The 115,343-nt window shown below is 42.9% G+C and carries 118 protein-coding genes and 2 pseudogenes (1 of these 120 running past the window's edge); 56 read left to right on the forward strand and 64 right to left on the reverse strand.

Features of this window, described 5'->3' with window-relative positions; all coding sequences use genetic code 11:
- Positions 1-17: 17 nt before the first annotated feature.
- The 7 genes from IHV80_RS07880 to IHV80_RS07910 all read left to right on the forward strand — a co-directional run bounded on the left by IHV80_RS07880 (position 18) and on the right by IHV80_RS07910 (position 7,489).
- Entirely contained in the window at positions 18-902 is an 885-nt protein-coding gene (locus tag IHV80_RS07880; RefSeq protein WP_192890731.1) for a DUF692 domain-containing protein, read from the forward strand.
- The gene (locus IHV80_RS07885) at positions 895-1,659 is read left to right on the forward strand and encodes an HvfC/BufC family peptide modification chaperone (RefSeq protein ID WP_192890670.1); all 765 of its coding nucleotides are present in this window, start codon (positions 895-897) and stop codon (positions 1,657-1,659) included. The genes IHV80_RS07880 and IHV80_RS07885 overlap by 8 nt, the downstream gene beginning before the upstream one ends.
- Positions 1,659-2,267, forward strand: a complete 609-nt coding sequence (locus tag IHV80_RS07890) for an HvfX family Cu-binding RiPP maturation protein (protein WP_086711406.1) — start codon at positions 1,659-1,661, stop codon at positions 2,265-2,267. Before IHV80_RS07885 ends, IHV80_RS07890 begins: the two co-directional genes overlap by 1 nt.
- 155 nt (positions 2,268-2,422) lie before the next feature.
- The gene (locus IHV80_RS07895; RefSeq protein WP_192890671.1) at positions 2,423-4,039 is read left to right on the forward strand and encodes a cytochrome ubiquinol oxidase subunit I; all 1,617 of its coding nucleotides are present in this window, start codon (positions 2,423-2,425) and stop codon (positions 4,037-4,039) included.
- A 9-nt stretch (positions 4,040-4,048) separates the two neighbouring features.
- The gene (gene cydB / locus IHV80_RS07900) at positions 4,049-5,185 is read left to right on the forward strand and encodes a cytochrome d ubiquinol oxidase subunit II (RefSeq protein ID WP_192890672.1); all 1,137 of its coding nucleotides are present in this window, start codon (positions 4,049-4,051) and stop codon (positions 5,183-5,185) included.
- Between the two features lie 26 nt (positions 5,186-5,211).
- Positions 5,212-5,316, forward strand: coding sequence for a cytochrome bd-I oxidase subunit CydX (cydX, locus tag IHV80_RS07905; protein ID WP_192890673.1), 105 nt, complete (start codon positions 5,212-5,214; stop codon positions 5,314-5,316).
- Positions 5,317-5,599: 283 nt separating this feature from the next.
- Positions 5,600-7,489 (forward strand): methyl-accepting chemotaxis protein, encoded by a 1,890-nt coding sequence (locus IHV80_RS07910; protein WP_192890674.1) that lies wholly within the window; start codon positions 5,600-5,602, stop codon positions 7,487-7,489.
- Positions 7,490-7,661: 172 nt separating this feature from the next.
- Here IHV80_RS07910 and IHV80_RS07915 read toward each other — a convergent pair whose 3' ends face one another.
- A complete protein-coding gene (locus IHV80_RS07915; protein WP_017107090.1) occupies positions 7,662-9,245 on the reverse strand; it encodes an ABC-F family ATPase in 1,584 nt (527 codons plus the stop codon).
- Positions 9,246-9,706: 461 nt separating this feature from the next.
- Between IHV80_RS07915 and IHV80_RS07920 the strand changes: the two genes are divergently transcribed.
- Together IHV80_RS07920 and IHV80_RS07925 are read left to right on the forward strand one after the other, a co-directional pair.
- On the forward strand, positions 9,707-12,052 hold the full coding sequence (locus IHV80_RS07920; RefSeq protein WP_192890675.1) for an ATP-binding protein: 2,346 nt from the start codon (positions 9,707-9,709) through the stop codon (positions 12,050-12,052).
- Between the two features lies 1 nt (position 12,053).
- Entirely contained in the window at positions 12,054-12,941 is an 888-nt protein-coding gene (locus tag IHV80_RS07925) for a mechanosensitive ion channel family protein (RefSeq protein ID WP_192890676.1), read from the forward strand.
- Positions 12,942-13,097: 156 nt separating this feature from the next.
- On the opposite strand, the gene IHV80_RS07930 is transcribed toward IHV80_RS07925, so the two are convergent.
- The 3 genes from IHV80_RS07930 to IHV80_RS07940 form a co-directional block, all read right to left on the reverse strand.
- Positions 13,098-14,717, reverse strand: coding sequence for a methyl-accepting chemotaxis protein (locus IHV80_RS07930; RefSeq protein WP_192890677.1), 1,620 nt, complete (start codon positions 14,715-14,717; stop codon positions 13,098-13,100).
- Positions 14,718-14,999: 282 nt separating this feature from the next.
- Positions 15,000-17,027, reverse strand: a complete 2,028-nt coding sequence (locus tag IHV80_RS07935; protein WP_192890678.1) for a sensor histidine kinase — start codon at positions 17,025-17,027, stop codon at positions 15,000-15,002.
- Positions 17,017-18,480, reverse strand: coding sequence for a sigma-54-dependent transcriptional regulator (locus IHV80_RS07940; protein ID WP_192890679.1), 1,464 nt, complete (start codon positions 18,478-18,480; stop codon positions 17,017-17,019). The genes IHV80_RS07935 and IHV80_RS07940 overlap by 11 nt, the downstream gene beginning before the upstream one ends.
- 303 nt (positions 18,481-18,783) lie before the next feature.
- Between IHV80_RS07940 and IHV80_RS07945 the strand changes: the two genes are divergently transcribed.
- The 6 genes from IHV80_RS07945 (at position 18,784) to IHV80_RS07970 (ending at position 24,100) form a co-directional block, all read left to right on the forward strand.
- Positions 18,784-19,590, forward strand: a complete 807-nt coding sequence (locus tag IHV80_RS07945) for a substrate-binding domain-containing protein (protein ID WP_192890680.1) — start codon at positions 18,784-18,786, stop codon at positions 19,588-19,590.
- A 151-nt stretch (positions 19,591-19,741) separates the two neighbouring features.
- Positions 19,742-20,440: an ABC transporter permease gene (locus IHV80_RS07950; protein WP_017107083.1), complete on the forward strand. Its 699-nt coding sequence runs from the start codon at positions 19,742-19,744 to the stop codon at positions 20,438-20,440.
- A gap of 10 nt (positions 20,441-20,450) precedes the next feature.
- A complete protein-coding gene (locus tag IHV80_RS07955; protein ID WP_065103429.1) occupies positions 20,451-21,170 on the forward strand; it encodes an energy-coupling factor ABC transporter ATP-binding protein in 720 nt (239 codons plus the stop codon).
- A complete protein-coding gene (gene mobA, locus IHV80_RS07960; RefSeq protein WP_192890681.1) occupies positions 21,148-21,732 on the forward strand; it encodes a molybdenum cofactor guanylyltransferase MobA in 585 nt (194 codons plus the stop codon). The genes IHV80_RS07955 and mobA overlap by 23 nt, the downstream gene beginning before the upstream one ends.
- On the forward strand, positions 21,732-23,549 hold the full coding sequence (locus IHV80_RS07965) for a bifunctional molybdopterin-guanine dinucleotide biosynthesis adaptor protein MobB/molybdopterin molybdotransferase MoeA (protein WP_192890682.1): 1,818 nt from the start codon (positions 21,732-21,734) through the stop codon (positions 23,547-23,549). Before mobA ends, IHV80_RS07965 begins: the two co-directional genes overlap by 1 nt.
- Positions 23,550-23,833: 284 nt before the next feature.
- Positions 23,834-24,100 carry a DUF2960 family protein gene (locus IHV80_RS07970; protein ID WP_004733780.1) on the forward strand — a complete coding sequence of 89 codons (267 nt, stop codon included), beginning with the start codon at positions 23,834-23,836 and terminating at the stop codon, positions 24,098-24,100.
- Between the two features lie 147 nt (positions 24,101-24,247).
- Here IHV80_RS07970 and nagK read toward each other — a convergent pair whose 3' ends face one another.
- Together nagK and IHV80_RS07980 are read right to left on the reverse strand one after the other, a co-directional pair.
- Positions 24,248-25,156: an N-acetylglucosamine kinase gene (gene nagK / locus IHV80_RS07975; RefSeq protein WP_017112058.1), complete on the reverse strand. Its 909-nt coding sequence runs from the start codon at positions 25,154-25,156 to the stop codon at positions 24,248-24,250.
- A gap of 163 nt (positions 25,157-25,319) precedes the next feature.
- On the reverse strand, positions 25,320-26,066 hold the full coding sequence (locus IHV80_RS07980; RefSeq protein ID WP_192890683.1) for a tRNA-uridine aminocarboxypropyltransferase: 747 nt from the start codon (positions 26,064-26,066) through the stop codon (positions 25,320-25,322).
- Between the two features lie 72 nt (positions 26,067-26,138).
- Between IHV80_RS07980 and IHV80_RS07985 the strand changes: the two genes are divergently transcribed.
- On the forward strand, positions 26,139-26,933 hold the full coding sequence (locus IHV80_RS07985) for a sterol desaturase family protein (protein WP_192890684.1): 795 nt from the start codon (positions 26,139-26,141) through the stop codon (positions 26,931-26,933).
- 127 nt (positions 26,934-27,060) lie between these two features.
- On the opposite strand, the gene IHV80_RS07990 is transcribed toward IHV80_RS07985, so the two are convergent.
- Positions 27,061-29,115, reverse strand: coding sequence for a methyl-accepting chemotaxis protein (locus tag IHV80_RS07990; protein WP_192890685.1), 2,055 nt, complete (start codon positions 29,113-29,115; stop codon positions 27,061-27,063).
- Positions 29,116-29,219: 104 nt separating this feature from the next.
- Between IHV80_RS07990 and IHV80_RS07995 the strand changes: the two genes are divergently transcribed.
- Positions 29,220-29,705, forward strand: coding sequence for a C40 family peptidase (locus tag IHV80_RS07995; protein WP_192890686.1), 486 nt, complete (start codon positions 29,220-29,222; stop codon positions 29,703-29,705).
- A 54-nt stretch (positions 29,706-29,759) separates the two neighbouring features.
- Here IHV80_RS07995 and IHV80_RS08000 read toward each other — a convergent pair whose 3' ends face one another.
- The gene (locus tag IHV80_RS08000) at positions 29,760-30,104 is read right to left on the reverse strand and encodes a DUF3802 family protein (protein ID WP_192890687.1); all 345 of its coding nucleotides are present in this window, start codon (positions 30,102-30,104) and stop codon (positions 29,760-29,762) included.
- Between the two features lie 570 nt (positions 30,105-30,674).
- Here IHV80_RS08000 and IHV80_RS08005 point away from each other — a divergent pair.
- Together IHV80_RS08005 and IHV80_RS08010 are read left to right on the forward strand one after the other, a co-directional pair.
- Positions 30,675-31,541, forward strand: coding sequence for a fructosamine kinase family protein (locus IHV80_RS08005; RefSeq protein ID WP_192890688.1), 867 nt, complete (start codon positions 30,675-30,677; stop codon positions 31,539-31,541).
- A gap of 131 nt (positions 31,542-31,672) precedes the next feature.
- Positions 31,673-31,876, forward strand: a complete 204-nt coding sequence (locus IHV80_RS08010) for a CPXCG motif-containing cysteine-rich protein (protein WP_004733789.1) — start codon at positions 31,673-31,675, stop codon at positions 31,874-31,876.
- 107 nt (positions 31,877-31,983) lie between these two features.
- Here the strand turns inward: IHV80_RS08010 and IHV80_RS08015 are convergent, their stop codons facing one another.
- Positions 31,984-32,592: a riboflavin synthase subunit alpha gene (locus IHV80_RS08015; protein WP_192890689.1), complete on the reverse strand. Its 609-nt coding sequence runs from the start codon at positions 32,590-32,592 to the stop codon at positions 31,984-31,986.
- Between the two features lie 161 nt (positions 32,593-32,753).
- On the opposite strand from IHV80_RS08015, the gene IHV80_RS08020 reads away from it, so the two are divergent.
- Positions 32,754-34,124, forward strand: a complete 1,371-nt coding sequence (locus IHV80_RS08020) for an MATE family efflux transporter (RefSeq protein WP_192890690.1) — start codon at positions 32,754-32,756, stop codon at positions 34,122-34,124.
- A 135-nt stretch (positions 34,125-34,259) separates the two neighbouring features.
- Here IHV80_RS08020 and IHV80_RS08025 read toward each other — a convergent pair.
- A pseudogene (locus IHV80_RS08025) lies at positions 34,260-35,100 on the reverse strand (DNA ligase).
- 294 nt (positions 35,101-35,394) lie between these two features.
- Here IHV80_RS08025 and IHV80_RS08030 point away from each other — a divergent pair.
- From IHV80_RS08030 to IHV80_RS08140, 23 genes are all read left to right on the forward strand, one after another.
- Positions 35,395-35,724, forward strand: coding sequence for an STAS domain-containing protein (locus IHV80_RS08030; RefSeq protein WP_192890691.1), 330 nt, complete (start codon positions 35,395-35,397; stop codon positions 35,722-35,724).
- Between the two features lie 62 nt (positions 35,725-35,786).
- On the forward strand, positions 35,787-36,620 hold the full coding sequence (locus IHV80_RS08035) for an OmpA family protein (protein ID WP_192890692.1): 834 nt from the start codon (positions 35,787-35,789) through the stop codon (positions 36,618-36,620).
- Positions 36,617-38,716 (forward strand): SLBB domain-containing protein, encoded by a 2,100-nt coding sequence (locus IHV80_RS08040; protein ID WP_192890693.1) that lies wholly within the window; start codon positions 36,617-36,619, stop codon positions 38,714-38,716. The genes IHV80_RS08035 and IHV80_RS08040 overlap by 4 nt, the downstream gene beginning before the upstream one ends.
- On the forward strand, positions 38,716-39,405 hold the full coding sequence (locus tag IHV80_RS08045; RefSeq protein WP_192888632.1) for a P-loop NTPase family protein: 690 nt from the start codon (positions 38,716-38,718) through the stop codon (positions 39,403-39,405). Before IHV80_RS08040 ends, IHV80_RS08045 begins: the two co-directional genes overlap by 1 nt.
- A gap of 46 nt (positions 39,406-39,451) precedes the next feature.
- Positions 39,452-40,279, forward strand: coding sequence for a phosphate/phosphite/phosphonate ABC transporter substrate-binding protein (locus tag IHV80_RS08050; protein ID WP_192888633.1), 828 nt, complete (start codon positions 39,452-39,454; stop codon positions 40,277-40,279).
- A 42-nt stretch (positions 40,280-40,321) separates the two neighbouring features.
- Positions 40,322-42,694, forward strand: coding sequence for a response regulator (locus IHV80_RS08055; protein WP_192888634.1), 2,373 nt, complete (start codon positions 40,322-40,324; stop codon positions 42,692-42,694).
- A gap of 511 nt (positions 42,695-43,205) precedes the next feature.
- Positions 43,206-44,198, forward strand: a complete 993-nt coding sequence (locus tag IHV80_RS08060) for an ABC transporter substrate-binding protein (protein WP_192888635.1) — start codon at positions 43,206-43,208, stop codon at positions 44,196-44,198.
- Positions 44,199-44,389: 191 nt separating this feature from the next.
- Complete coding sequence (locus IHV80_RS08065) at positions 44,390-45,289, forward strand: ABC transporter permease (RefSeq protein WP_122055363.1); 900 nt, start codon at positions 44,390-44,392, stop codon at positions 45,287-45,289.
- The gene (locus IHV80_RS08070) at positions 45,282-46,514 is read left to right on the forward strand and encodes a quaternary amine ABC transporter ATP-binding protein (RefSeq protein ID WP_192888636.1); all 1,233 of its coding nucleotides are present in this window, start codon (positions 45,282-45,284) and stop codon (positions 46,512-46,514) included. The genes IHV80_RS08065 and IHV80_RS08070 overlap by 8 nt, the downstream gene beginning before the upstream one ends.
- A gap of 332 nt (positions 46,515-46,846) precedes the next feature.
- Positions 46,847-47,290: an Hpt domain-containing protein gene (locus IHV80_RS08075; protein WP_192888637.1), complete on the forward strand. Its 444-nt coding sequence runs from the start codon at positions 46,847-46,849 to the stop codon at positions 47,288-47,290.
- A gap of 192 nt (positions 47,291-47,482) precedes the next feature.
- The gene (locus IHV80_RS08080; protein WP_192888638.1) at positions 47,483-48,994 is read left to right on the forward strand and encodes a sigma-54-dependent transcriptional regulator; all 1,512 of its coding nucleotides are present in this window, start codon (positions 47,483-47,485) and stop codon (positions 48,992-48,994) included.
- The gene (locus tag IHV80_RS08085; RefSeq protein ID WP_226088475.1) at positions 48,975-50,117 is read left to right on the forward strand and encodes a glycosyltransferase family 4 protein; all 1,143 of its coding nucleotides are present in this window, start codon (positions 48,975-48,977) and stop codon (positions 50,115-50,117) included. The genes IHV80_RS08080 and IHV80_RS08085 overlap by 20 nt, the downstream gene beginning before the upstream one ends.
- Before the next feature lie 251 nt (positions 50,118-50,368).
- Positions 50,369-51,745 (forward strand): O-antigen ligase family protein, encoded by a 1,377-nt coding sequence (locus IHV80_RS08090; protein WP_192888639.1) that lies wholly within the window; start codon positions 50,369-50,371, stop codon positions 51,743-51,745.
- A 92-nt stretch (positions 51,746-51,837) separates the two neighbouring features.
- Positions 51,838-52,623, forward strand: a complete 786-nt coding sequence (locus IHV80_RS08095) for an acyltransferase (protein ID WP_192888640.1) — start codon at positions 51,838-51,840, stop codon at positions 52,621-52,623.
- Positions 52,616-53,734: a glycosyltransferase gene (locus IHV80_RS08100; protein ID WP_192888641.1), complete on the forward strand. Its 1,119-nt coding sequence runs from the start codon at positions 52,616-52,618 to the stop codon at positions 53,732-53,734. Before IHV80_RS08095 ends, IHV80_RS08100 begins: the two co-directional genes overlap by 8 nt.
- On the forward strand, positions 53,731-55,155 hold the full coding sequence (locus IHV80_RS08105; RefSeq protein WP_192888642.1) for a GumC family protein: 1,425 nt from the start codon (positions 53,731-53,733) through the stop codon (positions 55,153-55,155). Before IHV80_RS08100 ends, IHV80_RS08105 begins: the two co-directional genes overlap by 4 nt.
- A gap of 356 nt (positions 55,156-55,511) precedes the next feature.
- On the forward strand, positions 55,512-56,612 hold the full coding sequence (locus tag IHV80_RS08110; RefSeq protein ID WP_192888643.1) for a glycosyltransferase: 1,101 nt from the start codon (positions 55,512-55,514) through the stop codon (positions 56,610-56,612).
- Positions 56,609-57,796, forward strand: a complete 1,188-nt coding sequence (locus IHV80_RS08115; RefSeq protein WP_192888644.1) for a glycosyltransferase family 2 protein — start codon at positions 56,609-56,611, stop codon at positions 57,794-57,796. The genes IHV80_RS08110 and IHV80_RS08115 overlap by 4 nt, the downstream gene beginning before the upstream one ends.
- A 9-nt stretch (positions 57,797-57,805) precedes the next feature.
- Positions 57,806-58,465 (forward strand): sugar transferase, encoded by a 660-nt coding sequence (locus IHV80_RS08120; protein ID WP_192888645.1) that lies wholly within the window; start codon positions 57,806-57,808, stop codon positions 58,463-58,465.
- Positions 58,466-58,641: 176 nt separating this feature from the next.
- On the forward strand, positions 58,642-59,520 hold the full coding sequence (locus IHV80_RS08125; RefSeq protein WP_192888646.1) for a LysR family transcriptional regulator: 879 nt from the start codon (positions 58,642-58,644) through the stop codon (positions 59,518-59,520).
- A 99-nt stretch (positions 59,521-59,619) separates the two neighbouring features.
- On the forward strand, positions 59,620-60,747 hold the full coding sequence (locus IHV80_RS08130) for an efflux RND transporter periplasmic adaptor subunit (protein ID WP_192888647.1): 1,128 nt from the start codon (positions 59,620-59,622) through the stop codon (positions 60,745-60,747).
- 9 nt (positions 60,748-60,756) lie between these two features.
- Positions 60,757-63,870, forward strand: coding sequence for an efflux RND transporter permease subunit (locus IHV80_RS08135; protein ID WP_192888648.1), 3,114 nt, complete (start codon positions 60,757-60,759; stop codon positions 63,868-63,870).
- Between the two features lie 12 nt (positions 63,871-63,882).
- Complete coding sequence (locus tag IHV80_RS08140) at positions 63,883-65,355, forward strand: efflux transporter outer membrane subunit (RefSeq protein WP_192888649.1); 1,473 nt, start codon at positions 63,883-63,885, stop codon at positions 65,353-65,355.
- Positions 65,356-65,561: 206 nt separating this feature from the next.
- Here IHV80_RS08140 and IHV80_RS08145 read toward each other — a convergent pair whose 3' ends face one another.
- The gene (locus IHV80_RS08145) at positions 65,562-65,939 is read right to left on the reverse strand and encodes a hypothetical protein (RefSeq protein ID WP_226088476.1); all 378 of its coding nucleotides are present in this window, start codon (positions 65,937-65,939) and stop codon (positions 65,562-65,564) included.
- Between the two features lie 247 nt (positions 65,940-66,186).
- Between IHV80_RS08145 and IHV80_RS08150 the strand changes: the two genes are divergently transcribed.
- Positions 66,187-66,705, forward strand: coding sequence for a hypothetical protein (locus IHV80_RS08150; protein WP_369809717.1), 519 nt, complete (start codon positions 66,187-66,189; stop codon positions 66,703-66,705).
- Positions 66,706-66,788: 83 nt separating this feature from the next.
- Here IHV80_RS08150 and IHV80_RS08155 read toward each other — a convergent pair whose 3' ends face one another.
- Positions 66,789-67,313 carry an OsmC family protein gene (locus IHV80_RS08155; RefSeq protein WP_192888652.1) on the reverse strand — a complete coding sequence of 175 codons (525 nt, stop codon included), beginning with the start codon at positions 67,311-67,313 and terminating at the stop codon, positions 66,789-66,791.
- Between the two features lie 532 nt (positions 67,314-67,845).
- On the opposite strand from IHV80_RS08155, the gene IHV80_RS08160 reads away from it, so the two are divergent.
- The gene (locus IHV80_RS08160) at positions 67,846-68,142 is read left to right on the forward strand and encodes a hypothetical protein (RefSeq protein WP_192888653.1); all 297 of its coding nucleotides are present in this window, start codon (positions 67,846-67,848) and stop codon (positions 68,140-68,142) included.
- Positions 68,143-68,305: 163 nt separating this feature from the next.
- Here the strand turns inward: IHV80_RS08160 and cyaB are convergent, their stop codons facing one another.
- The 5 genes from cyaB to IHV80_RS08190 form a co-directional block, all read right to left on the reverse strand.
- Positions 68,306-68,857: a class IV adenylate cyclase gene (gene cyaB / locus IHV80_RS08165; RefSeq protein ID WP_192888654.1), complete on the reverse strand. Its 552-nt coding sequence runs from the start codon at positions 68,855-68,857 to the stop codon at positions 68,306-68,308.
- A 180-nt stretch (positions 68,858-69,037) separates the two neighbouring features.
- Positions 69,038-69,505: a MazG-related protein gene (locus IHV80_RS08170; RefSeq protein ID WP_192888655.1), complete on the reverse strand. Its 468-nt coding sequence runs from the start codon at positions 69,503-69,505 to the stop codon at positions 69,038-69,040.
- Positions 69,506-69,657: 152 nt separating this feature from the next.
- Positions 69,658-70,215: a nucleotidyltransferase family protein gene (locus tag IHV80_RS08180; protein WP_192888656.1), complete on the reverse strand. Its 558-nt coding sequence runs from the start codon at positions 70,213-70,215 to the stop codon at positions 69,658-69,660.
- A 112-nt stretch (positions 70,216-70,327) separates the two neighbouring features.
- On the reverse strand, positions 70,328-70,816 hold the full coding sequence (locus IHV80_RS08185) for a hypothetical protein (RefSeq protein WP_192888657.1): 489 nt from the start codon (positions 70,814-70,816) through the stop codon (positions 70,328-70,330).
- A gap of 138 nt (positions 70,817-70,954) precedes the next feature.
- Entirely contained in the window at positions 70,955-71,410 is a 456-nt protein-coding gene (locus tag IHV80_RS08190; RefSeq protein ID WP_192888658.1) for a hypothetical protein, read from the reverse strand.
- A 374-nt stretch (positions 71,411-71,784) separates the two neighbouring features.
- Here IHV80_RS08190 and IHV80_RS08195 point away from each other — a divergent pair, with 374 nt between their 5' ends.
- The gene (locus IHV80_RS08195; protein WP_264158434.1) at positions 71,785-72,003 is read left to right on the forward strand and encodes a leucine-rich repeat domain-containing protein; all 219 of its coding nucleotides are present in this window, start codon (positions 71,785-71,787) and stop codon (positions 72,001-72,003) included.
- A gap of 127 nt (positions 72,004-72,130) precedes the next feature.
- Here the strand turns inward: IHV80_RS08195 and IHV80_RS08200 are convergent, their stop codons facing one another.
- From IHV80_RS08200 to artP, 9 genes are all read right to left on the reverse strand, one after another.
- Entirely contained in the window at positions 72,131-72,739 is a 609-nt protein-coding gene (locus IHV80_RS08200) for an SEC-C metal-binding domain-containing protein (protein ID WP_226088477.1), read from the reverse strand.
- Positions 72,740-72,882: 143 nt separating this feature from the next.
- On the reverse strand, positions 72,883-73,296 hold the full coding sequence (locus IHV80_RS08205; RefSeq protein WP_192888659.1) for a hypothetical protein: 414 nt from the start codon (positions 73,294-73,296) through the stop codon (positions 72,883-72,885).
- 139 nt (positions 73,297-73,435) lie between these two features.
- Positions 73,436-73,723: a hypothetical protein gene (locus tag IHV80_RS08210; protein ID WP_192888660.1), complete on the reverse strand. Its 288-nt coding sequence runs from the start codon at positions 73,721-73,723 to the stop codon at positions 73,436-73,438.
- A 226-nt stretch (positions 73,724-73,949) separates the two neighbouring features.
- Complete coding sequence (locus IHV80_RS08215; protein WP_192888661.1) at positions 73,950-74,507, reverse strand: cysteine hydrolase; 558 nt, start codon at positions 74,505-74,507, stop codon at positions 73,950-73,952.
- 148 nt (positions 74,508-74,655) lie between these two features.
- Positions 74,656-75,006, reverse strand: a complete 351-nt coding sequence (locus IHV80_RS08220) for a cupin domain-containing protein (RefSeq protein ID WP_192888662.1) — start codon at positions 75,004-75,006, stop codon at positions 74,656-74,658.
- Between the two features lie 348 nt (positions 75,007-75,354).
- On the reverse strand, positions 75,355-76,023 hold the full coding sequence (gene artM / locus IHV80_RS08225; protein ID WP_192888663.1) for an arginine ABC transporter permease ArtM: 669 nt from the start codon (positions 76,021-76,023) through the stop codon (positions 75,355-75,357).
- Positions 76,020-76,706 carry an arginine ABC transporter permease ArtQ gene (gene artQ, locus IHV80_RS08230; RefSeq protein ID WP_192888664.1) on the reverse strand — a complete coding sequence of 229 codons (687 nt, stop codon included), beginning with the start codon at positions 76,704-76,706 and terminating at the stop codon, positions 76,020-76,022. Before artQ ends, artM begins: the two co-directional genes overlap by 4 nt.
- A gap of 1 nt (position 76,707) precedes the next feature.
- The gene (locus IHV80_RS08235) at positions 76,708-77,439 is read right to left on the reverse strand and encodes an arginine ABC transporter substrate-binding protein (protein WP_192888665.1); all 732 of its coding nucleotides are present in this window, start codon (positions 77,437-77,439) and stop codon (positions 76,708-76,710) included.
- A gap of 140 nt (positions 77,440-77,579) precedes the next feature.
- Entirely contained in the window at positions 77,580-78,308 is a 729-nt protein-coding gene (artP, locus tag IHV80_RS08240; RefSeq protein ID WP_102433859.1) for an arginine ABC transporter ATP-binding protein ArtP, read from the reverse strand.
- Positions 78,309-78,835: 527 nt separating this feature from the next.
- Between artP and IHV80_RS08245 the strand changes: the two genes are divergently transcribed.
- Both IHV80_RS08245 and IHV80_RS08250 read left to right on the forward strand, forming a co-directional pair.
- Positions 78,836-80,659: an ABC transporter ATP-binding protein/permease gene (locus tag IHV80_RS08245; protein WP_192888666.1), complete on the forward strand. Its 1,824-nt coding sequence runs from the start codon at positions 78,836-78,838 to the stop codon at positions 80,657-80,659.
- Positions 80,660-80,842: 183 nt separating this feature from the next.
- Positions 80,843-81,307: an acyl-CoA thioesterase gene (locus IHV80_RS08250; protein ID WP_192888667.1), complete on the forward strand. Its 465-nt coding sequence runs from the start codon at positions 80,843-80,845 to the stop codon at positions 81,305-81,307.
- An 82-nt stretch (positions 81,308-81,389) separates the two neighbouring features.
- Here IHV80_RS08250 and IHV80_RS08255 read toward each other — a convergent pair whose 3' ends face one another.
- Positions 81,390-83,645 carry a peptidase U32 family protein gene (locus tag IHV80_RS08255; protein WP_192888668.1) on the reverse strand — a complete coding sequence of 752 codons (2,256 nt, stop codon included), beginning with the start codon at positions 83,643-83,645 and terminating at the stop codon, positions 81,390-81,392.
- Positions 83,646-83,749: 104 nt separating this feature from the next.
- On the opposite strand from IHV80_RS08255, the gene IHV80_RS08260 reads away from it, so the two are divergent.
- Positions 83,750-84,409 (forward strand): glutathione S-transferase, encoded by a 660-nt coding sequence (locus IHV80_RS08260; protein WP_192888669.1) that lies wholly within the window; start codon positions 83,750-83,752, stop codon positions 84,407-84,409.
- A 135-nt stretch (positions 84,410-84,544) separates the two neighbouring features.
- On the opposite strand, the gene IHV80_RS08265 is transcribed toward IHV80_RS08260, so the two are convergent.
- From IHV80_RS08265 to IHV80_RS08275, 3 genes are read right to left on the reverse strand one after another with little or no spacing between them, the layout of a single operon-like run.
- A complete protein-coding gene (locus IHV80_RS08265) occupies positions 84,545-84,994 on the reverse strand; it encodes a GyrI-like domain-containing protein (protein WP_192888670.1) in 450 nt (149 codons plus the stop codon).
- Between the two features lie 48 nt (positions 84,995-85,042).
- Positions 85,043-85,276 (reverse strand): hypothetical protein, encoded by a 234-nt coding sequence (locus IHV80_RS08270; RefSeq protein ID WP_192888671.1) that lies wholly within the window; start codon positions 85,274-85,276, stop codon positions 85,043-85,045.
- 8 nt (positions 85,277-85,284) lie between these two features.
- Positions 85,285-85,536 carry a Rho-binding antiterminator gene (locus IHV80_RS08275; protein ID WP_192888672.1) on the reverse strand — a complete coding sequence of 84 codons (252 nt, stop codon included), beginning with the start codon at positions 85,534-85,536 and terminating at the stop codon, positions 85,285-85,287.
- A gap of 211 nt (positions 85,537-85,747) precedes the next feature.
- On the opposite strand from IHV80_RS08275, the gene IHV80_RS08280 reads away from it, so the two are divergent.
- Positions 85,748-86,113: a c-type cytochrome gene (locus IHV80_RS08280; protein WP_192888673.1), complete on the forward strand. Its 366-nt coding sequence runs from the start codon at positions 85,748-85,750 to the stop codon at positions 86,111-86,113.
- Positions 86,114-86,231: 118 nt separating this feature from the next.
- On the forward strand, positions 86,232-87,410 hold the full coding sequence (locus IHV80_RS08285; RefSeq protein WP_192888674.1) for a BamA/TamA family outer membrane protein: 1,179 nt from the start codon (positions 86,232-86,234) through the stop codon (positions 87,408-87,410).
- 52 nt (positions 87,411-87,462) lie between these two features.
- Here IHV80_RS08285 and catB read toward each other — a convergent pair whose 3' ends face one another.
- From catB to IHV80_RS08305, 4 genes are all read right to left on the reverse strand, one after another.
- Positions 87,463-88,092 carry a type B chloramphenicol O-acetyltransferase gene (catB, locus tag IHV80_RS08290; RefSeq protein ID WP_192888675.1) on the reverse strand — a complete coding sequence of 210 codons (630 nt, stop codon included), beginning with the start codon at positions 88,090-88,092 and terminating at the stop codon, positions 87,463-87,465.
- A gap of 92 nt (positions 88,093-88,184) precedes the next feature.
- The gene (locus IHV80_RS08295; RefSeq protein WP_192888676.1) at positions 88,185-88,916 is read right to left on the reverse strand and encodes an SDR family oxidoreductase; all 732 of its coding nucleotides are present in this window, start codon (positions 88,914-88,916) and stop codon (positions 88,185-88,187) included.
- A 140-nt stretch (positions 88,917-89,056) separates the two neighbouring features.
- A complete protein-coding gene (locus IHV80_RS08300; RefSeq protein ID WP_192888677.1) occupies positions 89,057-89,434 on the reverse strand; it encodes a nuclear transport factor 2 family protein in 378 nt (125 codons plus the stop codon).
- Positions 89,435-89,476: 42 nt separating this feature from the next.
- Positions 89,477-90,193, reverse strand: a complete 717-nt coding sequence (locus IHV80_RS08305; protein WP_192888678.1) for an HAD family hydrolase — start codon at positions 90,191-90,193, stop codon at positions 89,477-89,479.
- A gap of 265 nt (positions 90,194-90,458) precedes the next feature.
- Between IHV80_RS08305 and IHV80_RS08310 the strand changes: the two genes are divergently transcribed.
- The gene (locus tag IHV80_RS08310) at positions 90,459-90,791 is read left to right on the forward strand and encodes a PBPRA1643 family SWIM/SEC-C metal-binding motif protein (protein ID WP_192888679.1); all 333 of its coding nucleotides are present in this window, start codon (positions 90,459-90,461) and stop codon (positions 90,789-90,791) included.
- Between the two features lie 81 nt (positions 90,792-90,872).
- Here the strand turns inward: IHV80_RS08310 and IHV80_RS08315 are convergent, their stop codons facing one another.
- From IHV80_RS08315 to IHV80_RS08345, 8 genes and pseudogenes are all read right to left on the reverse strand, one after another.
- Entirely contained in the window at positions 90,873-91,271 is a 399-nt protein-coding gene (locus IHV80_RS08315) for an OsmC family protein (RefSeq protein WP_192888680.1), read from the reverse strand.
- 83 nt (positions 91,272-91,354) lie between these two features.
- Complete coding sequence (locus IHV80_RS08320; protein ID WP_192890735.1) at positions 91,355-91,984, reverse strand: LysE family translocator; 630 nt, start codon at positions 91,982-91,984, stop codon at positions 91,355-91,357.
- A 149-nt stretch (positions 91,985-92,133) separates the two neighbouring features.
- On the reverse strand, positions 92,134-92,604 hold the full coding sequence (locus tag IHV80_RS08325) for a GNAT family N-acetyltransferase (RefSeq protein ID WP_192888681.1): 471 nt from the start codon (positions 92,602-92,604) through the stop codon (positions 92,134-92,136).
- Between the two features lie 87 nt (positions 92,605-92,691).
- Positions 92,692-93,273, reverse strand: a complete 582-nt coding sequence (locus tag IHV80_RS08330) for an HD domain-containing protein (RefSeq protein ID WP_192888682.1) — start codon at positions 93,271-93,273, stop codon at positions 92,692-92,694.
- 24 nt (positions 93,274-93,297) lie between these two features.
- Positions 93,298-93,861 (reverse strand): GNAT family N-acetyltransferase, encoded by a 564-nt coding sequence (locus tag IHV80_RS08335; protein WP_192888683.1) that lies wholly within the window; start codon positions 93,859-93,861, stop codon positions 93,298-93,300.
- Between the two features lie 180 nt (positions 93,862-94,041).
- Positions 94,042-94,458, reverse strand: a complete 417-nt coding sequence (locus IHV80_RS08340) for a VOC family protein (RefSeq protein ID WP_017112026.1) — start codon at positions 94,456-94,458, stop codon at positions 94,042-94,044.
- 45 nt (positions 94,459-94,503) lie between these two features.
- A pseudogene (locus IHV80_RS25165) lies at positions 94,504-94,602 on the reverse strand (GNAT family N-acetyltransferase); the annotation flags it as partial.
- Positions 94,603-94,610: 8 nt separating this feature from the next.
- Positions 94,611-95,051, reverse strand: coding sequence for a MarR family winged helix-turn-helix transcriptional regulator (locus tag IHV80_RS08345; protein ID WP_192888684.1), 441 nt, complete (start codon positions 95,049-95,051; stop codon positions 94,611-94,613).
- Positions 95,052-95,140: 89 nt separating this feature from the next.
- Here IHV80_RS08345 and IHV80_RS08350 point away from each other — a divergent pair, with 89 nt between their 5' ends.
- Positions 95,141-95,584 carry a hypothetical protein gene (locus IHV80_RS08350; RefSeq protein WP_192888685.1) on the forward strand — a complete coding sequence of 148 codons (444 nt, stop codon included), beginning with the start codon at positions 95,141-95,143 and terminating at the stop codon, positions 95,582-95,584.
- Positions 95,585-95,689: 105 nt separating this feature from the next.
- On the opposite strand, the gene IHV80_RS08355 is transcribed toward IHV80_RS08350, so the two are convergent.
- From IHV80_RS08355 to IHV80_RS08365, 3 genes are all read right to left on the reverse strand, one after another.
- The gene (locus tag IHV80_RS08355; RefSeq protein ID WP_192888686.1) at positions 95,690-96,694 is read right to left on the reverse strand and encodes a S66 family peptidase; all 1,005 of its coding nucleotides are present in this window, start codon (positions 96,692-96,694) and stop codon (positions 95,690-95,692) included.
- Positions 96,695-96,779: 85 nt separating this feature from the next.
- Positions 96,780-97,286 carry a DUF6653 family protein gene (locus IHV80_RS08360; RefSeq protein ID WP_192888687.1) on the reverse strand — a complete coding sequence of 169 codons (507 nt, stop codon included), beginning with the start codon at positions 97,284-97,286 and terminating at the stop codon, positions 96,780-96,782.
- A 248-nt stretch (positions 97,287-97,534) separates the two neighbouring features.
- Entirely contained in the window at positions 97,535-98,344 is an 810-nt protein-coding gene (locus tag IHV80_RS08365; RefSeq protein WP_192888688.1) for a sulfite exporter TauE/SafE family protein, read from the reverse strand.
- Between the two features lie 294 nt (positions 98,345-98,638).
- Between IHV80_RS08365 and IHV80_RS08370 the strand changes: the two genes are divergently transcribed.
- Together IHV80_RS08370 and IHV80_RS08375 are read left to right on the forward strand one after the other, a co-directional pair.
- Entirely contained in the window at positions 98,639-99,616 is a 978-nt protein-coding gene (locus IHV80_RS08370) for a DUF1852 domain-containing protein (protein WP_192888689.1), read from the forward strand.
- A 27-nt stretch (positions 99,617-99,643) separates the two neighbouring features.
- Positions 99,644-100,675: a methionine synthase gene (locus IHV80_RS08375; RefSeq protein ID WP_192888690.1), complete on the forward strand. Its 1,032-nt coding sequence runs from the start codon at positions 99,644-99,646 to the stop codon at positions 100,673-100,675.
- 199 nt (positions 100,676-100,874) lie between these two features.
- On the opposite strand, the gene IHV80_RS08380 is transcribed toward IHV80_RS08375, so the two are convergent.
- From IHV80_RS08380 to IHV80_RS08455, 15 genes are all read right to left on the reverse strand, one after another.
- Positions 100,875-101,327, reverse strand: a complete 453-nt coding sequence (locus tag IHV80_RS08380) for a DUF302 domain-containing protein (RefSeq protein ID WP_192888691.1) — start codon at positions 101,325-101,327, stop codon at positions 100,875-100,877.
- Positions 101,328-101,800: 473 nt separating this feature from the next.
- Complete coding sequence (locus IHV80_RS08385; protein ID WP_192888692.1) at positions 101,801-102,184, reverse strand: hypothetical protein; 384 nt, start codon at positions 102,182-102,184, stop codon at positions 101,801-101,803.
- 139 nt (positions 102,185-102,323) lie between these two features.
- Entirely contained in the window at positions 102,324-102,815 is a 492-nt protein-coding gene (locus tag IHV80_RS08390; protein ID WP_192888693.1) for an RDD family protein, read from the reverse strand.
- A 202-nt stretch (positions 102,816-103,017) separates the two neighbouring features.
- Complete coding sequence (locus IHV80_RS08395) at positions 103,018-103,428, reverse strand: GNAT family N-acetyltransferase (RefSeq protein WP_192888694.1); 411 nt, start codon at positions 103,426-103,428, stop codon at positions 103,018-103,020.
- A 167-nt stretch (positions 103,429-103,595) separates the two neighbouring features.
- Positions 103,596-104,516 carry an alpha/beta hydrolase gene (locus tag IHV80_RS08400; RefSeq protein ID WP_192888695.1) on the reverse strand — a complete coding sequence of 307 codons (921 nt, stop codon included), beginning with the start codon at positions 104,514-104,516 and terminating at the stop codon, positions 103,596-103,598.
- An 88-nt stretch (positions 104,517-104,604) separates the two neighbouring features.
- A complete protein-coding gene (locus IHV80_RS08405; protein ID WP_192888696.1) occupies positions 104,605-105,060 on the reverse strand; it encodes a DUF2000 domain-containing protein in 456 nt (151 codons plus the stop codon).
- Between the two features lie 106 nt (positions 105,061-105,166).
- Positions 105,167-105,646, reverse strand: a complete 480-nt coding sequence (locus tag IHV80_RS08410; RefSeq protein ID WP_192888697.1) for an AAA family ATPase — start codon at positions 105,644-105,646, stop codon at positions 105,167-105,169.
- An 80-nt stretch (positions 105,647-105,726) separates the two neighbouring features.
- The gene (locus IHV80_RS08415) at positions 105,727-106,176 is read right to left on the reverse strand and encodes a DUF3291 domain-containing protein (RefSeq protein WP_192888698.1); all 450 of its coding nucleotides are present in this window, start codon (positions 106,174-106,176) and stop codon (positions 105,727-105,729) included.
- Positions 106,177-106,311: 135 nt separating this feature from the next.
- Positions 106,312-107,133 carry an NAD-dependent epimerase/dehydratase family protein gene (locus IHV80_RS08420; protein WP_192888699.1) on the reverse strand — a complete coding sequence of 274 codons (822 nt, stop codon included), beginning with the start codon at positions 107,131-107,133 and terminating at the stop codon, positions 106,312-106,314.
- A 92-nt stretch (positions 107,134-107,225) separates the two neighbouring features.
- The gene (locus IHV80_RS08425) at positions 107,226-107,579 is read right to left on the reverse strand and encodes a tRNA-binding protein (protein ID WP_192888700.1); all 354 of its coding nucleotides are present in this window, start codon (positions 107,577-107,579) and stop codon (positions 107,226-107,228) included.
- Between the two features lie 168 nt (positions 107,580-107,747).
- Positions 107,748-108,152, reverse strand: a complete 405-nt coding sequence (locus IHV80_RS08430; RefSeq protein ID WP_192888701.1) for a DUF1801 domain-containing protein — start codon at positions 108,150-108,152, stop codon at positions 107,748-107,750.
- A gap of 164 nt (positions 108,153-108,316) precedes the next feature.
- Entirely contained in the window at positions 108,317-108,793 is a 477-nt protein-coding gene (locus tag IHV80_RS08435) for a GNAT family N-acetyltransferase (protein WP_192890736.1), read from the reverse strand.
- Positions 108,794-108,972: 179 nt separating this feature from the next.
- Positions 108,973-109,548 (reverse strand): YdeI/OmpD-associated family protein, encoded by a 576-nt coding sequence (locus IHV80_RS08440; protein WP_192888702.1) that lies wholly within the window; start codon positions 109,546-109,548, stop codon positions 108,973-108,975.
- A gap of 149 nt (positions 109,549-109,697) precedes the next feature.
- Entirely contained in the window at positions 109,698-110,348 is a 651-nt protein-coding gene (locus IHV80_RS25330) for a hypothetical protein (RefSeq protein ID WP_264158375.1), read from the reverse strand.
- Between the two features lie 142 nt (positions 110,349-110,490).
- Positions 110,491-110,886, reverse strand: coding sequence for a DUF3465 domain-containing protein (locus IHV80_RS08455; protein ID WP_192888704.1), 396 nt, complete (start codon positions 110,884-110,886; stop codon positions 110,491-110,493).
- A 675-nt stretch (positions 110,887-111,561) separates the two neighbouring features.
- On the opposite strand from IHV80_RS08455, the gene IHV80_RS08460 reads away from it, so the two are divergent.
- The gene (locus tag IHV80_RS08460; protein WP_192888705.1) at positions 111,562-112,587 is read left to right on the forward strand and encodes an IS110 family RNA-guided transposase; all 1,026 of its coding nucleotides are present in this window, start codon (positions 111,562-111,564) and stop codon (positions 112,585-112,587) included.
- A 103-nt stretch (positions 112,588-112,690) separates the two neighbouring features.
- On the opposite strand, the gene IHV80_RS25170 is transcribed toward IHV80_RS08460, so the two are convergent.
- From IHV80_RS25170 to IHV80_RS08485, 4 genes are all read right to left on the reverse strand, one after another.
- Entirely contained in the window at positions 112,691-113,527 is an 837-nt protein-coding gene (locus tag IHV80_RS25170) for an HNH endonuclease (RefSeq protein ID WP_226088478.1), read from the reverse strand.
- A 172-nt stretch (positions 113,528-113,699) separates the two neighbouring features.
- Positions 113,700-113,945 (reverse strand): hypothetical protein, encoded by a 246-nt coding sequence (locus IHV80_RS08475; RefSeq protein ID WP_192888707.1) that lies wholly within the window; start codon positions 113,943-113,945, stop codon positions 113,700-113,702.
- Positions 113,946-114,154: 209 nt separating this feature from the next.
- On the reverse strand, positions 114,155-114,454 hold the full coding sequence (locus tag IHV80_RS08480; protein WP_192888708.1) for a hypothetical protein: 300 nt from the start codon (positions 114,452-114,454) through the stop codon (positions 114,155-114,157).
- A gap of 348 nt (positions 114,455-114,802) precedes the next feature.
- Positions 114,803-115,343, reverse strand: a protein-coding gene (locus IHV80_RS08485; protein ID WP_192888709.1) for an IS3 family transposase (it continues 640 nt past the right edge of the window). Within the gene, positions 114,803-115,343 belong to an annotated coding region that runs on past the window's edge; the region does not span the whole gene.

Raw genomic sequence — 115,343 nt, forward strand, 5'->3', positions numbered from 1 at the left:
GAGAGTTAATCCCTAACGTGCGAACCATTCAAAATACAGACAAAGGCATTGGGTTGCGAAGTGAGCATATTGAATTGCTCGCTTGCTCCCCTAAGCACCCTGATATTGATTTTTTAGAGTTGGCTCCTGAAAACTGGATGAGCATAGGCGGACTTAAGCGCGAACAACTACAGGATATAGCGAAGCAATACCCTTTGATCGCACACGGTTTAAGCTTATCCATTGGAGATTGTCAGCCTCTTAATACCAAGTTTGTACGTCAAGTTGGTCAGTTTCTCGATGATTTGAATATCGAAGTGTATAGCGAACACTTGAGCTTCTCTCGCGATAGCCAAGGGTATCTCTATGAACTGTTACCCGTGCCACGTCGAGCTGAAAACCTTGGCTACTTGGCTGACAGGATCATGCAAGTCCAAGACATCATTCAACGTCCTCTAGTGATGGAGAACATCTCCTATTATCACGATTACGGAGACGAGATGCCTGAGGGTGAGTTTATCAGTGAAATAGCAAGTCGCAGTGGCTGCGAGTTGTTGGTCGACATAAACAATCTCTACGTTAATAGCCAAAACCATCACTTTGATGCGGTAGAGATGCTTAAAGCGTTACCAAGTGAAGCCATTCGTTATTACCACATTGCAGGGCATTTAGTGGAGAGTGACAAATCGGTTGAAAGTAACAGCTCGCTACTTGATACCCATGGTATGGAGGTGCAGCAAGCTGTGATTGACTTGGCGAGGTATACCTTCTCTCTCCATGGCAGTAAACCGTTATTGCTAGAGAGAGACAACAACGTACCGCCTTTGGTTGTACTCACTGAGGAGTTGCGAACTATACACAGTCAAGTGTTGGACGCCGGTGTTGTTCATCGACCTTCAAATCAGGAGTTGGTGTATGCATAACCCGCCAAGCATGATGATGACGCAAACAGAGGCCTTGACCGCCTTAATACGCTCCCCTCTAGAAGACAATTCACTGTGTCGTTACAGCGAGTTTATTAGAGATAACGTGTTCAGTGTGTTGAACAACACTTTCCCGTTGTTTTGTCAGCAAGTCGACCAAGACCAATTATTGATGTTGGTTGATGAGTTCGTCGTTGTGCATTACGCATCAGAGCCGGAGTTTCATCATATTGCGACCGAGTTTGTGAGTTTCATTCAACGTCGAACTCAGCCAATAGACAACTCTAGTTTAATTGCGGGTTACGAGCTTACTTCCGATCAATTAGCGGTATTGGAATACGAATGGTGCGCGTTCGGCGTTGAAATCGACTCAACAAAACAAGCGTCGCGTTTGGGTCGGGCTGATGAGCTTCTCGGGGAGGAAGAGCATCAGAAATTGCGCGTATTACTGAATGAGACAATGAAACTCGTGCAGGTGCCTTTCCTTGTCCATGGTGAGTCACTGACGTTTTTAACACAAAGGCGTCACCCCGTTTATTACGCGATTTACCGAGATTCAGGCCAACGCGTTAACACATTAAAACTAAGAGAAATAGATGTGGCGATCATTCAAATGATTCAGCTACAACCAAATCAAACTCTCGCCAATATTAAAGAAAAGATAGCTCAACAGTTGGCAAGATTTGAGTTTATTAATTGGGTTGAACATTTCACAGCAGTTGAATTGCTTTGTGTTCACTCTTTAGGAGAAAAATAATGATTAAGTCAGCACTCAATTGGTTCGATTCAATCTTCGAAAAATGTAAAAAATTCGATTACCTAGTCCTTCTTTCCGTTCGTTTGTATCTGATTCCAGTGATTTTCGTCGGTGCCCGCTCAAAAGTCTTGGGGTTCGCAGGCACGGTTGCTTGGTTTGGTGCGTCAACTGCAGATGGTGGACTTAACCTTCCCTTCCCTGAGTTATTGGCGTTTCTTGCAGCCGCAACGGAAGTACTAGGGTGTATTTGTATCGCATTAGGTCTTTTCACTCGTGTGATTTCTATTCCTATGATTTTCATGATGAGTGTTGCAAGTGCGATGGTTCACTGGAAACACGGTTGGGACGCTATTGCTACTGGTGGCATGGAATCAACCATTCGTTTAAATGGTTTTATCGAGTGGTTGTCCGTTAACTTCCCAGGCCGCTATAACTACATTACCGAACTGGGTGACCCGGTAATGCTGAATAACGGCATGGAATTCGCCGGAACTTACTTTGTCATGCTACTTGTACTGTTGGTTTACGGCGGTGGTCGCTACGTGAGCGTGGATTACTGGCTACGTAAACGCTTTGCAAACAAACAAACTAAAGCTCTTCGCTGGTAACTGATTTCTTCAAGCTTAATTTAAATATCAACACCTCAATTCAAAGGCGATAAACGCATTTTGAGTTGAGTAAATCACTTCTAATTAGTTATCTCTAATTACCATCTTATAATCTCTAATCTCACCCGTCACATTGGTGGCGGGAAGGAGTTTCTATGCTTACAGATGTCGTCGATCTGTCGCGGTTTCAATTCGCAAGTACCGCTCTCTATCATTTTATATTTGTTCCCCTAACCATTGGTCTCTCGGTTTTACTCGCCGTGATGGAATCATTGTATGTAATGACCAACAAAACTATCTACAAGGACATGACCAAGTTTTGGGGTAAATTATTCGGTATCAACTTCGCCATCGGTGTTGCTACTGGTTTAACGATGGAATTCCAGTTTGGTACTAACTGGGCTTATTACTCCCATTATGTGGGCGACATATTTGGCGCCCCACTCGCTATTGAAGCGCTTGTTGCGTTTTTCTTAGAGTCGACCCTCGTCGGGATGTTCTTCTTTGGTTGGGACAAGCTTTCAAAGCGTCAACACTTGTCTGTAACGTGGTTGACGGCCTTAGGTTCAAATTTCTCCGGTTTATGGATCTTAATGGCCAATGGCTGGATGCAAAACCCGGTTGGCGCAGAGTTTAATTTCCAAACCATGCGTATGGAGATGACTGATTTTATCGAAGTTATCTTTAACCCTGTAACCCAAGTGAAGTTCGTTCATACGGTTGCGGCTGGTTACACAACGGGTGCGTTATTTATCATGGGGATCAGCGCCTACTACATGCTGAAAGGACGAGACTTACCATTTGCTCGTCGTTCATTTGCAGTAGCGAGTGCATTTGGCATGGCTGCCATCGTCTCTACCGTGATGCTTGGCGATGAATCTGGTTATGAACTTGGTGATGTGCAACAAGTGAAATTGGCTGCTATCGAAGCAGAATGGCACACAGAGGAAGCTCCAGCTTCATTCACGTTGTTTGGTTTCCCTAATCAAGAAACAATGGAGACGGACTACGCAATTAAGATCCCATATGTGATGGGTATTATCGCAACGCGTTCCCTGGATACGCCAGTCATCGGTATTCATGATCTACTAGCAAAAAATGAAGAGCGTGTTCGAAACGGTATCTTAGCGTATGGATTGTTAGAGAAACTCCGTTCTGGTGACAAGTCCCAGCAAAATATCGATGAGTTTGAAACGGTTAAGCACGATTTGGGCTATGGACTGTTAGTTAAGAAATACAGTGACACCGTTGTAGACGCGACAGAGCAACAGATCAAACAGGCGGCTAAAGATACTATCCCAACGGTTGCCCCATTGTTCTGGAGCTTCCGCCTTATGGTCGTGTGCGGCGTATTGATATTCGCAATAATCGGTCTTTCTTTTGTCCAAATTTGCCGTCGTAAAATTGGTACCAGTCGCTGGTTACTGAAAGCGACAGTATGTGCGATCCCACTGCCTTGGATTGCATGTGAAGCGGGTTGGTTTGTGGCTGAGTATGGTCGTCAACCCTGGGCTATCGGCGAAATCCTTCCAGTAAACATGGCGGCTTCTAACCTACCCGCTTCGAGTTTGTGGATCTCTATCGGGTTAGTTTACGTGCTTTATACGTTCTTCCTGATTGTCGAAATGTTCTTGATGGTTAAATTCGCAAAACTGGGACCAAGCGCTTTGAAAACGGGTCGTTACCATCATGAACAATCAAACAACGAACTAGCTTCTTCAGAAACTAAAAATAGACAGAATCAACTAGATAAATCTATTGATCTTCATTAAGGAATTCAGATGTTTGATTATGAAAATCTTCGCCTGTTCACGTGGGCTATTATTGGGGTGTTGTTGATCGGTTTTATTATTACCGACGGCTTCGACATGGGTGTTGCAGCGTTACTGCCAGTGTTAGGAAAATCCGAAGTAGATCGCCGAGTCATGATTAACTCGATTGCGCCTCACTGGGATGGAAACCAGGTATGGTTGGTGACAGCCGGTGGTGCAATTCTAGCAATATGGCCAGCCGTTTATGCGGCAGCGTTTTCCGGGTTTTATTTAGCAATGATATTGGTTCTAGCGACATTATGGTTAAGACCGCTAGGTATGGAGTATCGAGCTAAAATAGATAATCCAAAATGGAAAAAGGCTTGTGATACCGCATTAATCGTAAGCGGCTCTATTCCACCGGTTATCTTTGGTGTTGGCTTCGGTAACTTGTTAATTGGTGTTCCGTTCGAATTTAACGAACTGTTAATGATGACATACCACGGTGGTTTCTGGGATCTATTAACCCCCTTCCCAATACTCTGTGGTTTGGTGAGCTTAGCAATGGTCATCACGCAAGGTGCTGCGTTCTTACAAATGAAAACGACGGGTGATCTAAAGTTACGAGCACAAAGAGTTATCGTATGTATGGCATTTGTGAGCGCTGGACTATTTGCGGCTGGCGGCTTATTTGCTTACACATTACCGGGCTATCTCATTACAAGCCCTATCGTAACTGATGCCGTTTCTAACCCATTGCTGAAGCATGTCGTAAAATTTGATGACTTGCTGCTACATAACTACGAAACCCACCCGTTACTATGGGTTATTCCTGCCCTTGGTGTCATCGGAATGCTGGGTTGTGTATTGATGACACGACTTAATCGTGCAGGGTTCGCCTTCGTATCTTCAAGCTTATCGCTGGCGTGTATTGTCCTGACTGCAGGCGTTGCTTTGTTCCCGATGATCATGCCGTCTAGCTTGATCCCTTCACACAGTTTAACGCTGTGGGATGGAACATCGAGCCAATTAACACTGAGTATTATCTCTGTTGTCGCAGTTATCGTAGTGCCAATTATTTTAGGTTACACAACATGGTGTTACTACAAAATGTTCGGCCGAATAGACAGTCAATACATTCACGATAACAGCTCGTCTCTGTATTAATTAAAGATGAAATAGGAGGATAACCTATGTGGTATTTATGTTGGGTGTTAGGCGTATTGCTAGCAAGTGCGTTTGGAATTATTAATGCGCTTTGGCTAGAACACACTGATTTTCTCGATCCAAAAGACTAGCACTGACCTGCGATGACTTTTAATGCTCCATTTGAGCCATCGCAGGATTCACAATTTAAAAGCCTTCACTAAACGTTGTGAGGGCTTTTTATTTATCTAATCGTAACTAAGAAATACTGGTTGATATTTCATTCAAACAAATGGCCCATAGTGACTTTTACTGTAATTGAATCTTGCTTTAATAACCTCATAAGCTATTAGTTACATATCCATCATTTGAATATATCGATTAATTATAAAACATAGATGGATATGAAACGTCATCGGCTAAAGGGAGTTAACCATGAGTAATTCACCGGAACCTCAGTATCGTTCTATGTCTCTTTCAATACGCAGCAAGTTTATTCTAATCAACCTCACCCTATTTGTTTCTGTTTTTATCTATGCCATCTATGAGCAGTTTAGCTTAGATAAGCTAGAGTCCTTGGAACGTGCTGCGACTGAAAACCTTAGAAGCTCAGTCGATCTATTAACGTTGAGACGGCATGAGAAAGATTTTTTATCACGTCACGATCAAAAATACGCAGAACGCTTCGACAAAACGGCTAACACCTTGAATCAACGACTGGTTACTTTGAACCAAACCTTAGCCTCACTCGAGCTTGATCTGTCAGATCAAATGACAAGGATCTCTGATACGCTGAACCAATATCAAAAGCAGTTTCATCAGATTGTTGGACAAGTGAATGATATCGAACGCAAAACCATGCCTCTCGGTTTTGTTACCGCACTGGACGGTGAAAGAACCGCGTTAAAATCCGCTATCGAAGCCGAGTCAAGTTTAACGCTTGAGCTTGCGCTGTTAGAGCTGATTGAAAAAGACTTCCATTATCTCGCTCATACCAATGATCAAACTAATGTAGCATTAGCCACAGCACTTAAAGAATTTGAACCCTATTCCCAGACGTCTATTGCTACAGAGCAAGCTTATTCGAACTACAAAACCGCTGTAGAAACTCTGCTACTTGCCAATACAAGACTAGGGTTGTCAGCCGAGCTTGGTCTTCGAGGCGCGCTACGTAGCAATGTTCATCAAACGGAACAAGCCATTGACGAGGTACAAAGTGAGATAAGCCAAGCGATTACAGCGGCAAGTACACACACCAAAAATATGCTGCATCTTTTTGGCGCAGCTATCGTCGCCCTGCTTTCTCTGTTGTTAGTATTCATTGGTCGCAACATACTCGGGCGTATTAAGGCCATTAATGTGATGATGGAATCAATTGCTCATGGAGATGGTGACCTAACTGTTCGTATGAACGCAAAAGGCAACGACGAGCTCGCGCAACTTGCTCACTCGTTCGATACCTTCATCAACAAGCTGCACGGCAACATAAAAGAGCTGTCGAGTGTCATGACGGTGCTGACAGACAGCTCATGCAGCTCTGAAGAAGCGGCAATCAAAAGTATGAGTAATGCTGAAAAGCAGAAGCAACAATCTGAATCAGTAGCAACGGCAGTTAATGAATTGGTGATGACAAGTAATGAAGTGACGGCAAACATCGAAAACGCAGCGTTAAACGCTGAAAAAATCAAAGACAATGCACATCAGGCGTTGCAAGAAACCCACGCAACCAATGACAGCATTAATGTGCTAGCTGAGAACATTGCAGAATCTCAAAACCTAATTGTTCAGCTCGAAGACCAGAGTCGCGAAATCAATCAAGTTGTTACTACGATTCAAGGTATAGCGGAACAAACTAACCTACTCGCGCTAAATGCGGCTATAGAAGCTGCGCGTGCTGGTGACCATGGTCGTGGGTTTGCAGTCGTGGCGTCTGAAGTGAGAGAGCTTTCGCTAATGACCAACGATTCAACCCATCAAATTGAATCGACCATTCATGGCCTAACGTCGGGAATAGCAAAAACAGTCGCTAAGATGTCAGTAAGCTTAGAACAAACAGGGTTAGTCAAACACCAAACCAAAGACGTGGTGAATGCGATTGAAGGAATACACTTTCAAGTCGGGGAAATGTTCGACTTGAACAGCCAGATTGCCACGGCGTCTGAAGAGCAATCCATGGTATCTGCGGAGATTGACCGCAACATCACCGATATCGCGCACCTAGCGAGTGATACTCATACTGTGGTGTCAGGGTCTGTTCGTTGCAGCGAGCAAGTATCAAACGTGAGTGTGAAGCTAGAGAAGATAGTGGCGCAGTTTAAGTATTGATTAGCAATGAGTAGTTGAGATCAACTACTCGACTTATTTGATATTAAAACGATGATGTGAAAAAACCGATATAAAGATAAACAAAAGGCCTCTATCTTAATCATAAAGATAGAGGCCTTTTTAATCAGGGATACGCACTAACGTTGTATTACGTATTCATGTTTAATGCGTACTAAGCGCGTGCTTTCAAGAACTCTGCGTAAGTACCGCGGAAGTCGTTGATCTTGCCGTCTTTGATTTCAAGAACACGAGTCGCTAGAGAGTCTACGAATACGCGGTCATGAGATACGAAGAACAATGTGCCTTTGTAGTTCTCAAGAGCCAAGTTAAGCGCTTCGATAGATTCCATATCCATGTGGTTCGTTGGTTCATCCATTAGAAGGATGTTTGGCTTGTGCATCATGATCTTGCCAAGAAGCATACGACCTTGCTCACCACCAGAGATAACCTTTACAGATTTCTTGATGTCGTCTTGGCCAAATAGCATACGACCAAGGAAGCCGCGAACAACTTGCTCGTCTTCGCCTTCTTGACGCCATTGGCTCATCCAATCAAACAGGTTCATGTCTTTTTCAAAATCATGTGCGTGATCTTGAGCGTAGTAACCGATGTTTGAGTTTTCAGACCATTTGTACTCACCTTCGCGCGCTTCTAGAGCACCCGCTAGTGTGTTAAGTAGCGTTGTTTTACCTACGCCATTCTCACCGATGATAGCAACACGCTCACCAACTTCGAAAATTGCATCGAACTTGTTGTATAGGTCTTCTTCAAAACCTTGAGCCAAGTTTTCAACCACAAGTGCGTTACGGAATAGTTCTTTAGACTGTTCGAAACGGATAAATGGGTTTTGACGGCTAGACGCTTTAACTTCGTCTAGTTGAATCTTGTCGATCTGTTTAGCTCGAGACGTTGCTTGCTTCGCTTTAGATGCGTTAGCAGAGAAACGAGAAACGAACGTTTGAAGTTCAGCAATTTGTGCTTTCTTCTTCGCGTTATCAGAAAGTAGACGTTCACGAGCTTGCGTCGCTGCTGTCATGTACTCATCGTAGTTACCAGGGAACAGACGAAGTGCACCGTAATCAAGGTCAGCCATGTGTGTACAAACTGAGTTTAGGAAGTGACGGTCATGCGAAATGATGATCATTGTGCAGTTACGTTGGTTAAGCGTATCTTCCAACCACTTAATTGTATCCATATCCAGGTTGTTCGTTGGTTCGTCAAGAAGCATGATGTGCGGGTCTGCAAACAGTACTTGAGACAATAGAACACGAAGTTTCCAACCCGGTGCTACTTCGCTCATTAGACCGAAGTGCAGTGATTCTTCAATACCTACAGCAAGAAGAAGCTCACCCGCTTTCGCTTCTGCCATGTAACCGTCCATTTCAGCGAACTGAACTTCAAGATCAGCTACTTTCATGCCGTCTTCTTCGCTCATTTCAGGCAAAGAGTAAATGCGGTCACGCTCTTGCTTAATAGCCCAAAGCTCTTTGTGACCCATGATAACCGTGTCGATTACCGTGAATTCTTCGTAAGCAAATTGGTCTTGGTTTAGTTTAGCTACGCGCTCGTTTGGATCGTAGCTTACGTTACCAGCACTTGGTTCAAGTTCACCTGATAGGATCTTCATGAACGTCGATTTACCACAGCCATTCGCGCCGATTAAACCGTAACGGTTACCTTCGCCGAACTTAACTGAAATATTTTCGAAAAGTGGCTTAGCGCCGAATTGTTGAGTGATATTTGCTGTGGAGATCAATGCCTTTACCTTTTTAATGTGAAAAACGCCGCAACGGTACTTCTTCGGGGCTTTAACTTCAAGTATTGATTGCAATTACAGGCCATTAAGTGAGTGATAACCTAGCCAAATCATAATTTGAGCTGACTCACACTTTTGATTTTCTCTTTCTGTTCATAAAAACGCCACAATAAGTAAAATACAAAATAGCGAACAACCGCCGATAATGGGGTTTATATAACAGCTTAAATCCTGCCGCCAATTGAATATATCGCACGGCGCATCGTTACAACCTAACCTACTTTCAGCCTGTTTATTTACGGTACTGGCTGATGCTCAAATACTAGCCCAAACCCTGACAATTTCATGACAAAGACAAGAGAAACAGGAATAAAGTACTCGCCCCCGAGAAAGGGTTAGATTTCACAAAGCACCATTATCTAACTATAGTAATCCTAACCTCATAATTCTAAGAGACTTTTATGCGTTCACTATCGCGCTTCTTATTGTTCACTTTAGCCATGCTCTCTTGGCCTAGTCATGCCAACTTGGAATATGACTTGCAGTCACGCCCTCAGGTGTCCGACATTGCCCAAGATCTGGATCAACGCATCAATGCACTCCCCGACCCTCTGTTTATGGAGGCGGCAGATAAACGTAAGGTCAATGTTTTATTGGCTGAAGTGCTTCGAGTCCAAAACCAACAAATCGCAACCTTTGATCAACAGCTTCTGGATTATAGAAAAAACAGTGATGCGGATTTGTGGTTTGACGTTGAATCGAGCTACGTAACATTAAACAGTTTAAATGTGAGTAAGCAGCACTTACTTGAGCAGACCACTGCCGCAAACAGAGAGCGTCTAACGGGTTTTGGCCCTTATGGTGTAACGCAGTTTAAGCAAGAGTGGCGACTGACTAAGCTCAATGTCGAGTATTTGGTGTATTTTCAAACTCGTAGTTTCAAAGCGTTGATCACTGACATCTTCATTTCGCCGGTGCCCGTTATTTGGGCTTCTTTGAAAGTGCTGTTTATTTACTTTGCTTTAGTGTGGTGGTTATCAAACAGCACGCGCCTGATCGAATTGTTCCGAGTTAACTTTTTGGAAGCTAAACAAAATCCTCCTTTCTTGGTGCGTTTGATTTGGTACGTGAGCCGTGCCCATCGCGCGATAGCGTGGTTAATCGCGATTACTATTTCATTGCGCATTCTCTCAAGCATCCCGAGCTTACAACATCTGATTTTCCTAGAGATCTTTACGTGGTGGATTCTTGGTGGCTCGATAGCCATTAGCTTTATTCTGGAATTTGCGTTCCGTATTAGCCGAACTTCAAACAAAGAAGTCATTGCGCTGCGACTTTCAACGATTCGCCGTTATGTATGGAGTTTTATCGTTGCGGGTGTAATCCTTCAGATTTCAATTCGTACACTAGGAAAAGGCACGATTTACAGCTGGATCTACAGTGCGCTGTTCTTCTGGTTTGTTCTTGTGACTATCTCAGTATTGAGGCTATGGCGTGCGAAGGTGTTTGATGCGTTACATCATATTTCAGATCGCCCTGTGTGGGTTAATTGGGCGGTTAATCGCCAAGAGACCTTTATTCTCAATATTCTGGCAACCGCAATTGGTGTTGTGTGGCTAACGGTGTACACCTTCCAACATCGAATCATGGCGTTACTATCTGGTTATACCCTATTTAGCCAAGCGCTGGCTTACCTGTTCAGAATTGAAGTCGCGAAACAGTCCGACCTTGATAAAAATCAGCAGAATCTTGTAAGAATCAAAGGCGCCCAAACCTTTGAATACGTGCTGCCAGGTTCTATTGATAGTACTTTGATTGACTACGCGGGCGATGAAGTGAAACAACTCAATCGCTATCTGATGTCTGACAGCCCAGCGATTTGTATTGTGTCTGGTGAACGTGGTGTGGGCTCTACAACGCTGCTCTACACTTTGCTACATAAAGTCACCAACGCAGAGCCAATCTACGTTAGCTGCCCTTATGCCGGTTACAAAGAGCTTCTTTGCCACTTGGCTGTAAGTATCGGGCTAGAAGAAGAAGCGACAGAAATTCAGATTCTGGCTCACTTACGTAAAAGCGAAACCACTTATCTGATCGCGATCGACAACGCGCAACGACTTGTTAAACCTATGGTGGGCGGTCTATCGGATTTGATTCGCTTAACCAACTTACTGCGCCGATCTAAAAAGAATCACCGTGTGGTAATGTCGATTGCTAAATCAAGTTGGCGATTTGTGGATAGAGCTCGTGGCGAGCGTCTGCTGTTTGATTTCGTGTGTTTCTTACCTCGTTGGACTGAGAAGCAAATCGGTGAACTACTGACAAGCCGCATCAATACCGAGTTAGAAAAGCCGTTGTCGTTTGATGGATTGGTGGTTCCTAAACAATGGGATCAAGATGAGATGACAGAAGAAGAACGTGCGCGCCAAGGCTTCTATCGAATTCTATGGCATTACTCTGATGGTAACCCAACAGTGGCTCTGCGCTTCTTCCGTTTATCTCTTAATAGAAACAAAGACACCGACCAAGCTGTTGTTAGGCTTTTCCATGTGCCTGAAGCGCAAGAGTTAGAGAATATGCCTAAACCCATGTTGGCCGTGCTTCGCTCGATTGTTCAGCTCGAGATAGCCTCTCCTGAAGTTTTGTCTGACTGTACTCAGCTGAGTATTGCGGAGATTACGGGGATTCTGCGTTACTTCGAAAGTCGAGGTTACATTGGTTGGAGTGAAGAGAAGGCAAAGATTTCTGATCACTGGTTCCGCCACATTACGAACGTTCTCGACCGTCAACATCTCTTGGTGAAGTAAAATGAAGAAATTATTTGTCCTATTATTTGTTGGCTTAACGACTTCTGTGAGTTTTCCGACCTTCGCGACGGAAGAGTTGGCCAATGTAGAAAACATCTCGAAGATTGCGAGCTTAGTACGATGGAGTGGCGTATTTTTCTCCGCTATCGTCATTGCCGCAATGTGGTTGCTGCTTAAGTTCATCAATTCAATGGTAACCAGTTTCGGTAGTCAATTCGTCCAATATCGAATGCTGCTGCAAAAGCTTCAGTCGTTTATGCAGTTCTTCATCTATGTGAGTACGGGCCTGATCGTGTTTATGATGAGTTTCCGTATCAACGACCAAATACTGGCTCTGATTGGCGGTACCCTCGCCGTATCTGTTGGCTTTGCGCTTAAAGACTTGGCGGCTTCTTTCATCGCGGGTATCACCGTGATGATCGATAGACCTTTCCAAGTTGGTGACCGCGTCACGTTCGAAGGTAACTACGGCGACATTATCACTATCGGTTTACGTTCAGTGCGTATGAGAACGCTGAACGATGACATCATTACCATCCCGAACAACAAGTTCTTAAATGAAGTGACGACGAGCGGTAACTATGGTGCATTGGATATGCAGGTCGTGATCCCGTTTTACGTAGGAATGGATGAAGACATCACCCTAGCCCGTGACTTGATTCAAGAAGCCGCTTCTTCAAGCCGTTACATCCATTTGCCGAAGCCAGTTACTGTTCTGGTTAAACAAACCATTACCGACAACTATCTAGCAATACAACTTACCTGTAAGGCTTATGTGGTCGATACGGCGTATGAGAAATTGTTTGAAACTGATATTACCCTTCGAGTGATGAAAGAGTTTAAGAAACACAACATCAACCCACCGAAGATTTCAGTGACGGCACATTAACAAGATTGCTAGCTCTCCTATTGTTGGGTTATAAATAGGAGAGCTGGCAATCCAGTCATCTACAAACGAAAACACCTCCGAACCTATCTCAAGTACGGAGGTGTTTTTTTATGAGCTATGGGCGTATATTTTGCTCGGCAAAAACCTAGGTTGGGCTTAAACCTTAAAGTACTTCAACTGATCAGTAAGGTGCTCTGTGGTGTTGGCCATTTTCTGGCTGTCTTCTGCCAGTGACTGCGAAGCTTGCAGTACTTCGTTAGCCGCCAGGTGAATCCCAGTGACACTTTCACTCATTTCGGTTGCTACCGTGCTCTGTTGCTCCGAGGCTGCTGCAATTTGAGCCACCATGTCGTTGGCGTTGTGCAGCTCATTCACAATCACATCCAGTTGTTGGCGCGTTTCATTAGAGGCGACAACACTGTGATCCACTTTCTCGTTACTGCTTTGCATTGCTTTAAAGGTACGCTCGGCTTGCTGAGTGAGTTTCTCAATCGTCGCTTGAACTTCATTAGTCGAATTCTGAGTACGACTAGCTAGGTTACGAACTTCGTCTGCTACAACCGCGAACCCTCTTCCTTGCTCACCAGCACGTGCAGCTTCAATCGCCGCGTTAAGGGCTAATAAGTTAGTTTGTTCTGATACATCACGGATCACGCTGACCACTTGGCTTATCTCGCTAACACCGGATTGTAGGTCTCTTACCAATTCGTTAGCCGTAGAGATGTTCTCTGAAACTTGAGAGATGGTTTTAGATGTGACCTGCATGTTCTCATCGTTTTGGTTGGCATGATCGACGACTTTATTGGTGCTTGCGGCAGTGTTCTCTGCATTAACCGCGACATCTGAAATGGTGGCGCTCATTTCTGTCATCGCAGTAGACAATAATTCAAGCTGAGCATGTTGTGAGTTGACACTGGTCGCCGCCTCTTCACTCGCTTGAGCAATGTGACTTGCCATATTGCTCGATAGATCCGCAGATTCGTTGGCGACACGTAGCGTGCTTTGCAGCTTATCAAGCATAGTGTCGATCTGTTGGCTCATATCACCCAGCTCATCTTTGCGCGTCATGTTCATACGTACACGAAGGTCGCCATCGGCAATCTTATGGGTGTTATCGATAAGCTTATTGAGAGGCACAAGGATGTTATTGGATATCGCGTAGCCCATCGCAAACAGTAGGCCAGACAACACAACCGCAACCATCCCTTCTTTAATTGCCAACGCATAGAATGCATCTTGAATATCAGCGACCAATATTCCAGAACCTAGCACCCAGTTCCATTCAGGGAAAAGTTGTACGTACGATATCTTATCTTTCAACTCTCCATTCGGGCTCTTCCATTGGTAGTCAAGAAAGCCTTTCTGTTGTGCCGTTTGAGATATGGTCACCATCTCACGCCAGTGATACTTGCCCGCACCATCTCTTAAGTTACCCGCATTCTTGCCATTGAGTTCTGGCTTAAGGGGATGACTAATGATGTTGAGTTGTTGGTTTAAGATCCAAAAATAGTTGGTGCTGTCATAGCGAAGCGCCTCAATGGCTTGAAGTGCTTGTTTCTTTGCTGTCTCTTCGCCAAGAATATTTCGTTGGTCATAATAGTGTTGAGCTAAGCTGACCGCTGTTTCGACTTGAGCACTGAGTTTATCTTGCCGCTCTTCCATGGAGCTAGCGCGTTGTTGAATTAGATTAAAAGTGGATGCCATTACCAATAGAACAACCGATAAAATGACGATGGATACGAGTTTTAATTTGATAGATAAGTTACTTAATTTCATAGCTGACTGACTTTATTATTTGTTTTGATTATGGATTTTCGACCAAGTTATCAAAATCCCGTACAGTTCAGATGATATGCATCAAGATCGAATGATATACACTGTGTTACATAATCAAAAGGAGGTGCTCGTCAAACAGGCAGAGGTTGAGATTTAGTAGGTGATAGTTTAGTAATGCGGAATTTTCGTGCTTGGGCTGAAACGTTCATGTAACAGCCCAAGCGCAGTAGAAACATTATCGGGTGATAATTTTTGGTTGGATTCGATCTTAACGTTGAAAAATTAAAGATTCGATACCAGCAACTGGGGAGTAGCCTTTTGTTGAAGATAGATACTAAAACGGCTTCCCTTACCAACTTCAGATTCAACACGTATCTCGCCGCCCGTTTGGCTCAAGATGCTTTGAGACACTGACAAGCCTAAGCCTGTACCGTCTCGTTTGGTTGTATAGAAAGGTGAAAAGATACGTTTCAATTGTTCTTCTTTGATACCACAGCCTTCATCTTCAACATGAACAATTGCCCCATGAGACACGCCATTTTCAACCCAGTCTTCACTTGAAATAGTCAATGTGCCCTTTCCGTCCATAGCGTGAATCGCATTCATCTGTAGGTTAACCAGAATCTGCAATAATTGGTTGCGGTTCACTTCAACAGACGTTTTAGCGTGCAGTTGCGATACGTACACAATGCCTTTCTTCTTAGCTCCCGTTTTGACAAGCGTAATGCTCTCATCAACGATTGGATTGATGTGTTGCCAAGTGATCTCATCTTGTACGCCACCATGACGGCTATATTGAAGCAGGCTTCGTGTAATATTTCGGATTCGGTCAATCTGCTCCATGATCGCGTGGACTTCTTCGTCTACACGAGCGACTTCGTCACCGAGTTCAAACTTCATTAATTCGACGTTGCCAAGAATCACCGCCGTCGGGTTGTTAATCTCATGGGCGATGCCCGCGGTTAATTCACCTAGCGCGGCTAATTTTTCATTGACCACCAGCTTGTCTCTCGCTTGGTTTAACAACTTGATATGCAGTTCTAATTCTTCGGTTTTTTCTTTCAAGCTAGCAGTTCGAGAATGGACCTTACATTCGAGTTCTGAAGCGGCTTGTTGGATCTCTTGATTACGTTCGTGCAGCAAATCCAACATCTTGTCGAATTGTTTAGCGAGCAAAGTGAGTTCATGTTGATCGTTTAACCCCAGCGTACCGATTCGCTTGTCTTGCCCCATCTGGACTAGCTTGACGACCTTATGGATACGTTCAATTGGGTTGAAAAGATCACGCGCTCCACGGTGAACGATCAAGCCTGAAGCCAACAATAACAACACGATAATGATGCTGATCTCACCAAGGTTGGTTAAATAGGTCTCTACTAATGGCCAAATCAGGTAGCCGGTATAAAGCATACCAATCACATTATCGAATTGGTCATGAATCGGCTGATAGGCAGTAATGTACCAAGCGTCGTAAACATACGCCCTGTCGAGCCACTTTTTACCTTCATTCAAAACTTTTGAGTGAACTTCATGAGAAACGCGAGTACCAATTGCACGCCCTGCACTGTCTTCACTACTTAACGGTACGTTGGTGCTCACTCGAAGATCATCGAGGAATACGGTAACGGTACCAATACGGCGATTGAACCCATCGCGTTGCGGATAAATTAGGTTGCTGATCTGGTCGACTAATTGAGTACTGTTATTAAGTAGAATCCCTCCATCGAGAAAACCAATCACTTGGTCTTTGTTATCTCTAATGGAGACCACTGTGCGGCTGACTAGGCCTCTCGTTTCAATACCCTGGCCGTTTAGCATAGGCACTTCGGCTTTTTTGGGGAGATCTCGGTCTAGGGTCCTGAGTTCATCATGGCTTAATACACTGAAAAACGACTCTTTGTGTGTCAGGTTCAGGTATTCAAGCTTCTTATCCATACGATCAACACTACGCCAGCGCAGAAAATCGAGCTCATAGCGCGACTTGTTCGCTGAAACCCAACGAGTGAGATCTTCTTTTGATATATCACTAGCGAGTTTGATTCGGAAGTTGTAAGACTCGGCAAACGCTTGAACATTATAGGCCTGTTGGTTTTGAATCAGTTGGATACTATTGTCTGCAACATCCAAACGCTCATCAACATCGATCAATGCGCCCTGCCATGTGTAATGAACAGACCAATACAAAGTGATCGCAACCAGAGCACATAAGGTTAAGATGATCGGCGCAGACGTTAAAAATAGTAGACGATAACGCACCATGGTTCTGAATCGGAACGCCCACTTTGACCACCATTGACGTCTAATCGGCATATTCAGAGCCTTCTGTATTCCACTCTTTGTATTTACGCTCTAACGTTTTACGAGCAACGCCAAGATCTCGAGACGCTGCTGATTTGTTTCCATCATGAAAACTAACCAGTTGTTCTATATGGGCTTTCTCAACATCTTTTAGCGTCCAAGTGTTCGGATAACCTTCAACGGCATCATTGTTATCCAAATTAGGCAACTCAGCACCGTGTGACACCGTCACTGAAATACTGGCGGGCGCTGGGTCACCGTTAATCTCACGCCAATAGTGAGCTGGTGGCTTGTCTAATAGGATGCAACGTTCCACTAAATTTTTAAGTTCACGAATATTTCCTGGCCATTCGTATTCGTTCATCGCCAAGATATCTTCATGCGCCCAGTTTGGAACTGGCACACCCAGCTCACTCGATAGCAAACGAGTGAAGTATGGAACCAACTCAATTAGATCCGATGGGCGTTCTCTTAATGGCACGACATCAATCTTGAGTACATTGAGTCGGTAGAACAAGTCACGGCGGAAGTGTCCTTTATCGACTTCTTCCTGAAGATTTCGGTTGGTTGCTGCGACGACACGTACATCGACGGTAATCTCTTTCTCACTGCCAACAGGACGAATTGTGCGTTGTTCTAACACACGTAAAAGCGCTGCTTGCATTGGTAGTGGCATTTCACCGATCTCATCAAGAAACAGTGTGCCGCCACTTGCGACTCTAAACAGACCTTCTCGATTTTTCTTCGCACCAGTAAAGGCTCCTGACGTGTGGCCAAACAATTCACTTTCTAAAAGCTCAGGAGCAATCGCTCCGCAGTTAATTGGTACGAATGGCCCTGTTCGTTTGCTGGCTTCATGCACGCCACGAGCAACCAACTCTTTACCCGTCCCTGATTCGCCTTCGATTAACACCGATGCTCTTGATGGCGCGAATTGACTGATGAGTTGTTTAAGTTGTTTGGTTTTATCTGAGTTACCGATCAATTCGGTTTTAATATGACGGCTAACATCGCGCTTCAACGCATATTGCATTCTTTGATCTAGCCGCTTGTCCATACAGCGAAGTACCGCTTTTATCATCTGTTCTAAGTTGAAAGGCTTCAAAATAAAATCAGAGGCGCCAAGTTTGAGTGCGGAGATGGTCATTTCGAGGTCAGCGTAACCCGTCATGAAAATAACATCAGCGCGTTTGTCGGCGTCGTTGAATACCTCTTCCCATTCAATACCAGAACGACCCGGGAGATTGATATCAAGAACGATCAAATCGAAGTGCTCGTTGCAACGCAGAACCTCGGCTTCTTCTACGGAACCGGCACTGGATACCTTGCCAAAATACTTACCTAGTGCTTTCTTAAGAATAGCCTGCATACCAATTTCATCGTCGACCACCAAGACAGAAAATGCCTGATATTGAGTCAATGTGTTGGAGTTGAGGTTGGAGGCGCTTGAACTAGGTAAAGACATAATAATCAGCCGATAGGGAAAGTTGGGACAGAGTGTACCAATTAACCTTTTACGCAACAGGGTCAATGTGCGACATTTTGTCCTAGCTCATGTTTTGTTTTAATTTATGAGGTCAAAAGGCGCAGTTTCGTTCGAAATTACAGCAATTTAATGAGATCTGATGCATGATTTATTGGCACTAACATTGCTTATAAGGTGATGATTTCTAATTACAAAAATTAGCATCGTATGAACATGACCTTCTTTGAGCCCCTTGAAGTTGAAGGCGTGTCATTCACTTATAACAGAATGGACATAATAATAATGAAAGCAATTCCCTTAACTATTGCCGCTCTATCTATCGTCAGTTACTCGGCTAGCAGCGCAGAAGACACCACGCATATCAAACTTGCGACAACAACAAGCACATATCACTCTGGCCTACTAGACTACTTATTACCTGAGTTCGAAAAAGACTCTGGTATTAAGGTCGACGTTCTTGCAGCTGGTACGGGTAAATCACTTCGTATGGGTGAGAACGGCGATGTCGATCTCGTGATGACTCACGCACCAAAAGCAGAAGCGAATTTCGTTGAACAAGGCTACGGCGTTCTACCTCGTAAACTGATGTATAACGACTTTGTTATCGTAGGTCCACAAGACGATCCAGCACACATTGAATCTCAAAAAGCAGTGGCTGATGTGTTCAAAGCGATTGCAACGAACAATGTGACGTTCGTTTCTCGTGGTGACGATTCTGGTACTCATAAGAAAGAGATGGGTATCTGGGCACAAACCAAAATGGAACCAAACTTCGGCGGTTACCGCAGTGTTGGCCAAGGCATGGGCCCTACTCTGAACATGGCGTCTGAAATGCAAGGCTACACCATGACAGATCGTGGTACTTGGTTAGCTTACCAAAACAAACTTGACCTAAAAGTATTGTTCCAAGGTGATAAGAACCTATTCAATCCATACCAAGTGATTCTAGTAAACCCAGAGCGTTACCCTGCGATCAATTACCAAGCAGCGAAAACGTTCAGTGATTGGTTGGTTAACCCTAAAGGGCAAAAACTGATTAATGACTTCAAGCTACACGGCAAACAGTTGTTTGTTGCTAGCGCTGAATAGTCGTCGTCATTGCACTATTCTTACAGGGTGAATAGTGAACTCGAAAATAATCAATAGCTGACTCACCCTGTTTCGCAAACCCAGTGTCAGCTATTACTAAAATATCAGCATTACTTTTTAAGACTTATTGTCGCTTTAAACGAGATACTTCATGACCCTATGGCAAACAACGCTTGATGCAATGAATCTACTGGTGAGTTTTGACCACGAACTGTGGAAAATCGTCGCGGTATCCTTCAGCGTTTCATTGTCCGCCATTTCATTGGTGATTGTTCCTGCAATCATTATGGCTTTCTTATTGGCTTACACCGAATTCCCCGGTAAATGGGCGCTGCTTTCGGTGATCAACACCTTACAAGCGATACCGACCGTGGTGATTGGCTTGTTGATGTACATGATGCTCTCTCGTTCTGGCCCACTCGGTGATTGGCAACTGCTATTCACCCAGAAGGCGATGATTCTCGGTCAGATGCTGATCTGTTTCCCTATTTTGGTTGCTATGATGCATGGCGCGCTGCAAGCTAGCGATCGCCGAGCAGTAGAAACGGCACGTACTCTTGGAGTCTCTACCACTCGAGTCGCGTGTACTTTAATTTGGGAAACACGATTCCCTCTGTTGGCAGCGACCATTGCGGCATTTTCACGCATCGTAACCGAAGTCGGTTGTTCGATGATGGTCGGCGGCAACATTATGGGAATGACACGAAATATCCCAACGGCTATTGCTATGGAAAGTCACAAAGGCGCATTTGCTCAAGGTGTGGCACTTGGTATGGTTTTATTAGCATTGGCATTAGCCCTTAACTTTTTCCTTTCCAGTGTGAGAGGAAAAGGCTACTTGAGAACTTAGGAACGCTGTCATGAGTATAAAAATAACAACGCAGCAAATTTCAATGCGCTACAAAGAGCGTGTTTTGTTCCACATCCCAGAACTGTCGATCGGCCCTAACGATGCTATTTATCTCAAAGGCGATAACGGTGTTGGCAAAACGACCCTACTTAAAATCTTGTCAGGATTGATCAAGCCGAGCTCTGGCCGTATTCAGTCCCCGACACAAAGCTGGCAACACAGCCTGTTTCCTAGGCTAAAATTTAAAGACATCATTTATCTACACCAAACCCCTTACCTTTTTGATGGCTCGGTGTACCAAAATGTCGCTTATGGCATTCGCTTTAATAAAGAGAGCCAAAAAGATAAGCGAGCTCAAATAATTAATGCGTTGAGGATGGTAGGTTTAGAAACCCTAGCAGACGAGCACATTTCTGTTTTGTCTGGTGGTGAGCGTCAACGCGTAGCAATGGCACGAGCTTGGATTCTCAAGCCTTCAATCTTACTGATGGACGAACCAAGTGCTTCTTTAGACAAAGAATCTATTGAAAGATTGGTCATTATGGCCGAAGATCTTCTTCAGAGAGGCGCGAGTTTGGTCATCACTAGCCACCAAACTAACGCGTTAACCGATTTATGTAAGAAGCAGTGGTGGATCAAAGACAACACTTTGACTGAATCACCGCTTCTTCAAGTTATTAAAAAGAACAAAGCACAAGAGAATATTTATGTTGCTTCCAACGCAAACTAGTTGGGTTATTTTGGCTGGCGGACAAGCCAGCCGTATGGGCGGAAAAGATAAAGGGCTCGTTGAGCTCAACGGTTCTCCGCTTATTCAATACGTTATAGACAAGCTGTCACAACAAGATGTCAGCATTACCATCAATGCCAACCGTAACCTCGACAGTTACCAAGCATTTGCTCCGGTTGTTTCCGATTCATTCCCTGATTATCCTGGCCCTTTGGGTGGGATTCACGCTGGTCTTAAAAACGCGAACACAGATTGGGTCGGATTTGTTCCTTGCGACAGTCCCCAAATCAGTGACGACCTTGTTGAGCGTTTTTGTGCAGCGGTAAAAGAAGACAGCGACATTCTAGTGGCTCACGATGGCGAATTTAAGCAACCTGTATTCACCCTGTTCCACAAACGTGTTCTGCCAAAGTTAGAAGCGTTTTTAGAGCGTGGCGACCGCAAGATCATCTTGTTATACAAAGAGTGTGTGACTGAGTACGTAGACTTTAGCGACGCGCCTAACTGCTTTGTTAACCTCAATACGCCAGAAGAACTCACCCAATTTGGAACGCTTCAATAATGAAAGATTCAGAACAACGCCCTAACCTTCCTTTATTGGGCTTTGCTGCTTATAGCGGCACAGGCAAAACAACAGTACTTGAAGCGTTGCTGCCTCTGCTGACTAATGCGGGTTTAAAAGTGGGTGTTCTTAAACACGCTCACCACGATTTCGATGTCGATAAGCCAGGTAAAGACAGTTATCGCCTTCGTAAAGCAGGCGCAAATCAAATGCTGATTGCATCGCGTAATCGTCACGTGATGATGACTGAGACTCCAGAAGCGGAAGCCGATTTTGATTACCTGCTAACTCGCTTTGATACCAATACGCTTGATCTGATTTTGGTTGAAGGGTGCAAGAATATTGCTTTCCCTAAAATTGAATTGCACAGAGATGAAGTTGGTAAACCTTGGTTGTACCAAAACGATGACAACATTATTGCTATCGCCGCAGACAGCCACGTTGAATCTGACCTGCCTCAAATGGCAATCAGTGACTTAGAAGCGATTCGTGATTTCATCATCGAATATGCTCAGTCATTCGACCCTTCATCGACAATAAGCAAAATAGCGTCGTGTTCATCTTCAAAAGACGATACACCTGTCGTGTGTTGTGACTCCTTCTCTCCTGCTGGTCTAAGCGTTACGCAAGGTCAGAAAAAGATCGTCGATAGTATTGATGCGTTGGTTCTAACTGAATCCGTTGAGTTAGAAAAAGGCTACGGTCGCGTACTAGCTGAAGATGTAGTCTCGCCAATCAATGTGCCTCAAAACACCAACTCTGCGATGGATGGCTACGCAATCCGTAGTGAAGATTTAGAACTGGATAGCTACCAATTGGTTGCGGAAGTTATGGCTGGTCACAGCTACGATAAAACCGTTCAACAAGGTGAAGCCGTTAAGATCATGACAGGTGCTCCAATGCCTGAAGGCGTTGATGTTGTTGTGATGCGAGAGCAAGCCGTTCAAGAAGGCGACACAGTTAGCTTCCCTGACGCTAAAATCTCGGTAGGACAAAATGTCCGTATGGCGGGTGAAGATTTAGAAATCGGTCAACCTGTCTTTACTCGTGGTACACGAATCGAAGCGCCAGAAATGGGCATGATGGCGTCACTGGGTTTTGGTACTTGCCCTGTCCTACGTAAAGTGAAAGTTGGAGTGTTCTCTACTGGTGATGAAGTTCAAGCGCCGGGTAGTGAGCAGAAGCCGAACTCTATCTACGACTCGAACCGTTTTACGATCATCGGCATGCTTCAAAAGCTGGGTTGCGACATCGTTGACTACGGCATCATTGAAGATGACGAACAAAAGATGATGGATGTACTTCATGCTGCGTCGTTAGAGACCGACATGGTTCTGACTTCAGGTGGCGTGTCTGTCGGTGATGCTGACTACATCAAACTCGCATTAGATAAGTTGGGTGAGATTAACTTTTGGCGTATCAACATGCGTCCGGGTCGCCCTCTTGCTTACGGCAAAATTGAAGACAAACCTTTCTTCGGTTTACCGGGCAACCCAGTAGCCGTTATGGTGTCGTTCATTAACTTTGTAGAACCAGCTATTCGTAAGCTACAAGGTCAAACCAACTGGACACCAGTGAAAGCGAACGCGGTAGCGACTGAGCAATTACGATCTCGTCAAGGTCGTACTGAGTTCAGCCGCGGAGTGTTCTCAATGAACGAATCCGGCGTGCTTGAAGTGAAAACAACGGGTAAGCAAGGTTCAGGTATTCTGCGTTCAATGAGCGAAGCGAACTGCTTAATCGAAATCTCTCCAGCGGTTGATACCGTAAAAGTTGGTGAGACGGTAACGATCATTCCACTGCAAGGCCGTGTTTAATTGAAGGTTCAATGAGACCTAAATTGACTTAGTAGTTCTTTAATTGACTTAGAAGCTCCTTGCAAAAACATAGACGAAGCCCCTTCTATCGAGCTTTCGATGTTAAGGGGCTTTTTGTTCTGTTCGTTTCGTAAAAGACAACCTGTCTAGTCCCTAAAAGACAGAAAGCTCAAATCGCGATAAGCGTGAAGAACGATAATCTTAAGATTTTTTATCATAACCTTGAGCCACGTACTGTTTTTATGTAGAGTGCGCGCAAAGTAATAATTCTATTGGAGAGCATCATGGCTCGTACCATTCTGTACACTTACAAAGACGAAGACAAAGAGTTACTGTTTTCGAAACAAGAACACCGCACGATCCAAGAAGCTGTAGCTGCAGCTGAAGGTATCGACATCACTGAGTATCTAAAAACTGAGCAACAGCTTGAGTTTATTTCTGATACTAAAGCGGTTCGTAACTACCAAGATAACTATTTCCGCAAGCTTGGCTTTACTAAGCTTACGTTGAAGCAAAAAGACAACCTTGGTGTTGGTAAAAAGAAGAAGTAAGCCCTCTGGCTTCTAGCTTCTAGCTTCTAGCTTCTAGCTTCTAGCTTCTAGCAACGAAAACACCGAACAATAAAAAATGCCGCAACCTCTTTCGAGATTGCGGCATTTTTATTTATGCTTTTTACCTAGCTTAGCATTAAGTTGAGATTACTTAATGTTAAGGAATGCAGCACCACGAACGCCGCCTGAATCACCGTGTTTCGCTTTGATGATCTTAGGGCACTTAGCTACAGAAAGCAGGTACTTAGGTATGCGCTTTGGCATTTCTTCGTAGATAAGTTCGAAGTTAGAAAGACCACCACCCAGTGCAACAACATGTGGGTCAAGACCTGTAAACAGGTTTGCAAAACAGATAGCCAATAGCTCCATGAAGCGATCTACGTGCTCCGCCGCTTTTGCTTCACCTTCGTTGTATGCTTGGATGATTTCAATCGCTTTCTTCTTCTCACCGAAGTAGTGCTCATAAATCAATTCGAAGCCACGACCTGATAAGTAACTGTCTAAACAACCTTTCTTACCACAACCACAACCTAATAGCGGTGCGTTGTCTCCAAGGTGGAACCACGCATCAATAGGAAGACGCATATGGCCTAGCTCACCCGCAACGTGGTTACGACCAGAGAAAACTTTGCCTTCATAAACTAAACCGCCACCGAAGCCCGTGCCTAGAATTAGGCCAGCCACTGATGGTTCATCTTTAAGTTCATCATCCCATGCTTCTGAAAGCGCAAAACAGTTCGCATCGTTCTCGATTTTTACACTACGACCAATAAGCGCTTCTAAGTCTTTACGTAGTGGCTTACCTGTTGAAGCCGGTACGTTAACAACAAGCATTGTGCCATCGTCTGCGTTTTCCATGCCAGGAAGACCAAGGCCAATTTTGCCTTCGCAAGAGAATTCGCTGTCGTATTTTTTAACTAAACCAGCAATCGTATCAAGTAGTAGTTGATAGTCGTCTGTTGGTGTTGGAACACGTTCTGTTGCTACTCGCTCAAGTTTCTCATTGAATGCACCAAACTCAATTTTTGTGCCGCCAACATCGAAGCCGTAATACATGAAATCTCTCCAATTTTTCCCTAAATTCGGGCAAATAAATTTTTTAAATTAAACAACTGAGGAGCATTATCCATAACACTCCCCCTACAAACCGTGATAGATAACAAACTTATCTCGTGATCGAGTCTGTTTGAACAACAAGTCAGCACAAAGCGGTTAAAGGTTAGAGTGAAGTCTCACTTTTACTGTGTTCTATGAAAGCGTTCAGGCTAGGTTTGGTCGGATCTGACTTATAACGCGTCTTACTTAGCATGTAGCTTTCGCGAAATGCTTCAAACCATAGCTGTAAAGTCTTGGCGCCCTGCTGTTCGCCCGCTTGCTTTAATACTAAGCTCGCGACTTCTGCAGTAGAAAGGTGTTGTTCGTTGTCTGACTTACGCATCATGTATTGAGAAACCGATTCAGGCTCAATCGATAATACAGGTAAATCTTGTAGATATTCTGAACGACGGAAGATACGTCGTGCTTCACGCCAACTGCCATCAATGAAAATCAGCAATAACGTTTTGTTTGGGTTACGCATTTGTGGCAGATCTTGAACCACGCGCGTTTTGTCGTCGGTATAGTCTTCAGGGAATACGATCACGGGTTGGTATTTGTCATCTTTGAGGACATCCAACATCTCTTGATTTGGCTCAGTACGATGCCAAAGGTACGCGTAGCTGTCCTTAACCGTGTCGACAATGAGTCGCCCAGTATTGCTTGGTTTCAAGATTTCGTTATCTGACAAAATCAACATGGTGGCGACGTTCGTATCTATGTTTGGTTGATGCTCACAGATACAGCTGTCTTGTTTGATTTTGCAATACTCACATCGAACCACTTTACAACCGCGTGCATTAAACGGCTTAGTAGCAATGGATAAACGGTGTTGGTATAAACGGTGGAAAGCGTGGATTCTCATGGACAATAACGACAGATAGAACTAGAAAAGTGGCACGATTGTACTTACAGTGGCTTGATAATGATAGAAGGAATTCTTATGCAGGACCCAGCACTACTACGCCTTGTTTGTTTTATCACCGCTTTCACGTTGTGCGCGTTGTGGGAATATCGAGCCCCTCGAAAAACGCTGACCCAGAGTAAATGGTTTCGTTGGGGGAATAACTTCTCTTTGATGGCTCTTAACAGCGTTTTAATGGCGACATTAATACCTGTTGCGGCCTTTCAAGCTGCGATTATTGCTGGGCAAAATCAATGGGGTCTGTTTAACACTGTCTCATTGCCTTTTGAAATCACCGTATTTTTGTGTGTCGTGTTGTTGGATTTAGCAATTTATACACAGCACTTAGTCTTTCATCGAATTCCCCTGCTTTGGAAACTACACAGAGTTCATCATGCTGATCTCGATATCGATGTGACAACTGGTACCCGTTTCCACCCGATTGAGATGATCTTATCGATGTTGATTAAAGTCGCGTTGATTTTTGTACTCGGCGTTCCGGCGTTAGCTGTGGTGATATTCGAAGTGGTGTTAAATGTGAGTGCGATGTTCAACCATAGCAATGGTCGACTGCCTCTGTGGCTGGATAAACAATTACGTAAAGTGATTGTCACGCCCGACATGCACCGTGTTCACCACTCCGTCATTGTTAAAGAAACCCATTCGAACTTTGGTTTCTTCTTATCAGTATGGGACATTTGGTTCAAAACCTATCGCGCTCAACCCAAGCTTGGCCATGACAAGGTCAGTATTGGTGTTCCAGAAATACGCGATGGAAAAGAGCAGCGATTGGATAAACTGATCACCCAGCCATTTAGATACAATGAAAAATAGAATGCTAACGTTACGCTTTTAGGCCTGCGGGAAGAACAACAGAAAAGGCAGAGTCTTTAACTCTGCCTTTTCTGTTGATTCTATTTCGTTTCCTACATGCTAGGTCGACAACTCCCTTTTCCCAGTGCTACCTTTCAGCTTGCAACTGGTACTTGTGAAGCATTGCTTGCTGATGCCCTGCGATCTCGGCGACTTGTTCCGAGCTTTCAATCATAGATTCTAACTGCAATTTGGTATCTTCACCCTGCTCTGATACCCGGGTGATTGAATGCGTCACATCGACAGTGGCACGTGCTTGTTGTTCTGTCGCGACCATGATTTGCTCGACTCGCCCTTTAATCTGGCTCACTGCAACTTCAATTTTTTCAAAAGCTTGCTTAACATCACCACTGGTTTGCATCGCATTGGCCATTTCGCTTCGAGACTCAGTCACCGCCGAGCGAGAGCGGCCAGCTGCAGCGACCAATTCATTCATCATATTGCGAATGTTAGTGGTTTGTTGAGAAGTGCCGCTGGCTAACTTTCTAACTTCATCAGCAACCACAGCAAAGCCTCGACCTTGTTCACCTGCTCGCGCTGCTTCGATTGCGGCGTTCAATGCCAGCAAGTTGGTGTTTTCTGCAATACCGCTGATCACGTCGACCATTTCACGGATCTGTTTAACGCGTTCGTCGAGGTCGGTCATCGATTCTTCGTTGAGACTCAAAGAGTGTTCCAGAGCTTGCAGGCGTTGTTGATTGAGTCCGACAACTTGGCTGCCAGTTACCGATTCGTTTTCAGCAAGTAACGCGTCGTCATTTGATGCATTCGAAATTCGTGCAATTTCACCAATCGAGGCTTCAAGCTCAGTAATCGTTGTAATCATGTTCTGCAACGATTCGTTCTGCTCATTCAAGCTAGAATTAGTTTGTTCGGCGGCGTCATGGCTTACTTCAGCGGTTTGGTAGAGCGTTTCACAGTTACGTGTCACCAAGCGCACGGAATCTGCTGTTGAATCGACCACGGTATTCAGTTTCGATGCAATCACTTGTAACTCTAAAGGACCCACTAATGCGCTTTGCTTTGAAAAATCATGATCTGCAAGCAAACTTAACTGTTGAGTAATATTTTTCAGGCCTTTGTTGACCCAGCGACGTAACACTAACCAAGAAATCACGATGATTACGGCGATCACGAGGCCGCTAATAAACAACACTCGGTCAATATTGGTAATGGTCTGGTTAACGACTAGCTCGCTCTTATCAATCAACTGAGAGGCGGTAGAAGATAATTGGTTCAGTGTGTTGATGACGGTGTTCGCTAAAGAAATCACTTCAGCGAGATCTTGTTCTTGTTGTTGAACTAACTCTAATTTCAATAGCAATTGCTTGATAACGCCTTGTTCGGTGAAGCCCTGTTTTACCATTTCATAAGGTGCGGTTAGGCTTGCGAATTCAGCAATGTCTGGGTGCCAATCTGCAAAGTCGCTGTAAGCCAAGTTAAGACCCGCAATTCGGTTTCTTAATTGGCGATATTCGTCTTCTGCTTTCTCGATGTCAGATTGCATCATCAACATCAAGAAGGTATTTGCCATTGCTAACGCACTTGAAGTGAAACGATTCGCTGCATCACTGGCTTCAGGATTATCTTCCACCAAAAATGAACTGATACGGTTCATTTCGGGTCCGATCGAACCAACACCGTAACGGAACTCACCCATCTTACTGTCGATCAGGTTTTGCTTATTTTGAATCTCAATCTGGGCTAGTAGAACCGTGTTGGTCATGGCTTGTAGTTGAGCCATATCATCGATAAGATTTTGTTGTTGTTCTAGAGAGATCGCATCAGGAAAAGATTGGGAGATAAAAAGGAGTTCCTCTAGCGTCGTGTTACTCTCGGAAGCGAGTTGATCAATAGATCCTCGTGTTGCATTTAGCGTATTTAAGTCGGTTGATTGGGTGCTGTAAGTAAGAAGTTTGACTTGTTCTAATACGCTCTGAGTTAATTCCGCGTTGTGCAGTGCAAGCGGTAAAGCCTGTTCCGATAACGTATCAAAATATCCGCCGACTCGCTCAACACCTCTTATGCTGACCATTGATAAAAAGCTGACAAGTAAAAGAATGGAAATAAAGACAGCACTAACGGTTTGGATGAGCGAGAATGTATAACGCGAGGGTTTTATTGATAAATTTGTGTCGGGCATGTGAAATCCAGTTTGACTACGAAAAGAGATATCCTTAAGTTAGTTCGTATACTAGAAGTCCTTGATGACGTTTTTATTTCATTTTTTTTTCAGAAGAGTTACATATGAAATTCAGGAAAATGCTTGCAGTTACAATAACTTTCGCAACATTAGCTGCATGTAGCTCAACACCACCGCCCCCTCACTTCAGTCAAGTCGCACAGAAACCCTTATCAAAATCAGAACAATTGACTGTTAATGCCTATATGAGTGTGTATGACCAGTGGAAAGGTGTGCCTTATCACTTTGGTGGCACGTCATTTAGAGGTGTTGATTGCTCTGCATTTGTTCAAATTGCAGTACAAAATGCGACTCAGCAAGCACTGCCAAGGACGACAAAAGATCAGAGTCAACAAGGAAAAGAAATCGCATATGAGCAAGCGATAAGTGGTGATCTGGTTTTTTTCAAAACCTCACCAAAGGTTCGACATGTAGGCGTTTATCTGGGAAACAAACAGTTCCTACATGCGTCTACGTCTAAAGGCGTGATTATCTCAAGGCTTGATAACCCCTACTGGGCTTCAAAATTCTGGCACTTTAGACGTATATAGTTTGAAGTTTATCTGACTTTAATTGCATTGATTTAACGTCAGCGGCAATCGATCTTAGTCGTATTTAGCAACTGCAGTGTCAAACAAGTTTTTCACTAACGCTATGTATTCATCAAGAAAAACAATCTGTTCGTTCGTCGCTTTCTTAGACCAAACACCTGCCAAAACTTCACCTAAATCAGCCACAACAGCATCGGCCTCTTTCAACAATTGAAAACGAACGCTGGCATGCAATTCTGGGTTTTGCTCAAAAATGGCCATGATGTTGCTTGAAATCATGTCTGTTACGATATCTTCGACACTTTCAGTGCCAGTATCACCAGTACCTTTGGTGAATACATCCAGGTTGAATGATAGGTGCTCGATTAAAGCTAAGTAGCCATCGGTTTCTACAACCACAATAAATCTCCGTTTTAAGCTCAAGAGTAGATTAATACGTACTTGGCTAATACTATGTAAATTAGGTCATTTGTCATCATTTTATTATTAAAAGTCGCATTTAAATGATCCTTGTTAGCATTTGAGCTCAAATTTAAATCAATCTCTCAAGCATTAAACAAACCATCGAATGAAGCATGGTGAAAAGACCAACAAGAACGTGATTCAATGCCATGCTGACGTTCTACTTAATGTCTGACGAATGCTAACCATCTTATTAGAACCAAATAAGGTAACGTGTAGACGATACCAATCCGTCCCTTCTTTTCCACTTAACAAGTATCTTATCAGATGCAGATGTGATGCCAGTTCCAAACTGCTGGCTACCTAACAAAGTATAATTTCTTTTGTTATATCAAAGGCATTGAGACAGTCCGAGTTCACAAATCCTGTAATTGATGCATATTGATATGAATAAGAGCTAAGAACATTGACCAGAACGTCTATAAATTGCTCAGATTTATCCTAAACTATTGCTATTAAACTAATTGTATTTAGTATTTTAAACTAACAGTTCTGTGAGGATTTCCTATGTGGCAGGCCATTTCTCAACAGCTTTCAGACACCCTTTTATTTAACTTTCAGATTACTGAACGTACTAAGGTGCCTGGTGGTGACATTAACGATTGCTATATGATCAGTGATGGTAATGAACGTTACTTTGTAAAAGTGAATCAGCGGGAATTTCTCCCAAAATTTGAAATTGAAGCTGAGAACCTACGTCTATTAAGAAATACCTCCACCGTCTATGTCCCAGAGCTTGTGCTTATTGGTAAAACCAAAGAGTGCTCGTTCATTATCCTCAATTACCTACCGACTAAGCCTTTAGAAACCGGCAATAATAGCTATGACTTTGGCGTTCAACTAGCACAACTCCACAGATGGGGTGAGCAAAAAGAGTTTGGTTGCGATCAAGATAACTATATCGGCAGTACCCTTCAGCCCAATCCGTGGCATAAAAAATGGGGCCGTTTTTTCTCAGAACAGCGTATCGGTTTTCAACTGCAACTTCTGAAAGAAAAAGGCATCGAGTTTGGGGACATCGACGATATCGTCGATATGGTAAATATGCGGCTTGCAGGCCACAACCCTCGTCCTTCATTACTTCACGGTGATCTTTGGAAAGGGAATGTTGCCAATTCCGCATTTGGCCCAATTTGTTACGACCCAGCTTGCTATTGGGGTGATCATGAGTGCGATTTGGCGTTAACCGAATTGTTCGAAGGCTTCCCTGAAGAGTTTTATGATGGCTATCAAAGCGTCATGCCGCTCGACGTTGGCTATACTGATCGAAAAGACATTTACAACTTGTACCATCTTCTTAATCACTGCAATCAATTTGGCGGCGAGTATTTAGCACAAACCGAAGCGTGTATTCAGAAGATTCAGGCCTTTTAATACTAATTACAGCGGTTGACCAAGAGCGATAGAAGCTATCACGATTAATACAAGTGATCAGGTTCGATATAAGCTACGACGATTGAGAAAGCTACTGAAATTGATAAAAGTTACAATGAGGAGAATTCGCCATGCATAAATACACCGAGAAACATGTCTCCTGCCCTCATTGTGGGCACGCGATCAGCATAACGCTCGACGCTTCCAATGGTAGCCAAGACTTCTACGACGATTGTCCCGCGTGTTGCAATGCCATCCACCTCGACATGCAGGTAGATGAAGTGAGAGACAGAATTAACCTCTCGATTGATGCAGATGATGAACAAGTTTTCTGACAAATCATTTTTCGATTCAGCCACGATCAAAAAAGAGCACCTGATGTGCTCTTTTTATCACTTAAACGATATTTTAATTACTCAAACCATAAACCTTGTCGTTCAGGTTATCTCTGATTTGCGAGTACGCGTTCTACGGTATCAACGATAGCTTGTGTTTGAGGGTCGAATTCGATGTTCACATCATCCCCTACTTCACGGTCACCAAACAGAGTGCGATTCAGTGTCTCTGGGATTAGATGTACAGAGAAGCGATTGTCTTCCACTTCTCCGATCGTCAATGAACAACCATCGACGCCAATGTAGCCTTTACTCAGTACATATTTCATCGATGCTTCTGGCAGTTCGAACCAAAGTGTACGGTTGTTTTCCGTCTTAATCACTTCGACTAACTTAGCCATAAGTGCGATGTGCCCAGACATACTGTGACCACCAATCTCGTCACCAAACTTAGCGGCGCGCTCGACGTTTACTTGGTCACCAACATTGAGTTGGCCTAAGTTGGTTAGTCTTAGTGTTGCTTGCATGAGATCAAATGAGATTTGGTTACCTGAGATTTCAGTAACGGTTAGGCAACAACCGTTATGAGCGACTGAAGCACCAATCGCTAATCCTTCAGCCATCTCATCGTTTAACTCAATGGTATGAGTTTGAAACAACTCTTTTTTGTTGATAGCAACCAGTGTAGCCATGCCTTGAACGATACCTGTAAACATAAGATTCCTATTTAGCATTTTAGTAACAGTTTTTCATAGCAGTTATTGTGACATTTCTTTATGATTCGTCCAGTGGAAGCTCAAGATCAGTGTCTCTGATTCCTTCAGAATGTCTATTCCTACGCTATTATTCTAATTTTCTCTCTTATTTGGAGTTGTTTGTGCATCGTTACAAAGAAGAAGCCTCTAATTTAATCAAACTTGCGACCCCGGTTTTGATCGCATCAGTTGCACAAACCGGAATGGGTTTTGTTGATACCGTTATGGCCGGTGGCGTAAGTGCTATCGATATGGCGGCGGTTTCAATCGCAGCAAGTATTTGGTTACCATCCATTCTATTTGGTGTGGGCCTATTAATGGCGCTTGTTCCTGTTGTGGCACAACTGAATGGTTCGGGTCGCCAAGTAAAGATTCCATTTGAGATTCAACAAGGCGCGTTTTTGGCACTCGTCATCTCCCTTCCAATCATTGGTGTGCTCTTTCAAACGCAGCTGATACTTGAATGGATGGATATTGAACAGCTCATGGCAGAAAAAACAATCGGCTATATGAATGCCGTGATGTTTGCTGTTCCTGCATTTTTACTGTTCCAAACTTTAAGAAGTTTTACTGATGGTATGTCTTTAACCAAGCCTGCAATGGTAATCGGTTTTATCGGCTTACTATTAAACATTCCGCTGAACTGGATGTTTGTATACGGAAAACTGGGGGCGCCTGCTCTTGGTGGCGTGGGTTGTGGCGTAGCGACGGCAATCGTATATTGGGTGATGTTCGCTTTATTGTTTGCTTATGTTTTAACATCGAAGCGCTTAGCGAAAATTAATATCTTTGGCACGTTCCATAAACCACAGTTAAAAGCTCAAATCCGTTTGTTCAGACTTGGTTTCCCTGTTGCCGCTGCAATCTTTTTTGAAGTTACGCTATTTGCAGTCGTGTCTTTATTGGTGGCGCCGTTGGGTTCCCTGATTGTTGCCGCGCACCAAGTCGCGATTAACTTTTCTTCACTAGTGTTCATGATTCCAATGAGCATTGGTGCTGCGGTGAGTATTCGTGTTGGCCATAAATTGGGTCAAAGCAACACTGAAGGCGCAAGAATAGCGACACATGTAGGCATTATTGTTGGATTGGTGACTGCGTTTATGACAGCCGCGCTAACCGTTTTGTTTAGAGAGCAAGTCTCGCTGCTTTACACTGAAAATACGGCGGTTATTACCGTTGCCATGCAGCTGTTGTTGTTCGCTGCGGTATATCAATGTACGGATGCAATTCAGGTGATTGCGGCGGGTGCTTTGCGCGGATACAAAGACATGCGTTCTATCTTCAACATTACCTTCGTTGCCTACTGGTTACTTGGCCTTCCTATCGGTTACGTCTTAGGGATGAAAGATTGGATAGTTGAACCTATGGGTGCACATGGTTTCTGGATTGGTTTCATCATTGGTCTTACGTCAGCAGCCATTATGTTGGGTATGCGCCTACACTGGATGCACAAACAAGATGACGATGTTCAGCTAGAGTTTAGTTCTCGTTAATTCGTTAATTCGTTAATAATTTGAAGCTAACAGCTAACCTAATATTAACCCCAAGAGCTCTGAATGATCAGGGCTCTTTTTGTTTCCTGTTAACTTCAAGCGCTCTAGTTTGAATACAAGTTAATGTCTTAATTTTTAATACCCACTCTTTTCTCGAACAAAGCGTGCAAACTTGGGCTTTCCGTTTTGCGTAAAGCCGTTATAGCGAAAGGTAATTCGACTGCCGATTTCTGGTGGTGCCAACCTCATCTTATCGCTAAATCCACTCCCAATATAAAATTCAACGCCCTCTTCAGTGTGCACCAATATCGAGCCCATCATTCCCTTGTACTTCCCAGTTCCTCCCTTGTAACCGATAACGGTCGCTTCAGCGTCATGATGTCTCTTGAGTTTGAGCAAATCATTGCTTCTTCCTGCTTGATAACGGCTGGTGATCTTACGAAGCATAATACCTTCACCATTCCCTTCATCGATGTTGTCCAACTGTTGGAATAACAACTCTTCACTTGGTATAGGGAAATGTTCGATGTACCCAATATGCTTTTCATCAATGACACTCGCCCAATGCAGAATGTTGTAATAACGTTTTTGATAATCTCCGGCAGCACCTGGCATATCAAAAAGCATGAAGTCGATTTTCCTCCAGGCCGTATCGCTGGGCGTATGGTCCAACACGGTTGATTGAACAATATGAAAGTTACCTCGCCCTGCCCATAACTCGCCTTCTAAGTGAACTTTAGGCAGTTTCGACAAACCAGTTAGGGACATAAATTCGATTACCGTTGCGCGTATATAGATGTTCTCCATCCCACAACGCTCTAATGCCATCCAGTTTTTCGCTTTTCCAATATTGAGAGACATCGATCCCTTGTTGATAGGTATTGGCTAGCACCAATCGCTCGGGTGGTAAATAAGATGATTGTGTAGGCAGAGCACATGCCCACAACGTTGCTATGGCTAGTTTGGTTAACCTCATTGTTCACTCCGTATTTGTTACTCCTTTCATCCTATGTGTTCAACAAAGTTGATATCAGGAATTAAATAAACGATGCGACCCAAACGCCAACATTATTTAAACCTCGATTTCATTCACCAAATTAATATCTAGTGGCTCTCACAAATTCACTCATTATTCGTTCTCATATTGAGAAGTCTTGCTTCTCAATATGACATTCATACAGCCCTCTTTTCTAACTTATTGAAAATAAAGAACATAAAAGTTGGCACATTCAGTGCAATCGTAAACTCATACATTAAAGGAGATAAGACTATGGAATTACGCAAAATTGACTTAAACACAACGACACTGACTCTTTCGATTTTTGGTGATTTAGACGCAGCAGGTAGCCGCGACGTACAGACCGATATTGACGATGTGATTTCTAACGACGGCCACCCAGAAATTGAAGTTGATTTCAGTGAAGTTCAGTTTCTTGATTCATCAGGCGTGGGTGCAATTGTCTACATGTTTAAGCGATTAACTGAGCGCGAACGAAACATGCGCTTAGAAAATGTATCTGGCCAGCCTTTAGAAATTATGAAGCTTCTACGTATTGGCCACGCTATCCCTGTGAACTCAAAAAATCCTACCAATTCATGAGGATCCACTAAGCTAGAAGTAACTAAAAATAATAATAAAAAGAAAAAACAAAGGACGTTGGCATGAAAAAACTTAAAAACTACATAGCCCTTTCTCTGTCTGTCCTAGTTCTGGGTTGCACAAGTTACCCAGAACAAGGCACTGGCGGTTTGGCAGAAAGCTTTGATTCGCTCAATTATCAGAATTCTGACTTCTCTCCGGTCATGCCCGACGAGCCTCTTGGTCCTGAACATGGACTACGTTTTGATTGGCAATTGGCAAAACTGCATTTAGATGCCTTAATTCAAGAAGGTGCACGTTGGTGCTTCCCTGCTGCTGTTGTTCAAGCAATTCAAAAACAAAACCGAATCGCCCGAGAACTCCAAGGTGGTCTTCTGTTAGATGCAGCCAACGACCTTGTTATCCAGAGAAAACGTCTTAACGAACTTGAGGTTCAACTCGACTACGTGACTTCTCAAGCGCGCTGTGAACCACCTAAAAACGAAAACCAATTCCGCATGCAGTTATCCGTGATTCAACAACTGTACGAACTGCTCAATGTTGACAACCAATTCGCGACAGACTCTATCGAAGTGAACCCTAAATACATGGGTAAGTTGGCTGAAGCGTCTAGCATTTTGAAAGAAAACAAATCTTTAGATCTTATTGTTACAGGACACGCAGATGCGACAGGTTCTGAAGAGTACAACGATAAACTAGCGCTAGGACGAGCAAAACAAGTTGAACGCTATCTCACTATCTTTGGCCTAAGCCCACAAAGAATTAAAGCAGTATCTGTCGGTGAAACGGTACCACTTTTTGAGGGTGAATCTGACGGAACCCTGCTGACCAACCGTCGAGTGAGCATTGAAGTTATTTCGCCTGAGAATGCAGCGAAGATGGGAGGTGCACAATGAAATCGCTAATCACTTTATTCATCACATTCTCATTGTGCTTCGCGAGTTTCGTTCAAGCGAATGATGAGTTTTCTGATGCAGTACAAGTTGGTGACCTCATCCAAGTTAACGTTCCTGGTGAAAGCACTCTAAATACTGGCTTCCAAGTGGATAAACGCGGACGAATTACCCTTCCTGAAGTCGGTGCAGTATTCGTGGCGGGTTACAACAATGAACAACTAAACAAAGTCGTTTTGGAGTCTTTAGCTTCAGCTTACAAAGATCTGTCAAACGCATCCGTGTACGTTAAAGAACAACAAATCATCATCTCGGTACAAGGTTATGTGAAAAAACCGGGCGAATACACGTTAGCGCTAGGCTCAAGTGTTCAAATGGCCCTGTACGCGGCGGGCGGTTTACGTTCAGGTGCACAGTTAGACAAACTGATCCTAAAACGTGGATCTGACAAAAAAGAGTTCAACTACAAACGTTTTCTAGACTCTGGGGATGAAGCCAACCTACCGACACTGCAATCGCTTGATTCTCTGTTCGTTCCCGCATCTCCGCTTGTTGGTAATATTGAACAAGAGTTTGACCCAGCTAAGCTTGCTAACTCTGGTGACAGTGCTGACTCTCGCAATGCCATTAAGGTGTTTGGTGAAGTAAACGCGCCGGGTTCATTCACGTACAAAGAAGACACTGATCTCGTTGATGTGCTGATGCGATCGGGCGGTGTGACTCGCTATGCCAGCGTAGAGCAAATCCGTGTCATCTCTAACAACACACCTACTCTATTCAACCTTAAGCGCTACCTAGACTCTGGTGATGAAAGCTTGTTGCCTGCTCTTCGTCCCGGCTCAACCATTTTTGTACCGAAACAAGAAGAAGAGATTAAGTCTGGTGCCAATATGGTTTACGTGATGGGTGAAGTTGCTGCTCCCGGTGCTTTTGAAGGCAAAAAAGGCGCGACCTTCATGGATATCCTTGCAAATGCTGGCGGTCCTACTCGATTTGCAGAATCACGCCAAATACGGGTGATCAAAGCGGATGGCAGAGTGATTAAATTCGATTTAGCGGCTTACACAGAAGGCCTACCTAACTCTAACCCACCGAGCATTAAAGCCGGTGACGCTATTTTCGTTCCAGAGAAAACAGACATGAACGAGAAGTCTTGGTTGAAGATTACACCAGACAGAGCGGTCAATGTCATCGGTGAAGTCAACCGACCTGGACGTATTGAATGGTCAGATGAAATGAACTTCATGGGGTTACTGGCTCACGTTGGCGGCCCTACATTACGTGCTGACACGTCAAAAATTGAAGTTGTGACAGGTAGAAAGATGATAGTGTTTAATCTTGATGACTTCATCCGAAATGGCGCGCCACGCGATCAACTTCCATACATTCGAGCTGGCTCTATCGTCCGTGTTCACGATTTGCCACAAGATCCTTCAGACAACAAATCACAATGGGTTCGTCAAAGCTCAGACGCATCAATCTATATTTTCGGACAGGTGAATGCTCCCGGTCGTTACCGCTTCACTAAAGACATGCATTTCTTAGATATACTGTCAGCGGCTGATGGCCCAACTAAAGACGCCGACATACACAATGTTCGTGTTACACACCGTGACAAAACCTACTCTCAAGTAAGCAAACTAAACCTATCATTGTATTTTGAAACGGGTGATGAATCATTACTGCCAAACGTAACAACGGGTGACACCATTTATATCCCCGAGAAAGGTAAAAACTGGTTAGATACACCCAAAGAAGAAACCGTTCGAGTGCTTGGGGCTATCAATAACCCGGGTCGTTATGTGTTTAACGACAACATGACCATCTTAGATGTCTTGGCAGAGGCGGCGGGCCCTACTGATAACGCTTACGTAGAGAAAATCACCATTGTGAACATGTCTTGCTGCCAGGGGCAGGCGCGCACATTTGATTTGGTCGAGTTCAGTAAAACGGCCAACATTTACAACCTACCAGTACTGCGCGCTGGTGACACTATCTACATCCCAGATCGCCGTGAGAGCTTTATGGAAAAAGCTCGTGTAGGTTTAGAAGACATATTACGTCTAACAACAATGATCGTCTTAATAGGAGCTTTGTGATGACTATTTCAGCAATTCAAGCAGAAGTAGAGCAACTCTACTTAACCTCCGAACTTAATAACAAGCGCTCTTTGTGTATTACGGCGTGCGATTCTGGTGACGGTGTAACATCTATTGCAACGGCTCTAGCGGAACGCTTTATGTTAGCTGGTCATTCTACCCTGTATGTAGACCTCAATTTATTTAATCCGGCATTCAAAGATTTACATATGTTGGAAGAAAAGCAACAAGGAAGACTCATTGAACATGTTGAGTCTCAACGCCTTTTCATGGGGGTTCCAGCTCCTCAAGTTACTTCAACTCAACTGGCTTACAAAGACCCAGAAACGCTGACTAAAGTGGTAAGCCAATGGTTAGAAACATACGAAAGAGTGGTTGTCGACACCTCGCCTCTGCTGAATATTAACAAAGGCAATATACCCGCCCAATCTGTAGCAAGTGCTTGTGATTGCACGTTACTTGTTGTCGCGTATGGAGAAACTTCAACGCACAACTTAACTCAAGCAAAAAAGCTACTTGATGCACAAAATATCTTGCTTCTTGGATGTGTGATGAATATGAAACACACTCCAAGTTTCGCTAACGAATTGATACGACAAGTAAATAAACTGAAGCTCCTTCCTCGTTCACTACAAGAGAAGATTAAAAGTTCGATATCTAGAAATGAGTTTCTCAATTTACCTCTATAAGTTTCACTACAAAATTACGATGTCTCTAAGATAAGGAAGGGAATCTATGAAAAATCTAACGTTGCTAACATTGGCTTTGCTACCGACATTAACTTATGCAGAGACCTTCACATTTGGTATTGTTCCTCAGCAATCTGCAAGTAGACTCGCGCAGCAATGGACCCCAATACTCGCGAGAATAAGTCAAGAAACGGGTCACACAATCATCTTTGAAACCGCTAAAGATATCCCTATGTTTGAGCAACGTCTTGCTAATGGTGACTACGATTTTGCGTATATGAACCCTTTCCACTTCGTTACTTTCAATAACAGCGTTGGCTATAGTGCGATGGCAAAAGCCAAAGACAAACGCCTAAAAGGTATCATGGTAGTGCGTAAAGATAGCGGTATTACAAGCTTGGAACAGTTAGACAACACCACCCTTGCCTTTCCCGCACCTGCAGCGTTTGCGGCAACGTTACTAACTCAAGCTGGCCTGAAACAAAGAAACGTTCATTTTGAACCTAACTATGTCTCTTCACATGATTCTGTATACCTTTCTGTGGCCAAGGGTTTTTATCCATCTGGAGGCGGTATCATCCGAACCTTCAACGCATTAGCCCCGGAAGTTAGAGACCAGCTAACTCCTATCTATACCTCCAAAGGTTTTACACCTCATGCTATCGCTAACCACCCGAGAGTCGACTCAGAGATAGTACAGAAAGTCCAAGCCTCTTTTGTTCAATTAGCCCAGAACGAAGAAGGAAAAACGTTACTTTCGCCACTAAGAATTAAAGCTTTTGAAATAGCAGTTAATGTCGACTGGGATGATGTTCGTGCATTAAACATTAAACAGAAAGACACCATGCCCATGACCGTAAACAAGGATCAATAGTTGCGGTAGGTTTGGGTAAAGCACCACGGTAAGGATACGCTGATGACTTTTAGAACAAAAACAATCATTGGAATAGCTTCGATAGAGATAGTGATGCTTATGGCACTTGTCATAAGTGCAATGTCATTTCTGTCGGATTCTAATGAACAGCAACTTATCAAACGCGCGCAGGCAACTTCTCAACTGTTTGCCCGCGCAACCAAAGACGCAGTGTTATCCACTGATATCGCAACATTAGACGACATTGTAAAGGAGATAATGACGATCGAAGATATCGTCTATGTCAAAGTGGAGCGTAATGAAGTATTGCTGAGTAGCGCTGGGGATCCAGACTATTTCAGTAAAGAAATTCAGGTCGATACGAACTTATCCAACGTCAATGATGGCATATTCGATACGTACTACCCAATTGAAAGTGATGGACTAAAGTACGGCTCAATTTCAATTGGGTTTACAACTTCTTCAATCAATTCGATGCTTACAGATGCTAAGAAAACCATCAGTTCAATCGCCTTGATAGAGGTCATTCTTGTTGCCATCTGCTCCTTTATTTTAGGTACTTACCTGACGAAACATTTGTATCAGCTTTCGTTTGCTGTAAAAAAAGTGAGAACGCACGGGCCAGGTTTTCAACTGAAAATAAAAAGTGACGATGAACTGGGTGATGTAGTTAACGCATTTAATGATATGTCTACCTCTTTGTCTAAAAACTACACGGATATCAAACAAGCCAGAGAACAAGCTGAGCAAGCTTCTGAATCTAAAAGTCGATTTTTGGCCTCTATGTCTCATGAGATTCGAACCCCTATGAACGGTGTTCTTGGCATTTTATCGTTATTAAAAGAGACCAAATTGACAAAAGATCAAAGCCACTTAGTCAATACAGCTTCAACATCGGGAGAACTACTTTTATCTATCATTAATGACATATTGGACTTCTCTCGTATGGAAGCCAATACGCTCATTCTTGAACAAAAAACCTTTTCTCTCCAAGAGTGTATCCACAGCACCATTGATAGCTTTGAGCCGAGTGCCAACGCGAAAAATATCCAGCTTGTTACTCCTTATCAACCTGACCTACCCGTGATGGTGGTTGGCGACGTTCACCGCTTTCAACAAATCTTATTGAATTTGATAGGTAATGCGATCAAGTTTACTTCCGAAGGTAGTGTTATCGTCAACGTTGAGACTAATGAAACCGCAGATAATAAGGTAGAGATTACATGCCAAGTCGCCGACTCTGGGATCGGTATTGAATCCAACGCAATGAGCTATTTATTTGAAGAGTTCACCATGGTGGACCAAGGATATTCAAGACGTCGTGACGGTTCTGGGCTAGGCCTCGCCATTTGTAAACACCTAGCGAAACTGATGGATGGCAACATATATGCAAGTAGCGAGGAAGGTGTCGGTAGTACCTTTACCTTTTCGGTAATTTTGGAAAAAGCATCAAACTCAGCTGAAGAACGTCGTTCTAGTTCTTCGTCGGTGACGTTAAACCCTAAAATTTTAGCCAGCCGTATCCTAGTAGCTGAAGATAATAAAGCAAATCAACTCGTTATCATTAATATGTTTAAAAACGCAGGGATGATCATTGATATCGCGAACGATGGGAACCAAGCTGTCGATATGGTAAAAAATAATGATTATGACTTCATCTTTATGGATATCTCTATGCCAGAAAAAGATGGCCTACAAGCATGTTCTGAAATCAGAAACTTACCCAACAATCAAAAGGCGTCAGTGCCAATCGTCGCGCTGACTGCACATGCACTCTCAGGAGATAGAGAGCAGTTTTTAAATCAAGGCATGGATGACTACCTTGCAAAACCAATGAGAATGTCACAGATCGCTGACATGTTGCACCTCCACCTTGTTACCAAACACGAACATGCTATTGAGTGCAAACCTGATACAGTGAAGGTATCTCAAAACGGCGAGCCTACAACTTCAGATATTCAGGCAAGCGGTACTGCTGACGAACCATATGCAACAGAGGGTTCTGAGGCTCTGGACGGTCACAAAAATCAAATAGCCAATCAGCCGCTAACGGAAATTCAAGAATCTGATCTGGTTGATGAGCAAATTCTTGAACAAATGGTTGAAGATACCTGTGCCGAAGTGATGCCAATGTTGATCGAGCACTATATTGTAGAGTCTGAAAGCCGCATAAAACTGATTCAAAAAGCTGTTGTGGAACAAGACCTATCTAACCTAGAGTTTGAAACTCACACCTTGGGCAGTTCCTCGCTCGCACTTGGGAACCGTCGCTTATCTGTGTTAGCGAGGAAAGTCGAAAAACTGTGTTCTGAGCAACAATCTGAGTTAGCGTTTTCTAAAGTCGATGAGCTAGTAGTTCTTGCTAAAGAATCCATGAATGCTATCGAGAAACGAAGAGAGCGAGGTTTTAATTAGGCTGTACGCTGCGGCTTATTGCTCACTCCCCCAATCTCTTCTTTCACTCCTCTGCTTACTCCAGCCACATACCTGACTAGAGCCTCTTTCATTAAGCAGGCAAGGTTCGGGCAATGACGTTCATTACTATTCAATGCATTTTACATGTAAATTGTAGGGTTTAGTGACTTTTCAAAACAAGTAGCACACAAAATAATCACGTTATGTGACTCAGTCTAATAAAGCACATTGTAGATTGAGTCAAAGGTGGAATTCATAAGAATATTCCCTAAGATTATATATAGAGGTGGTTTTTGACGAATTTGTAATAGTTTGACAAAGTTATCCGATGGCTGTGAAACACAATGGATAAATCAAGCAAGTTATGCTTTGTTGGTTTATTTATATTCCCTCCATCCCTCCTTCTGCTCAAATGGTTTAAATACACGGAAAGGATCACCATCGAGCAATTTAGTTAGTCAACAGAACTTGATTAGCTTGGTTGTATTATTAAAGAGAAAGGAAACTCAATATGAAATACAAGTTAAGCTCCGTATTTTTGTTAGTTGCAGCAGCCAGTGGTCATGCTAACGCTGGTGAATGTGGCAGCGTAACAATCGCAGATATGAACTGGAACTCTGCAACTTTAATCGCCAACATTGACCAATTCATCCTAGAACACGGTTATGGTTGTGATGCCGAACTCATCCCTGGTGACACAATGCCAACGGGCACGTCGATGATTGAAAAAGGCCAACCGGATGTTGCACCAGAACTATGGAGTAACAGCCTCAAAGACGCGCTCGATAAGGGTGTCCAAGAGAAGCGTCTCCGCTACGCAGGTAAAGCCCTCGTCAACGGTGGTGAAGAAGGTTTTTGGGTTCCCGCTTATTTGGTTAAGCAATACCCAGAAATGGCAACCATTGAAGGCGTCCGCAAAAACGCTAGCTTGTTTAAACACCCAGAAGACCCAGATACATCTGCATTTTATAGCTGTCCAGCAGGTTGGAACTGTCAAATCAGTGCCGGTAACTTGTTTGAAGCTCTTGACCTAGAAGAGAGTGGTTTCACCATTGTGGATCCAGGCTCGAGTGCCGGCTTATCTGGATCTATCGCGAAAGCTTATGAACGTGAAGAAGCTTGGTTTGGTTATTACTGGGCACCAACCGCGGTATTAGGCAAATACGATATGGTCAAAGTTGACTTTGGTAGTGGCGTCAATGAACAGGAGTTTTTGAACTGTACCACTAAGGAAGACTGTGACTCCCCTAAAGCAACCATGTACCCGCCTTCACCAGTTCACACTGTCACTACTGAAGACTTCGCATCAAGAGCTCCAGAGGCTTATGACTACTTTACTAAGCGTGGTTTCACTAACGACAAAATGAACTCACTGCTTGCTTGGATGGAAGACAACCAAGCGGATGGTGAAGAAGCGAGTATCCATTTCTTGAGTGAGTTCCCAGAGATATGGCACCCATGGGTATCTCAAGAAGTTGCAAAAAAAGTAGAAGCAAAGCTGTAATCGCTCTTGCTAAACATATGAAAATAATAGGAATAAATAACGTCGCTATACTTGATGTTATTCAATATTCGGAGTCTTAAGTTTCAGTCACGATAATGTTAAGCGTTATCGCGGCTGAAACCGTTTATCTCGCCCGTTATTCAACAGCGACTTAATACGAATTTAAAGACACCGAACTATAAGGATATAAAATGGCTGACAGCAATTGGTTATCAAGCTTTCCTGAAATGGAACGCTCTGATTTGCGAGCAATTAAAAAGGCGCTAGATGGCGCTTACCGCGAATTTTCCCGTGAATACGGCGAAATGATTGAATCATTATTTGACCCTCTTCTTTCTTTCCTTGTTTGGTTTGAAAAACTCCTCATTTCCACTCCGTGGATTATCGTTCTTGGCGTGTGCACCAGCTTGGTGTATGCCGCGAGCCGCTCTTGGAAACTGGCATTAGGTTGTGTGGTTTCATTGCTTCTCATTGGTTACTTTGGCATGTGGGAAGATACCATGCGTACACTCAGTATCATTACCGTGTGTACCCTAGTTTCAATATTTCTCGGAATCCCTATAGGTATTGCAATGGCGCGTTCTAATCGCGTGCAATCTATCGTTACGCCGCTACTCGACATCATGCAAACCATGCCTGCGTTTGTTTATTTGATTCCAGTGGTGATGCTTTTAGGCATTGGTAAGATCCCAGGCCTGATCGCCGTAGTTATCTATGCAATTCCACCTGTAATTCGTCTAACCAACTTAGGTATTCGTTTGGTTGACAAAGAAGTGTTAGAAGCAGCAACGGCGTTTGGTGCGAGCAAGAAACAACGCTTGTGGGGTGTTCAACTGCCTTTAGCAATGCCAACGATTATGGCGGGTATCAACCAAACTATCATGATGGCTCTCTCTATGGTGGTTATCGCGTCGATGATTGGTGTTAAAGGCTTAGGCCAACCAGTACTAAAATCGATCACCAACCAATACTTCACATTAGGCTTGATGAACGGCTTTGCAATCGTTGCCCTCGCGATTCTATTTGACCGAGCTTCACAGGCTTATGCGCGTAGAACTAATGCGCACCTAGGAGGGTTAAAGCATGACTAAACCATTGATTGAAATTAGTGGTCTTTACAAAGTGTTTGGACCAAAGCCGATGTCTGTTATGAACCGTGTGACAAACGGTGAACACAAAGACGATATATTGGCAGATACTGGGCATACCGTCGGGTTGAAAGAGATTAACCTCGAGATAAACCGCGGTGAGATCTTCGTTATCATGGGCCTTTCTGGTTCTGGTAAGTCTACATTAATCCGACACTTCAACCGCCTAATTGACCCGACTCAAGGTAGAATCACGGTTGAAGGTATTGATGTAATGAGCCTCAACACGAAAGAGCTTGAAGAGTTTCGTCGTCACAAAATGTCGATGGTTTTCCAACGCTTTGGTTTAATGCCTCACCGTACTGTGGTTGAAAATGTTGCATATGGATTAGAAGTCCAAGGAATCAAGAAAGAAGACCGTTTAGCCAAGGCTAATGAGTGGCTCGAAACCGTTGGCTTGAAAGGTTACGGTAATCAGTACCCAGCTCAACTTTCTGGCGGTCAGCAACAACGTGTTGGTTTATCACGAGCTTTATGTACCAACGCTGAAATTCTACTCATGGATGAAGCCTTCTCGGCACTTGACCCTTTGATTCGTAGCGAAATGCAAGATCAACTGATCGAACTACAAGAGAAGCTTCATAAAACCATTATCTTCATTACCCACGATCTCGACGAGGCACTGCGTTTAGGTGACAGAATCGCGATTTTGAAAGATGGTGAATTAGTCCAACAAGGTACGCCACACGAGATTTTACTTAATCCAGCAGATGATTATGTAGAAGCGTTCGTAAAAGACGTAAACCGAGCACGCGCTCTAACGGTTGAAACGGTTATGCAGCCTCCTCTTTACCGCATTACTTCTGAAACCATTGAAGGTGCTCTGGCTCAAATGAAGATACTGAAAAACGATTACGCTTATCACGTGACCGATGACGGCTATCAAGGCTTAGTCACCCAAGAAAGTCTTCAAGATGCGGTTGAAGATTCCTCAGTGCATGACTTCAGTGAAGAGATCTACGAAGAAGTTCCAGCGGTGTTGCCTGATGCCGTTATTGAAGAAGTTCTACCTGACACCATGTCTTGTGATTACTCTCTTCCTGTTGTCGACGAAGAAGGCAATCTGAAAGGCGAACTAGAACGAAGCGCTGTTGCTGAGATCTTCACTGAAAATAGCGAGGAAGAAGTAGAGCCCGCCCCAAAGTTAAAAATTGATAAAGCCTCTTAACTGAGTGCTGCTTGTCGTGTTGTCATTTAGCTTTGTCGTAAATGGCCTTTCATACAAATAGAAACCAAGGCCGTTGTGATCAATTAATCGCAGCGGCCTTTTATTTCCACAGTCCATCGAATGCATCAAAACACATAACAAACCAGACAAGCTACATTTAATTCATTGAAATAAAAATCTTAATCGTGAGAGTAAACTCAACTCTACGATATACCACTTCTAAATAATTCCTATATTTATAGAGCAAGCGGTTGAAATTATTCTGAAAAATGTCTAAAACTTAATAATGACGGTGCAATTTGGTATCAAATTAAGATAATGCGTTTCTCAAGATGAAAGGAATTGATGTGCAGAACTCAGCCTTAGCCGCAAAGACACCCATGAATTTGAGCACACAGGTCGACAACGTCAGCACCATTCAAGAAGCTGAACTTGTAGACGAAAGTATTCTGCAGCAGATGATCAAAGACACCAGTGCTGATGTGATTCCAATTTTGATTGACCATTATATTCAGGAATCAAAAACTCGTATCGCAGCTATTAAACAGGCCTCGACAGCAAATGATTCAGAGGCACTTGAATTTGAAGTTCATACTCTGGGTAGCACTGCCATGGCATTAGGAAATCGACCGCTTTCAAAATTGTCTAGAAAGATTGAAAAGCAATGCATAGAACAGGAACACGAATTAGCATTTAGTCAGGTCGATAAACTTTTAGACTTAATAGTTCTTTCAATCGATGCGCTTATCGCAAGAAAAGAAGCCGGTTTTAGATAACGCCATATACGACACAAAAACACTCAACATAGGCAATATCAATAATCAAACTTCGAGTTTGATGCAGTTGAAACAATAAATAGAACATTCGGAAAAATTGCATGCGGCAGGTAACAAACACACCTTATTCGCATTGATGCTTAGATGTCACTATGTTATTGATTAGGATAAAGTTTCAAAAGGAATTATACAATGCGCCCTAAAGTATTGTTGGTTGAAGACTCCACCTCCCTTGCCGTACTTTATAAACAGTACGTCAAAGACGAGCCATACGATATATTTCATGTCGAGACAGGCACAGAAGCCAAAACATTTATAGAAAGACACGGTCCGCAGCTCATCATCCTCGACCTAAAGCTACCGGATATGCCGGGAGAAGAAGTCTTAGATTGGATTAGTGACAACGAGATTCCGACCGCGGTCATTATCGCTACAGCACACGGTTCTGTGAATATAGCCGTTGATTTGATTCAACGCGGTGCGGAAGATTTCTTAGAAAAGCCCATTCAAGCTGATCGTCTCAAGACATCTGTTCGTCTTCATCTACGTAGAGCCAAGCTCGAAAACCTTGTAGACAATATTCAAAGTAAATTCGATCGTGACCGCTTCCATAACTTCATAGGCTCTTGTTTACCGATGCAAGCTGTTTACAAAATAATTGATTCAGTTGCCCCAACTACCGCCAGTGTTTTTATCAATGGCGAAAGTGGTACAGGTAAAGAAGTCTGTGCAGAAGCGATACACCAAGAAAGTCAACGTAGCGATAAACCATTCGTTGCTATTAACTGTGGTGCTATCCCTCGAGATCTAATGGAAAGTGAAATCTTCGGCCATGTGAAAGGAGCCTTTACAGGAGCTACAACTGACCGCAAAGGTTCAGCAATGCAAGCTCATGGCGGTACCTTATTTCTCGATGAGCTTTGTGAAATGGAACTGGAGATGCAGAAAAAGCTTCTAAGATTCTTACAAACAGGCACTTTCACCCCACTCGGCGGCAATAGAGAAATTAAAGTCGATGTTCGAATCATCTGCGCAACTAACCGCGATCCGTTAGTTGAAGTTGAGGAAGGCCGATTCCGTGAAGACCTTTATTATCGGGTTCACGTCGTGCCTATCGAGATGCCACCGTTAAGAGAACGTGGTAGTGACATTGTCACGCTTGCGAATCACTTTTTGAAGCTGTACGCGAAACAAGACAAGAAGAAATTCAAATCTATCGACAAAGAGACACAAACCTTACTTAAGCGCTATGCTTGGCCAGGTAACGTGCGTCAGTTGCAAAATATCATTAGAAACATCGTGGTATTGAACAACGAATCAAGCGTAACCAAAGATATGCTTCCTCCGCCAATTAATAAAGCGGATATAGCGGGTAAAACCAAATCAGTAACTCCAATTAGAACCATAGAGCCAAATCATGTTGTTGCGGCCAATATTCCTGAACCTAGGTTGCCCCCGATAACGCCAGAAGAATTGGATAGTCATGCCGCAGCGCATGCGAATACAACAACGTCTCCCCTATTGACCACCAGCGATGGTTCTATTCGTCCAATGTGGCAGATTGAGCGTGAAGCGATTCAACATGCTATTAATCATTGCGATGGAAACGTGTTAAACGCAGCTGTGCTTTTGGAATTAAGCCCTTCAACTGTTTACCGTAAGAAGCAGGCTTGGGAATCTGAAGATGAGTACAATCAAGCCTAACTTCAACCCGAATAATGTAAATAGCGAGCCTCTTATCACCGAGGCTCGCGCTCCTAAGCAGGGAGAAATTTGGCTGTTCATCGACAGCCAAACTTTTGGAGGTATAGAAACTCATGTTTTGGAGCTAGCGCAAGGCCTTATCTCAGAAAGTAATCGGTATTCCGGCTCTGTTCGAGTGGTTCTTTTGACTAAGTTCGACCCTGAAGCGATCATCGTGGAAAAGTTGAATACGCTGAACATCCTTTTTAGTTACCTCTCCGATTTAGCCTCATGCTCTGCAGACTCAAGTCGCAATAGCGCGACACAGCTTAAACGTGCAGTTCAACATTATCAGCCAAGGCTTATACATGCTCATGGCTACAAAGCCAGTTTGGTCAGCAAGCTAATAAAGCTCCCGCCTCGTTTAAACAACACCAAACAAATCACCACTTATCACGCAGGTGAAACTCCAACAGGCAAAGTATGGCTTTATGACTGGCTCGACCGTTACAGCAGCTTTCTTTCTGATCAGTCGCTTGTAGTAAGTGAGAAGATTAAAACGAAAGTACCGAGTAAAACCCATCAACTAAATAACTTCGTTAAAGTTCCGACCCGATTAACAAACGCCCCTCCATCAAGCCCGTCCCATGTCGGTTTTGTGGGGCGATTAAGCCACGAAAAAGCACCTGACAGATTTGTCGCATTAGCTAAACAGTTTCCCGAGGTTCAGTTTGAGCTTTTTGGCGATGGACCAGAAATGGAGGCGTTAGTTAAAGCACAGCCTGATAATGTTACCTTTCACGGGCATCAAACCAATATGGATGACGTCTGGAGTCAAATCGATCTGTTAATCATCCCTTCCCGCTTTGAAGGCTTACCTATGGCGGCATTAGAAGCCATGATTCGCGGTATTCCCGTTCTCGCCACATCAGTTGGTAACTTGCCCCAACTCATCGAGCATCAAGTTAATGGCTTCCTCGCCCATACTGAAGCTGAGCTAGAACAGTTTTTATCTTTGTGGATGTCATTGACGAGTGAACAACGCGACTCTTTCAAGAGTAACGCGATAGAAACGGTGAAAAGCCAATACTCGCCACAAGCGGTTGTTCCGAAGTTGTTAGAAATCTATCAGCTCGACCGTTAATACTAATACTAGTTAGTAATTGGTCATTTGGGCTTGATGACCTAGGCGTTTTAGTCAGTTTTATACTGATTCTCAAAATGACAAACCTCAACTCAAAGCTAAGCCCTCACTTAATAATCCAACACTAAATCAGTTAGTTAAAAAAATGCATAACTGGCACTCGCTTTGCAATATTTAACATCAGGTGTAACTTCGCCTTTAAAAGATCGCGAGCCGCGTCATGAAATGTTTATTTGCGAATAGAGGTCACAATGATCAACCCTGAAGCCAATAGATTGCCAGTCATCATCACCATCAGCGCGTTGTGCATTGGGCTTGGTGTTGTTTGGTATTTTGTGCCTCATCCTGCTGTAATTGTGGCGCTCGCTCTTGTGCCATTAGCCGCATTATTCGTATTAAACAAGACATTCTGGCTAGTTCTATTGTTCGTTGTATTTTCATTTTTCCGAATTCACGAAGCCATTCCACAACTCTATTCGTTAAAAATACCGCTGATGCTCTCATTAGGCGCTCTGTCTGCACTTCTTTGGCATGCATTAATCAGTAAAGAGCTTAAAATCTTCTGGCATCCTTGTTTAAATTGGCTCGCAATATTTTGGGTTTTGGTGTTCATTGGGATTATCTTCGCGTCTAACAGGCCGATAGCGCTAGCGGAATTCAAAGGCGTGTATTGGAAAATAATAGTGATGACACTCGCCATCGTTTGGTTAGTAAACAGCGCAGAGTATTTGGTTAAGACCTCAACTGCGATTATCTGTGCGGGCGCGTTAGTCGCCGGCATTGCGATTAACAACTCAATCAACGGTATCGGCCTAGTAGAAGGGAGCCGCGTAACCATTGGCCGTGATTTTGGCTCGATGTTGGGCGATCCAAATGATCTCTCTTTGGTTTTAATGTTCCCGCTAGCCTTTGCTATCAGCCAAGCGAGCACAACAGGAATCCCGCTTATAAAACGCATACTAAGTGTCGGTGTAACTGTACTCTTGTTAGCAGCTGTCATTGCAACACAAAGCCGTGGTGGCCTACTCGGTTCACTTGCTGTTGTCGGGATTTTTGCATTTAAAGTAATACGGTCTAAATCACTGTTGATCACTTTGGGCGCTATAGGAGCTATTGGTCTTTACTTAGTCGCAGGAATTTCAGACAGAGCATCAGGCGGTGCGGCAGAACAAGGGGTCGATGAGTCGGCTATGGGCCGGATTTACGCGTGGGAGGCTGCCTTCAAAATGGCGGTAGATAATCCGTTGACCGGAGTCGGTTTAGATAACTTTTTTTCCAACTATTTCTTCTACAGTTCCCACTGGGATGGTTTAAATCATGCCGTTCACAGTACTTGGTTTGGTGTGCTTGCAGAAACCGGCTTTCTAGGGCTCATCATATTCGTGATACTGATTACCTCACTGATCAAAACAATACGCTCCACACTCAAACAGCTTTCAGAAACGACCAACACCATAGATCCAAACCTTAATGCTGCGGCTTACGCTGTATATGCTGGATTGATCGGTACCATCGTCTCGGGAACGTTCCTGACACAAGGCTTCAATTGGCCTATTTATATCCTCGCGGCGTTGGTTGTCGCTATCGCCAATATATCTCAAACTGCCTGTCAAAATGAGAAAACCTAAAAGCCACACGCTAACTAATTGAAAATATGTAATTTATTACATGGCACAGTATATGAAAGTACTTCTATATAGCAAGGCAGAGGAGTTTCATTATGACGTCAGTATCCATACATCAATTCAAACATTGGCTTAAGTTTCATCCTAATTCTCGAATTAGAAATGTGTTTTTCATTTTGAAAGACATCAGAAGCGCAGAGCTACCTACCCCGCAATTGCTTAACCGTTTCCTATATCAAGCACACAAGCTTGTAGTGAATTTGGTTTCTGGCTTTACGCGATTCTTCTACTGGACACCGGCGTTCAAAGGTCGTGTGGCTCAATGTGGCAAACGCCTGTATTTGTATGGTGGTCTACCTTTCGTGAGCGGACCTGTACAAATTTCGATTGGTGACAACTGCCGTATCTCTGGCCACACTACATTCTCAGGTTGTACCCAACCACTTGAAGGCTTAGAACACCCACTACTTTCGATTGGTAACAATGTAGACATCGGCTGGCAATCTACTATCGCAGTTGGAGGTAAAGTGGTTATCTCTGACAACGTACGCATCGCAGGTGGCGCTTTCTTATTTGGATACTCAGGTCACCCACTAGATGCAAAACGTCGAGCGTTAGGTGAAGGCGATGACCCACAGCAAATCGGCGACATCATCCTTGAACCCGATGTTTGGCTAGGCACTAATGTGATCGTTAAAGGTGGCGTAACCATCGGCGAAGGTGCCGTAATAGCCGCCGGCAGCGTGGTAACAAAGAGTATCCCTGCCTTTGCAATCGCAGGCGGTAACCCTGCTCGAGTTGTAGGTCAGATTAAATCCGTTGAAGTGACTGAATCCGATGTATTCGATTCGTTAGAGACTAGTGGAGGTAGCCATGCGTGATTTAATCGTATTTGGTGAAGACTTTGGCGGCCTACCTTCATCGACTCAACATTTAGTTCGTCACCTTGCTAAGCAACACAAAGTCTTATGGGTCAACTCTATTGGCCTAAGACAACCGAAACTGTCCACTAAAGATGTAACACGAGCGTTCAACAAGTTGTTTGGTAGAACCAAAGCCGTTACTCAAAACATGCTCGACTCTGAGGAGCATGAAAACATTACAATCGTTAATTTAAAGACAATCCCTGCGCCTGCTTCTAAGTTCTCTAGAAAGTTGGCTCAGCAAATGATGTTGTACCAACTACAAACGGTTATTGCTGAACTTAATCTTAACGCGCCCATCCTATGGACTTCCCTTCCGACCGCTGTTGATTTGTGCGGACATTTAGGCGAGTCGTCAGTCGTTTATTACTGCGGCGATGATTTCAGCGCACTGGCCGGTGTTGATCATGACACCGTAGCACAGCACGAATCGGAGTTGATCGATAAAGCGACTCTTATATTCGCGGCTAGCAAAAAATTGATGGATAAATTTCCAAAGCATAAAGCACACTTGCTACCACATGGTGTCGATGTAAACCTATTTTCAACACCAGTACCAAGAGCAAATGATTTACCTAGTAATCATCGCCCTATTGCTGGCTTTTATGGCAGTCTTTCTAAGTGGCTTGATTATGAAATGATTGACCATGTTGCGAATGCGATGCCGGAATGGGATTTTGTTTTTGTTGGTCCGAATGAGCTTGATACGCTCATGTTACCTAAGTTGGATAACGTACATTACCTTGGCCCTCGTCCACATCACACGTTGCCAAGCTATTCCCAACACTGGGATGTAAGCCTATTGCCGTTTCTTGATAATGAGCAGATCCGAGTTTGCAGCCCACTCAAGCTAATGGAATACCTTGCTGCTGGTACACCTATTATCGCAACGCCGTTCCCAGCTTTGGTTCCATATCAAGAGCACGTAACCACTGTTGGCAGTGCAAACCAAATGATTTGGGCGCTCGACCATGCACGTCACCTGTGCAATTCACCAATATCTATCATTGAAAAAGACAGCTGGCAAAACCGCGGTAACTTCGTGCATTGGATGCTGGAGCTATTATGAACAACCTCAAATTGCGGCTATTAGTTTTATTGAATGCAGCCTGGCGTCAACGCTACGTGATTTTGGTTCCGATTCTTATTCTGCCTTTCGTGGGTTTCGGAGTAAGTAAGTTGGCGCCAACAAAATACGATGCTCACACCAGCATGTTGATTCAGGAAACCGCTAAGATGAACCCGTTTCTTGAAGACATTGCGGTATCTACGATGCTCAAAGATCGTATGAGCGCACTTCGCACGTTACTTCACAGTCGACATGTCCTTTACTCAGTTGCGCAAGAGCTTGAATTGACAACGCCTGATATGTCAAACGTTGAGAAACAAGAAATCATTACCGACTTATCTCAGCGTTTATCAGTTACACAATTAGGGAAAGATTTCCTGAAGATAAGCCTCAGCTCAGATACACCAATAGGTATGGAAGACACACTTCGCTCGGTCAGTGAACATTTTATCGAGCAGTTATTGGCACCTGAACGTTCTTCGATTCAAGACTCGAGTAGCTTTCTTAAAATTCACATCGATGAACGAAACGAAGAGCTAAGAAAAGCAGAAGAAGCGCTCGCGCTGTACGTGAACGAAAATGTGCATTCAACACCTGAAGTTCAGAGTCAAAGTTTAAATCGTTTGGCTTCGTTAAAGCAGACACTTGCAGAGAAAGACGCCGAATTATCTGGGGTACAAAAAAGCTTAGGTTCAATTGACCAACAACTCTCTAAAACCAACCCTGTCATTGGGCGTCTAGAAGACCAGATCATTGATATTCGTAGTGCGCTAACTCTGCTACAAGCAAAATACACAGACCAACACAGCGCAGTGCAAGCCAAAGTTCGTGAGCTAGAAAGGCTTGAAAATGAGCGGACGACCTTGTTGGAACAAAAACAGCCAGGCATGAACAGCGATCAATTATGGGACATCGCGAGTAGCACGACATTAAACAAGCTTTCCGACATTCAACCTTTATTAGTGACACAGCTTCACAGCCTGCAATTGGTTCGAGCTCGTTATGAGTCTTTAACCGAAGAAACGAAAAGCCTTCGTACTATGATTTTTGAATTGGAAAACAAAGCGAATAACTTTGGTGAGAACGCAAAAGAGATGTACCGCTTGCAACGTAATGTGAATATTAAACGCCAGCTTTACGATGAGCTTACAGAACGTTACGAAATGGCTCAGTTAACCGGCGCTCTCGGTGTATTTGAAGAAAATAAACGTGTGAAGATCATCGATTTACCGTTTACACCAAGCATCAAGTCTAACATGCCGTCATTCATCTTTATTCTCGCAGGTTTACTTGCTGGCATCGGCTTAGGTACCGGTTTAGCGATACTGTTCGAACTCTTTGATTCTTCAATCAAGCGAAAAGACGAAATTGAAGACATCATGGGAGTTCCCGTTATTACCGTTATTCCCAGAATGAGTTAATAACGAGATCACTTAGTTCTTGGCTCTTAGTAAGAATTCGCTCATAGGCAGAATTAGCTAAACATAAAAAACGCCAGCCTCTCGTTGGTGTTTTTTATGTTTATGTTTTGGTTTTTCTGATCAGTTTTGGTCTGTTTATCCATTCCCTAACTTTCTTATCGCTTGTTTAAACAGACATTCTGTTTTGATTCCTATTTTGAGAATTGCCCTTCAGCAAACGCGAGGAACACATAAGTCTTTGAAAATAATTAGTTAATTAACTGGCACGAGACATGCAAAGATAAAACTAGAACACAAGCAGAACGATACAGAAAGCTAGGTTGCAACATTAGAGCGTTACTGAAGGGAGCTATATTATGGGAAAGCAAATCACAACGAATAGCAAAAAGATAATACATGTTGTTCAGCACCTTGCTCCAGGCGGTTTGGAAACGCTGACGCTGGATCTGCTACGCCTTGCTAAGCCGACTGATCAAGTGTTGATCGTCAGTCTTGAAGGCACTAAAGAAAAATCTATCAAAAACTGGCCGAAGCTTAAGCCTTACCACAACCAAATCGTGTTTTTAGACAAAGAGCCCGGTGTTCAATTCAACATCATCATAAAACTCATCAAAGCTTTTAGAGGAATTCGCCCTGATGTTGTTCACACCCATCACATAGGTCCTCTGCTCTACGCGGGTTACGCGGCTCGTATATCAGGGGTTCCTACTCGAATTCATACCGAGCATGATGCTTGGCACCTTCAAGATGACAAGCGCCGACGCTTACAAGCATTAGCACTTAAAGCCGCTCAGCCGACTTTGGTTGCCGATGCAACCCGTGTTTACAACCAACTCCGTTCAGCTTTCGCATATGAGAACATCATTACCATCAAAAACGGTGTGGACTGCAACAAGTTCAAGCCGATGTCGAAAGTAGACGCACGAACAGCATTAGGCCTACCACAAGACAAGAACATTGTTGGTTGTGCAGGTCGATTGGAGCACGTTAAAGGTCAAGATCAACTGATTCAAGCACTCGCACTACTGCCTAAAAATACCATCGTAGCTTTTGCTGGCGACGGTTCTAAACGCAAACATTTAGAACAACTGGCTAACAACCTCAAACTGAATGATCGCGTCATCTTTCTTGGGTTAGTTGATGACATGACTACTTTTTACGGTGCCCTCGATACTTTCTGCCTACCTTCGCGTCATGAAGGGTTACCGCTTTCAACTCTTGAGGCTCAAGCATGTAACATCCCTACCGTCGCGATGAATGTCGGTGCTGTCGATGAGACCTTATGCCCGGTCAGCGGTAAGCTAGTGAAAAGCGGAAGCATTATAGGGTTAAGCCATGCGTTGTTAGAGAACGAACGCACACGATTTCTTTCTCCTCGTTCTTATATTCTGAAGCACTTTAACATCATCAAAATGGTCGCGTCTTACGATGACATTTCTGAAGGAGTTTACGCATGATTGATTGGGCGCTTGCAGGTCTATGTTTATTTTCAGGAATGCTGATTGTTTACCATCACGCAGCTTATCCAATATTGCTGCGTTGGTATGCGAGACATCATCCAGCTCGTCAAATCGAAGAGAGTCATCGTTGTTACAAGGACGAACAACAAGACTGCACGCTGCCAACTATCTCTGTCCTTGTTCCTGCGTTTAACGAAGAACAATGGATTGCCGATAAGATTCGTAACCTTGCGTCGTTAGATTATCCAAAAAAGAAACTTCGGGTGATTATTGCTTGTGACGGTTGTACTGACAACACGGTCGAAATCGCTCAAATGACCATCCAAGAAGCGATGTGTAGCGATATTCACTTTGAGATACACGACCATGCTAAAAACAGAGGAAAAGTGGCCTTGCTCAATGAAGAAGTGACAAATATTACCACCGATATTACAGCGCTTAGTGACGTGTCTGCGCTGATATCATTAGATGCACTGTTGATTGCTGCAGCTCACTTTGAAAGTGACACGGTTGGTGTGGTGAATGCAACCTACCAGTTATGCCCAACAGGCAACGAGGGTGAAAACACCTATTGGCAATATCAAACGGCAGTTAAAGAATGTGAAGCTTCACTTGGTTCAAGCTTAGGTTCGCACGGTGCTTTTTACCTGTTCAGAACTGCGCTGTTTACACCTCTGCCACTGAACACCATTAACGACGATTTCATTTTACCGATGCAAATTGTTAAACAAGGCTATATCGCAGAATACGAAACACAAATGGTGGCGTTGGAACTTGAAGAGTCAAATCTTAAGACTGACTTTAATAGACGACTAAGAATCTCGGCAGGTAACATGCAGCAAGCCATACGATTATTTGCCCTATTCAGCCCGAAGTTTAGAGGCATCGCGTTTGCGTTTTTCTCAGGTAAAGGACTGAGACTGTTAACCCCATATCTGATGATTGTGTGCTTAGTATGCACAATATTGCTCAACGAATATCTATTGTTTGAAGTACTTCTTTGGGCACAAGTGGTTGTTTATAGCATTGGTGTACTTGGTTGCATCTTACCTAGCAGACTCGCCAACAAACCAGTTTCGCTAATCTCCTATTTAATCGTTGGTCATTATGCCAACTTCATTGGTGGCGTACGTTACCTACTCGGACTTGAAAACTCCCCTTGGACTCGAGCTAATCGTTAAGGACTGACCATGATGAACATTGACCAACTATCAAACCAAAACCTATACCAAAGCAAGATTTCTCGCGCGAAACGAACTTTTGATTTTGTTAGCTCTTTACTCGCGTTAATCATCTTATCTCCGGTATTCCCATTTATCGCACTGGCCATTGCACTGACTTCTCGTGGTCCTATCTTCTATCGCCAACTGCGCGTAGGAAAATCGACACCAGAAAAGATGGAGATTTTTGAAATCATGAAGTTTCGCAGCATGTATCAAGATGCGGAAACTCGCTCCGGTGCGGTTTGGGCAACAGCAAATGACCCAAGAATTACACCGGTTGGTCGCTTTTTGAGAAAGACACGACTTGATGAACTGCCACAGTTGTTCAATGTACTTAAAGGTGAAATGTCGTTGATTGGCCCTCGTCCTGAACGCCCTACTTTTTACAACAAACTAGAAAATGAAATCCCCTATTTTGCAGACCGTACTTATGGCGTAATGCCCGGTATTACAGGGCTTGCACAAGTTAACCAAGGTTATGACACCTGCATTGATGATGTTCGCCGTAAAGTGGGTTTCGACCACAGTTACGCACTGAGTCTATGTTCTGTAAAATCTTGGATTGTTGCTGACCTTAGCATTATCACTAAAACGATTGTGGTGATGGTCGATGGTCGAGGGCGTTAAAAGTAGACTTTGCAGTCAATCGTCAGTTTCCGTTTGCCCTAGTCCCACGCTTTTTGATTCAAGTCCTATTAAAACCAATGAGTCGTCAATTACTCATTGGTTTTTTCGATCTTAGATACCATTTGATATACGATACCGAACAAATATTCCAACCCTGTATTCGAAGCGCCTTTCCTATGAAAATCGAAGATCTTAAGCTATTCACCACCGTTGTTGAACTTGGAAGCTTTACAGCCGCAGCCAACGCACTGGACGTTCCTCGAGCGAACGTGAGTAGACGCATTAATGATCTAGAGAAAGCACTCAATATGCAGCTTTTCTTTCGTACCACACGCAGTTTGTCGGTGACTAAGTCCGGTGAACTCTATTACAACGAACTGTTGAAAGCCTTGAGCGCGCTTGAAAAGGCCAATCATATGGCGTCTAACTTGTTGGAAGTACCACATGGTCGCGTAAAGATCGGTCTACTTCCTGAGACCGGTGATATTGTTCAAGCCACCCTATTTAGATTTCAAGATCTCTACCCAGAGATTGAACTTGATATACGCAGTATCAGTAACGGTTTTATCGACATGTACCGTCAGGGGTTAGACCTTGCGATGCATGGAGGTCGATTAAGTGATTCAAATGTCGTGGCTCGTAAGGTCATGGATTTACAGCGTATTTTTGTAGCTAGCCCAGAATACATAGCTAAGTCAGGTAAACCCGCAACGCTTGAAGAACTGTCTAGATTTCCGTTTGTCTGTTTCCGCTGGCCAAGTGGCGATGTCGATAAAGAGTGGGAAATATCTAACCAAATCATTAAGGTAGAACCGTCTATCGTTAGTGACAGTATTGGTTTTGTGAAAGGTGCATCTACCCGTCATCGAGGTATCGCCTTGTTGCCTCAATTGATGGTGAGACAAGAGCTAAAAGAAGGCTCGCTGATCAACCTGTTCCCTGATCACACCATGCAACAAGAAGAAGCTTGGTTGCTGTATCCACAGCGCAAAGCATTGAGTCATGCCAGTCAATTATTGATTGATTTCTTATTACAAGAATTACCAAAACTCTAATTATTGTCACGAATAGTGTGACAGTGTTATACCGTCAGCACTGATTATCTCTTAGCATCAACTCGATAGAATTACTCCATCAATATTTAGGAGCAATTCATGATATCCATCTATCGCTATTCCCTACTCGCTGCCACTCTTTTGCCTCTTATCGGTTGCAATCAGTCTGTCGTCACTGAGCCATCTGTTTCTTCAGAGCCGTCTACTGCTTCTATCAAAGTAACGGAAGCGCGTCCGATTCAAGTCATTCAACTTGAATCGAAATCTCAACAAGCCAGCAAGAGCTTTACAGGTAAGCTTCAATCAGTTGAAACGGCAGGTGTGGCGTTTCGCGTTCCCGGTACCATTCAAGAGTTGTTAGTAAAAACCGGCGATAGCGTAAAAAAAGGCCAAGCGATTGCTCAACTAGACCCGCACGATTACCAAGTTGCGTTAGAAGAATTGCAAGCTCGTGCCTTAGAAGCAAAATCAGCTCACAAACTAGCAAAATCGGAATTGGCTCGAGTAAAACAAGCGATTGCTGACGATGCAATTGCCAACGTCAATCTAGACCGAGCCATCAGTGGTTACGAGCGAAGTGAAGCTGCAGTTAAAGTGGTTGAGCAAAACATTCGTCGTGCCAAAGACTCAGTTCGTTACACTCGCCTACTTGCTCCGTTTGATGGCGTGGTTGCCTCTTCTAACTTCGACCAATACGAACAAGTGCTTCCGGGCGTCTCGGTTTTCACCATCCACAAGCCAGAACAGCTTGAAGTGATTATTGATGTGCCTGAAAACTTGATTCATCAATTTGAAGCTGAGCAACAAGCAAGCATCAGTTGGTACCACGCAAAAACGTCTATTACTGGTCATGCAGCTGAGATCTCGACACTCCCTCACCCAATCAAACAAACTTATTCGGTGACTTATCGTTTGGATGACTTTGTAAATAGCAACACGGACAGATTGTTGCCAGGTAAAGCCGTCACCCTCACTACTCAACTAGGCGAAAGCAGTGATAATTTCTGCCTACCTTACTCTTCTATCGTAAACCAATCGGGCGGCGAACAGGTGTTCACGATTAAGGACTCGCAAGCAACATCCGTTTCTGTACATGTTGCCTCACTCGGTGAAAACACCGCATGTGTCGAATCAGAACTCAACGTTGGTGATTATGTGGTTGTGAACGGCGCGCAGTATGTTCAAGAAGGCCAGCATTTCTCTTCAATCCAAGTTAAAGATCTGTAGGTAAACATCATGAACTTAGCTGACTTCGCCATAAAGCAACGAACCTTCGTCCTGTTCTTCACCGTGTTGAGTGTAATTGCCGGACTCTACTCTTACTTCGACCTCGGTAAACTTGAAGACCCAAGTTTCACGATTAAAACTGCCGTCGTGGTAACACTCTACCCTGGCGCATCAGCCGAAGAGGTGGAACAACAAGTCACGGACACAGTTGAAACCAAGCTTCAAGAAATGGCTAACCTAAACCGACTGCGCTCTCTTTCTCGTCCAGGTATGTCGATGGTGTTTGTCGACTTAAAAGAATCGCTGAACTCAAAAGAATTACCACAAGAGTGGGACTTACTGCGTCGTAAAGTATCAGACATGAAAATGCTGTTACCAAGCACGGCACAAATCAGCATCGTGCAAGACGAGTTTTCTGAAGTGTACGGGATGCTTTTCTCTGTGTACGGCGAAGACGCTTCCCCATCAGAACTTCGTAGCTACGCAGAAGAGTTACAACGTCGCATTAAAACCGTAGACGGCATTAAAAAAGTGGAGTTGCACGGTGTTCAGCCTCGCGTGGTTCATATCGATATTCCAGACGAGCGTTTGGCGCAATACGGTTTATCGATGGTTCAAGTTTGGAGCCAATTGAACACACAGAACACCACGTTTGATGCTGGTAAATTCTCTGCAGGTAGCGAGCGTATTCGTGTTCAGCAATCTAGCCAATTCACTTCGCTCGCTGATATCAAAAACCTGATGATCAAAGGTGGCGTGAGCAAGTTAGGTACTGGCTTGCTGCGACTTGGCGATATTGCCGATGTCACTATGGGTTATCAAGAACCGATGATGACAGAAAACCGTTACAACGGTGTGCCAGCAGTGACACTCGCAATGAGCCCTGTTTCTGGTGTGAACGTGGTATCTCTGGGTGACGACATCAACCGAATCGTTAACGAGTTCCAAGCGTCACTGCCACTGGGAGTTGAAGTCGCAACCGTTGCTAACCAACCAGAAGAAGTTCAAAAGTCGATAGATAACTTTGTGACTAACTTGGTTGAGAGTGTGGCAATTGTCTTTGTCGTGCTTGCAGTGTTTATGGGGCTTAAGAGTGCAACCATCGTTGGTAGCAGCCTGATCCTGACCATCTTGTTGACCCTGATCTACATGAACTTAGCATCGATTGACCTGCATCGAGTTTCTCTGGGTACATTTATCTTAGCGCTCGGTATGTTGGTAGATAACGCAATTGTGATTACCGACATGATGATCGCGAAGATCAACAAAGGCATCGACCGCACGGTAGCGGCCATTGATTCTGTCAAAGAGACAGTGACGCCACTGTTTGGTGCGACCGTTATCGCCATTATGGGTGCGAGTCCAGTTATCTTCTCGCAGACAGACGCCGCTGAATTTGCGAGTTCGGTATTCTTAATCATTGCTTCTTCGCTGTTGTTGTCTTGGTTCGTCGCAATGACGTTCACCGCATTGATGTGCTGGATGTTCATCAAACCAACCAAACAGAAAACAGACACCAAAGTGAGCTTGTACTGCAAGAGCGTTAACTGGACAGTCGATAACCCTATGAAAGCGTTGAGTGGCTTGATTCCACTGATCTTAGTGACGGCTTTTGCTATCCCAAGTATTGCGGTTAACTTCATTCCACAAGCAGACAGACCGATCTTGTTCCTCGATTATTGGCTACCGAATGGCGCTAAGATTGAACAAACGTCGGAAGACATGAAACGCATCGAGGCATGGTTACTTGAACAGCCAGAAGTGGAAAGTATCTCTACTTACGTTGGTGCTGGTGCGCCCCGCTTCTCTGTAACGATTGAGCCAGAACCGTTCGACCCAGCTTACGGCCAGATCCTCATCAACGCGACTGACTTCCCGTCATTGAGCCCCTTAATTGCTCGTGGTGACAAATGGTTAACTCAAGAATTTCCAAACGCAGATCCGCGATTTAGAAGCTTGAAGCTGGCAACCTCAGACAAGTTCAGCGTAGAAGCGCGTTTCTCTGGGCCAGATGTAGACGTTTTACATGGATTATCGAACCAAGCGAAAGCCATTTTCCAAGCACATCCAGATACCAAGTACGTGCGTGATGACTGGCGTCAAAAGAGCAAAGTGTTAGAGCCGATCATCAATCAAGACAAGATTCGCCTTGCAGGTATTAACCGTGCTGACATCGCCTTTGCGATGAAGCGTGCGTCTGAAGGCATGCCTTTGGGTCGTATGAATCTAAACGATGAACTGGTCACCATTCAATTACGTGGTACTGAAAACTCGATCGAATCACTAGAAACATTACCCGTACGCTCGTTGCTTGGCTTACATAGCGTGCCACTGGGTCAAGTTGTCGATGGATTTGAACTGACCAGCGAGGAGGCCATGATTTGGCGTCGTGACCGCGTGAAAACCATCACAGCGCAAGCCGATGTTGGTCGTTACACCACGCCAGCTGCGGTAAGAAACTCAGTGATTGATGATATTGAAGCTATCGTACTTCCACCGGGTTACAGCCTTGAATGGGGTGGCGAATACTACGACGAACACAAAGCCGTCAGTGATATTCTCAAGCAACTGCCAAAAGCGATCTTGTTAATGGTCATCATCTTGGTCGCGATGTTTAACGGTTTCAAACAACCCGTCATCATCTTCACTACCCTGCCGTTGGCAGCAACAGGTGCCACATTCAGCTTGTTGTTATTGGATAAACCTTTCGGCTTTATGGCGTTGATTGGTGCAGTAACTCTAACGGGCATGATCATCAAAAACGGTATTGTCTTGATGGACCAAATAGAACTTGAACGCAAGGATGGCCGCTCATTGTCGGAGGCGATCAAAGAAGCCACGGTAAACCGTACTATGGCGATCTCTATGGGAGCACTAACCACCGCACTCGGCATGATCCCACTACTTACGGATCTCCTGTTCGACCAAATGGCCGCAACCATTATCGGTGGTTTGGCTGCTGCAACCGTGCTGTCTCTGTTCGTTATGCCTGCGTTGTACAAATTGTTCTATCGTGCGGAAGAGACTACAAGCATATCTGACGCGATTAAAGACGCCGTTGTCGTACTTGATGCAGCGCCGAGTGGTACTGCACATAATCAACAATCTAACATCACTCAATAAGGAGCAATAAACATGTATCTATTACCTAGATTTAAAGTGGCTCCTATTGCCCTAGCCTTGTTACTGACCGGTTGTGCGGTCGGCCCTGACTACGAAGAGCCGCAAACCACCATGGCAGAAACCTTCTTGTACAGCCAAGATGATGAGAACCAACAGGAGACAAACCAACAGCACAATCATTGGTGGACTCAGTTCAATGACCCAACGCTTAACCAGTTAGTCGCAGACGTTCAAAGCCAAAACATCTCACTCAAATTGGCTGCCGAACGAATCAACATGGCCAACTCGTACAAGAGTGTCGTTGAATCTTTCAAAGTTCCGACAGTGAATGTGGGCGGTGGTTACTACAACTATCAATTGAGTGAGAACGACTCCCTACTCGGCCCTGTATTCGGCGCATCTGATGCCGTTCAATCGGCAACTGGCATGTCATTACTTGATGCACAACACGATGGCGGTTTCTTAGGCGCGAGTATCGCATGGGAAATGGACTTGTTTGGACGTATCGACAGACAATCTAATGCGGCAACGATTCGAGTAGAACAAGCCGAGATATTCAAATCAGGTATGAATACACTGATCACCGCAGACGTGATTCACAATTACCTGCAATATCGAGGCGCTCAAGAACGCAAAGCGATTGCGATAGGTAACATTGAAGACCAACAACGCACACTTGAACTGGTGACCAAAGTGGTTCGCAGTGGTTATGGCTCTGAGTTAGACCTTGCACAAGCCAAAGCAATGCTTGCAGCCACAGAGTCGATTGTTCCGCAGCTAGAAATAGCCGAACAAGTTCACAAGCAGCGTATGGCTGTGTTGTTGGGTGAGTCACTAGCCAACATCAACCAACGTCTAGCGAGCGAATTTACTTTGCCACGAATGAATGATGTTATCCCAACAGGATTGCCTTCTGACTTGTTGGAACAACGCCCAGACATCCGTATCGCAGAACGCGAAATGGCTGCGATTAATGAAGAGCTTGGCGCAAGCATTGCCAATCGTTATCCAAAGTTCTTCCTAACGGGCACACCAGGCGTTACGGCTGGAAGCTTTGATGACCTTTTCAGCAGCGACTCATTTGGTTGGGCAGCGTCTGCGGGTATCAGTTGGAATGTATTTGATGGTGGAAGAGGTGAAGCCATGGTCGAGATGAACGAAGCAAGGTTTCGCTCGGCAGCACTCAACTACCAACATTCGGTAGACAGCGCATTCGCAGAAGTAGATTCAAGCTTGTTTGCTTATGGTCGTAGCCAAGAAAACCAAAAACGGATTGATGAAGCAACAGACGCGGTCGATAACGCAGTGAGCAAAGCCAAATCGTTGTATAAAGCTGGTTTAGTGGATTACTTGTCGGTGCTCGATGCACAAAGACAACAAAAGATGATGCAAGACCGCCAAGTAGCCGCCAAACTACAAACCGCCAACACTACTATCGCTGTTTATAAAGCCTTAGGGGGAGATTGGAAAGTAAAACAGGAATAAGATGCAGTGCCAGAAACGGGGAAACTTGCTTCCATCAACTGATACAAACACGCTCTAATGTACTAGCAACCGGCTAATACAAATCACTTAGCAAAATACCGCCGATATCCACGGAGGTATTTTGCTATATTCGTCCATATTGAATGTTGGCAAACATCCGTGACCATCTGCTTATTAGAAACCTTTTGTTAGATAGAGAGTTATCGCTATAGATCTTGCTCTATCACTTCCAACATAAACTTGTTTGGGTGTGGCCAAACCTCATATTCAGCTTTATCAAATTCTAAGAATTCAATGAGGTCTCGACCTTCCAATACAAACGCAACAGTCACACCCGGTGCCGGGCTTGTCGGCTCCAAAATAACATTCCTACCCTGAATTGCGTCTTTCAAACTCTCTACAACATAACCAATATGTGGCTGCGTCTTTATCACTTCAGGTAATGAGCTGTCTTCATCAAAGTTCATCCACTCCATTGCGTAAGGTGTTTCAAAATACCCAGTAGCATGCATCTTCAATGCGGCATCATGAGTATCCTCCGGAAGGCAACTACTTGTTGGGATTCCGACATGGTGAAACGTCATTTTTTGGTGTCTTTTACTTGCTTTCATCTTTTGCCAATTGTATCGATAAAGAGGTCAGAGGTTCCTCACAATTGATAAGAGATACAAGTAATTGAACCTCAATTAGACTCAATAATACGTAAACCACGATTTGGGTATGGTTATGTGCTCAGGGGGCTTGTTACGTAATTAAACTATACTTGATGAGATGTTTTTAACATTTGCTCATAACTAGAGGATCATTTCTATGAAACTGAACACTCGCCTTATGACAGTATTTGCAATCACTATCACTTATAGTTTTAGCGGATATACTGCCGAAAAGTCGCAATCTCTATTAGAAGATGCGCTTAGTGCCGCGCCTCCTACATTGCGTGACACTGTTACTGTTTTAGACTGGGATCAAAATGTCCTGCAAGAAGGAACGAGTAACTACACATGCTTTCCAACCCCACCCCAACTCACGGGAAAAGCACCTATGTGTATGGATGGCCCATGGATGGATTGGGCGAAAGCCTGGATGAACAAAGAACCATTCCAAGCGAAAGCCATCGGGATATCTTACATGCTCGCTGGTGATGAGGGGGCTAGTAATATAGACCCGTACGCTGAGGGGCCAACCGATGATAATGACTGGGTCGTAGAAGGCCCACATCTAATGATCATTACCCCTGATGTTACACTATTGGATTCATTGCCTACGGATCCAAGCCTTGGAGGCCCATATGTTATGTGGAAAGGGACTCCATACGTACACATCATGATACCCGTAGGAGCCAGAAAATAGTCCGTTGTAAGGCATCGTGCAGTGGTGCCTTATTACATCTCACAGTGCTTATCGTGCTTCTTTATTCACAAAACTCTCCGGCTTTAGAGAATAAATGTTGTTTTAACGGGAGGGGGCGACTTGAGTGTTTGCTGAACAACGCAACATGCTTTCGCTGCAGTTTGGAGGCGTTCTAACTGTTTTGAATCCGTCCCTTCTTTTACCTTCATTTTCACTTCACAGGTCATATTTTGAAAGCCTACCGGGACTAGCCTATCCATCATCAGGGCCCCTCGAACATCTGCAGTAGCTGTCACGTTGACCTCTAATTCTACCAGTTCAATACCCATCAAGTTGGCAACCATACGAATAGAGGAATCTTGGCAAGCTGCTAATGCAGCACATAGTATATCTCCGGGCGTAGGAGCGTCATGCTTACCTCCAACTGCAGCATGAACACCTACGGGCACCGAAACACCGCAGCCGTCCATAGGTTCAACGATTGAATGATAAGGTTCAGAGGCATTTCCGCCTGAAGTTTTAGCGTGGTCCGTAACCATAGCCAAGCTTGGTTTTTCGACATAGCTTTCTTTAAGAGGTTTTTGCGCTTCAAATACAATTGACTTCATAATGAGATCCTCTGTGATCAGTTAAAGTGGCTAACGCACAGTTAAGCAATATAACAACGCAAATCTGAACCTAAACCAATCACCACAGAACTATTTAGCTACAAATGTCATGAGTTGACTGTCAACTTGAATTGTTTGCTATACATTACCGCAATCGACTTGGATGAAATAACATCCACCCTTCAGGGTAAAGCTTAGACAAAACCTGCAATAACAACCAAACCATTTACTTTAATCTTCGCGCAATAACCAGATACTCAATTATCCTAAGCTCGTCGCTGCTTCATATTCATGTTAGCTAAGTTAGCTTCGACCATTCCTATTGAACACCACGTGCTGGAAGTTACTCTCGAACAGCGCTCCCACTTACCTAACCCATAACGCTATAAACATTAAAGTTGGTTCGAACTAAAAATACCAAACATAGGAATCGGTTCTGGACGCTTTGTCATACGGTTACTTGAACCTAATCAACAAATTAATTTTCGGGTCGACATATTATGGATATTCATAACAATGAGGGAGATTGGTAATGGCAGAAGCACTTGTACACATACTGCTAATTGGGGGTAGCCAATTAGCTTATCGAGTTGGTCACTTACTGATTATTATTTTTACTTTAGGTAAGATTTCTATAGAGCCCTTGCCAAAAAACTACTCAGCCCACTTCGTACAAGCAGTCGATGGCAACAAAATAGTCCGTGTCGACAATTATTCAGATTACGTCATATCACATGAGAAAGCTGTTATTGCGGGCTACGTCGTAATATTGTCTGGGCTCGGCGCCATTTTGTTCGTTTTTCGAGATTACTTTATAGCCTCAATTTAGCCTCATCACGCAACACCTCGTTAAGTAAGCAACGCCACCAACCAACTTAAACCATTGTGAAGTAAGAACTGAAGCTGATTCACATTAAAAATGCCAAGTATTAGGAATCACTCTGAAGTGCTTTGTATGAATAGCAAGAGCTCCAATTGGGCAAAGTGAGCCTCTATATGCCTTGTTCCACGAACATTTGTTTATACGATTTCGTTTGCAACGCTGTTTCTGTTAAGCCAAATTTGTTCGCTAACGCTTCCAGCTCAACTTTGTAGACCGATAGCATAGACTCATCATCTGTCATTATTGCAAATTCAGCAAAATCACCAATACCCATCAAGGAATCAACCGTGATATGAAAATCGCCAACAAAGTAGATACTCCGAGTTTTCTCCGCTTTGAGTACCACTTCAAAACCCATAGTTTTCAACATACTACGCGCTTTTGAAGCATCTGTAATATTTGTCGCTTCACATCGGTCTGACTCGGGGCCCTTTACTATCCACAACTTAATACCCGATGGCTCCATCGTTCGAATGCAAACGCTTTTATTCTCAGCATGTAAGCCTTTATCCGAAGAATCGAAATACCAGTCAGATTCAATATTATCTTCGAGCATAACCTCGTGAGGCATTAGCCTTAAGAGTTCGAGGAAGACCGGTTTCGAATCAATACGATACTTAAGCTCGACTTCGTATTTGCCTTGGAAATGATTGTTATTCATAAGCTACTTCAACGTAAAAGTAGGATTCTAGCATAGACGAAAGAGGTAAAATTTGAATGGCCGCATAACGTCAAGCTAAGTGGCTAACAAACTACCGCCCTACTCAATTGACTGACTTAAACGCGTAATTAAATGCCACGCGTTGGCTGTCGGCTTATACAGTTTGTTATGGCGCTGAACTCACGTTAGTTCTTGTATGTCAATTAGATCGACTTCCCTACCTAATATTCGCTTGTACTCGACTAAGTGTTGAACTGGGATTACTGATAATTCGATGCCCTGATACTCTTTTTCAACTGACGCTGAAAAATCGATTTCAAGCTGATACCAAGAACCGTCTAAAGCCGATTGTATCCTCGTATTTTGAGATAAACCGATTTCAATTTTTTGATTTTGGTAAATCAACTGGAAATACTCGAGATCCCATCCGTATTCAGTGTAACGATTTAACGGTTTAGATATAAATTGAGATACGTGAGCCAATACCTTGTTTGCATCAGAGTTATGGATATAAAGATCGATGTCTGCAATTTCACGACTGCCACCATGAATAGTTGCAGCGAGTCCACCGACAATTTGGTACTTAATGCTTTCTGCATCCAAGAGTCTTTTCAGCCACTTCAAGGCTACTTTCACTTTCCCACTCATCTAGTTCCCTTAGTTGAATTTCCTTGCGCCATAACACCCAATGAAGGAGTGAGGCACGCAATGCAAACGCTACCACATACCACCTTAATCAAAAAAGCCGACGCATAGTAAAAATGCCACGCGTGCCGAATAACTCTAAAATTGTTAGTAGGTCAACTCCAAGGGAGCACCTGTATTTTCTGCCACCTAGCCTTATAGCCATCGGTCATTTTGTTGTAGTTAGCTTCTGTCATTGCCTTTTTGTTAGGTTTGATCAACATATTAAATGCATCATCTAACCCATAGGGGGCAAACAATTGAATGTTTCCTAAGCTATCTAGAGTGAACCCAATAGCAAAGGCAGAAAGCCAAGACTCAATACCTTGTTCAACTCGCTCATACGCTTGAATGGAACAACCGAACTTCTTAGCATAGCGCTCATGTATGGTTGCTTGGTTTTTTACATCCACACCTACGAAATGAGTTAACCGTGAACTAATACGATCTTTGAACTCATCTTCAGTGGCATGATTAGAGCTGTCAAAATAAACAACATCGAAGTCTTTAACTTGAGCAAGAAACGATTTACTTTCGATGCTATTCCAGATGATTTGAGTAATCGCACCGCCTGCGATATAGAAGTTTGGCAACCCTACGTCTCGACATACTTTAGCGGTTTCGATTAACTCAGGAACTTGCTGAATTAGATGCTTGAGTTTTTGTTTATTCATCTTAGCCTACTGATGCTGCGTTAAGCTGTGAGAAACGAGCCCTGCACACCGCCCTTAAAATGAAACGAAACGCATAGTAAACCACGCGTTGCGAATCACTCTTAAACAGTTGTTATGTGCACACACTTGGCTCTTTCAACAGTTTATCAATTAAGCTATCTATTTTGTCACAATTCAAATTTGGTAAGTGATTACTACAATGATTTCGAATTAAAGGTAATAAGTATTCATCCACTTTATTAGGTGATGTTCTATTAAGCTCTTTATGTGCGAGAAGCGATGTCGTAAACACTTCTTCTAAAGTCTCTAATGACTGCTTCGAAATATCGCTAGCGAACATTGCGTTTAGAATTAGAGCATGAATTACCTGCTTTTTATCTTCACCTTTCAGTTCACACAACGTGTGATTTATAGATGCACTTGAGACTTTAATAAGAGTCTCAGCGGCATCCGTATTGTGATATCTAAATAACTCATATTCATCCTTTAAGCGTTTGTTATGCTTTTCGTCCAAATCATATAGAGTGATGGAAGCTAGATAATACATCCCACCAACACCGATAAAGAAACTAATTAGAGCTACTGAAATGTACCTAACCATATTGCACCCCCTGTGCACATAACTCCGCATTAAGTGGTGAGCAATGCAGACAACCAAACTTAAAGCATTGTGCCGTAAGCACAGAAGTTGAAGCAAACCAAAAATGCCGAGCGTTGACGGTCACTATTAAACGCCTTGTTATACCCGTGCATGAGCTGACAAAGTTGTTTTCCAAATGCACTCGCGATTTTCATTTATGGCTAACAGCCTATCTTCAACATGCTCTCTTGACCACACTGCTGCACATTCTAAATCTAAGCATTCTGTTTTTGTTGCTGGAATTTCTACACCACCAGAGTAAATGGAAAACTTCTTACTGATAGCATCAAACTTATAAAACTTATGTTCTTGTCCCATGAGTGGATGGTTTTCAATTTTGCTAACTTTAGTCCAACCCGTCTTCCCCAAAGCGCTCTTCATTACCCAAAGGGAAAACGTCGAACTATAAAATAACACATCAAAATCGCTTTGTGGTTCATCGAAAACATTCTCAGAAAACGCAACCAAAGGCTCTTCTAAAACCAACCCATAGCCATACTTTCCATTTATTAACTCAATCTGAACTACTTTACCCAATTCGTAATTCTTAGCCATATTTGATATTTCCTTGATAAGGTATAACGCCGCCTTAAGTAGTGAGCAACGCTTTCACTTAACCTAAACCATTGTGCCGTAAACACTAAATTCAAAGCAAACCGAAAATGCCGAGCGTTGCGAATCTGCTTAAATTTATTGTTAGTTGTATACTTCCCTAGTAGCATAATGACTTCAATAAGATTATTAACGGATTTAACAATGACCACCCATACCTAGAAGCAAATGACGTTAAGTTTGACAAGGAAACTGGTACGCTCCTTTCTTACGAGGCTGATTATAGGGATATAGAAATACCTTCCCACTTTGACAACGTTGAAGTTCGTATCATTGGGCGAAATGCATTTTGCCATAATTGGATAACAAATATAATTCTGCCAAACACATTGCAGCGATTAGAGTATGGGGCGTTAAGTATGAATTTTATAACTCATATCGTTGTTCCTGAATCTGTTGAATTTATCGGTGAATACGCTCTTTACATGGAAGATGCTGAGATAAAAGTCGACATACTAAATAAAAATGCCGATGTTGATTATTGTGCAATTCATTCACCGGAGTATCTAGACGAATTAGAAGAAGACGAATTCTGATGTACAACTAACGCCGCGTTAAGTAGTGAGCAACGCTAACCACTGAACCCAAACCATTGCACCATAATCACTAAAACTCAATTGGACTGAAAATGCCGAGCGTTGGGAATCTGTCTGAAACGCTTTGTTATATTAATTGACCGCAACAGTTTTTGTACTTTTCATTCGAGCCACAAACACACTGAGAGTTTCTGGTTGGCTTGTTAGACTCAAAACTTTTTAATTGTTTATTTTCATTCTCTAGACGATCAATATGCTGCTGCATCAACATTTGTTGGACAGAGTTATTAATTAAGCTCTCTACTTCTTTTTCTGACATACCGTCGTCTGACATCATTAAAGGTGTTACATAAGCTAAAACTGAGATAATTAATGCCAAAAATGCGTAAAGCTCAGATCTGCTTTTGGGAAGAAACTGACTTACAGAAGAAAGCTCAGGGACCTCTTCGTCAATTTTAGTTTTAATTTCTTCTCGCGATAACTCCTGGCTTTTGGCTTCATCGAGAACCTGAGCATATCTTTTTAACTGTTCAATAGTTCTAATTGGAGCGTTCAGAATTTCAATTGCGCTTCCGATGACGTTAAATACTCCGTCAGGAATACTTCCCATACCACCGCAATTGGGACAAGGACCTGAACGATTACCAGCCATAGTCATATGAAGACAATTCTCAACAAAAATACCTGATGAAAATGGTGTACCGCAATCATCACAAAATGCCGGAATCATTGGCATGCTAACACTCCTAAAAATTAATATAACGCCCGCTTAACTTGCTGCCAACTGCACCAAACCCAAACAGACCACCTTAATCATAAAAGCCAAACCGAAGTAAAAATGCCATAGGTTGGCAGTCAAGTTGAAGCAATTGTTATGCATCAGCGACGGTACCAGCATTTTTCTGGCTTTTGCCCCAACTGCCAATCAACATAGTCTTTTGGTGGTCGGTCAATGTCTATGACATGTTCGGCACCAAAAGGAATTTCCACTCCAAAGCCTAAATAAACATCAACCTCCTTGGGATCAATACAAGATGGTTGAAAGTCTAAGATACCTATAAACTTGTCCATCACTATTTCTGAAACGATGACATAGCCTCGTTCAGATTCAATATGGACATTACCATTTTCATCTTCAAACTCGATTTCTAAGATTACTTTCGCTGCATCACCAACTTGGAGGGCTTTTCGGTTTTCTAGTGATGGAATCCAAAATGTTTTAGGATTGTCACTATGACAAATCTCGCCGTTTCTTAACTGCCAATAGTCTTCAGTAAAATTAGCTAGTTGCATGATTATCCTTTTGATGCATAACGCCGCGTTAAGTAGTGAGCAACGCTAAACCACCTAACCTAAACCTTTATACCATAAACACTTAACCCAACTTAGAATGCAAAACACCAAGCGTTGGGAATCTGCCTTAAACGCTTTGTTATGTGATATTTTGCTTACCTGATAGTTTTCTATACCGCCACTCTCCTAGAAACCAAGAGATAACATTAAACGGAATACCAATTGCTAATAACAACATCACCGTCGTAGGCAACTCAGTGAGAAACTCTACCCATCGGTTTTGGTTAGTAAAAAGAGCAAAACCAGCAAGTTTTCCGAGAAAGAGCCCCCCGCTAATGATTAAAGTTTGAGTGATTATGTAGTAAGCAGCACCTTTTTGTCGTTTATTTGCCCAGTTTTTAAACCATTTATTTTGAGATTCTGTCATCTTGTTCCTTTCACTTTGGTGTCGATCTTATCTAACCTAACCATATGAAACTAACATACAATTTGATTGAAAACTTATACGAGCAATATCGCGATTTAGACATATCACATAACGCCCAATTAAGGTGTGAACAACGCTAACCACCCTACCTAAGCATTGTGCCATAAACACTAAACTGGCTTGATGTGAAAGCGCCGAGCGTTGTGAATCACTCTTAAATTTATTGTTAGCTTTTCAATCTATCGATGATCTCAGTGTTGGATAATGGAACTCCGATGCCACTATTCACCATGTATCCAAATGATTCATCATGACAACCTTGGTCGTACGAATCGATGCACTCTTGGGCCAGTAACAAATGGTAGTCACGTTGATATGCATCGATAGCGGTGACTCTCACGCATGCATGAGTATTTACACCAGCAATTACAATTTCACTAGGTGGCATTTCATTTAAGATTTCATCGAGCTCTGTTTCAAAGAAAGCGCTATAGCGCTTTTTAATAACTTCATGCTCTTCAGGATGTCGAGACAACTCAATTAATAGCTCGCAGCCGTTAGTACCTTCAATAGTCCACTTTTGACTCGATTGTCGTAACGCTAAATATGTATCCGATAAGTCTTCTTTAAAAACTTGTCGCACCCAGATAATCTTCTGACTTTCTCTACGAAAGGCATGTACCAGTTCATTCAATGAGCGAGTAAATTCCGTTCTTTTTTCAGCGAGTCTACCCTGCTGGAAAAAGTCCTCTTGCATATCAATAACTAGTAGTAATTTAGTCACGATGACCTCCTAGGAAAGCTAACGCCGCGTTAAGTAGTGAGCAACGCTAACCACACAACCTAAACTATTGTGCTGTAAACACTTAAGCTGAATCAAACCGAAAATGCCACGCGTTACGAATCTGCCTTAAACGCTTTGTTATGGCGATTCACTTTAGACTTGCTTGGATTATTAGTAACTCAATTTCATTGTCCGATGTATTAACCAAACCATGGGTGCCAAAACGTTTATTAACTATCATATCTCCTGAAGCCACCTTTCTGTCCTCACCTTCAATGGTCATAGTGCCTTCACCTTTCAAAATGATATACATTTCTTCATCGTCTCCGTGAGTATGCTCACCCATAGAGCTTCCCGGCGGCATAACGACACGGATGGCAAAGTCCCAAGCACCATCGAAATCTTTACGTCTGAATGCACGATAGATATCTATTGAACCTTCTCCATCATGGCTATTTTCGTCGACATCTTTATCACAAGTGTAAAAATTACGTATCATCTTTTCCGAATTCCTTTCTGATTATTTCCCGCAGATCTACTGAGCGCCATAACAGCTATTAGACAGAAAAATTCTGCATTTAAATACAGAATTTTTCTATCTAGTTTCATATGGGTGGGACTCTACCACAATTAATTACATAATTTCAGTGACTTAAAACATAGATAGCCTCATTGAATGACAAAGTGCAGAATCTTTCCGTATAGTATGATTTTAGCGAATCCCCCCCCGCATAACTGTGTATAAACACAGTATCCCTACGCATGCACCAAACACAAAAAAGCCTGCCATCTATGCGAACATAAATGGCAGGCTTTATACGTTAGTTAACCTTTGGAGTGGCTAGGATTACGCGGCTTCGAATGCGAGGGCCTTCTTCTCAACCTGACGGAAGATCAGCGTTAAAATACCGTTTACTGCTAGGTAGAATGCGCCAGCAATACCGAACACAGTCAGTGTGTCGTAGGTTTGGCCGTTGATACGCTGAGCGTAGCCCATCAAATCCATGATGGTGATGGTGCTTGCCAGTGATGTGCCTTTGAACACTAGAATCACTTCGTTCGAGTAAGCTGGAACGGCGCGACGTAGTGCGTATGGCAGTAACACTTTAAGTGTTGCTACTTTGTCCATGCCTAATGCACGGCACGCTTCCCACTGCCCTGCTGGAATCGCGTTGAATGCGCCTCTGAACAGTAGCGTGCTGTATGCAGCGGTGTTCAAAGCTAATGCTAACATTGCACAGAACCAAGGTTGGCTTAACCATGTCCATAGGAAGCTTTCACGAATCCAATCGAATTGACCTGGGCCGTAATACACCAAGAAGATCTGTACCAATAATGGTGTACCCGTGAATAGCGTAATAAGGCCACGAGTGAACCAATGTATAACTGGTAATCTTAGGATCAGTGTTATTGTCATCAGCAAAGACAAGATACAACCAACAAGCAGTGAAGCGCCTGTTAATTGAAGACTGGTCGCTAAGCCTTCAAGCATTTGAGAGAGGTATTGTTGATTCATGCCATTGCCCCTTTGTTACCCAAACCTTGAATAGAGAACTTACCATCAATTACTTTTACCAACCTTTGCGTGATTAAAGTGATGATTAAGTAGATAGCCGCTGCTGTCGCGTACCAAGTAAATGCTTCGTGCGTAGCTGCTGATGTTAATTGTGCTTGTTTCAGTAGATCGGTTACACCAATCAATGAAACCAGTGCAGTGTCTTTTAATAGAACCAACCATTGGTTCGTTAAACCTGGTAGTGCGTGTCTTACTGCTTGTGGCAATACAACCCTGAAGAACGCGCGAGATTGAGGAATGCCCAATGCGCTCGCTGCTTCTCTCTGCCCTTTACTTACTGCTTTCAATGCACCACGAATGGTTTGCGAAGCGTAAGAAGCGAAGATAAGTGACAATGCAACAACACCAGATAAGAACGGGCTAACTTCAACAAAGTCACCAGTGATCATGAAGAGCACTTGTGTCGAGCCAAAGTAGATAAATAAAACCACCAAGATTTCTGGTAGACCACGTACGATTGTCACGAACGCGGTTGTCGGCCATTTGATTGCAATACGACGAGACATTTCACCGCCAGCAAACAGTACCGCTAAAACTAATCCAACCAATAGACTTACGAATGCAAGCTGAATTGTCATCCAGCTTGCTTCGACGAGCCCTAAAGAGTAACCCGTTAACTGCATATTACTTACCGAAGTACTTGTTGAAGATCTTATCGTATTCGCCGTTCGCTTTAACCGCTGCAAGTGCTGTATTCAGCTGTGCAACGAGCTCTGGGTTGCTCTTGTTTACTGCGATACCAAAACCGTTACCGAAGTATTCTTGGTTTGTTACTTGGTCGCCAACGTACGTTAGGTTGTCTTGCTTCTTAAACCATTCCGCTACTACCGCAGTGTCACCAAATACAGAATCAATACGACCGTTTTTCATGTCGATAAATGCATCTTGGTAGCTTGAGTAAGGAACAGCTGTTACACCTGTCATTTGCTCAAGCAAGAAGCTTTGGTGAGTAGAACCGTTTTGAACACCGATACGCTTGCCTTCAAGTGCTGCTTGATCTGCTACTTTGCCTTCAATAGAGATGAATGCTGCAGAGTTGTCGTAGTAAGCATCAGAGAAGTTCACTTGTTGAAGACGTGCTTCAGTGATGTCCATTGCCGAGATAGCCGCATCGTAACGTTTGAATTTAAGAGCAGGGATCAGGCTATCGAACGCTTGGTTATGGAAAGTACATGTCGCTTTCATCTCTTCACAAAGTGCGTTTGCTAGGTCTACGTCAAAACCTTGGATTTGGTTGTTCTCGTCCATGTATTCGAATGGTGCGTAAGTTGCTTCCATTGCGAATTTGATTTCTTCTTGAGCCGCTGCGTTGAAAGAAGCAAGGCCGATAAGTGAAGCTAGTAGAATGTTTTTCATTTTGTTACTCCGAATACTCTGTAATTGCGGCCTGTGGCCACTCTTATAATTTGATTTGTTTTAACTAAATCGTGTTGTGTTAGCTGAAACTAATGCATTAACTTGGTTTTAATGAGCCTGCTTTTGATGAGCAAGCTAATCTAGTGAGTCAAATATTCTGCAAACTCTGGAGTCTGCGGATTGATAAATGCGTCGTTGGTGCCGTGTTCAACGATGTAACCCTTCTCAAGGTAAAGTACATGGCTCGCAATCTTCTTAGCGAAATCAACTTCATGAGTCACAACAACCTGAGTAATCCCCGTGCCGCTTAACTCTTTAATGATGCTAACAACTTGGTTGGTGATCTCTGGGTCGAGAGCTGCCGTTGGTTCGTCAAACAGCAATACATCTGGCTTCATCATAAGAGCACGAGCAATCGCAACACGTTGTTGCTGACCGCCAGAAAGCTGTAATGGCCAAGCGTCTGCTTTGTCTGCAAGCTGTAAAGTGGTCAATACCGCTTTTGCTTGTTTGATGGCTTCTTGCTTATCTAAGCCTGCAACTTTGGTTGGCGCTTCAATCAAGTTTTCCATTACCGTCATGTGTGGCCACAAGTTATATTGCTGGAAAACCATGCCGACTTTACGACGAAGTTTAAGACCCTGCTTCTCTTGGATCTGACCAGCAAAATCGAATTGCTCGTTAGCAATGTCTAATTCGCCGTTGTCCGCGATTTCTAGCAGGTTCAAAACACGCAGTAGTGAACTCTTACCAGCGCCGCTTGGGCCAAGCAGTACCAAGGTTTCGCCACTCTCACAGTTAAAACTGATGTCGTGAAGAACTTGGATATCGCCATATGATTTGTTGATGCTCTTTACTTGAATACTCATGCCGGATTACTGCATTAATTGTCATTTGCTGGTTATTCTATTTAAACTGAACTTTTATGCAAGATAAATGTATAAAAAACTAATTTGTTGAATTTTTGTAACAAATATTGCATAAAAAACAGTCTCAATGACTGGTCTTACGTCTATAAATCACAAGCCATTGATAAGGTTGATTTAGAGATAAAAGGCAAACGTTTTACTGGTAATTTATAAATCAACACTGGGTTGTAAATCTATGAACACACTTCCCTATTGATTTAGAATTGCCTGCATAAAAATTAGGGTTAAAAAGCCAGTTTCACAACCATCTTGGTGCACAGGAAATGCTTAATCTTCCCTTTGAACATTTTCTGTTGATTCACTCAGTGCTCAGAAAATTTTGGAAATTGAGTTTCCTAGGAAGCGTCACGCGGCAATAAATGCTTTAATGGCATCGATTCTCAATAACAAGTTTTCAGCAGCGAACAACACGTATTACAAGCAATAAGCCATCTATTCTTAAAGCGACAACACATTAAGGCAGTCATATGCAAAACGATGTCTCTTCCACGCTCGACTCTACTCAGCGACCGACTCAACAAACGCCAGAACCCAAACCTGAGAAAAAAAGCCTCAGTATTCTGTTCGAGCTCGGCAAATTTATTCAGCCCTATAAAGGCCGTGTGATTGCAGCATTGATCGCGTTGATCTTCACGGCGAGCTTAACCCTTTCGGTCGGACACGGTATTCGTCTTCTTATCGACCAAGGCTTCAGCCAACAATCGTTGTCAGACTTAGGCAGTGCGATTCAATTCATCATGGTGGTGGTCGTGTTGATCTCGATTGGCACCTTCTTCCGCTTTTATTTGGTCTCTTCGGTTGGGGAGCGTGTGAGTGCGGATATCCGCCTGTCGGTTTTCAATCACGTTGTGACGCTTCACCCGAGTTACTTTGAAACCAATGGCAGTGGCGACATCATGTCACGTATCACAACCGACACAACCCTACTTCAAAGCATCATTGGTTCGTCATTTTCTATGGCGATGCGAAGCGCGCTGATGTGTATTGGCGCAATCATCATGTTGTTCGCGACCAACATAAAGCTCACGCTTATCGTGTTGGCCTCTGTGCCATTTATCCTGATTCCTATTCTTGTATACGGTCGACGCGTAAGAGCCCTCTCTCGCCAAAGCCAAGATTCTATGTCTGATGTGGGTTCTTATGCTGGCGAAGCCATTGAACACATCAAGACCGTGCAAAGCTACAGTCGAGAAGCGCAAGAGAAAGCGTCATTTGCGATTGAAGTGGAAAAGGCTTACGAGATTGGTCGCCAACGCGTTAAACAGCGTGCGATTCTAATCTCTGGTGTGATTGTTATCGTGTTCAGCGCGATTGCAGGCATGCTTTGGGTTGGCGGCAGTGATGTTATCAATGGCACTATGTCGGCGGGTGATCTGGCTGCGTTTGTTTTCTATGCGATCATGGTCGCTTCATCGTTAGGTACGATTTCTGAAGTGATGGGTGAATTGCAACGCGCGGCAGGTGCGACAGAGCGATTAATCGAGATTCTACAAGTTGAAAGCCACATTGTTGCGCCTGTAGAAAATCCAACATCACTGGATAACGTGACACCAGAAGTCGCTTTTGATGATGTGACCTTCTGTTACCCATCAAGACCAGACCAGCCCGCAACAAGCAACCTCACGCTAACTGCCCATGAAGGTAAAGTGTTGGCATTGGTTGGCCCGTCTGGCGCAGGTAAAACTACCCTATTCGAACTGCTGCAACGCTTCTACGACCCGCAAGTGGGTAAAGTGACACTAGGCGGTGTTGAACTGAATCAGTTTGATCCGAACGAGCTAAGAAAACAGATGGCATTGGTACCCCAGCAGCCTGCTCTGTTCAGTAACGATGTGTTCCATAACATTCGATACGGGAACCCAGAAGCAACGGACGAGCAAGTTATCGAAGCGGCGAAAAAAGCGCACGCGCACGAGTTCATTCAGAACTTACCTGAAGGCTATCACAGCTTTCTTGGTGAACGTGGAGTGAGATTATCTGGTGGTCAGCGTCAGCGTATTGCAATTGCACGTGCCATCTTAAAAGATCCAAATATTCTATTATTGGATGAAGCAACCAGTGCGCTAGACAGCGAAAGTGAACATCATGTTCAACAAGCTTTAGAAGAATTAATGCGTGGCAGAACGACGATCATTATCGCGCACCGTTTATCAACAATTAAACACGCCGACCAAATTGCAGTACTCGATAAAGGGCAGCTAGTAGACATCGGCGACCACCAGTCACTCATCAATAGCTGTGAACTGTACCAACGATTGGTTGAACTGCAATTCAAACACCTCAGCAGCTAAGTTATAGAGCAAAAGCGCGTAAATGAGGGACTAGTCATTAAGTCATGAAAAACTAAGTCCCTGACATTGTGTGGTTTCAAGCTTCAAAAACTTAAATCACACGTGTTGCAGTTTTGTGAATTTGACGGTAGGGTTTTTATTCCAATAACAACTTATTCCCTAAATAACAATAAGAGAGTTCGCATGGAAGCACTATTATCTGACTACCCGGTAGTAACCGAAATCCCAGTTGCTTGGGGAGAAATGGACGCACTTAATCACGTTAACAACGCCGTATATTTTCGTTATTTCGAAACCGCTCGCTTAGATTTCTTTAAACACGTCGAGCTGATGGAAGAGATGGCGATTACCAAAGTTGGTCCGGTTCTTGGTGACACTTATTGTAAATATTTCCGACCAGTCACCTATCCAGACACGCTGATGATTGGCTCTCGCGTCACCGACATTCAAGACGATCGCTTCACCATGGAATACGCGATCGTCAGTAAGACTCAGCAAAAGCTGACGACAATCGGCACTGCGACCATCGTTATGTTCGATTTTGCTTCAAACCAAAAAGCGCTACTTTCACTGCGTTTAACCAACGAAATCGAAAAGATGAACACGTTAAAGAGCCCATGCTTCAAACAGGAAGTCGTTACGGAATAATCAGAATTATCAGATACAAAAAGGCCACTCGTTTGAGTGGCCTTTTGTTTATTGGTTCACAGTACTTATAAGCGGTTAAGCCTTATAGACCTTGAACGTATTGAGCGTTAGTACGAATTTCGACTAGCTGCTCTAGGTTCTGTTGTGAACCATCAACGCCGTCAATCAAACCTTGGAAGTGTTTGATCAGCTCTACTTTGTCTTGTACTTCTTTCGAACCTGCACCGATGTTGGTTAAGTCGATGAAGAATTCGTCGAACAAACCAGAGAAATCCGTTACAGCGTCATGGTTTAAGAACTGTTCGTGGTTGTAAATGCTTGGGTAGCCGCCCTTCTGCTTATCAACTGCGAAAGAGATGCCTTTCACGTTAGTAATCGTGGTCGCTTTCTCACACTTCAACATACAACCTGCTTCAATGCTTGGCTTGTTACAACCGACGGTTCTTTGGAAGAAACACTGACGGCTGGTCATCATCAAGATTGGGTGGTAGATGCTGTAGAACAGTTTGAAGTTCTCTGGACGGCGAATATGACGAATCTGACCTTTGTTGATCTCGTTCGAAATGAAAGCACCGGCACAGTTAAGCTCTTCTTGCAAAGTCACCAACGCATGAGAGTTGGTCGTGTTCATGAATGGACCGGCAACCCACTCGATGCCCATTTCGTAAGCTTTATAAGCAATACCCGTGTTGTTGGTAACGATACGAGCTGGCTTGATCTCTTCAAGAATACGAACCGCTTCGTCGTAGTCTTTACCGATCAATACTGCAGGGAACCAAGGAATCAAGCGTGGGTTTGCTGCCAAGATATCGATGTACTTGTTACAACGCTTCTTGAAGCTTTCAGGCAGTTTGAAGTAAACATCCGCTTCAGTCACATCACACAGGTGTAAGTCTTCCACATCAGCGATAAGCATCGACATAGTTGGCTTGTCGTTCACCTTAGGGTGCTGTGGTAGTGCAGGCACGTCAACGTGCTTAATCACTTCTACAGAACCGTTAAGAACGAAGTCGATTTCATCTTTAAGATTAGACACTTCTTTCAAAGGAATAATCAGGCCAGCATCAAGGTTATCGTAGTTGTAGCTCTCTAATGTATGAACTGCACTCTTAACAGCTTTAAAACGCTTCTCAAGTAGCTCTTGATCGATCGCCTTCTCACCTGCCGCTATCAGAAGCGATTTAGATTGAACCGTAAAGTTCTCTTTTGATGTGTTCACTGTTACCGTGAATGGTTGACCCAGTTTCGCGCTAAACGACAATGACACCGGTGTTTTACGAATATCAAGGAACTCGATCTTGTCGCGCATTTCACTGCCTAGCGCATTCTTAGCTTCGTAAAGATCGCTGGTCACTTCTTGAATTTGCACAACAGAGATTTCATTGTTCTCTTTGGTCGCTTTATCAACAGCGTAATTCATGCTGTTGTCGCGCGGGTTATCGATGAACATGTCTTTCGTTAGGTTGCCCTTAAGGAAAGAGTTGGTGAAATCACGGTTGAATACTTTGTGTAGGTTCGAATCGTCTTCGATCAACAAACCACTTTCTACAAAGCTATCAATCTGTTTGCGCCACGTGTCTACCACTGTGTATACGTAGTGTGCGCCTTTAATACGGCCTTCTACTTTCAACGAGTCAACTTTTGCGTCAACAAGTTCTGGTAGGTCGTAGTAAGCGGAGTTATCTTTCAAGTTCAGTGGGAACTTGTTACCCGCGTTGGTAACTTCGTATTCATCACGACACGCTTGGCTACAACGGCCACGGTTGCCCGAATTACCGACACTTACAGAACTTGAATAACATTGGCCAGAGAATGCGATACACAAAGCACCGTGTACGAACACTTCAGTCAGGACATCGTGATCGTGCGCCACTTCTGTCAGCATCTTAATTTCAGGCAGGTTGAGTTCGCGAGACAAGTTAACACGTGTTGCGCCAATTTTAGATAAGAACTTAATTTGGCCTTCATTGTGCGTAGTCAGCTGAGTCGATGCGTGAACATCCAATGATGGGAAATGCTTTTTCACCAAATCGAACAAGCCAAGATCTTGAACGATGATGCCGTCTAGTTTGGTGTTCACTAATTGGTTTAGCAGTTTAGTGATGCTCTTAATTTCATGCTCCAGCAGCACAACGTTAAGAGTCAGAAACACTTCACAGCCATATTCATGAGCAAGGCGAATCACACCATTCAACTCATCTAACGAAAGGTTAGAGGCTCTGTTACGAGCGTTGAAGGTGTCTAAACCACAATAAACCGCATTAGCTCCTGCTACGATGGCTGCTTTAATTGCCTCAACATCGCCACCTGGGGCTAATAACTCAATCTTTCTGCTCATTTTTGAAGTCGCTCACTTACTTATAATTTTTAAGCCGCGTATTCTACCTACATCACGATCTCTTTACCACCTAACAACACTTTTCAAACTAAATGACCTCAATAATGCCAAACGAAACCGATTTACCTATCCTTTATTCTTTAAGACGCTGCCCTTACGCTATGCGCGGAAGAATGGGGATCGCCTTATCCCAGCAAAAAGTGTTACTACGAGAAATCGTCACCAAAGATAAACCTAGCGAACTATTGGCCAGCTCACCAAAAGGCACGGTACCTGTGCTTGTTTTGCCACAAGGTACGATTATAGAACAAAGCATCGAGGTGATGATTTGGGCACTGGAACAGAACGATCCTCAAGATCTGATGCGTTCAAGCAACCCCGCTCTAAACCAACAAGTTCTTGAGCTCATTGGTCGCAACGACAACGAGTTCATTGGCTACTTAGAAAAATACCGCGCTTCGGTGCGCTACCGAAATGACGATAGCGAGCAGCGCAGACACAACTGCGAAGAATTTATTGCTGAATTGGAAAGTAAACTCAGCCATCATGATTACTTTTTTGGCGACACCCCTAGCCTTGCAGACTTTGCAGTGATGCCGTTTGTAAGCCAGTTCGTGAGAGTTGAAAAGAAGTGGTTTGTACAATCTGAATATCAGAACGTAGGACGTTGGTTAAGAGCGCATCTTGAAAGCAAGCTCTACACCCAAGTAATGAAGCAATACCCTTTGTGGAATGAAACTAAACAAGATTGTCTTTTTGGGTGACCTAGGGGAATTCTGGGATAGATAAAGCGTGGGTATTAAAACAATTACGTGACACTGTACCTTCTTTGTAATGAACAGATATTCAAAGACTTAACTGGATACTAGAAGCTAAGCCTTTTGTTCATTTCAAACTGATTACTTAATCGCTATCGAAATCTCGACTGCCGTTTCGCCTTTGTAAAACTCAAAATCAGTCGTGTAAGTTCGAGTATGTGGACAATCTGGATCGTTGAAATAAGCCCACACTTCTCCCCATAAATCGATAACCGCTTGTGGCAATTCACCTTCAGCAGAGAACGTTAAGTACGTACCTGCTTCAATTTCGGTTTCAACTAGGTCGTCCAAATTGTTATCGGTCAGTGCATTGGTACACGCAACAACATCAAACTCACCAGTAAAATCCGATTGGTAATTGGTGTAGACGCCATAGACCTTTGAGTTTGGAGTCAGCTTAGGAAAAGCTTGGTCGAAAAACCCTTGCCATAATTGGCCTATCTTCGCCTTTGCTGGATCAATTTCGTCACTGTTGGTAGTTCTTACTGAAAACCCATACGCCTTTACAGCTTCAATCGTTTCTACTTTCATCTGCTTTCACTCCTTAACCAATGTCGCTGCCGCCACCTTGGATCAATTCTAATCTTGAATCTCTTTATGGCCACACTTTTCACACACAAGATGGCGAGAAAACTCATCCATTGACGCGATAAACGGACCAAGGAACCAACCTTTTACGACGCCCGCCCAGAACTCATGTCGTTTTTGGTTCGGTTTATCTGCAAACGCACTTTCCTTCCTCACCAAAATAACAACGTGTTGTGTCTCTTCGCGGCATTCGGTGCAGTAGCATTGCTCTATCGTGTGGTTCATGTAGGCACCTATGACGTTTTAAAGGATTTATGTTGAAAGTGAGGGTTGTCGACACTGACTTCTAAATCTGTAATTTCAGTTAACACGACAAGCTGTTCTTGACCTTCAACACTGACCTTGATGCACTCTTCTCGTGCTTGGTTTCGCTTCGTATCTAATGCAACACACGCTAACTGCTCACCAGATGTCATAGTGAGTTTAATTGGGTACCTGTGCATACACACAATCTCAATATAATCGTAATCATTGCAACTAATCATAATACCCCTCCTATTCATCCATCACGCTAATGCGAGACGCTATACTATGCAAACTGTTTATAATCAATCGTTTACTCTTATCACATTGATGGCACGCACTTGAGGTAAATCAGCTATCCAATAACAGTTTAGAACCGATTCCACCGTTCACGTTTCTTCTACCAACCCGTGCTTATTCTTTACCTGTTGAATAAAAATAGAGAATAAAACAATGAAAAACATAACCAAATTACACGTGTTAGCTTGTTTCGGTTTCGTAGTTTCAATGATGACTTTCAGTGTAAACTCCGCATCACTTGACGATGCAAGTCACTTCGCGAACGGCAAAACCAAGTATCAACAGCTTTGTCAGGTGTGTCATGGCGATACCGGTTTAGGAGATGGCCCAACCGCGGCCTCTTTGCCGCATAAGCCTGCCAACATTCCTAATAAACTTGGAAAGTTATTCACGACTAAAAACTCACTGGCCGATGACATACTCGAAGGTGAAGTCGAAAGTGGCATGCCTGCATGGCAAGGTATTGTCACAAAACAAGAGGCCCTCGATATTTTGACTTACCTAGAGTCAATTCAATAGTAAACGCTGTTCCATTCGCCTTTTGAACAGAGATTTCAGGTAAAAGCGTTCGTTTTATTGCGGTATCTATTTCATTGATTACACTGAATTTAATGGATAGTGAATAATACGGAATGTTATGACTCTCAAACCCTTAGCGGCAAGTGCTCTTATGCTTGTTTCTGCTACCACACATGCTGTGAGCTTTATTGATCAAATCGATGGCCACTTAGATATGGGCGAATATCTGGCTGAAAATGCCTATGGGTTTTTGCCCGTTCCAATACTGATTACCGAACCGGCAGTGGGATACGGTGGCGGCTTCACTGGCATCTTTCTTCATGAATCGGAAGACCAGAAAAACACACGTAAAGAACTTGCAGAGAAATCCATCGATGGCGGCGCGCAGCTTTTAACACCCGCGATCACTGCGTTTGGTGGCTTTGCGACAGAAAATGGCACGTGGATGGCGTTTGTTGGCCACAAACGCAGTTGGAAGGAAGACTCAATTCGCTACTTGGGTGGTTTGGGTTATGGCGATATCAACATGACCTTTTACCGTCAAAGCTCTTCCAATGTTTTAGCGCCTCTCGCTCCCAATGAAGGGATTGAACTAGGGCTAAAAGGCATGGGCGGAATTCAAAAACTACAATTTAGAATCCCTGAAACATCTTGGCTGTTGGGTTTCTCGCAGCAGTTCTTTGCACCAACTCTTTCTGTGAACAATCATCCTAAAGCACAAGAGATCCTAAGCAATATCGGTAACTCTTCACCGACCTCTTCCGGCTTGGGTTTGATTGCTGAATATGACAGTAAGAACAGCTTTCTTAATCCCACTCAAGGCTATAACTATGTCGCAGAATACCTATGGTTCGGCGATGCGATCGGCAGCGACTACACGTATCAAACGTTTAATCTAGAAGGGCTAAACTACTGGAAATTAAACAAAGAATGGAATCTCGCTTTACGAGGACAATATAAGTCGTTATCAACCAATGAACGCGTTCTTTCTCCTCAATATTATCCAGACATTGACCTTAGAGGCATCGCCCGCAATCGCTATCAAGGTGAGCATACCTTTACTGCCGAAGTACAAGTCACCAAACAGTGGACACCGCGTTGGTCAACAGGCGTATTTACTGGGGTTGGTTATGCCGGAGACAGCGATAACGATATGTTCGATCAGAGCTCACACTCAGCGTACGGTGTTGGCTTCCGTTACCTTATCGCAAGGCGTTATAGTCTGATTTCAGGCATTGATATTGCGTTCAGCGAAGAAGATACCGCCCTCTACTTCCAAGTCGGAGCCGGTATCTAATTCAGCCGCATGCTAATTCAGTTGCCTAATAATTCAATCGTATAACAGTGGATTAAGCAGCGAAGGCCTTCCAATACTGATATAAGCCGTCGATATCTGAAGAGCACATTAAGGTCATGGCGCCTTTGATTTGCTCTTCATTCCATTCCCACCATTTCATTTCTAATAGCTGAGCGATTTCAGCATCATTAAAGCGATAACGGATATGGCGTGCAGGGTTCGAACCGACAATCGAGTATGGTGCTACATCTTTAGTAACCACCGCTCTACTCGCGATAATCGCGCCGTCACCCACTTTCACGCCGCTCATTATCATGGCTTCGGTGCCTATCCACACATCATTGCCAATCACGGTGTCGCCAGCCCTTGCAAAGCCGTCTGCCGCGCCTTCGAATTTTTCATCGTTTTGGTAGAAAAACGGGAAGGTGCTCACCCACTGATTTTGGTGTCCTTGATTGCCAGCCATCATGAAGACTGCACCAGAACCAATCGAGCAATAGTTGCCAATGATTAACTTGTCGATGTCTGTCCTATCAGGCAGCAGATAACGCGCACAATCATCAAAGCTGTGATTGTGGTAATAACCTGAATAGTAGCTGTGTTCGCCCACAATGATGTTTGGGTTGGTCACTTGTTCTTTGAGTGACTTTCCGACGAACGGATTTTCAAAATAGTTTTTCATGTTTGTACTCTTAGTTTCGTTCTTTTAGTTAGGTACTTTTATTGCGTGATTATGGTTTTAACTGATTCGCTTTTTGTAAAGACTTCCGTGTGCTATCGACCGCCGGCAATATCAATAAATGAACCAGTCACATACGACGCTTCATCCGACAGTAGCCACGCAATTGAATTAGCGACCTCTTCTGGCGTACCGCCTCGTTGTAATGGCAATTGTGAAGCTAATCTGTCTACACGATCAGGCTCTCCACCATCGGCGTGCATTTCTGTGTAGATACAGCCAGGCCTTACGCCATTGACTCGGATATTACGCGCAGCCAATTCAAGAGATAAGCCCTTAGTAAGCGAATCCATCGCCCCTTTAGACGCAGCGTAATCCACATACTCAAATGGCGCACCTGTTCTTGAAGCCGCAGACGATACATTAACAATAGAACCTGCACCATCAGCTTGTTTGATAAAGGCTTTGCTGCATAAGAAGCAGCTCGATACGTTCGATTTCATGACTTTTTCAAAGCGATCAATCTCAATATCGACCAGTGCTGATTGTGTAAACAAGATTCCAGCGTTGTTCACCAAGTGGGTAATTGGACCCAGTTTGTTACGAGCAATCTCAAACAAGGATTTAACATCCGACTCTACCGACACATCCGCACGCACACAGATAGCGGTTCCACCCAGTTCGCGAATCTCAGTCACCAACTCATCGGCTCTTGATTCGTTGTGTATGAAATTGACACACACGGCATAGCCTTGTTTTGCCAATAACTTCGACGTTGCTGCGCCAATGCCTCGGCTTCCACCTGTAACGATTGCGACCTTGTTCATGAAATCTCCTAACTCGCTGACTTATGTTTATCTAGTTGTTTTTATGTTGGTTATTTCTATATCTACGGTTCTAAGGGCCAATACTCTAAAAGCTAACAGTCTAAGAGCTAACAGCCTATTATCTGACAATGCTGACCCGCTTAACTGACAATGCTAACCCACTGCGATCGCCACTCTTGTGCAGCAAAACCATCTGGCCAAAACTCGGTTTGCTTTTGAATTAAGCCTTCAGCCACCGTATGAAAGGTAATCACACGATCGTTTAATACACTATCAGTTACTGACACATCTGTGACTACCGTGTCACCCTCACAAACAATTGAGTTGAGCTCAAATTTCCAAACACCATTCGCTGGGTATTCAGAGTTGATTGCAGTGAAGTTATCTCTGCCTACCGTCAGTTCAGACGACTGCGGCCAATAACCTTGAAAATCTTCTGCTAGCCATTCACTCGCTTTAGCAAAATCGTTGGTGCGCATTACATCCCAAAAACCTAATACCACGTCTTTTGGTGTCATTATTCATCCTCAAGTTAACTAGATTTAACCAAACAATACTGATTAAGCATATTTACCAATGATCATTAAAAGATCATCGACACTGTTTGCAATGTAATCGGGTTTAGTTTGCCAGTTTTCAGGTTCAGAGCGGCTATAACCCGCGGCAACTGCAATCACTTTTGCTTTGTCGCCAAGTGCGGCTTCGATATTGCGAGCAAACTGCGTATCCGCTTCGTGGTCACCGATATACATCAAACAAAGTTCATCGGTTGGAGCTTGACCAAAGATTCTTTCAACGCACTTCATGCCACCAAATGGATCTGGTTTTTGGTTTCCATTCGATACATCGTCATAGCCGATAACCGATTTAAACAAATCACCAATGCCATAACTGTCGAGTACACCACGAATATTCAATTGAGAATTTTGAGAACAAATACCATGAGGCAGATGAGCGAACTGATTAATCACGGTTTCCAAACCATCAAACAACGAGACTGGCGTTTGATTTTTCTCTTGATGCTCCGCCCACATCCCACCAGCGATCAGCATTTCATCATGTGATAGGCCGTAGTAGTCGACATACAAGGCTTGCCAGTTTTTAGCACCGTGGTTAGCTTCATGATAAAGCGCCTCACTCAACAAATATTTCGGTAAATTATCACCGGACAAATGTGGCGCGACCACAGAGATAATGTCTTTGGTGATTGCGATATTTTTTGGAACTGAATTGACCAAGGTTCCATCGTAATCCCACAGGATGGCATCTAACTTCATAGACTATCTCTTTGTTTAAATTGACGATTTGAATTTATCACTCTAATCCCTATTAGGGGAAATCTTATTGTCTCTAATTTAAAACTTATTCCAAACCACGCAAAAAATTGAGAAGTTACCAAGCGGCCAATTGTTAGGTCACAATGACTAAGTCCTCTTTGCTCACATCATTGCTTTATCAATTGGAATATATGCGTATAATCCCCCGCTCTATAACGCTACCCAGCATTGGAATAGCGTCATCCCAAATTTTAATGAGTACCCAATGTCGAAACTATTTTTCAAAGGCCGTATCGAAACAAGACAGAATCACGTTCTTGCAGGCTACAACGTAAACCGCGATGTTAAAGTGGGTACTGAAGAGTCACCAGTTGCGGTAATGGTTCAAACTGAAGCTCGCAAAACAGAAGTTGAAGCAATAGCCGCTGAGCATTCAATCTTCGTGACTGTATCTGTTGATGCAGAAAAAGAAGAAAACACGCTTGAGTTCGACACGTTGCTAAACAAGCCAAAAACAATGACGTTCGAAAAAACACCTAACCGTAACGATCCATGTTCTTGCGGTAGCGGTAAGAAATACAAGAAGTGCTGCGCATAAGCGTTTCTGATTCACGCTACTCACAGTGTGATTGAGATGATTGATTTTAAAACGGGCAGATCACTACGATCTGCCCGTTTTTTATGCCATAACCTCTGCTGAACAAGTAATTTCGATCTTAGGTTGTAGCATCAAACAAACGTGGCAATGCTTTGCAACGGCTTCATTCGCGGCTTTCACAACATCAGCTTCTGAAATGCCTTGTCCTTGAACTACGAAGTGCAAGTTCGCTGATTTATATAAACGAGGCTCGTCGTCCGTTAATGTATGAGTGACATTATTTTCCAAACTCTGTATCTCAAAGCCTTGCTCTTGCAGTATTAACACCACGTCTGTTGCGCTGCATGAACCTAATGCCGATAATAAAATCTCAGTCGGACACGGTGCCGTTTTGCTGGTGGCATCGACGTTAAAATTGAAACCGCCCTCAGTTGTTACGCTAAATTGGCACTCTCCGCCCCACTTCACATTAATACTCATACTTTCTCACTTACTTTTTCGTATCCGATTAGATACAACTCAAAGCTGTTATTTGGATAATACAGAACAAATCGACGGTTACATCAAGATGTCATTACTCTAATGCCAAAAATTGTGAATAATCCCCCAGTCACGTAATCCATAACACCGGAAATACGAGCGTAAACACTTTTGGCTGAATGGTGGGAAAATGCCATCGCTAAAAACAAATGCCAAACCAGCGTGATGGAGGACATCGTAAACATAATAGCCAGTATCATCGACGCGCTCATATGTTCAGGCATAGAGACACTAAATAGACTAACGACAAAGAAGCCGGTTTTTGGGTTAAGAATACTCGTGATGAAAGCCGACAAAAACACCTTCCTTTTAGATGGTGATAGACACTGCGCCTGTTCACTCACCTCAGCAAGCTTCTTGGTTTTACGGCTAACATAGATTTGGCGTAGCCCTAAATACACAAGGTAACAACCGCCGACGACTTTCATAAGGTTAAATAAGTTAGGGAAATGAGAGAATAGGATCACTAGCCCTGAACCACCAAAGAACGCCCACAAGAGTATGGCTGCACTGACCCCAAAAGCAGAAAACATCGCGAGTTTGCGATCATAATTCAGTGCCGTATTAATCGTTAGTAATACGTTTGCCCCTGGTGTCGCGACAGCAAGCGTCCAAATCAACGTTACATGAAAAAGAACCACTGCATATTCCATTACATCCCCCCAGATCAGAAAGCCTTTAATCATTGTTAGATTTTACCAAAAGATAAACATTAGAGAAAGTAAAACTGAAGTGCTTAACTCTTGATTACCTTACACTCACTTTCACTCTTTGATGTTTGAGCATCATATACGAACAACGCCTATATGATTTGCCCTTTCATTATGTGCTGCGGACCAGCTTCACCACCTAAGTACCTTTCATTGGTATCCACGAATCCACCCTTTTTGTAACAACTGACTGCCCCAGGGTTCTTACAATTAACGGTCAGATATATCGAGTCGTATTCGGAGTAGTTAGATTTCAAATAAGGAAATAACGCCTTCACAGTGCACGTCCCTATACCTTTACCCTGCTGATTTTTGTCGACAGCAAACGCTCTTAATCCCAAACCACGTTCAGAACAAAAATCATACTCAGCAGCATACGAGGTATCTAACTTAAAGAAGCCGACAACATCGTCATTGTGTTTGATTACGTGCAAATGAATCGTTTCACTGCCACTCAATAAAAACGCCTCTGCGGTTCCTGCGAACTTGATCTGGTCATCGGCTAATTGAATGTTTTTGACTCTCTCAACATCCAACGGCTTGAGTCGTTCAACGGTTATCATAAATGCTCCATAACTGTCGGGTTACAGGTTAGATAGTCTTTTGACTTATTATCTAAGAGAAGTCGGTGTAATACTGTGGCTCAAGCGTTATTCCAGAAAACCATTCTTTGCGGCATCTTCTAACTGAACTTCAAGTGCATTCCACAGCATGTTACTGCCCTTCGATATGCGTTCACCATTGAAAGAAAGCACTTTGTCTTTAGAGATATTGTGCTTCTTCCAACTATGACCACCACCGTGGATGTTATGTAATAAAGGAGGCACTCTATCAATCGCTTTAGCAAACTTCGACTCTGGAGACTCACCTTCTTCAAACTCTAACCACAACTGTAAATACTCTTCACGCAGATCATTGGGTAACGATTGGAATAAGCGCTCAACACAATTACGCTCTTTTAACTTATTTTCTTCCGTTTCGCTGGCGTAAATAATTGTGTCTCCGGCGTCAATCTCCCCGAGATCATGAATCAGGAGCATTTTAACGACACGCGTAATATCAATCGTCTCATTCGCGTAGTCTTTCAACATCAAGGCACTTAAGCACACGTGCCAACTATGCTCAGCTGAATTTTCGTAGCGATCCAACCCTACTGGTTTCGTTTGGCGGTGAACTGATTTTAGTTTTTCAATTTCAACCATAAACTGAAGGACATTGTTGATTTCTTCCATGAAGCATTCTCCTAAATCGGGTATTTAGTTAGATGGATGTGAGTTATGAAGATCTTTTGTGCACAACGTCATCGTCATTTCAGAGATCGATTGACCATCGATACGATAGCAATCAGACATTTCACCAATGACAGAAAAACCGCATTTTAAATATAACGTCTTAGCCGGGAGGTTATCTGATAGCACATTGAGGTCGAGCCAATCAATGCCTTGAGTATCTCGGCAAAACTGAACGACCGATTCAATTAACTTACTCCCTAACCCTTGTTTTCTAACGCTATGATCAACGCCCATACCTAAACAAACGCGGTGGAAACCATACTCCCCACCATTGTGGCGCAAATCAATGTGGCCAAATATATGACCAAACGAGTCTTTAACGACCCAAAGCTTTCGCCAGCCTGATTCACCAATTGAAACTTCGAAGCCATTTCTAAACTTAGCTTTGAGAGAATCTGAAACACGACAGTCGTGTTTAGCAATAGGTTGGAAAAGTGGAGAGCCGTCGCCAGTATTGTCTAAAAGCTGCACGTCTAAATACTGATAAAAGTTTTCTAAATCTGATATTGCCGCTTGTACTATTTCCACCTGTCTTCCTTGTTTTGATATGAGTGCCGCATCAAATAGTCGAGTCAATTAGAGGCTTAACATCACCACCTTTAAGTGCCATGGCTTAAGAGTCAGATTATACGTATTTCTCTAGTGGCTTGTGGGGTAAGTTAGTAGGACGCATGTTAAGAACGCCCTACAATAACCGACTTGTTGTGCTTATCTCTTTGCCATCGGATGGTCAGGGTTTAATTGAAGTAAGTCCCAAAGGTTTCCGTATAGATCTTCAAATACAGCAACAGTACCGTAGTCTTGTTCTTGTGGGTCTCGGACAAAATTAATCCCTATTGATTTCATATGCTCATAATCACGCCAGAAATCATCGGTATTCAAGAAAATAAATACGCGTCCACCCGCTTGATTACCAATAAAATCATGTTGTTCTGGCTTAGAAGCCTTTGCGAGCAATAAGGTAACGCCGTGAGAATTCGGCGGAGCAACCACAACCCAACGTTTGTCTTGTTCTGCCTGATAGGTGTCTTCAATAAGTTCAAAATTCAGCTTGTTTACATAGAAGTCGATGGCTTCATCGTAATCTTTAACGACCAATGCAATATGGACAATATTTTGCTTCATGTTCTTACCTAGTGTGTAAACTTTTTGGTTTTTAGAATCCGTTCATTATACGCAAGGTTTAAACTTTTTTGTCATTCCTTGGCAAGAAGGAGACACAAGTTTGTAGCCTAATTTCTCATAGAATTCAGGTTCATCAGCGATGATCACCTAAGTTATTCTCTTTCAAGAAATTTGGCCATTTTATTTAAAGTGATTAAAGCCTTATCTAGCTCATCTCTGTCGATTCCTTCAGCACCTTGAGTTGCCCACGCGGCTTGTTTCTTATCGAGTAAATTGTAGGTTTGCTTGCCCTTGTCAGTGAGTTCCACAAGTTTCGCTTTCTTATGATTCGGATTATCTAACCATGCCACCAGCTCGTCTTTAACCATGACGTCAACAACACGCTGAGTGGCTTGCCTACTTTGCCCCATAATACGGCCAATTTGTGACACTGTGACTAAGTCAGTTGATTTTTCAATCGCTCCCATCACCTTCCATCGTGCACTACTCAGTCCAAACTCTTCCGTTATTTTATCGCCTTCATTATTTAATAAACCACTTACCTTAAAGATCTCTAAAGCAATCTTGGTAAAGACTTCTCCATTCGTATCCACAACGCCTCACTTTGACAACATGCTGTCATTAATTTAAACTCAACGATATTGACAACATGTTACCAAAATAACAAATGGAAGAGAACAATATGAAACCAATAATCCACCGACTTGCTGCAGTAGTTGCTACGTTATGTGTTGCAACATTCTTTTCTTCAACCTTGATTGTAGAACTGACTGGAACCACAGAGTCGATACAGCTGGTTAAGTCGCTGATCGTATTCCCAGGATTATTCATTCTGGTTCCAGCGATTGCAGTTACGGGCGCAACAGGTGCTGCAATGGCTAAGCACCGAAAAGGAAAAATAGTTGAACGTAAGAGTAAACGGATGCCAATCATTGCGTTCAACGGGATCTTTATTTTGCTCCCAGCAGCCTACTTTTTGAATCAATGGGCGAGTTCTGGAGAGATGGATGCAGTCTTTTATGGCGTTCAAGCGTTAGAACTTATTGCTGGTGCCACTAACCTAACACTGATGTCTTTGAACATTATGGATGGTCGAAAATTCCGCCCCAAAAAGGCCAAATCTTAAGTATCCCTCTAGATAGAGTTATCAAGGTGAAAGCACTCATAGAGCCTTTCACCCAATTAACCACTATAAATGCCAAGCGTTGGAAATCACTATTGAGCATTTATATTATGTTTCTGAAAGCCACCGTTCTTTAATCTCAAAAGTGTGATTATCAAAATCGATTGAGCACGTTACTCCTAAAGGTGTTACAAGCATTGGATGAGTATGACAACTATCAAATCCACAGAATATTGGGATTGGCTTGCCATTTAAAACTTCGAGTAGAACATCAAGTGGTGCCCGTCCTGTTTCTTTGTCATCGAATAGCTCGTGCTTACCCAGAATAATGGCACCGACTTTATCAAAAACACCACAGGCTAGAAGGTGTGAAAATGAACGTTCTACGCTTTCAATGCCCTTTAATGAATCCTCAATAAGTAAGATGTCACCGGCCTGAAGATCTGGCATATACTTACTTCCCCAAATCCCAGCCATCGTATTCAAGTTCCCCCCAAGAAGACGACCACAAACCTTACCTTCCCCCAAGAATTGCCAGTCATTCGGATACACAAGTTTCGCTGTATCTTGTGTTTCCCAATTATGTTTCACATCTGTCCATTCCAGGGGCATAACGTATTGATATTGTTCGGAGTCCGAACACAAAATATCAATGAATGAACGGAATGTTTCATCGACCAATGGCGGAAGTTCACCAAAAGAAGCAACCAACGCCGGACCATAGAATGTGATTAGCCCTGTCTGTGCATAGATACCAAGCAGCAATGCGGTTACGTCTGAATAACCAATAATGATCTTAGGGTCGTTTTTCAACGCTTCGTAATCAATATAAGGCAACAGTGAATTGCTATTGGTGCCACCTATTGTAGACATGATACATCGGACACTTGGATCACGAATGAGCTGATTCAACTCTTCAGCTCGATCTTGAATCGAACCAGAGCGATACTTGTCCGACTGCCCTGTGAGTGAGCCTTCAACTAAAACGAAACCTTGCGATTCCAAATAAGATTTAGCACGATTAAATCGATTCGGAGCGAATACTGTGGCAGGAGAAGATGGCGAGAAGAAACCAATTTTGTCACCTGCTTTTAAAGCCTTTGGATATAACACGAACTAAATACTCCATTATCTAAACAATTTCATTCAAACCTAACCAGAAAGACGACACACAAGCACTTTATCCGGCCTTTTTGTCTCACTTTAACCAATTCGCATATTCAGGTTTGGTGTCTTTCATATCCAAATACAGCCAAACCATTCTATCGACAAACCAAGCCTTAAATACAGCAATCCAAAGGTTACCTATGACGACTAAGGTTAAGTCCAAGCTCCATAAGCCATATACAAAAACGGGCAAGCCTAGCCCAGTTAAGAACTGAAGAACCAGAATGGGTTTTACATGATGATGAGGAATAGACTCAACTTTACGATTCAGGTAGATACGCTCGCCAAACGTACCCATTGAAGCCCAGTTGTTTGTTGTATCAGGAGCTTGGAATAACCTCGGATTAATCCATACCCAAAGGAAAGAGGCCAATATTGCCAGTACAGAATAGATTCCGATCCAATCTCTAGACCAAAAAGCGAGAGAAATCAGTGGAAGAAGAGTAAATCGAGTATAAACACTCCATGGATTAGAGTGCTTATGCCAAGTGGATTCATTCATCGACATGAGCTTTTCTAATTGTTTGATGATATCCAAATGACTTCCCTTGAATTGTTAACGTATCAGCCGTGAACAATTAGCCACGAACAACAAGCAACGCTGCATATGAACTTAAGCATTACACGACCACTAAAACGATAAAATCTATTCGAACGTATTTTGTGATATCACAGGGTGAACTCGTATCACCCTATAGGCTTAATACCTTCTCGGAGTCGTTCGTTCATCGGTTTTTAACGAACATTTATTGTTAACGACCACTAACTCTTAACGACCATTAATTTTTAACGAATAATCATATTGGCAGCCATGGCTAATAGTAATACAGCGAAGATTTTTTTGATCGTTGGAACGGGTAAGTAATTGGTCGCTTTTGCCCCTAAAGGTGCAGTGAACCATGAAGTACAAACAATACCCAACAAAGCAGGTAGATAGACAAACCCAGCAAATCCATCCTCTAAAGAAAAGTGCGCAGTACCTGAGCTTATATAACCTATCGAACCAAACAACGCGATGACAATACCGCATGCAGACGCACAACCTATGGCCTTTTTCATGTCCAGTGAGAAGAACGTCAGTAAAGGCACCAATAACGCGCCACCACCGATACCGATCATGGCTGATAGCCCGCCAGTGATCGTGGTAAAAAAGGTTAACAATGCTTTATTGGGTAGCTGACGTTCTTTAGAGGCGTCACTTTTACTGCTTAGGAACATCTTAATCGCGATGAGTACGACGCTCACGGTAAAGATCAAACGCACCACTTGTTCTGGCAATAGCGCCGCCATAAAACCACTAACCAACGCGCCAAGAGCAACACCCGTCATTATCCATGGCGCAAGATTCCATGGCACGTTGCCATTTTTATGATGGGCAATTGCAGACGATGTTGATGTGAATAGTATCGATGCTAATGACGTTGCAATTGCAACGATCACGACCTGATCTGTTGGTAAAGATCCGAAGTGCAGTAAAATACTACTGAGTACCGGGACAATAATAAGTCCCCCACCGATACCTAATAATCCAGCCAAGAAACCTACACCACTGCCAAGTATCGCACAGTATAAAATCAACAACAGCCATTCACTCATTTCGCTTATTTCCTTATATATTTAGGGGCTAATTTGCGCCATAAATTCAGTTACGACCGCATTCAGCCAATTAATATAACTGACGGTCGCTTTATTTTTCAAACGAATACATCATGAATAATCCTCATGTTGAATGTGAAAGAAAACCATTATTAACCTTTCGCTCAAGCACGTATAAATAATCCCATAGCAAAAAACATTATTGAATTTAATTCTTAAATCAGCACACGGCCTCAAACTAAAATCTGTGTAAAGTGCTGACTAAGAAATCAAAACATTGGGATACCGAACACTATGAATAAAGACTTTAACTTTACAATTAAAAGCATTTGTCTCGATGAAAATTATCGTCCTTCAGACAGTACTCGTATCACAACCAATTTTGCTAACTTAGCGAGAGGCGATAGCCGCCAAGAGAATCTACGTAACGCATTAAAGATGATTGATAACAGTTTCAATGCCTTAGCGAACTGGGATAACCCAAACGGTGATCGCTACTCTGTTGAGTTGGAAATAATTTCTGTTGATATGGACATTGAAGGCAGCGACCAAGCCTTTCCTTCAATCGAAATTTTGAAAACAAATATCGTTGACCACACCACCAAAAAACGTATTGAAGGCATTGTTGGGAACAACTTTTCTTCTTATGTTCGAGATTATGATTTTAGTGTATTGCTACTGGATCATAATAAGGGCCAACCAAAATTTAGCATTCCAGATAATTTTGGTGACCTACATGGAAAACTCTTTAAATATTTTGTGAACTCGGAAGTTTATAAACAGAACTTTAATAAACAGCCAGTGATATGCCTCAGTGTTTCAGACAATAAAACCTATCATAGAACTGAAAATCAACACCCTGTGTTAGGCGTTGAATATCAGCCAAACGAGTCTTCTCTCACTGAGCAATATTTCAAGAAGATGGGATTACAAGTTCGCTACTTTATGCCGCCAAATAGCGCAGCACCGTTAGCTTTCTATTTCTTTGGCGATTTACTTAATGACTACACCAATTTTGAACTGATCAGCACCATCAGTACGATGGGAACTTTTCAAAAGATTTACCGCCCAGAGATTTATAATGCGAACGCAGTTGCCGGTAAATGCTACCAGCCGAACCTGAAGAGCTTAGATCACTCGTTGACTCAAATTGTTTATGATCGAGAAGAGCGCAGCCAATTAGCTATTGAACAGGGTAAATTCGCTGAAGAACACTTCATTAAGCCGCACCAAGCGACTCTTGAGAATTGGTCTGCGAACTACGCATTGTAATTAACCCAGAATATAGCGGCACTTATTATGAAAACACTATTACCGACTTCAACGGCAGGCAGCTTACCTAAGCCCTCTTGGTTAGCTCAACCTGAAACACTTTGGTCACCTTGGAAATTGGAAGGTGAGGAATTGATTGCTGGTAAACACGATGCATTGCGTATCTCGTTGCAAGAACAACAACAAGCCGGAATCAATATTGTTAGTGATGGCGAGCAAACACGCCAACACTTCGTTACTACGTTCATTGAGCACCTTAACGGCGTTGATTTTGAGAAGCGCAAGACAGTTAAGATTCGTAATCGCTACGATGCGAGTGTTCCTACGGTTGTAGGCCCTGTTTCTCGCCAAAAGCCTGTTTTTGTCGAAGATGCTAAGTTCTTACGTCAACAAACTGATCAACCGATTAAATGGGCACTGCCTGGCCCTATGACGATGATCGACACGCTTTACGATGATCATTATGAGAGTCGTGAACAATTGGCTTGGGAGTTTGCAAAAATTCTCAACCAAGAAGCTAAAGACTTAGAAGCGGCTGGCGTTGATATTATCCAATTTGATGAGCCTTCATTTAACGTGTTTTTTGATGAAGTGAATGATTGGGGAATCGCCTGTTTAGAAAGAGCCATTGAAGGGCTTAAATGCGAAACTGCCGTTCATATTTGCTATGGCTATGGCATCAAAGCGAATACAGATTGGAAAAAGACGTTAGGAACTGAGTGGAGACAATACGAAGAAGTATTTCCGAAACTGCAAAAATCTAATATCGATATTATCTCATTAGAATGCCATAACTCTCGTGTGCCTATTGAGCTATTAGAACTTGTTCGCGGCAAAAAAGTCATGGTCGGTGCTATTGACGTAGCCACCAACGATATCGAAACACCAGAAGAAGTTGCGGATACTCTTCGAAAAGCTCTAGAGTTTGTAGATGCCGAAAACTTGTACCCATGCACTAACTGCGGAATGGCTCCCCTGCCACGCTCTATCGCAACGGCCAAGCTTAATGCATTACATGCAGGTGCAGAGATCATCCGAAAAGAACTCACCCATAGATAAAAGACTCATTGGAAGCTTTATCGGGATATGAAGCATCAATATATTTAACAAAGAGCGCACCGCAGAAACCGGTGTGCTTTTTTATGCTTAACTGTTTTGCGACTTTGGTTAACGCTTTATGGGACTGAGGGGTTCTAATGACAGCCTAACCTCGCGTAGCTAGCCACGCATAGGCTGTTTGTGATGACACTATCGATGCTTACTTGGCTACCGTCGCCTCTGACAACTTACTCAACACACCTGAGATCTTTTTGATGACTTCATCACAACCTTGGATTTGATGACGCTCCATCAGGTACGTAGGATTATTGTAAGTAAGCCAAACTTTCTTATTATCATCTTCACTCACCATGACCTTCTGAGGTAGATCAATAGCGACATCTTGAGCGCATTGCATTAAAGGAGTTCCAACCTTCGGGTTGCCAAAAATGATAACTTCGGTTGGTCGTAGTTCTAGGTTCACACTGGCCGCATTTTTTTGATGGTCAACTCTTGCAAACAAAGTAAGCCCTTTGCTTTTCGCTATATCTTCGAAGCGATCAGCTGTATCTTTTACCGAGTAATTACTTTCATACTTAACTAGACCATCAGAAGCCGCTACAGAAAAAGAAGCGGAAAGTGCGATAATGCCTAGTGATATTATTCTTTTCATTCTATACCTCTACGAGTTAACTCATTCAAAACACAGTTGCCTAACGCCGAATTACAGGGCGAAACATCACTCTTATAACGCCTTTTTAGGTACTTAGTCTACGTAGACCTGTGTAATATGCGTCATCAAAAAGCCCAACCTTTAAGCTAGTTAGCACTTATGATTGTCGTGTTGTGACACCTTATCTGTATTTCTTCATTGAATTTTGGATAATGAGTTTTGTCCGAGTGCATAAAAAGTGTAATACCCAATAAACAAGAATGAACAGCCCGATATCAATGAGAAATAGCTTTAGGTCAAATGGGTCCGAAAAGATATTGTAGCTATACCCTAGCTGACTCATGGCATGTCTGCTCAATAAGATAGTGACCAAAATAATGATTAAGTTCATGAATATCCTTATCGTTCGAAGACAGGCTTGTTTATAAAAACCCTTGAGACCAACACCCTGTAAATAAGATGTTTTGATGTAACTAGATGCACTTTTTTAGCAATAAATCCCAATCAACTAACGACACCTGCCTTTTTTCAAAATTGACCCGGTGGTACCCATTTTTCGTCAGTGAGGTCGCCTGAATATAGTCCCGGCCGAAAAGAGATTTTTTCAACAATAGCTTCGCGGTAATTCCATTCAAAAGAACATCTTCGCCTTCAATAGATAAGGCGCCTCTGTTATACCTTGCGGATATTGCATAGACCGCGGCCATCGTTATGATTGAAATAACGAAAGGCAATAGCTCTAAATCAGTTTTTGAAACTAAGCTAATAGCAATGGATACAATCGCATAGCTGATTGCCATTATTGAAACTAGTACCCAATACTGACCATTGTTCTTCAATGGAATTTTTCGTTTCATACATACCTCATCAAACTGTAAGTCTTATCTAGAGCCGCAATAACAAGCCTGTTTCAAGAATTGAACATGTGTGGTTCTACAGAGCTGATTAATACGAATTCATGAATAGTGAGCCATGAGTTGGGACTCACTATAGATACTAACTTTTAGAAGAAAACCTGACTTTCTGAGGTATTTTTCGGTCTTTTTTACAGATAACCACAGTGTTGGCCAATTTGTCATGCCAACCCTGTTTACGCTTATCCCAAGCGACCCAAAATATTCCAAGCCCAAATGGGATAGTCGCTAGGATATATCCAAGGTATCTCACTATATACTGTTGAAGAGAAGGTTTATCGCCAGTGGTAGCGTCTACAATTTTTGCGGATATCGCCATTTTGCCAGGTGTTGCTTGTCGATAAAGCCAGCAAACCAAAATAGCGACGACTGGAAAGATCCAACCAAACACAAGATCTGTGAAGCCTTTGACTAACGCTTCGTTATCAAAATATACCCAGCCGTAAACCGAAATCAATATAGGGTATGTGATGGCACCGATTATTACAGTATCAATTAAACTCGCACCAACTCGAGGCCAAAAGCCTGAATATTCGTACAAATCACTCATTGTCGAGGGGACATCATTTTTCATACTATTTACTTATATAACCAACGTAAATACATGATACTTAATGCAATCGACTTCTCAATTAGTATTCAACTAGACACGTAAAGTTTGTGATTTCCGTACCGATTTATAAATCACGACAATAGTAAATCGCTCAAAAATAGGGTCAATCAAGAAAACATAACGCACGGTAAAATACCAAGCATTATGAATCTATTTTAGATAGCTAAAGGGACTTAGTGAGAAATGCCAGAGATGAATCTACTGGATAATTTTCTAACACCATTTGGCATTCATAACCGTGCTTTTCATAGAAAGGCTTCGCTTGAAAACTTAAGGTGTCCACCAATGAAGATGTACAGCTTTGCGATTGCGCGTACTCTTCAATGAGTTGCAAGAGTTTACCTCCTACTTGTTTCCCTCTCATTGAGTCGTCGACCCAAAGGAACCTAATCAATAGCCAGTTTCCCCAAAGATCAGCGATAATGCCACCGACTTTGCTATCACGCTCCATGGCATAGTAACCGACTTGAGACTTGGGTATCCCCTCCAGAAATGGTGTGTTGTGCTGAATTAAACCACCTCGAACTTCGTTAATGTCCTTGTCTGATGGCTCAATATCGAGTTTGTATTCCATGCTATTCCTCGAGATCTTGTCACTAAATTGATCAGTCATACCGAATCTACTGCATGAAAACCAACAATACTCACAACGCTGTTTTGGAGTTAAACAGCGCTAAAATTAACACTAAACACTTGTTCGTTAAACAGTTGTCAGTTAAAGAATTGCAACTTAAACAGCTGTTAGTTTGAATGTTTTATGTGGCTTGAAATAGATTCAAGACAACGCTTTGCTGACTCACTTACTCCAGAGAGTTGAAAGAACCCATGGATTACCCCCAAATAAGGCTCATATCGCGCTTCAACACCTTGAGCAGCCATCGACCTATAGAGTTGCCCCCCCTCATCACGCAATGGATCAAACTCTGCCGTAATGATCGTTGTGGTTGGAAGGCCGTGAAAGCTCGCATCCAGAAGGTTAAGTTCCGGTTCATGCAATAAACTGGACTCGCTACTTGCGTATAATTCGAAGCCAGAAAGCAGCATGTTCGCCGTGATAATATAGTCTGACCCGTTTTCCACGTAACTGTTTGAACTGCCATTAGGATCTAACATTGGATAGATAAGAATCTGCTGGCGCGGTAGCCACGAATCAAATTTCTTAAGCCTCAATGTCGTAGCCAAAGCTAATTGACCACCAGCACTGTCACCCACAAACACCAAATGGTCTGTGTTGCCACCATATTTCAGCCCACACTCTTTAATGCCGAGTACAGCGTGGTATACGTCGTCGTGTGCCGCGGGGTAAGTGTGCTCTGGAGCTAGTCGATACTTAATGCAGATGACAATAGAGTTCGATTGAAGAGCAATTTGTCTCAATTGAGTATCATGAGTTTCAAAGCCACCACTGATAAAACAACCACCGTGAAAGTACACAGTGATCGGTAAATTCGGTTCGCTCGTTGGTTTGTAAACTTTTACCTCAACGCCGTTAATGACATCTAAAAATACGCGTTCGAGTTGAGGGCTATTACCCGCTAAAACGGTACTGCCAATATAGCCAGCTCGTCTATCTTCTATGGATTGTCGTGATGGGCAAGGTTTACCATTTAATTGAAAATCTTCGACTAGCTCTTTGATGCCAGCCTCTAAATGCTTGGTCATTTTTTTATTCTATGCTGAAAAAACAGCAGAATAATACACCCACACAAAAACATGTATATCCATACAGTTGTGATGTGTGAGCTAAAACTTATTTATAGAGGCAAAACTTCTTTGTAAATTCGCGTAGGGTTTCCGTGCCACCAAATAAGCATACTCCGAGATACTCTAAGTCTGCTTCTTTGGTTTGCTTAGTTCTTTGCTGTTGCTCGATGGAGCCACCTTCGATCATCGTACTCGTGAAATCGGTAAATTTGATATCACGGTTAATGGCCTCTTCACGCATTTTTCGAAGCTTATTTGAATTGTCGGCTTTCAGAACGATGAAAGGATAATGGAATAATGGAATAATGGAATAATGGGATAAGTGAGGATGAACGCCATCGTCCATATCTTGATAGTCAACGTAACAGGCTTCACTTTCTTTCAATTGATCAGATAAACCAACACTCAAATGACCTAGCACATTCAGTGTTCTTCCCAAATCCATCTTCTTAGTTAAGACAGCAATGAATCGTTTCTGAGTTTCATCTGGCAAAGTGCTCACAACATCTCCCTTGTTCATTATCAATAACATTCGTCATCTAACGTATTATTGAGAGGTAAACAATGCAAGTGCCCTATCTTATTACACTTCAATCAGATGTCCTTGGTTAAGAGTCCCTTTTAACCCAAACCACATTTTCATTGGGATCTGGAACTTCAAACCAAGACCAGAACAACTCCAACATTTCAGGCGTCATTTCATACGACTTACAGTTCAACTCTGAATTGCGACTAAATGCCCTCTCGCAACAGGTTTCAAATCGAACATCCAAATAATGCACTTCACTTTTTACACCTGCATTTGATGCCCATTCAGTAAAAGCATTTCGATCGGCTTTACGCCAAAAACCGAAGTCAAAAATAACAGGAACATCGAGAGAAAAAAGTTGTGTTGCCGAGTCTTTGAATAACCCCTGTAGAATAGCTAAACGGCGGTCAAAGGTTTCACGATCCATATGCTCACCATAGAGAGGAATCATCCATTCATCTATGGAGAAACGAAAGGCGTTATGCTCTTCTGCAAGTCGTTTAGAGTACGTAGTTTTACCCGAACCAATAAAGCCACAAACGAAATAGATTTTGGTCATAGTTCCTCGTTAACAAACAACGTCTTTAAGATGTAAAGCTGACAATACCAAAGGAACCTTAAAAGCACAGTTATACAAAGCTATTCTTGTGCTTCTAATTCAGTAAAATTGGTTTTAAATGTGAATGCATAAGGTGTGTCACCCACGTCTCTCAGGTGATCTAGTCGCTCGATAGCTTCATCAAGGCTTGGAATGTGATCAGCTTCAACCCACCAAAGAACATACGTATCTTCAGCTAAACGATGAAACCATTCGTTTTTTCTTCGCATGAAGTCGCGATGGTGAGTTCTAAACATAAAGTTCTTTAAAGAGTCTACTGAGTCCCAAACCGACATATTAACGATCATGTTCGGATCATCGAACGCTTTGATATTAGTCGCATCACCCGATTCATCTTTAAGACGCCAAACAAATCCCTCACTGCTTTCGGCTATGCCATTAACCAGATCTAAATTATCGACAAAATCTTTGATTTCTGGTGCATCTAAAGCGTACTTCGCTAGAGCAATATTTAACTGAGCTAATTTCACAATGCTTCTTCCTTGAATGATTATGATAAAAATGGAGAGTACTTCGATGAACAATAACCAACGTCAATCAAAGACTCGTTCTGAATCTTTACACCGTAACATGAAAGCTAACCTAAAGTTCTTCCATTGATTTCACTATGTATACTTTTCAATATATTCACCAACAAACTCGGTGGGTTCAAACAAAAGGCTAATTGGAAGTTTGAGATTCAGTTTTTCGATGTCTAAAGCTGCGGAACCATATACAGCCTCAAACTCGACCCATGTGCATTCATTAACCTTCGTTACAACTTTTGAACCCAGTAGCAATTGTGCAAATGCGGCTGGGCTATAACCTTTAGTTTCTGCAATAAAATACTGCTTTTCTGAGGTTTGTTGTTGCGCCAACAACAAATAGAATTTCGCAATGTCGTAAACGTGAATGTACTGGTTATAACCTAGAGATGGCATAGCCACTGGAACAGTTCGGTTAGAATACGTTTCTATAATTCGCTTTAGCTGACAATTATCACCACCGTATACCAAGCTAGGACAATAAACGATTTCCCACTTCGCTTGAATGGCATAATTTATTGTTTCCACGTCTAACTTAACAGCATCCAAAGGTTTCAAGCTAAACTCGACCAGATCTTTGTAAGATGCATGACCGAAGAGCCAAACACCCGATGTATGTATCTTTATCGCATTCTTGTCCGCAAATCTATCGAGCCGTTTTAGTAACTCATACTCTATATCTGCAATTTCATCTGCCGAAAACTCTGACCAATGCGGACGTGCACAATTTATAACAACATCGAAGTAACCTTCGAAATTTGAGCGTGCCTCTTTGACGTTTTTCGACAAGGGTATAACTCTTTTGTTCCTACCGTATGTGAATACTTCAAGGCCACTTTCTGCAAATAACTTTGTTACGTGACGGCCAATATATCCATTAGCTCCTGATATCAATACTCTCATTCTTTCCCTGAATTTAATATCGCTGAGTCGTTCTATTCTGTGGCAAATCAAGGTATAGAAAGCACCAAAAGTAACGAATCTATATTATGTAATTACCCTGCTCTAGCGCCGTTTGGCATTTCTGTTTCTGGGCAAGCTAAACATGGTTGTAATTTATCTTCATAGCCGATGTCGAACAACATCCCTTGAGACACTTCACCCGCCATCTTTCTTTCAGGCAAGTTCACTACAAACAAAGCTTGTTTACCCTCGAGCTCTTTCGGGTTTTCGCGCTCTTGTTTTATACCCGCCAAGATTGAGCGTTGATGATCGCCAAAATCGACTGTTAATTTCATGAGTTTGTCAGATTTAGCGACTTCAGAAACCTCTACGATTAGACCAACACGAATATCGATTTTTGCGAAATCATCGAACGTAATCTCATCTTTGATTGGAGCGTGTTCCATATTTCTATCCTCATAATAACTTAAGCCGAAAACGCCAAGCGTTAAGAGTCCATCATAAATTCTTTATTATCTTTTGGCACTCGCAGTGCTCAACAATTGGTCTTTAACGAGACCGCGAGCAACTTTCTCGATTGGTGAGATAAACCAGATACTTCATGATAATCAACATCATGAGCCCAGCAGCGGTAAATGTTTTCGCTGGTGATAAGTTAAGGCAAGCTCTAGGCAATGTTTAATTTCAGGCTCTGGCAATGGCTCTGATAGACGTAGTTCAATGGCCCTATTTCCTTGAAACCGTAATACATCACCATGCAACTCTCGAAAGGTGTCTACCAGTTTTGTCTGGCAGTTAAAATACAAATAGTAGTTCGTGGGTGATTTCAATTTCCAGTCAATTCGAATTGGGCTGCCAGTCTTTACGTTGTAGCTTGGTTCGCCCCATTTCAAAGACTCTTCGACTTCACCTAACTGTAAGTCCGATGATAGCTTTAGAATGAGTTCTCGTAACTCTTCTAGTCGAACTCGAGCGTTTTCTGGATACTCTTCGAAGCGATTTTTGACTACCTTTTCCATTGAAACCTCCTATTCAGATAATGCCACGACCAAATCATCTAAAGTCATTGAAGCTAGATAATACATCCCACCCATACCGATAAGAAACTGACTACTGCCACTCAAACATACCTAATCAATTTGTATCTCCTGTATACATAACTCCGCATTAAGTTATGAGCCCACTACCCACTGACTTTCTTAGACATATTGAAGCCAGTGATCTCGAAACCAACATCTTTGTATAGTTTAAGTGCTCGTTCATTATGATACGCGACCCGAAGCTTTATTTGGCTGATACCAATCGTTTGTAGCTGAGCTTCCAACGCTGAAATAGATTGAGTGCCGAAACCAAGACCTCGATATTCGCTTGAAACAAAAAAGTCATAAATAAAAGTAGATTTGTCACTCACATTTATTGAGTGCCAAAGATAACCCACCAGCTTAGGCTCACCATTTATTTCTGCGTCAATACATAATAACGAATGCTCATTTCCCTCTAGCCCACTAGGGAAGCAACGGTGCAAATCCTTCTTGGCTAATTCGATTGAGACATCTAAAGAATGTCCATAGTTTTTGGCTATTTCCTGACTGTAATCGTCAATGAAATACTGACAATAAGTCGGATATTCGTCTTGGCGCATTTCTCTGAGTACTACCATTTTGATAATTTTATCTTGATTCAATTTACTTATTCCTCAAAAAACATGACGCCCAATTAAGCCGCTGACAACGCAATACTTAACCTAAAGCAACGTATCATAATCACTAAAACTCAATTGGAACTGAAAATACCACGCGTTGACAGTCTGCTTGAATTGCTTGTTATGCCGAATCTCACCTATTTAGGCTTCTCTTCCTGAATTAACATATTCATGTATTTTTCGAACCTCTTGATTCTAGTCTCACTTTTTTTTGCACTTATTAGCCCATAAGCAATAACATAACGATTTGATTTCGTGAGACTCTCGTAGAACGCCTTTGCTTTAGGCTCTACTTCAAGTGCCGAAAGGAAGTCATCAGGAACATCCATTTCAATCACTACATAAGCATTATCCCACCTTCCGTCAGCCTGTGCTGCCCGAACATGAACAAGACCTGATTCCTGCATTCGGCCTTCATTTATTAATTGTTCTACATGCTTGGTGTTCTTTTTGGACCAGTTACTCCTAGCAGTTCTAGGTGTTATACGCTGAAGGTAAGCTTGCTCATCAATAGATTTCTTTATTCCATCAATCCAACCCCAGCATAAAGTTTCTAGAACTACGTCGTTCCATGTAACGCTTTGTAGCCCTGAATTTTTCTTGAACACTTTCACCCACAATTCGCTTTCACTGGCGTGATTAGACGCCAGCCAATCGCGGAGACTTATTGGCGTTTTAAATGTCTTAATTCTAGATGGGTCAACTTCAGGCATGATTTTTGACTCCTTTTCGGCATAACGCCCGCTTAAGTGGTGAGCAATGTAATACCGAAGCTCCTACATACCACCTGAAACACTAAACGCAACGCAACGCATAATGAAAATGCCACGCGTTGTGAATCGCTCTTAAACAATTTGTTAGTTTAATAGTTGTGCTCTTGTGTACGGTGATAAAAGTTAGAAGATAAGTTCGCTCGTTTGAAAAGATCGCTAGTCATAATAAGCCCTAGTAAAGCCCGCATTGCGACTCCATATTCGCTTAACTTTTGATCATCGTCACTCAATTCATAATGCTCATCGTATGCTGCTTCATCATAGCCGGACATACCATAAAGTGCGATAGCATAACGGTTACTCCAATCTCCGATATTTTTCCTGACTCGTTCGCGGGTCTCTTCGGACTTATATGTGTCCTCTAACCTGTTACTCTCACGTTCAGCGTTAATCAACCTCAACAACTCAACTTTATGCGTAACGGTCAACTCAGATTCATTTGCCTTAACTTTCTCTTGAATTTGTGTATCTACGATTCCATCCAAATCAGACCAAGTATCTAACTTATCCCCTTCGTATTCTTCAAGCTCTTCCCAACTGTCTAAGGGCTTGTTTGCTTGATCCCACCAGTTAATGTACTCATTGAGAGTTTTGTTGAGACCAGCTTCTGTATGAATGTAAACAACGCCTTCAGAAATCACTACCGCGTAAATACTTTCACTCTCATAGTTATCAAATAATACTTTTAGCTTGGGCTCAAGTTCCTGAAAAATTAAATCCGCATTTAAACGATTTCTCATAAAGTTATCCTATTAAACTAACGCCCAGTTAAGTAGCTGACACCACCAATACACTCAAATTTAACACCTAAATCTCTGAAGCTAAACCGTGCTGAAAATGCCAAGCGTTGACAGTCTGCTTAAATTGCTTGTTATGTTAATTTTACTCGTACTTCTTACCATTGTGCTTTAACCAACCGTCTGGGTGTCTATTATTTGGATCATGGTGTGTCCAGTGCATTACGCCACCTTTTTGATTCCATTCATATTCACCATGAAACTGAACTCGGTCGCCTACTTTCAGGTTTGGAATTCTAGGAGCCAAATCAATATTGTGAGCAACGAGTAAGGTTTGTTTACTGTCTAGTTTCAATATGAACTTTTGATGCCTACTTCCATCGTTATCATCACGTAACAAACGGACAACTGTACCTGAGCCTTGAATTTGGACGTCACTTTGATGATTGTTATATGCTTGCTTTAACTGACGATCATTAGCTTGTGCATCAATCGAGGTTACACACAAGATTGCTATAAATATAGCGATGAGCTTCTTCATAATACCCAATTTCTCCAATTCACATAACGCCCAATTAAGGTGTGAAGCACGCGATCACAACACTCAATTTGACCACCGTAAACACTGAACTAAACCAAAACCAAAAATGCCAAGCGTGCTGAATTGCTCTTAAATTGTTTGTTATATCACTGTTGGCTAAGGTTTTGATTTAGCTGCTTTACAAAATTCTGAAAGCTATAGTAACAGCAGACAGAAACCACTATAGCCCCAATAAGTGCTGTTAGAGAAAAATGTCCAATTAAACAACCAAATGCGCAAACAAACATAACAAAGCTGTATCTAGTAATTCGGTTAATCCAAGGCTGATTTAGTGTTTTTTCGCACGCATCTGTTGATAAATTGGCTTCAATCAATATCACATGAACCAGTGCAAACGTAGCGAACAAAGGGAAACATACTGAAAACAATAAGGTAGAAATCTGTAAGAGAATTGAGTCATCTAGACTTGACTGTCCACAAAAAGAGCGAAAAAAATGCAGCACATACACCTGTTAGTGCTGAATACAACCATTTCAATTGATTGAATTTATGATTCTGACTAGTAACCATTTTTCGATAATCCTAATTTATTCATGGTGATATAACGAATGACATGGATTCCCCCTCCCGAGGATCTGCCACACTTATGTGGTACTTAAATGCATCGGAGTCACCATGTCTGATTATTCTTATTTCTGCGGTATCGACCTAGTTAAAAACCACTTTAGTCTTCATGCCGTAGACCAAAATGGTAAAGTCTTACTTCATAAGTCAGTAACCCGATCTAAACTACTGACTACAATAGCAAATATGCCACTCATGCGTATAGGCGTTGAAGCGTGTGGTGGTGCACATTATTGGGCAAGAACACTCAATAAACTTGGGCACGACGCCCGCATTATGGCTGTTAAATACGTAATTCCTTATCGAACTAAGGGAAAGAACGACCTTAATGATGCTGTTGCTATCTGCGAAGCTGTTCAGCGACCATCTACTCACTTTGTGCCTGTAAAATCCCCCGAGCAGCAAGCCATCTTATCGGTACATAGAATGAGAAAGCATTGGGTTCGTGAGCGCACCGCACTTATGAATCACATACGCGCCCTACTTTCTGAGTTTGGGTTGATCATTCCCGTTGGTCGCTCTTCATTGATGAAACAGGTTCCCTTAATGCTAGAAGACGCAGAAAATGAACTTCCACACCTCGCTAGAACGGTGATTGCCGATGCTTATCACCACCTTGGAGAATTGAGTCAACGTATCGCCGATACTGAACAAGTCTTCGATTCTTTTGCTAAGGTCAGCACTAATGTTCAACGAGTAATGAAGGTTCGAGGAATTGGACCGCAAACCGCTACTGCGATACTTGCTTCGATAGGCAATGGTTCTCAATTTGATAAAAGCCGTGATTTTTCTGCTTGGCTAGGACTAGTACCAAAGCAATATTCCACAGGAGGAAAATCTCGGTTAGGCCGAATAACCAAACACGGTGATAAATATTTACGAACGCTATTGGTTCACGGAGCAAGGACCGTGATTGCCAACCTTGGCGACAAGCAAGATAAGCTAAGCCAGTGGTGTCGAGGCGTTCTAGAACGGAGAGGAATAAACCGAGCAATAGTGGCACTTGCCGCGAAGAACGCACGAATTATATGGTCGCTTTTACACAATCAAACAGAATATGAAAACTATACTGCTTAAGTAAAAATCGAATCAGAACAAAGAGTTAAATCCACATGGTCATTGCAGACGCTAATAATGGAGATAGGTTAAGACCACTTGCGAATCACTCTTAAATGCTTTGTTATGAGTGTTCACGCACAAGTCTAGAGACTTTCTCGTATAGTTCTTCTCGCAAATTCTCTTTATCAATACTATTGTGCAATGCTCTATGACAGTTAGGGCAAAGTGCCGTCGCATTTGTGATGGTATCTGAGCCACCCTCAGATAAAAATTTAACATGATGAACTTCTAAGTATGGTTGACCATTTTCCTTAACAAATGGTGCTTTGCTACCGCATAGCTCACAATTACCCCCCGTTACTTTTAGAATATACGCGACGACTGTAACATCACGGTGATATTGTATTACCTCAGCTTTTCGTTTGTTTACAACTTCTTGCCCCTTAGGAGTCCTAGTGCCTAGCTTAGCTGTTACTGCCGGTAATGCTTGCTCAATTTCACTGTCATCGTAAACAGTTACGGGTGCCAATTCGTAAGAACTAACATTACATACTAAATTGCCTGATACATTTACCCCGAATTTTTCAAGCTTTTCAGTTAGGTCATCCGCGGTAATCTGAGATAAGCCTTCAAAAAGCACCTCAACCCAACCAAGTGTTGGTCCAAGTATAGGAGAACCTACCTTTCTTCCGTGTCGCCAACGTGCTCGGTATTGATTTTGGTACTCAGTACCACTTTTGATAAGAAACTCAGCTTGTTCATTCTTTAAGTGCCACCTTTGTATATCAGTCAAAGCTGATAAGTAGTCGCCTTCTGACTTACCTTCTTTAGCTTTATAACCATAGATATATGTATCCACGTTAGGTTCTGGTAGAAAAGCCCTGCAACCAAACTTTTCAGAACGATTTGCTACTGGAACCCAAATAGTCGAATCCCCATCTGAATAAATTTTAATCACTACATTCTCCTGAGGTATTCCATTAAACTCTTACTCATAACGCCTTGTTAAGGTGTGAGGCACGCAATACCTAAGCTTCCGCATAACACCTTAACCACTAAAACTAACGCATAGTAAAAATGCCACGCGTGCCGAATCACTCTTGAACAATTTGTTATAGCGGGACCTACAACTAGTTGATTAGCGCATTCAGCCCCCATCCAGCACCAAACAAAATGGACAATAAGATTGCCTGTAAAGGTATGGAGCCGAAAAATGTAGGCCAATACATCCCTCTTGCTTTGATCATTTCAGCTTTGCCTGAAGGAAAGTGCAAACCGATAAACGCTGCAACGATAGATGCTGGAACTAAAATCCAAAAACTTAGGTTTAGATAACCACATACAATCATGCCTAATAAAAGAATTGTTCCCAACATTTCACAAGCCCCTCGAAGTTACTTCGGTAATTCTCGAATAAAACCACACTATACTATTGAGTTTGCATTAGTTACTTGATCTATAAGCTATAACGCCGCGTTAAGTAGTGAGCAACGCCACCACGAAACCTAACCATACCACCTTAAACACAAAACCCAACGATAGCACTAAAAATGCCAAGCGTTGGGAATCTGTCTTAAACGCTTTGTTAGACGTGTTGGTTATTCTTTTTCAGAACAATGCGACGATTTAAACAACGATAACCTCTTGATGTATAACGAGCTTTGATGTCATGAAGATCATCGACATGACTTACCTCGTCAAGTTCAAAACGGAAGTCAGAAGCTTCAGCAAGAGCATTAAGTTCACGTTGGTGTTCTTCAGGGCGCTTCCATGTTGGGATGTCACGTTGAATTGCTTTAACTGTCATGCCCTCGAAATTTACATGAGTTGTCATAAAGAAAGTTTTAGTTTCTTCCGAGATAAAGATCCACGTTTTATAAGTCATAATTTGAACACCTTTGGGCTATGAAGATTAGGAAACAGCCCTTATGATACTTATGAACATTAAGAATGCAATGGTTTTTATGGTTTTTATGGTTTTTATGGTTTTTATGGTTTTTATGGTTTTTATGGTTTTTATGGTTTTTATGGTTTTAGCGTAACTCAAGGTATTGTGAGAGGAAACTAATTGGGAGTGACTTAAATATGGGAACGTCTAACGCCGCGTTAAGTAGTGAGCAACGCCACCACCCTACCTAAAACCTTGCCACCTTAAACACTAAAGCCGACCCAAACTGAAAATGCCTAGCGTTGGGAATGATCTTCACCCGATAAAATGGACACCCTATTATCTTTAACCCGTCGCTACTTCATATTCATGCGGGGTTCGATATCCAAGACTTGAGTGCAGTCTATAACGGTTATAAAAATGCTGGATATAACCAGCAAGTTTATCTCTAAGCTGCTTCTCACTTTTAAAACTATTTTTCCTAATTATGTCGCCTTTGAGCGTATGGAAGAACGACTCCACCTCCGCATTATCAGTGCAATGACCTGGACGATTCATACTTGGGACAATTCCATTTTTTGATAATAAAGCTTGAACTTCATGGGCTCGATATTCAGAGCCTCTGTCGGTATGAAACAATAAGCGCTCTTGTGGCTTTCGATTTCTAATTGCCATTCTCAACGAACTCATCGTTAGCTGTATACTCTTCTTACTACCAAGCGACCAACCGACGATTTTACGCGAGTAAAGATCGATAACGACCGCTAGATACATCCAACGTTTACCTTGCTTTATATACGTTAGATCTCCAGACCATTGTTGATTAACTGCCGTTGGTTTTGGTGTGTCTTTTTTAATATTCTTAATCGATTGATAGAACCGATGT

It is taken from the genome of Vibrio bathopelagicus, from assembly GCF_014879975.1.
Taxonomy (GTDB): Bacteria; Pseudomonadota; Gammaproteobacteria; order Enterobacterales; family Vibrionaceae; genus Vibrio; species Vibrio bathopelagicus.

Coding starts and splice junctions, on each gene's coding strand:
- IHV80_RS07930 (WP_192890677.1), bottom strand. CDS start 14,717: ATGAAATTAAGTAACTTATCTATCAAATTAAAACTCGTATCCATCGTC.
- IHV80_RS08315 (WP_192888680.1), bottom strand. CDS start 91,271: ATGAGTATTAATGTGAAGTGGGGCGGAGAGTGCCAATTTAGCGTAACA.
- IHV80_RS07890 (WP_086711406.1), top strand. CDS start 1,659: ATGATTAAGTCAGCACTCAATTGGTTCGATTCAATCTTCGAAAAATGT.
- IHV80_RS08400 (WP_192888695.1), bottom strand. CDS start 104,516: ATGACCAAGCATTTAGAGGCTGGCATCAAAGAGCTAGTCGAAGATTTT.
- cydX (WP_192890673.1), top strand. CDS start 5,212: ATGTGGTATTTATGTTGGGTGTTAGGCGTATTGCTAGCAAGTGCGTTT.
- IHV80_RS08060 (WP_192888635.1), top strand. CDS start 43,206: ATGAAATACAAGTTAAGCTCCGTATTTTTGTTAGTTGCAGCAGCCAGT.
- IHV80_RS08375 (WP_192888690.1), top strand. CDS start 99,644: ATGAAAACACTATTACCGACTTCAACGGCAGGCAGCTTACCTAAGCCC.
- IHV80_RS08100 (WP_192888641.1), top strand. CDS start 52,616: ATGCGTGATTTAATCGTATTTGGTGAAGACTTTGGCGGCCTACCTTCA.
- IHV80_RS08010 (WP_004733789.1), top strand. CDS start 31,673: ATGCATAAATACACCGAGAAACATGTCTCCTGCCCTCATTGTGGGCAC.
- IHV80_RS25330 (WP_264158375.1), bottom strand. CDS start 110,348: ATGAGAAATCGTTTAAATGCGGATTTAATTTTTCAGGAACTTGAGCCC.
- IHV80_RS07885 (WP_192890670.1), top strand. CDS start 895: ATGCATAACCCGCCAAGCATGATGATGACGCAAACAGAGGCCTTGACC.
- IHV80_RS08265 (WP_192888670.1), bottom strand. CDS start 84,994: ATGAAAGTAGAAACGATTGAAGCTGTAAAGGCGTATGGGTTTTCAGTA.
- artP (WP_102433859.1), bottom strand. CDS start 78,308: ATGAGTATTCAAGTAAAGAGCATCAACAAATCATATGGCGATATCCAA.
- IHV80_RS08480 (WP_192888708.1), bottom strand. CDS start 114,454: ATGACTTATAAAACGTGGATCTTTATCTCGGAAGAAACTAAAACTTTC.
- IHV80_RS08330 (WP_192888682.1), bottom strand. CDS start 93,273: ATGGAAGAAATCAACAATGTCCTTCAGTTTATGGTTGAAATTGAAAAA.
- IHV80_RS08320 (WP_192890735.1), bottom strand. CDS start 91,984: ATGGAATATGCAGTGGTTCTTTTTCATGTAACGTTGATTTGGACGCTT.
- IHV80_RS08305 (WP_192888678.1), bottom strand. CDS start 90,193: ATGAAGTTAGATGCCATCCTGTGGGATTACGATGGAACCTTGGTCAAT.
- IHV80_RS08040 (WP_192890693.1), top strand. CDS start 36,617: ATGAAATCGCTAATCACTTTATTCATCACATTCTCATTGTGCTTCGCG.
- cydB (WP_192890672.1), top strand. CDS start 4,049: ATGTTTGATTATGAAAATCTTCGCCTGTTCACGTGGGCTATTATTGGG.
- IHV80_RS08105 (WP_192888642.1), top strand. CDS start 53,731: ATGAACAACCTCAAATTGCGGCTATTAGTTTTATTGAATGCAGCCTGG.
- IHV80_RS08385 (WP_192888692.1), bottom strand. CDS start 102,184: ATGAAACGAAAAATTCCATTGAAGAACAATGGTCAGTATTGGGTACTA.
- IHV80_RS08140 (WP_192888649.1), top strand. CDS start 63,883: ATGTATCTATTACCTAGATTTAAAGTGGCTCCTATTGCCCTAGCCTTG.
- IHV80_RS08425 (WP_192888700.1), bottom strand. CDS start 107,579: ATGGAACACGCTCCAATCAAAGATGAGATTACGTTCGATGATTTCGCA.
- IHV80_RS08435 (WP_192890736.1), bottom strand. CDS start 108,793: ATGGTAGTACTCAGAGAAATGCGCCAAGACGAATATCCGACTTATTGT.
- IHV80_RS07965 (WP_192890682.1), top strand. CDS start 21,732: ATGAAAGATTCAGAACAACGCCCTAACCTTCCTTTATTGGGCTTTGCT.
- IHV80_RS08260 (WP_192888669.1), top strand. CDS start 83,750: ATGCCAAACGAAACCGATTTACCTATCCTTTATTCTTTAAGACGCTGC.
- IHV80_RS08030 (WP_192890691.1), top strand. CDS start 35,395: ATGGAATTACGCAAAATTGACTTAAACACAACGACACTGACTCTTTCG.
- IHV80_RS08475 (WP_192888707.1), bottom strand. CDS start 113,945: ATGTTGGGAACAATTCTTTTATTAGGCATGATTGTATGTGGTTATCTA.
- IHV80_RS08070 (WP_192888636.1), top strand. CDS start 45,282: ATGACTAAACCATTGATTGAAATTAGTGGTCTTTACAAAGTGTTTGGA.
- IHV80_RS08430 (WP_192888701.1), bottom strand. CDS start 108,152: ATGGAAAAGGTAGTCAAAAATCGCTTCGAAGAGTATCCAGAAAACGCT.
- IHV80_RS08410 (WP_192888697.1), bottom strand. CDS start 105,646: ATGACCAAAATCTATTTCGTTTGTGGCTTTATTGGTTCGGGTAAAACT.
- IHV80_RS07910 (WP_192890674.1), top strand. CDS start 5,600: ATGAGTAATTCACCGGAACCTCAGTATCGTTCTATGTCTCTTTCAATA.
- IHV80_RS08380 (WP_192888691.1), bottom strand. CDS start 101,327: ATGAAAAGAATAATATCACTAGGCATTATCGCACTTTCCGCTTCTTTT.
- IHV80_RS08390 (WP_192888693.1), bottom strand. CDS start 102,815: ATGAAAAATGATGTCCCCTCGACAATGAGTGATTTGTACGAATATTCA.
- IHV80_RS08115 (WP_192888644.1), top strand. CDS start 56,609: ATGATTGATTGGGCGCTTGCAGGTCTATGTTTATTTTCAGGAATGCTG.
- IHV80_RS08145 (WP_226088476.1), bottom strand. CDS start 65,939: ATGACGTTTCACCATGTCGGAATCCCAACAAGTAGTTGCCTTCCGGAG.
- IHV80_RS08285 (WP_192888674.1), top strand. CDS start 86,232: ATGACTCTCAAACCCTTAGCGGCAAGTGCTCTTATGCTTGTTTCTGCT.
- IHV80_RS08015 (WP_192890689.1), bottom strand. CDS start 32,592: ATGTTTACAGGTATCGTTCAAGGCATGGCTACACTGGTTGCTATCAAC.
- IHV80_RS08135 (WP_192888648.1), top strand. CDS start 60,757: ATGAACTTAGCTGACTTCGCCATAAAGCAACGAACCTTCGTCCTGTTC.
- IHV80_RS08205 (WP_192888659.1), bottom strand. CDS start 73,296: ATGCAACTAGCTAATTTTACTGAAGACTATTGGCAGTTAAGAAACGGC.
- IHV80_RS08125 (WP_192888646.1), top strand. CDS start 58,642: ATGAAAATCGAAGATCTTAAGCTATTCACCACCGTTGTTGAACTTGGA.
- IHV80_RS08210 (WP_192888660.1), bottom strand. CDS start 73,723: ATGACAGAATCTCAAAATAAATGGTTTAAAAACTGGGCAAATAAACGA.
- IHV80_RS07970 (WP_004733780.1), top strand. CDS start 23,834: ATGGCTCGTACCATTCTGTACACTTACAAAGACGAAGACAAAGAGTTA.
- IHV80_RS08420 (WP_192888699.1), bottom strand. CDS start 107,133: ATGAGAGTATTGATATCAGGAGCTAATGGATATATTGGCCGTCACGTA.
- IHV80_RS08130 (WP_192888647.1), top strand. CDS start 59,620: ATGATATCCATCTATCGCTATTCCCTACTCGCTGCCACTCTTTTGCCT.
- IHV80_RS08055 (WP_192888634.1), top strand. CDS start 40,322: ATGACTTTTAGAACAAAAACAATCATTGGAATAGCTTCGATAGAGATA.
- IHV80_RS07995 (WP_192890686.1), top strand. CDS start 29,220: ATGAAATTCAGGAAAATGCTTGCAGTTACAATAACTTTCGCAACATTA.
- IHV80_RS08250 (WP_192888667.1), top strand. CDS start 80,843: ATGGAAGCACTATTATCTGACTACCCGGTAGTAACCGAAATCCCAGTT.
- IHV80_RS08170 (WP_192888655.1), bottom strand. CDS start 69,505: ATGAGTGGGAAAGTGAAAGTAGCCTTGAAGTGGCTGAAAAGACTCTTG.
- IHV80_RS08005 (WP_192890688.1), top strand. CDS start 30,675: ATGTGGCAGGCCATTTCTCAACAGCTTTCAGACACCCTTTTATTTAAC.
- IHV80_RS07895 (WP_192890671.1), top strand. CDS start 2,423: ATGCTTACAGATGTCGTCGATCTGTCGCGGTTTCAATTCGCAAGTACC.
- nagK (WP_017112058.1), bottom strand. CDS start 25,156: ATGTATTACGGCTTCGATGTTGGCGGCACAAAAATTGAGTTTGGTGCA.
- IHV80_RS08280 (WP_192888673.1), top strand. CDS start 85,748: ATGAAAAACATAACCAAATTACACGTGTTAGCTTGTTTCGGTTTCGTA.
- IHV80_RS08340 (WP_017112026.1), bottom strand. CDS start 94,458: ATGAAGCAAAATATTGTCCATATTGCATTGGTCGTTAAAGATTACGAT.
- IHV80_RS08460 (WP_192888705.1), top strand. CDS start 111,562: ATGTCTGATTATTCTTATTTCTGCGGTATCGACCTAGTTAAAAACCAC.
- mobA (WP_192890681.1), top strand. CDS start 21,148: ATGTTGCTTCCAACGCAAACTAGTTGGGTTATTTTGGCTGGCGGACAA.
- IHV80_RS08365 (WP_192888688.1), bottom strand. CDS start 98,344: ATGAGTGAATGGCTGTTGTTGATTTTATACTGTGCGATACTTGGCAGT.
- IHV80_RS07990 (WP_192890685.1), bottom strand. CDS start 29,115: ATGCCCGACACAAATTTATCAATAAAACCCTCGCGTTATACATTCTCG.
- IHV80_RS08050 (WP_192888633.1), top strand. CDS start 39,452: ATGAAAAATCTAACGTTGCTAACATTGGCTTTGCTACCGACATTAACT.
- IHV80_RS08045 (WP_192888632.1), top strand. CDS start 38,716: ATGACTATTTCAGCAATTCAAGCAGAAGTAGAGCAACTCTACTTAACC.
- IHV80_RS08395 (WP_192888694.1), bottom strand. CDS start 103,428: ATGGAATACAAACTCGATATTGAGCCATCAGACAAGGACATTAACGAA.
- IHV80_RS08295 (WP_192888676.1), bottom strand. CDS start 88,916: ATGAACAAGGTCGCAATCGTTACAGGTGGAAGCCGAGGCATTGGCGCA.
- IHV80_RS08075 (WP_192888637.1), top strand. CDS start 46,847: ATGAAAGGAATTGATGTGCAGAACTCAGCCTTAGCCGCAAAGACACCC.
- IHV80_RS07935 (WP_192890678.1), bottom strand. CDS start 17,027: ATGCCGATTAGACGTCAATGGTGGTCAAAGTGGGCGTTCCGATTCAGA.
- IHV80_RS07945 (WP_192890680.1), top strand. CDS start 18,784: ATGAAAGCAATTCCCTTAACTATTGCCGCTCTATCTATCGTCAGTTAC.
- IHV80_RS08080 (WP_192888638.1), top strand. CDS start 47,483: ATGCGCCCTAAAGTATTGTTGGTTGAAGACTCCACCTCCCTTGCCGTA.
- IHV80_RS08255 (WP_192888668.1), bottom strand. CDS start 83,645: ATGAGCAGAAAGATTGAGTTATTAGCCCCAGGTGGCGATGTTGAGGCA.
- IHV80_RS07950 (WP_017107083.1), top strand. CDS start 19,742: ATGACCCTATGGCAAACAACGCTTGATGCAATGAATCTACTGGTGAGT.
- IHV80_RS08065 (WP_122055363.1), top strand. CDS start 44,390: ATGGCTGACAGCAATTGGTTATCAAGCTTTCCTGAAATGGAACGCTCT.
- IHV80_RS08270 (WP_192888671.1), bottom strand. CDS start 85,276: ATGAACCACACGATAGAGCAATGCTACTGCACCGAATGCCGCGAAGAG.
- IHV80_RS08300 (WP_192888677.1), bottom strand. CDS start 89,434: ATGACACCAAAAGACGTGGTATTAGGTTTTTGGGATGTAATGCGCACC.
- IHV80_RS08350 (WP_192888685.1), top strand. CDS start 95,141: ATGAAACCAATAATCCACCGACTTGCTGCAGTAGTTGCTACGTTATGT.
- cyaB (WP_192888654.1), bottom strand. CDS start 68,857: ATGAATAACAATCATTTCCAAGGCAAATACGAAGTCGAGCTTAAGTAT.
- IHV80_RS08310 (WP_192888679.1), top strand. CDS start 90,459: ATGTCGAAACTATTTTTCAAAGGCCGTATCGAAACAAGACAGAATCAC.
- IHV80_RS07955 (WP_065103429.1), top strand. CDS start 20,451: ATGAGTATAAAAATAACAACGCAGCAAATTTCAATGCGCTACAAAGAG.
- artQ (WP_192888664.1), bottom strand. CDS start 76,706: ATGCAGTTAACGGGTTACTCTTTAGGGCTCGTCGAAGCAAGCTGGATG.
- IHV80_RS07985 (WP_192890684.1), top strand. CDS start 26,139: ATGCAGGACCCAGCACTACTACGCCTTGTTTGTTTTATCACCGCTTTC.
- IHV80_RS08150 (WP_369809717.1), top strand. CDS start 66,187: ATGACAGTATTTGCAATCACTATCACTTATAGTTTTAGCGGATATACT.
- IHV80_RS08440 (WP_192888702.1), bottom strand. CDS start 109,548: ATGCCTGAAGTTGACCCATCTAGAATTAAGACATTTAAAACGCCAATA.
- IHV80_RS07940 (WP_192890679.1), bottom strand. CDS start 18,480: ATGTCTTTACCTAGTTCAAGCGCCTCCAACCTCAACTCCAACACATTG.
- catB (WP_192888675.1), bottom strand. CDS start 88,092: ATGAAAAACTATTTTGAAAATCCGTTCGTCGGAAAGTCACTCAAAGAA.
- IHV80_RS08120 (WP_192888645.1), top strand. CDS start 57,806: ATGATGAACATTGACCAACTATCAAACCAAAACCTATACCAAAGCAAG.
- IHV80_RS08245 (WP_192888666.1), top strand. CDS start 78,836: ATGCAAAACGATGTCTCTTCCACGCTCGACTCTACTCAGCGACCGACT.
- IHV80_RS08200 (WP_226088477.1), bottom strand. CDS start 72,739: ATGCCAATGATTCCGGCATTTTGTGATGATTGCGGTACACCATTTTCA.
- IHV80_RS07925 (WP_192890676.1), top strand. CDS start 12,054: ATGAAGAAATTATTTGTCCTATTATTTGTTGGCTTAACGACTTCTGTG.
- IHV80_RS08190 (WP_192888658.1), bottom strand. CDS start 71,410: ATGGCTAAGAATTACGAATTGGGTAAAGTAGTTCAGATTGAGTTAATA.
- IHV80_RS08160 (WP_192888653.1), top strand. CDS start 67,846: ATGGCAGAAGCACTTGTACACATACTGCTAATTGGGGGTAGCCAATTA.
- IHV80_RS08185 (WP_192888657.1), bottom strand. CDS start 70,816: ATGGTTAGGTACATTTCAGTAGCTCTAATTAGTTTCTTTATCGGTGTT.
- IHV80_RS08110 (WP_192888643.1), top strand. CDS start 55,512: ATGGGAAAGCAAATCACAACGAATAGCAAAAAGATAATACATGTTGTT.
- IHV80_RS08090 (WP_192888639.1), top strand. CDS start 50,369: ATGATCAACCCTGAAGCCAATAGATTGCCAGTCATCATCACCATCAGC.
- IHV80_RS08155 (WP_192888652.1), bottom strand. CDS start 67,313: ATGAAGTCAATTGTATTTGAAGCGCAAAAACCTCTTAAAGAAAGCTAT.
- IHV80_RS08235 (WP_192888665.1), bottom strand. CDS start 77,439: ATGAAAAACATTCTACTAGCTTCACTTATCGGCCTTGCTTCTTTCAAC.
- artM (WP_192888663.1), bottom strand. CDS start 76,023: ATGAATCAACAATACCTCTCTCAAATGCTTGAAGGCTTAGCGACCAGT.
- IHV80_RS08370 (WP_192888689.1), top strand. CDS start 98,639: ATGAATAAAGACTTTAACTTTACAATTAAAAGCATTTGTCTCGATGAA.
- IHV80_RS08085 (WP_226088475.1), top strand. CDS start 48,975: ATGAGTACAATCAAGCCTAACTTCAACCCGAATAATGTAAATAGCGAG.
- IHV80_RS08275 (WP_192888672.1), bottom strand. CDS start 85,536: ATGATTAGTTGCAATGATTACGATTATATTGAGATTGTGTGTATGCAC.
- IHV80_RS08325 (WP_192888681.1), bottom strand. CDS start 92,604: ATGATAACCGTTGAACGACTCAAGCCGTTGGATGTTGAGAGAGTCAAA.
- IHV80_RS07920 (WP_192890675.1), top strand. CDS start 9,707: ATGCGTTCACTATCGCGCTTCTTATTGTTCACTTTAGCCATGCTCTCT.
- IHV80_RS08180 (WP_192888656.1), bottom strand. CDS start 70,215: ATGAATAAACAAAAACTCAAGCATCTAATTCAGCAAGTTCCTGAGTTA.
- IHV80_RS08455 (WP_192888704.1), bottom strand. CDS start 110,886: ATGAAGAAGCTCATCGCTATATTTATAGCAATCTTGTGTGTAACCTCG.
- IHV80_RS08095 (WP_192888640.1), top strand. CDS start 51,838: ATGACGTCAGTATCCATACATCAATTCAAACATTGGCTTAAGTTTCAT.
- IHV80_RS08220 (WP_192888662.1), bottom strand. CDS start 75,006: ATGATACGTAATTTTTACACTTGTGATAAAGATGTCGACGAAAATAGC.
- IHV80_RS08035 (WP_192890692.1), top strand. CDS start 35,787: ATGAAAAAACTTAAAAACTACATAGCCCTTTCTCTGTCTGTCCTAGTT.